Below are 115,343 nucleotides of genomic sequence, written 5' to 3'. Positions count from 1 at the left end.
TGACTGTTGTCGCGACCATCGAGCAACTCGAGGCGATCTACGGCTTTCCCAACGACGCCTCGACCGTCAAGGTCGCGGACGGGATCACGCCGGCCTACCGCGCCTTGATGGACAAGTCGCCGTTCGCGGCGCTGGCAACCTGCGGGCCGGAGGGGCTGGACTGCTCGCCCCGCGGCGACCTGCCGGGCTTCGTGCGCATCCACGATGAGAAGACGCTGATGATGCCGGATCGCCGCGGCAACAATCGCTGCGATTCACTGCGCAATATCGTGCGCGATCCGCGGGTGGCGCTGTTGTTTCTCATTCCGGGCTCCGGCAGCACGCTGCGTATCAACGGCCGCGCGCACGTCTCGGCCGATCCGGACCTGCTCGCGTCGTTCAAGATGGAGGGCAAGGCGCCGCGCACCGTTATCGTCATGACGGTCGAGGAGGTTTACTTCCAGTGCGCGCGCGCCATCGTGCGTTCCGATCTCTGGAATCCCGACAGGCGCGTCGATCCGAGGAACTTGCCCACGCCCGGCCAGATCCTTGCCGAAATGAGCGACAACACCGTCGGCGGCGAGAAATACGATCGGGAATGGCCGGAACGGGCGCGGCAGACCATGTGGTAGGGCGGTGGCGTCTGCGTTCAGTGGGGTGCGCTTGAGCGTTCATATGCACTGAGACGATGCTTCCAGTCGCCGCGAAAACCATCGTGGAAGAGGTGGCTCGCAAGCCGAATCTCTAGCATTTCGTCACTGGTGATCGCGTCATCCCGACGGAGAATACGGGCAGTCGCCTGGCCGTGCCCTGCTTCCGCGCTTGTCGATGGGCACGTTGCAATTGTCAATCCGTTGCTCGTCCATCCACTTTTTTCCGAGGCGCTCTTTTCCAGTCAACGACGGTCTGTCAGCGGGCAGGGCGGTCTCCGCATTCGGTGCGGTTTGGTCAGGCTGCCTGTCCTGCGCAAAGGCCGCCGATGCAAGGCAGAGCGCGAGAAGAAAACTGATCAACCCTTGGTGAATCGGTTCCATTGGATTGTCCTCACCAGAAATCGTGCCATCAGATTAAACCTGTCGATATTCAAGCCGCCACCCGGAACCTGCAGACAACGGTTCGGTTGCCTCTCATCGTGTTGTCGCGCTTCACGAGAAGAAGAGGAGAGGCAGATGAAAATGAAACAGCTCATTCTTGCCGGTTGCTCCATCCTGGTCTTGAGCACCGGCGCAGCACTGGCAGGTCCCTGCGATACGGGACGCGCCGCCAACCTGAAGGACGCAGGCTCCGGACCGGCCAAGATGGGCGAGAGCCAAACAACGGGTATGAGTAGCAGCAGCACCAGCGAACATCCGCCGACGGGCACCATGAACCGGACGACTGGAGATACTGCAGCATCGTCGCAGGATACGCAGCGCCAGATGCAGGGCGAACCGACGGCGGCACAGCAGGCCGAAGGGGCCAAGGCTGAGAGCAAGACCGCAGACAAGGACTGCTGAACACGCAGAGCCGAAGCGATGTCGGATTGCCATCGCTTCGGTCCGGCTCTTCGCTCGCCGGCCTGGGCATGCCAGCGGAGCGAGCAACTGTCACCGACGCGGTGCCGCGTCGATCCGCTGCTTGACCCGCCTTTGTCCAAGAGCGAAGTAGCCTTGTCCAAGAGAGAAGTGCGGTGCGTCGTGCGCGTGCGGATATCTGCAGCACTCGATCTTCCGCGCTTGCGCTCTGTTCGAGGTCAACCTACTTTTGATGCGGCACGAACGTCGTGCCAGCACTGCTTGGGAGGACCCTGATGAGTTGGAAAACTCCGAAGATCGTCGAAGTGCCGGTGGGCATGGAAATCAACATGTACGCCTGCGCGGCGCGTAAATAGACGCGTCGAAACGGTCTGCCCGGCTCCGGCAACGGCCTGTTGCCGCGGGCCGGGCAAACTGCTCAATTCCCACCATTGCTTGCACCAAGAGTGAGCTGCGGATCCTGCCAAAGCCAGCAGGATCCCTGTAGACGGCCGAAGTACCGATCCGGCCCAGTTTCTGCGCTGCCGCACCTGCATTCTCTGTCTTTCGATGGCTCGCGGACGGTCGCCGCGTCATGCTAGGGTATGCCTTCGGCCGACACCTCCGGGAATCACCCGTTCAACCCAATGACCCGCTGAATGCGAAAATTGACGCGTGCAAAGACCTTCCAAGCGGCGGTTGTGTCTTTTGCTGCGCTGCTGCCGGCTTGCGCCTGCGCCGAGGGCATCGATACCGAGCATCTGTTCGGCTTCATGATCGGGGCCGATGTCGGCACCGTCGGCGAACGGGAGTTTCAGAGCGAGACGACCGGGCGCTTCGGCAGAAACGGGGGTACTTACCGGGCGGTCGGCCAGGAGTTCGAACTGGAGCTTGTGCCGGTCCGGAATTTTCGAATCGAGGTGGGAAGCACGTTTGCATCGCACCTGATCAGCGGCGTGCCAGGCCTTGACGACCAGCGCAGGCTGTCATGGCAGGGTGGGTCGATCGATTTGCGCTACCGCTTTCTCGATCGGGAAACGGCGCCATTTGGGCTCACCTTTGCGACAGAAGCGCACGCGCATCGTATCGATGAGACCACGGCTGAGGCGGTCCGTAGTTTCGGGACCGAATTCAGGCTGGCATTCGATCGGGAGCTCGTGCCGAACCGCGTCGTCGCGGCGTTCAACCTGATCTACGAACCGGAATGGACGCGATTGATCGGCAGCGGCGTGATGGAGCGGGAATCCACCGCAGGCGCGGCGCTCGGGATCATGGCGCAGTTACGTCCCGGCTTCCTGTTCGGCGGCGAGGCGCGTTACCTGCGAAAATATGAGGGGATCGGTCTGGACGAACTTGCCGGGCAGGCGTTATTTGTCGGTCCTACCGCATATTTCCAGTTGTCGAAAAGCTCGCGGCTGACCGCGAGTTGGAGCTTGCAAGCCTGGGGGCGTTCGGCGGGGTCGACTTCCAGCCTTGATCTCGTCAATTTCGAACGCCACCAGGCGCGGCTGGTATTTGGCGTTAACTTTTAGAACTGGCGGCCGCGCGCGGCCCGGTTCCGGCTTTTCACGGTGTAGTGAAACGTCAGGCCGCCCATTGCCGTAGCTCTTGCGTTATCGGTTTGGGAACAATTCAAGGGATAGCAGATATGACTCCAATAGATTTGGTCGTGACCGTCTGTGCGGTGCTCTCGCCAGCCACTTGCGAGGAAACCCATTTGGTCTTTTCTTCAGATGTTTCGTTGCGGCAATGCGTCATGGCTGCGCAGCCCTACATCGCACAATGGGTGGGCGAACATCCGAAATGGACTGCGGTCAAGTGGCGCTGCGAATATCCGGGCGCCAATCGAAAGGCCTCCGGCGACGCCGTGTGGTCGGCCGGTTGAATATTCGTCCGGCAGTGGCGGCTACTTGTTGCAGTCTTTCAGATCCTTGTCCGCGATCGAAAACACGGCGTCGGCCTTGATTTCGATGTCGCGAACAAAGCAGTGCTTTGAGCCGCGGTAGCCGATCTTGGCGTCATAGCGCCCCGGCGCCACGCCCGTGATACGAAGGCGCTCGTCGTGGTCGACTTCCTTGTCCTTGTCGTTGAGGGTCTGGTTGGGACCCCAGTCGTTCTTGCCGGGCGGGGAAAGCTGAAACTCCGAAATGGTAGCCGTCGTAAGATTCCACAATCGGATGCCTTTTCCCTGCGCGGTCACCTCGTTGGCGCTTGTTGACAGCAGTGTCACCAAAGCCAGTATCCATCGCATCGGGTCATCCTTTCGTCGCGGGCGCCTTGAGCCGTCATTGCCTGATCAGACGGTCTCGATTCTTTACCTTATCGAAGTTTCTCGCCCGATCGAGGCCGATTGGGGCGATCAACCGGGCCGTATCGAGATCGGCACCCTCGAAATCGGTGTCGACGACCGTGATGCCGGTCAGGTCGGCCCCGCCGAGTTGGGCACCCTTGAGAGAAGCACCGGTGAGGTCGCCGCCCTTCAGCACCGCAAATTCGAGATCGACACGAGACAGGTCGGCGCCGCGCGCGTTCAGCCGTTCCAGGTTGGCCGATTTCAGCACCGCTCGCATCAACCCCATCGATTGATTACGCATGTCGGCGCCCAGATTTGCTTCCGTGATCGACGCTCCGACGAGGCTCGCGCCGGTTAGATCGGCCGCGACGCGTGCTCCCGAAAGATCGGCGCCGTCGAGGCGGGCGCGAGCCATTTGCGAAGCGAACAGTTTTGCGCCCTTCAGGCTTGCACCGGTCAGGTCCGCTTCCAGTAGCCATGCCTGGTCGAGGATGGCGCGGTCGAGTTTGGCGCCCGCAAACCTCGTCTTGTTGAGCTTGGCCGCGCGGAAAATTGCGCCGGACAGGTTGAGTCCCGACAGGTCGAGGCCGGATAATCTCTTTCCCGTGAAATCCGCGGGTGCGGCGGTGGTTGACGCAGCGAGCGCGGCCTCGACCTCTCCGCGGGTCAATTCGGCCGAGACCATATCGGGCGACGATAAGTCAACGTGACGCATCATGTCCTGGGCTGTTGCCGTCATAGCCACAAGAGCAAGACTGAGCGCTGCAGTTCCGATCGAGCGTTTCATCGTCCACCTAACCGATCACGCATCCTAGCACCGGCTTCCGGCACTGCCTATGACGCATCCCGCTTGGTGGGACAGCCATTGATCCGCCGCATGATGTCCGACTTGATTGCGGCGGTCTCAGCGTCTCCGCGTGCGCTTCGCGGCGTGCGGATGGGCAGGTCCGCGAGAATCCGGGCCGGGCGCGGCGACAGCAGGATCACGCGATCCCCAAGTCGAACCGCGTCGTCTACATCATGGGTGACCAGCAACGTTATCACGGAGCGACCGTTGACCAACATGGCGATCTCATCGCGCAGGCGGCTCGCAAGGGCGGCATCGAGCGAGGCGAGCGGTTCGTCGAGAATGAGCAACTCCGGTTCGACAGCGAACGCGCGGGCGAGCGCAACGCGCCGCGCGAGGCCGAGCGACAATTCACCGGGAAAATGGTTGCGATGTGCCTTCAACTCCAGAATTTCGAAGAGTGCTGAAAGCTTCGCTTCATCGGCCCCAGGCGCGGCAAGTCGCACATTTTCCTCGACCGACCTCCACGGCAACAGCCGCGGCTCCTGGAACACGAAGCCGATCCGCGCGCCGGCCGGACGCGAGATGCGCCCTTGAAAATCTTGGTCGAGGCCGGCAAGGATCCGAAGCATCGTACTCTTGCCGCAGCCGGATGGGCCGACCAATACACCAACCTCTCCCGCACCAAGTGCAAAGGCTACGCCCGCGATCACGTCGTGCTGTTCGCCCGCCGCGCTCTTGAATGTCTTGCTGGCGATTTCGACCTCAAGCCGCACGAGGACGCCACCGGTATGACCGGGCCTCAAACGGCTGCACAAACAAGGTTTCAATGAGGAGCACGACCGCGGCGAAGCTCAACGAGTAGGCAAGCAATAGCGGAATGTCGAATAGCTGGAACGCCACGCCGATCTCGAAACCGACACCGTTCGGGCGTCCGAGCAATTCCGCAACCAGTACGATCTTCCAGACCAGGGAAAGTCCTGACCGTGCGGCGGCAGCGATATAGGGCGACAGTTGCGGCAAAATGACGTGTCGAAATCTGCTCCAGCGGGGCAATGCGAACACCGTCGCCATTTCGTCAAGCGCGGCGTCGAGGGCACGTGCCCCCTCGCGCAGGGTAACGACGGCGGTCGGGAGCTTGTTGATGGCGATTGCCGCAATGGCGGCGACTTCAGTCAGTCCGGCCCAGATGTAGGCGAGCACGATGACCACGAGCGCCGGCAGATTGAGCAGCAGGATCAACCAGGGGTCGCCCAGCCGATCGGCAAGCCGTACCCGGCCCATCAGGTATCCGATCGCCGCGCCCAGCGCCATCGCTAGCGTGAAGGCGAGCGTAACCCGCGCCAAGGTCGCGCCGAGATGGAAAAACAGGTTACCCGACCTGGCTTCCGCAATCATGGCCGTGAGCACGGTGGGCGGAGGTGGCAGCTTTGCGTCACCGGCAAACAGGGAGGCGACCCACCAGGTTACAAGGAACACGGCGAATGACAGCAGGCGCGCCACCTCAATCTCCCGGGATCGCGTGATAGAATGTTCCGGCATCCAGTTCAGGCGCCGGCCCGACAAGTTCGTGGCCGCCGATTTCAGCCAGCACGCGGTAGAGAATGCGCGCGTCGGCTTCTTCGTCGGCGATCGGGCGACGCGGAATTCCCTCCCGATACCGATCACGATAGGCGCGCAACGTTGCGGCGTCGGGAGCGCCGGTCAGCGGCGCAATTTTCTGCCACTCCGCATCCGAGGTCGACAGGATCTCTTTCGCCGCGCGAGTCATTGCGATGAAGCGGGCAATTTTGTCCTGGTTTGTGTTCGCCCATTTTTCGTCGAAGACGTAGCCGAGCATCGCGGTGCGGCCTTTAGCGCCTAGTTTCGGCAGCAGATCCTCAATGCCGGCGATGCGGCGGAACCCCTTTGCTTCCAGTGCCGCGCTGAAATTCCAGTAGTTCAGTGTCGCATCCATTTCGCCGCTGAGCGTCTTCGCTGCCAGCAGCGGTGGCGCGCCGTAAGCGATTTTCGCGTCCGACTTCAGGTCGATGCCGCCCTGTTTCAACCATGCCAAAAGCAGCAGCCAGTTCTTGTCGATTGGCCCGCCCGCGATGGCGAGCTTGCGGCCCTTGAGATCGGCCAAGGTCTGGATCGGTGATGAGGCAGGGACCATCACAGCGCCGAGCGCGCTCGAATAAGGGTAGAAGGTCAGTTTGGCGCCAAGCCCGCGTTCGCGCGACACCCATAGCCAATCGGTGACCACAATGTCGGCATTCCCGGCGCGAAGCGCGATCTTGCCCGCCTCGGGGCTCGCCAGTTCGAGAACTTCGACCGAAAGGTTAGCCTGCTTATCGAGGCCATGGGCGCGGATCACCGCCAGTTCCCAGGCGAATGTTCCGGTCTTCTGCACCGCAATGCGCAACGCGTCGGCGCTGCAGCACGTGCCGAGCGAGATCAAGACAACCGTAACAAGAAGCGCGCGTACAAAATGCGTCATGGTGCCTCGAGCCATTTCCTCCGACGTCTGCTTTTCAGCGGACCAGTCATAGCATAGCTTTCACCATTAGCAGCGGGAGGAAGACGATGACGTTTGTCGGATCGGTACGACCTATTGTCGCCGCGTTGACGGCGCTAATGGCGATGACAGGGATCACGCGTGCCCAGGACCTTAACGACTATCCGACGGCGGCACGCGTCGAATACGCTTTTGGCTGTCTGAAAGCGAATGGCGAGACGCGGCAAGCGATCGAGCAATGCTCCTGTTCAATCGACGTTATCGCTTCGCTCGTGCCGTATGAGCGCTATGTCACGGCCGAAACCGTGCTCAGCATGTCGCAGGTCCGGGGAAATCTGGGCAGCCAGTTCCGCACCTCCGAGCAGGCGGCAGGCGCGCTCAACGAGCTCAGGCGGGCCCAGGCCGAAGCGGAGGTGCGCTGCTTCTGAGCGCTACGCGCGCGGTGTCAAGTCCCCGAATCATCCATCTTCCATTCGCGCTGGAAGACGTGCCCCTCTGTATCCTTCGCCTCGGCGCGGAAACGTTTAGCGCCATTCGAGACATAGGTGAATCTGATATTGGGATCTTCCGAAATTGAAATGCCGCCTTCCATCGTCAACACCAGGCTGTCGTCCTGCCAAAGCCGCAGTTCGTTGACGAAAAATGCCGGGACATAGAGGTGGGTGACCTGGTCCATCTGCAGGCCGGAATTGTTGGGATGGCCGATCATTATCTGCGCCTCGCGGATGCCGCTGGCGGGGCCTTCACCGGCTTTCGCGAACTGCCGATAGCGCATCTGGCCGAGCCTGCCCTTGGCCTCGTCGGCATTCTTGGCGGCGGGCGCCGAACAGCCGCCGGAGGCCTTCACATAAGTTTTGATCATGTAAAGTTTGCCGTCGCTGAGTTCGGTCACCGCATGGACATCGGTATAATTGTTGACGCGGACGCGGGTGGAGATTTCCGAGACCTTGGCGTCCGGCCCGAGCTGGAATTTTGCCGCCATCGGGGCGGGGTTCTGGTCGATCACAAGCGTAATGCTGAGTACCTGCCTGCCATCGCCGGGCGAAAGCTTCGTTCGCAAGGTCACCGGGACGATTGCGGCATCCTCGGCGCGCGCGGGCATTTCAATGCCGATCACCTCGCTGCCATCGTTCATCGGACGATTGTTGAAGATGTCCTGCACCAGGCCGGGCCAGGGGTCATTTGCCTCTGCCGCCGGCGCCAGCGGCGCGCCGAACAGCAGAAAGCAAGCGACGCTGAACAGGCGGAACAGATATCCGGACATGGTCACGACCTTCACGCGGATGGAAGCAACACGCGCAATATAGGGCAATGCGCGGGCTATTCCCATTCAATTTCCGAAAATGCCGCGGTTGCGTTGCGGGTGTTGTAGTCGTCGAACAATTCCCAACGGGATCGCTCGGCGCTCGCAGCCGTGCCTGCCGCCGCGATCGGCGCGCCGCGGGCGACGAGCCCACGCACATCTGTGGCCAGCGTTTCGAGATAACGACGTTCGTCCGCGAGGGCCGCCGGCCATTCGCTCACGGGACCGTGACCGGGAACCACGCGCTCCGCAGGCAAGGCGCCGAGTTCACCGATGACGGCCAGCCAGCCGCGGATGCTGCCGTCCAGCACGGGCGTGTGGGCGAGAAACACCAGATCGCCCGCGAACAGAGTTCCGGATTTTTCGTCAAACACCGTGAGATCGCAATCGCTATGCGCGGCAGGCCACGCCCGCAAGACGAGCATTCGCCCGCCGAGATCCAGATTGAGTGTGCCGCTGACGAGCAGCGTTGGCGGCACGATGCGTATCTCGTCGATCAATTGATCGCCCATCGTGCGGCGAAAGGCGTCGAGATAGAATTGTCCGCGCGCCGCCAGCGCGCGCGGCAGGTTCGCGTGGCCGACAAAAATCATTCCGTCCTGAACGAAAGCGCCGTTGCCGAAGACGTGATCGGGATGGCCGTGCGTATTGATGACGTACCGGATTGGCTTATTGGTCCGGGCGCGAATGGCTGCCAGCAATTGTCGTCCCACGCGGAGGCTGCCGCCCGTATCGATCACCGCGACGGCATCCCGGCCAACGATGAACCCGACATTGGCGATCGCGCCGTCATTCTCGCGCGTCATCTGCGCGGTTTGGCCGTTGTACACGAATACGCCGTCTGCAACGGAATTCACCGGCAACTCCTGTTGCTGTGCTTGCGAGGCTGTCGCCGCCGCGAGCATCGCTATCGCGGCAAGCGTCACTGCGGGATGAGCCATATTTCGGCCTCCGTCTCACCACGAAGCGCGATCGGCAATTCCGTTTATCGTTTGCATCGCAGCACAAACGGCCATTCACCTCGAGGATTATTCCTGTTGCAGCCTCCAATTGACAAGCATAGCATTTTGCGTGTCTGCGGCTTCTATAGAACTTCGGTTCGTCGAGGTTGCCGATACCAGTTGAAATGGCAACAAGGCGGGCCGGAAGTGCAGAAGCTTTCGATGACAAATGCCGGGCGAAAGTGCTGGCTGTCGATTTTCCTCGTGGCGATCATCGCCGCGTTTTTCGGTCATACCCCCGCCCGCGCGCAGATCAACGATACCGGCGATGTATCGATCGAACTCGTCGATCCCAAAGTGCTGCGCGTCTGCGCCGACCCGCACAATTTGCCGTTCTCCAACGAGAAGGGCGAGGGATTCGAGAACAAGCTTGCTGAACTATTCGCCGAGAAGCTGCACAAGAAGCTGGACTACACGTACTTCCCGCAGGCGACCGGCTTCGTCCGCATGACCTTGGGCGCCCATCGTTGCGACGTCATCATGGGCTTTCCGCAGGGCGACGACCTGGTCCAGGGCACCAATCCCTATTACCGCACTGCCTATGCGCTGGTTGCCAAGCAGGGTAGCGGCCTTGAAGACGTTGCAACGCTGGAAGACGAGCGCCTGAAGGGCAAGCATGTCGGCATCGTCGCCGGCACGCCGCCTGCCACCAACATGGCAGTCAACGGCCTGATGGCGAATGCCAAGCCCTATCAATTGATGGTCGATACCCGCCTGGATTCGTCGGCGGAGGCCATGATCGGCGACCTGGTGTCGGGGCAGATCGACGCCGGCATCCTGTGGGGACCGATGGCGGGATACTATGCGCGGAAAGCGAATCCGCCGCTCCACGTCACGCCTCTCGTGAAGGAAAAGACTGGCCCGCGACTGGCATATCGCATCGGCATGGGGGTCCGGGGGGCTGACCAGAACTGGAAGCGGCTGCTCAATCGCCTGATCCAGGAGAACCAGCCTGCCATCAACAAGATACTCTTGGACTTCGGCGTTCCCTTGCTCGACGAGAATGACCGGCCGATCGGTGCGGAGACGGCAACCAAAACGCCATGAGAGAAACGCTCGCAGGCCTGATCCTTGCGGCATTCCCATTTATCGTCTCGACTTTCGCGCAGGAAAGACCTCCCGAACCCGACGGCTACCGCATCGAGGATTATCGCGCGCCGGTTCCCGCGAGTCTTGCCGGCGCACGTGTTCTCACGACCGCGGAGGCCGAGGCGATCTGGCGAGCCAAGGCCGGCGTATTCATCGATGTACTGCCGCGGGCCCCGAAGCCGCCAAATCTTCCCGAAGGTACGATCTGGCGCGACAAGCCGCGGCTCAACATTCCCGGCAGCGTGTGGCTGCCGGACACCGGCTACGGAAAGCTCGCGGCCGTGACGGAAGACTATCTGCGGCGCGGGCTCGTCCGCGCGACGGCGGGCAACAATGCGACGGTGGTGGTGGTCTACTGTCTGGCCGATTGCTGGATGTCCTGGAATGCGGCGAAGCGCATTCTCGGCTACGGCTATTCCAATGTGGCGTGGTACCCCGACGGGACCGATGGATGGGAACGCGCCGGTCTGGCGCTGGCGGAATCGCAGCCGGAGCCGCGGACCGGTGAGAAGACCGCATCGCCGCGTTAGCGACTATTCGATCTCCTGCTGAATCGTTCGTCCGAGGGCGAACAGCCGCTGGTCGATCGCCGTCGGCACCTCGCAGACGAATTTGATGACGTTCCGCCGGTCTTCGAAGATGCGGGTCTCCCACACCAGTTGATTGCCGAGCTCGTCGATCTTCGCCTGGTCCCGCGGGGTTTCGCCCTGCAGAGCCTGCAAGGTAAGTGTGTCGGTGCGGATTTTATCCGCCGCTTCGCGCTGCTTGCGGGTGACGCGCTCCAAGCCGTTCAAAACCTGGGAGCGTTGGGCATTGAGGGATTCGAAAAGGCCGGCAAACAACAGTTTCCCGCTTGCGGTCTTGTCGGCTGCACTACTCAGATATTCTTCAATTGCCTTTTGCGCCTCCTCGAGCGGCGTCCGCCTTGCCGCGAGCTTCGCGACCAACGCGCTGACCTTGGCGTCGTCCTTCCATTTGCCCGAGATGTCGTCGAGTGGCGGGCCGGCCCATACCGCGGCAAGCGAAATTTCGGGCACCTTGGCCTGCGTGCACGGCCAGTCCGGATAGCGTGGATCGGCCGCATGGCCATATCGGCTGATGGCCGTAATGGCGAGAAATACGGCGATCGCAGTCTTGTACCTCATGTCTCGCCTCCGGCCGGCCCGCGGCGGATCAGACCGCGCGATGGATCGTAGGCGAAGATGGCGCCGATCATGAAGGCGACCGTGCAGCCTCCGACGACCGCGAGCGCGATCCAGTTCACTTGCCCATACAGCGCAAAACGTATCAGCTCCACCGCATGCGTGAACGGGTTGAAGAGGCAGACATAGTAGAGCATCGGGCTGCTCTCCAGGATGCGCCACAGCGGATAGAGCGCCGAGGAAGCAAAGAACATCGGAAAGATGACAAAGTTCATCACGCCCGCAAAGTTCTCGAGCTGCTTGATGCCGGAAGAGATCAGCATACCCAGCGCGCCGAGCATCAGGCCTGAGAGGACCAGCGCCGGCAGCACCGTGAGATAGCCGGCCAGGGGCGGTGCGATATCCCAGAACCAGGCGATCAGCAAGAATGCGTAGACCTGAAGCAGCGAGACCGCGGTTCCCGCCAGAAGCTTGCAGGAAAGGAGAAACCATCGCGGTAGCGGGCTCACCAGCAATGTCCGCATATTGCCCATTTCGCGGTCGTAGACCATGGAGAGCGAGGATTGCATACCGTTGAAGAGCTGAATCATCGCCATCAGCCCGGGCGCGATATAGACCTCGTACAGAATGTAGGTCTCGTATGGCGGGATGATTGAGAGACCGAGTACCTGACGAAAGCCGGCGGCGAAGATGAACAGCCACACCAAGGGCCGCACCAGCGCCGAGATGAAGCGTTCGCGCTGATGCAGGAAGCGAAGCGCCTCGCGCCACACGATGCCGTTCAGGCAGATGAGATATTCGGCGAGCGAGAGGCCGCGCTGGGTTGGCGTTATGGTAGCCGATGTCGTCACGTCGGGCTCCCGCTTTGTGCGCTGGAGCCGGTCAACCGCATGAACGCCGTGTTGATGTCGCTGGCGCCCGCATCGGCGATAACGCGCGCCACCTTGCCCTGGGCCAATATCCGGCCCTGATGCAGTACGACGAGATCGTCGTTTGAACCGATCTCGTCGAACAGATGGGTCGCCCACAGCACGCTTATTCCCTGTTCGGCAACGAGTTGACGGACGTGATTGAGGATATCGGCGCGCGCCTTGACGTCGAGGCCGACGGTTGCCTCATCGAGCAGGAGCAGGCGCGGGCGGTGCAGCAGCGCTCGCGCGATCTCCAATCGTCGCATCTGGCCGCCGGAAAGGTCGCGCACCTTGCTGCCGGCGCGGTCGGCAAGGCCGATGCGCACCAGCACTTCACCGCTGCGCGCGCGGGCATCGCGCCTGCCGATGCCATGCAGAGCGGCGTGATAAAGCAGATTCTGCGTCACGGAGAGATCGAGATCGAGGGTGCGCGGCTGAAACACCACGCCGAGCAGCCGCAATGCTTCGCCAGGCGCGCGCGCGACGTCATGGCCGAAAATACCGATACGTCCGCGCTGGATTCCGAACAGCCGCGTGATCAGCGAGAACAGGGTGCTCTTGCCGGCGCCGTTCAGGCCAAGTAACGCGGTGAAACTTGCCGGTGCGACGGAAAAGCCGATGTCGATCAGGGCGCGCCGGGTGCCATAGGCATGGCTGACGCGTTCGATCGACAGCGCAGACGTCTCCGCGGCATCGGGCCGAGGAGGGAAACCCTGCGTGTTCTGATCGGCGGAAAAAGCGTCAGTGGCTGTCATGGCTGTGCAATCGTGATACCCCAGGGCAGTTCGCCGACCTGAATCGTCTTGATGACCTTTTGCGCGGCCACGTCGATCACCGAGACGTCGTTCGACACGCCATTGGTAACCAGCAGATATTTCTCGTCCGGTGTGAACGCCATGTGCCAGACCCGCTGGCCCACCAGCAGATATTTCGTGACCTTGTGGCTGGTGGCATCGACGACCGCCACGCGATTGGCAGGGCCGAGCGCGACGAAAGCGGTCTTACCGTCTTTGGTCATGCCGATGCCGACCGGCTGGATGGCTTCGCTCCGCAAGCCCGGAATCTGGAACGAAATCTTGTCGGTCACCTCGCGCTTTTCCGGGTCAATCACCGATACGGTGCCACCGATCTCGGACGATACCCATACTTCGGATTTGTCACGCTTGAACTCGGCAAAGCGCGGGCGCGCATCGACCAGCACGTTGGCGACGATCTGGCGCGTCGCGGTGTCGATGAAATGCGCCATATTGGTCGTTTCGGAAGTGTTGATCAGAATTTTGCCGTCCGGGCTGATGGCCATGCCTTCCGGCTCGACGCCGACCTGGATTTCGCCGAGACGGGCGCGCTTCTCGACGTCGATGATGGTCACCGTGTTGTCGTTTTCGTTGGCGACGTAGAGGAGCTTGCCGTCAGGATCCAGTGCGAACAGTTCGGGGTCCGGGCCCGAGGGCAGGGTGTCGACGACTTCCTGTTTGGCTACGTCGATGACCTGAATACTGTCGTCGTCGCCGACCGCCACGAACACAAGCTTGCCGTCCCTGGTGAACTCGATTCCGCGCGGCCGCTGGCCGACCTTGATGGTCTTGGTGACCGCCCAACTGTTCGTATCGATCACCGATACCGTGTTGCCCTTCTCGTTGGATACATAGGCGATGAAGGCCGATGCGGGTGTCGCCGCCGCGAGCCAGGCAGCCATCCCAAAAAGCAGGCAATGAAGCCGCGTACGCAATCCATCCTCCTTCATTGCAGCCTGCATTTGGTCTCCGGCCGATCGACGCCAAGCGTATCGAGCTCCGACACCTGATGCAGGAATCCTTCCTGTGGCGAAACCGAGACCACCATGCGGCCATCGACCAGCAGGATCGGCTGACGAAGCTGCAAATTCCAGTCCCGCAGCGTCAGCCGTCGGCCCTTGAACGCTGCAATGGAAAAGTCGGGTCCCTTGAGGAAATCCGATACCGCCTTTGGACCGCCGGACTTGGTGCGCGACGCCGCTTCACCGATCATGCGCGCTGCCGTCCAGGCCTGCATGTCCAATGCGGTCATGTGCCGCGAGTTCAGTTTGGCAAACCGGTTCTGAATCTGGATTGCGCCCCACTGATCCTGCGCGGCGTGCCAGCTGGTCGGAACGAGGCCCGCCGAGCCCGCGACCGGGCGCGGATCCCAGGTGCGGTAGGGCAGATAGGACGCGAACACCTCGCTTTCGTCGGCTGCCACGAGGACGTCATAGGCCGGTGCTTGCTGGGTGAATACCGGCATTTGCCGCTGGATCAGGGTGACGCCGCTGTCGGTGCGTCGGGCGCCGCCGGTGTCTTCGAAGGTTCGCTCCTGAACGATCTTGGCGCCAAAGCGCGTGGCCGCGCGCCGCAGTGCGTCGGCGTAGAGCTTGTCCTGATCATGCGAGCCGACGACGAACAGCCAGCGCTTCCATTGCTTCCACACCAGATACTGGGCGAGCGCATCCGCGAGCATCGAGCGCGTCGGCGCGACATGGATCACGTTGGCGCGGCAATCCTGCTCGCGCAGGCGATCGTCGATCGCGCCGGCGTTCAATAGCAGCGTCCTGCGGTCGCGAAGCGCGTCGGCCGCCTTCAACAAATCGTCGGCCGGAAGATCGGCAATGATGAAGCCGGTGCGCTCGGAAAGCGCCGTGGCCGCCTTCGCGACGTCGTCGTTGTCATTGAGCCGAACCTCTTCCAGCGTGAAGCGCTGATTGAGGAACTTGCCTGTGGTGTTGTTGTCCTCGATTGCAAGGCGCGCGCCGGCAACGCCGTCGTTCTCTGCCGACAGTTCGACCAGCGACAATTTTGCCTTGACGCCGGCACGGCCGAGATAACCGATGCCGATCTCGACGGGGTCGGCCGCAAGCACGGGGCTAGCCGCGACGCTCAAGCCGATCGCAGCGACCAACCATCGGATCATGCCTTCTCCCTGACAGGTCTTTTCGACTTGGTGTGGAAGACCTTTGGCTTGAACCATGACCGAATTGTCTTGGCTTGCAACTCAATTCTGTTGCGCGGCTTCGGCTGGTTTCAGCCCTTCAGGCGTGCGGCGTGCCAACGCAGATGATCGCCCATGAAAGTGGAGATGAAGTAGTAGCTGTGGTCATAGCCAGGCTGCCGGCGCAAAGTGAGGGGGATTTTGGCCTTCTCGCATGCCCCTTGCAGTAGTTCCGGGCGAAGCTGTTCGGTCAGAAACTGATCGGCATCGCCATAATCGACCAACAGATCGGGTAATCTGGCGCCGTCCTCGATCAGCGCCACTGCATCGTGCTTGCGCCATGTTTGCCGGTCGCTGCCGAGATAACCGCCGAGCGCCTTGATGCCCCATGGCACCTGCGAAGGTGCGACGATCGGCGCAAAGGCACTGGCCGCGCGGTAGCGGCCGGGATGGCGCAGCGCGACCGTCAGTGCGCCGTGGCCGCCCATGGAATGGCCAAGAATGGATTGCCGGTTTGTATCGACAGGAAAGCTTTCGGCGACCAGTTTCGGCAGTTCCTCCGTGACATAGCTCCACATGCGGTAATTGCGGGCGAACGGCTCCTGCGTCGCATCGACATAGAAGCCGGCGCCAAGCCCGAAATCGTAGGCATTGGCAGGATCGCCCGGCACCCCTTCGCCGCGCGGGCTGGTGTCGGGCGCAACGAAGATCAGGCCGAGTTCGGCGCAGGCGCTGCGAAATTCACCCTTTTCCGTCACGTTGGCATGGGTGCAGGTCAGGCCGGAAAGATACCAGACCACCGGCAGCTTGGTGCCGGCGGTGTGCGGAGGCACATACACCGAGAACGTCATGTCGGTCCGCGTTTGGTGGCTGGCGTGTCGATAGACGCCTTGCGTTCCGCCATATGCCTTGTTGAGTGAAACCGTCTGCATGCTCATGGTCTTGCTACTCCGGCGCCGTGCGGCACGCTTACGCCAATGCCACTTTCGATTGCCAGCCGCACCAGTTCGGCGGAAGTTCGCACGCCGAGCTTTTGGCGCATGATCGACGATGTGTTGGCAACGGTTTTGTAGGAGGAGTGAACCAGCCACGCGATCTCGGAAAGACTCTTGCCGGCGCTGAGCAGGCGCAGGATCTCCATCTCCCGCGAGGTGAGTTTTGCAAGCGGGCTGCGGGCGAATGCGGGTCCGGCGAATGCGATGCTTCGCGCCATCGCAGAGGGCAGGTAGACCCCGCCTTTGCCGACTTCGCGGATGGCCTCGACCAGATCCTGCGGATCGCCCGTCTTCGCGACATAGCCCTTGGCGCCGATTTCAATGGCGCGCGCCGCGAACACCGGATCGTCGTTCATACTGAACATGATGATTCGTGCCGACGCAATGCGCGCAAGAATGCGCCGCGCCAGTTCGAACCCCGATACCGTCGGCAGGTTGATATCGATGACGCAGATGTCGGGGCGTTCGGCGACGAACACGCGTTCGCCGCTCTCCGCGTCGGCGGCCTCGAGCAGCACGATCTCCGGCTCATCGGCAAACACGGTGCGGCAGCCCGAAGCAACGATGGGATGATCGTCGACGATCAGAACACGCATTACATCGATCCCCGATACTGCTTCGGTCGCGTTGCTGCATCGCGTCAGGTTGCGCTGGCCTCGGCGCGAGGCCGATCATGCAACGCCGACGCGATTGCTGTACGCTTCAATCTGATCGTCGGTTTTTCGACTGTCAACGGTCCTCTCGACGGGGAACTGATTGCGACGCGATTGGGGCGAACGTGATGTGGCAGAAATTATCGTTGCGTGGGCGGATCAATTTGCTGGTGGCGCTGGGGCTCACGCTTGGCCTGTCCATCAACATCGCGCGGCTGGTGGTCGAAGCGGCGCCGCGCGTCCGGGCCGAAGATCAAAGCGTCATACGGCTGGCGCGCGAATTCGTGGAGACGATCGTTCCAAGCCTGAATGAAGCGCCAGATCCGGAGGCGCGGCTGAATCAGATCGTCCACGACCTCACTCGGCTCCGGCACGTCAGTATCACGCGTCAGGGCGATGCAACCATGGCCGAGCGCCCGGGCGCCGGCGGCGACGAACGATCGCCACCGGCATGGTTTATTGAGCTCGTGCATCCGGAAACGACCACCGTAAGCGTACCGATCACGATTCACGGAACGCCGCAATCGCTCTTGATCACCTCGCATCCGAACGACGAAATGGCCGAGATCTGGGACGGGATCGTCACCCAGCTAGCGGTTAGTTCTGCCCTCGCCATCGCGCTGTTTCTGATTACGATGGTCGTGGTTGGCCGCGCACTGGCGCCGCTGCAGGCGCTTTCGCAGACCATGGCAAACATCGAGGCCGGGCAATATGGGGCACGTGTCGAGCCCGGCGGCACGCCCGAACTGGCGGCGATCTGTGCCAAACTGAACCACCTTGCGGGCGCCCTCGGCGAAGCTGTCGAGGACAAGCGCCGGCTCGCCGAACGCACGGTCTCGCTGCAGGATATGGAGCGCAAGGAGATTGCGCGCGAGCTGCATGATGAGTTTGGGCCCTATCTCTTTACGCTGCGCGCCCACGCCGGCGCCCTGATGCGGCTGTCGGAAGACGAGCGCGCGCCCGCTGCGGACGCACTGCGCAAGCATAGCACCGCGATCATGGAGCAGATAAACGCGCTGCAGCAGTTCAACCGCAGGATTTTGGAAAAACTGCGGCCTGTCGCGCTCGCGGAGCTTGGACTGCGCGAGGCCCTCGGCGTGCTCTTGCGCTTGTGGCGTGAGTCGCGTCCCGACGTCACGATCGATGCGAACATTGCCTGCGCACCGGCCGAGACCGGAGAAGTCGCAGACCTGACGATCTATCGTACCGTCCAGGAAGCCCTGACGAACGCCTTCCGCCACGCAGACGCGACCGCCGTCAGGGTCACGGTGGAGCAGGCCGCAGGAATGCACGGAAGTCGCGGCTGCGCCCTGGTGCGCGTCAGCGACAACGGCCGCGGTTTGGCGCCGGATCACAAGTTCGGTTTCGGCTTGATCGGCATGCGCGAGAGAATACTGGCGCTCGGCGGTACGCTGAACGTCGTCTCCGGCAACGGGGGCGTCACGGTAGAGGCGGTCGTTCCCCACGGACCGCACGATTGACGGATTCATTGATGGAGTCGAAGTGCCGTTCGGGAACTTCTCCCGGTCTCTTCCGGGATGAATGCATTTCGGGAACCCGACTTTTTGCGGCTAGCCCGTTGTCGGCTCTCACCGGTATCGTCGGCACTAACCGGCAGGGGACAATGCAGCCGGTATGTAGTGGGGTGGGGCGTATGAGAGCACGCTTGTTGTCGATCGGGACAATCTCGATGTGCCTGGCTCCTGCGATCGACTGTGCTCAGGCCCAGACTGCGACCGGCGATAGCGAGGTCTTGCCGGCCATCGAGGTCGTCGCGCCGACTACCGCAGCCAAGCCAAGCCGCAGCAGAAGGGCGGCGCCTCAGCCCGCCAGGAACTTGCGCAGGGTCTTTGTCTATCCGACTGCGCCCACGCCGACGGCCGGTTCGGGAATGGATGTCGATAAGGTGCCGGCCAGCGTCAACGCGGTCGGGGCAGGGCAGATCGCGCGCACCGGCTCGTTGAACATTGCGGATGCGCTGCAGCAACAGGTCCCTGGCATCATCATCAGCGACACCACCGGCAATCCATTTCAACCCGACATACAATTTCGCGGCTTTGTCGCTTCTCCCGTCGCCGGTACGCCACAGGGGCTGGCGGTTTACCAGAACGGGGTGCGCATCAACGAAGCGTTCGGCGACACCGTCAATTGGGACTTGATCCCGACGGCGGCGATCAGGTCGGTCACCGTCGTGACCAATAATCCCGCGTTCGGCCTCAATGCGCTGGGTGGGGCGGTCAACGTGCTGATGAAGAACGGTTTCAATTATCAAGGCGCCGAAATCAACACAATGGGCGGTTCGTTTGGGCGCATCCAGAGTTCGGCCCAATGGGGCAAGCAGATCGACAACTTTGCCGTCTACGGCGCGCTGGAGGGAGTGCGCGATCAGGGCTTTCGCAATTTTTCCGAATCGAAGGTCCGCCGGTTCTACGGAGATGTCGGCTACAAGACCGACAGCAGCGAATTCCATCTCAACATGGGTGTGGCTAGCAACAATTTCGGCGCGACGGCGACGGCGCCGGTCGAATTGCTGCAGAACTATTGGGGCGCGACCTACACCACGCCGCAGACGACAGCCAACCGCGTCGGTTACCTCAATTTTACCGGGAAAGTCGAGGCCACACCCACCTGGACAATCGAAGGCTCTGCGCGCGTCCGCGCGTTCCAGCAGAAGACGGTGGACGGAAATCCGACCGAGACGAGGCCATGTGCCGCCGATTCGGGACTGCTCTGCTTCAACGAAGAAACCGCGCCGGGAGCGCCGGCAAACGGACTCAACGGAGTCCAGCTTGCAAATCCGTTCCCCGCCGACGCGGTGCTCGGGCAGATCGATCGGACAACAACCCGTTCGACCACGACAGGTGCGACCCTGCAGGCCACCAATACCGACCAGGTGTTCGGACACAATAACCAGTTCATGGTCGGCACCAGCTTCGATTCCAGCGTCACCCGCTTCGGGGCAACCGCGGAACTGGGCACGGTCGGTCCAAACTACGTCGTCACGGGCAGCGGCATATTTCTCGGGCCATCCGGCACTCCGATTTCGATCGGCCCGGTCTCGCTGCGGGCCACCAACCGGTACACCGGGCTCTATGCGCTCGACACCTTCGACGTGACCGACGCGTTTTCGATAACGGGCGGCGGCCGATTTAACTATGCAAGTGTCGTGCTTCAAGATCAGATCGGTACCGACCTCAACGGCAATCACGCGTTCAGCCGCTTTAACCCGACTATCGGCGGCACTTACAAGATCACACCGGAACTGACGGCCTATGCTGGGTATTCTGAGGCCAATCGTGCGCCGACCCCGCTCGAACTCGCATGCGCCGACCCCGCGCACCCCTGTATCATCGGGGCATTCCTGATCTCGGATCCGCCACTGAAGCAGGTTGTATCCCGCACCGTTGAAGCCGGCTTGCGCGGTACCAAAGAGCTGAACATCGGAACGCTCGGGTGGAAGGTCGGCGCGTTCCGCGCGACCAATGCCGATGACATCCTGGCGATTCCCAGCCCGGACTTGCAAGGCTTTGGTTACTTCCAGAACGTGGGCAGGACACGGCGCCAGGGCATCGAGGCCCAAGTGAATCTGACGTCGAAGACATTGCAGCTCTATGCCAGCTATGCGCTGGTGGATGCGCGCTTCCTCGATACCCTGCAGGTAGGCTCGAATAGTCCTTTCGCAGTTGACGACGTTGTCCAGATCCTGCCCGGCAACCGAATCCCTGCGATACCGCGCAATCGGGTCAAATTTGGCATCGATTATTCAGTCACCGACGCCTTTAAGGTCGGCGGCGACGCGTTGTTCGTCGGCAGCCAGTATTTTGTTGGCGACGAGTCCAATCAGGCACCAAGGCTGCCAGGTTATTCGGTTTTCAACCTGCACGCCTCGTACCAGATCAACAAGACGTTCCAGATCTACGGTCGCGTCGACAATATCTTCGACAATCGCTACGCGACCTACGGGACGTTCTTCGATACCGATAACGTGCCCAATTTCGCAAATGGCGGGGCGCAATTTACGGACGCCCGCTCGGTCAGTCCGGCTCGGCCGCGCGCCTTTTACGCAGGTCTGAAGGCAACTTTCTAGAGAACGGGAGGCGTAAAGGCGGCTCAGCGATGATGCGCGGCAGAGTGTTCAGCTTGCCGCGCCACCGGGATTTTTTCGTCAGGAAACATCCGGCGAAGGATCGACGTGATGCGCCTTGTGGATGGCGGACGGAACGAACCCAAAATGTTTCCGGAACACGCGGCTGAAGTGCGACGAACTCGAGAAGCCCCACGAAAATGCGACATCCGTGATCGTCTTTCCGTTCTGGGTCTCCAGCTCCTGCCGGCAGTGCAGCAGTCTCGCCCGCCAGATGTAATCGCTGACGGTCATGCCCTTGTCGCTGAACAGCATGTGCAGATAGCGCTTGGTGCAACCCAATGCCGCCGAGATCTGGTCGATGCAAAGATCCGGGTCGCGCAAATGTTCGCGGATGAAGGCTTGCGCGCGAATGTACATCGCTTCGGGACCGACGCGATCGAACATCGTGTCGGCTTCGCGCAGCGGTAACAGCAGGAGATCGATCAGCGAATCGGCGACGCCGATGGCGTTGTGAGGCGACAGTCTCTTTGCTTCATCAAACGCGGTGTGTACGAAGTCGTAGGCGATGCGGCCGGTGCCGTTCCGCGCGGAGAGCTTGCAAGGCAACATCTTCGCCGTACGGAAGCCGCGCTCGTGCAGCAGCTCCTTCGGGACGATGACGACCTCGTGCCGGGTCAATGAGGGGCTGACGATCGTGTGCGGACAGGAGACGTCATAGGCCAGGCAATCGCCAGGCATGATGTCAATGCGGCGGCCGCCCTGTTCGAAATGCGAGATGCCATAGGTCTGGAACAGTATCTTGACGTAGGGATGTTCGCTCAGTTTTGTGCCCGAGACCGTGTGTGCGATGCGATGCTGGCTCGCCTCGATCTGACATAGTTTCAGCTGCGAGACGGTGGTGTAATTTATCCGTCCCTCGAGCGAGGAACCTTCCAGGGGATCGATATCAAACTGGCCGCAGAGATCCGTCAGTGCATCTGACCAAGTTTGGATCTGCTTTTTTGGCGCTAACCCGGAAGTGCTGAGTGAACGAACTATGTCAGACATTGCCCAGCCACCGTTTTGAGAACAGCCTGCAACCTTCGCCGAGGCGTCGGTCAGATGGTTGCGACATTTGGACCCAATTTAGGCAGTCGTCAGGGAAGTCGCGCAGATTTTTCCCAATATCCCTTTGACAATCCTCTAACTTAGTTTCAGCGGCGTCAAGGGAAACCTAGACCGAGAATCGCTCGGGGACGGTCGTGGGAACACGCCGATGGCATGATGCTTCGCAGCATCTCGGCAGAACCGAAACAGCGCGCCGGCGCGAAATTTAAAAAATTCAATTGAGTTTCGCTATTGAGCAAACGCGCTTCGCTCTTGGGCAAGTTTCCCATTTCTGGACGGGATAGGAATAGGGACCAACAATGGAAGAATGGGCCGTTTCGGCGGAAACCCAGAACTCGTATCTTGGAGGAAACCACTATGCGCAAGGTGCTATCCGCAGCCTGTCTTGGCGCTATGGCGACATTCGTTGTCGGCGTCGCATACGCCAACGAAGAACTGATCAAGATGTCGCAGAACCCAAAGGACTGGGTGCAGCCGGCCGGCGACTACGCCAATACACGCTACTCGAAGCTTAACCAGATCAACGCATCCAATGTTGGCAAGCTCCAGGTCGCCTGGACCTTCTCGACCGGCGTGCTGCGTGGCCATGAAGGCGGCCCGCTCATCATCGGCAACATCATGTACGTCCATACGCCGTTCCCGAACAAGGTCTATGCTCTTGACCTTTCGCAGGAGAACAAGATCGTCTGGAAGTACGAGCCGAAACAGGATCCGAACGTCATCCCGGTGATGTGCTGCGACACCGTCAATCGCGGCTTGGCCTATGGCGACGGCAAGATCTTCCTGCATCAGGCTGACACCACCCTGGTCGCCCTCGATGCTAAGACCGGGCAGGTTGCGTGGAGCACCAAGAATGGTGATCCGGGCAAGGGTGCCACGGGCACCTCCGCGCCGCTGGTCGTCAAGGACAAGGTTCTGATCGGCATTTCCGGCGGCGAATTTGGCGTGCAATGTCACGTCACGGCCTATGACCTCAAGAGCGGCAAGCAGGTATGGCGCGCCTTCTCCGAAGGGCCGGACGATCAGATCATGGTCGATCCGGAAAAGACGACCGAACTCGGCAAGCCGGTTGGCAAGGATTCGAGCACCAAGACCTGGCAGGGCGACCAGTGGAAGATTGGTGGCGGCTGCACATGGGGCTGGATGTCCTATGACCCCAGTCTGAACCTCGTCTATTACGGCTCGGGCAACCCCTCGACCTGGAACCCGAAGCAGCGTCCGGGCGACAACAAGTGGTCAATGACCGTCTTCGCGCGCAATCCGGATACCGGCATGGCCCGCTGGGTCTATCAGATGACACCCCATGACGAGTGGGACTATGACGGCGTCAACGAAATGATCCTCAGCGACCAGCAGATCAACGGCCAGGAACGCAAGCTGCTGACGCATTTCGACCGCAACGGCTTGGCCTACACCATGGACCGTGCAACCGGCGAACTCCTGGTCGCCGAGAAGTATGATCCGAAGGTCAACTGGACCACTGGCGTCGACATGAACAAGAGCTCGCCGACCTATGGCCGTCCCAAGGTCGTGGATCAATATTCGACGGAAAAGGGTGGCGAAGACAAGAACACCAAGGGTATCTGCCCGGCCGCGCTCGGCACCAAGGACGAGCAGCCGGCAGCCTATTCGCCGGACACGCAACTGTTCTACGTGCCGACGAACCACGTCTGCATGGACTATGAGCCGTTCAAGGTGAGCTACACGGCGGGTCAGCCCTATGTCGGCGCGACGCTCTCGATGTATCCGCCTCAAGGCGAGAGTCACATGGGCAACTTCATTGCCTGGGACGGCAAGACCGGCAAGATCGTCTGGTCGAACAAGGAGCAGTTCTCGGTGTGGTCGGGAGCGCTCGCGACGGCCGGCGGCGTGGTGTTCTACGGCACGCTGGAAGGCTATCTGAAGGCAGTCGATGCCAAGACGGGCAAGGAACTTTACAAGTTCAAGACTCCGTCGGGCATCATCGGCAACGTCACGACCTATGAGCACGGCGGCAAGCAGTATGTGGCGGTGCTCTCCGGCGTTGGCGGCTGGGCGGGTATCGGCCTTGCCGCAGGTCTGACCGACCCGACTGCGGGCCTCGGCGCGGTCGGTGGCTATGCCGCGCTTAGCAACTACACGGCACTCGGCGGCACCCTCACGGTATTCGCGCTGCCGCAGTAAAGCAGGACCACCTCGCCGGCGCGTGGCTCACTCCACGCGCCGGTTGCTCTAGATCCAATATCGAGGATGTGCTCTTGCGTAGAATTTGTTTGATTGCAGCCACTCTCATGCTTGTGGCGGCGGGAACGGTTGCCCACGCTGCGGACGATCCGACCGCCGTCAAGTCCGAGGATGGCAAGTATCTCGACAAGGAAGGAAATCCGACCTTCAAGGTCGCGGCCGACGGGACGGTCGATTGGTACACCTACTCCGGATACCGTCGCTATCACTCCGAATGCCACGTCTGCCATGGCCCTGACGGAATGGGATCGACCTACGCGCCGTCGCTGCAGGAATCACTGAAGACGATGAGTTACGGCGATTTCCTCGCGGTGGTCGCCAGCGGTCGCAAGAACGTCAATACCGCACAAGAGAACGTCATGCCGGCGTTTGGCGATAATCCGAATGTCGCTTGCTACATGGACGACCTCTACGTCTATCTGCGCGCCCGCGCGCATGACGCGGTTGGCCGTGTGCGGCCCGCCAAGCGTGAAGACAAACCTGACGCCTACACTCAGGCGGAAAAAGCCTGCATGGGAGCCAAATGATCATACGAATATCCGAGGGGATCGTCTCGGTAACTCCGTGCAGCGACTTGAAAAGCAAATGTGGAGCTTAAGATGAAGACCCGCGCCGCTGTCGCGTTCGAAGCCAAAAAGCCTCTTGAAATCGTTGAGGTTGATCTTGAGGGTCCAAAAGCTGGCGAGGTTCTCGTCGAGATAAAGGCGACCGGAATCTGCCACACCGACGCCTACACGCTCGACGGTTTCGACAGTGAAGGAATCTTTCCTTCGATACTCGGTCATGAGGGCGCGGGCATCGTCCGCGAAGTCGGGCCGGGCGTAATGTCGGTCAAGGCCGGCGATCACGTGATTCCGCTCTACACGCCGGAATGCCGCCAGTGTAAAAGCTGCCTGAGCGGCAAGACCAATCTTTGCACGGCTATTCGCGCCACGCAGGGGAAGGGCGTGATGCCCGACGGCACCTCGCGATTCAGCTATCAGGGCAAGCCGATCTTCCACTACATGGGCTGCTCGACGTTTTCGAACTTTACCGTGCTGCCGGAAATCGCGGTGGCAAAGATCCGCGAGGACGCGCCCTTCGACAAGAGCTGCTACATCGGTTGCGGGGTGACGACGGGCGTTGGCGCCGTGGTCAATACCGCTAAGGTGACGCCGGGCGCCAACGTCGTCGTATTCGGTCTCGGCGGCATCGGGCTCAACGTCATCCAGGGCGCGAAGATGGTAGGTGCCGACAAGATCGTCGGCGTCGACGTCAACGATTCCAAGGAGGATTGGGGCCGCCGTTTCGGCATGACGCATTTCGTCAATCCGACCAAGGTCAGCGACATCGTCCAGCATCTGGTCGGGCTCACCGACGGCGGCGCCGACTACACCTTCGACTGCACCGGAAACACCGGCGTCATGCGGCAGGCCCTCGAAGCATGCCATCGCGGCTGGGGCGTCTCGGTCATCATCGGTGTCGCGGAGGCCGGCAAGGAGATCGCCACCCGGCCATTCCAGCTCGTGACCGGCCGCGTCTGGAAGGGCACGGCCTTTGGCGGCGCGCGCGGCCGCACGGACGTGCCGAAAATCGTCGACTGGTACATGAACGGGAAGATCGAGATCGATCCGATGATCACGCATGTCCTCAAGCTTGAGGAGATCAACAAGGGATTCGACCTCATGCACGAAGGCAAGTCGATTCGTTCGGTTGTCGTCTTCTGAATCGGGGAACTTCAAACACAAGGAGGATAGGCCCATGACTGTTCATATCCACCCATCGATTGACAGCGGCGTAAAGCAGGGGACAGGCAATTTCGCCGGCGGCACCCTGGTTTGCAAATGCACGGACAGGCCGGTCAAGGTCGCCATCAAGGGCGATGTGGCCCACAACCACGCCTGCGGCTGCACCAAATGCTGGAAGCCCGAGGGGGCGACCTTCTCCGTCGTCGCCGTGGTCCCGCGCGACAACGTGAACGTCATCGAGAACGGCGACAAGCTGCAGATCGTCGACTCGGCGGCGGCGATTCAGCGCTATGCCTGCAAGGCCTGCGGAACGCATATGTACGGGCGAATCGAGAACACGGGGCATCCGTTCTACGGTCTCGACTTCATCCATCCCGAACTGTTCCAGGAAGGCGGATGGGCAGCTCCGGGGTTTGCCGCGTTCGTGTCGTCCGTGCTGGAGTCCGGCGTCCAACCGGGCGAGATGGATGGAATCAGGGCCCGGCTGAGGGAACTCGGACTGGAGCCCTACGATTGCCTGTCGCCGCCGTTGATGGATGCAATCTCGAGCCATGTAGCAAAATCCAAGGCCAGAGCAGCTTGAGCAAGGCGGCTTGAAGCGGGCACCAGCCTGAGCTTGCGCGATACCCAACTTGCGCTGACGGTGGTCGCCGTCAGCGCAGCCGCTGAGAGCACGACGAGGCTGTGCCATGCCTTCGTCGAGAGACCGACAGGTGAGTAAGGCCGGCCGCTGGTCGTCCAGCTATCCCGGGCCGGCGGTATTCCTGCGCGATCCCGCCTAATTCTCAGACATCAGAACCCGTCGAAGTCTTCGCGCAATCGCCATGCCGGATGGTTGTTTGCAGGACGCGCAATCGGGGCTGCACTTGACCGATCGTCCGATTTTGTATGCTGCGGCGCAGTGGACCTCGTCATGGCGGCCGCGGTGCTGAGGGCGGACATTCCCGGGAGGTGTTGACCCATCGAGCAGTTCCCTTCTATGGACGGTGCTGACCTGACCGCACAGATGCCTCGCGAGGATTCCCACGATGCCGATCGTCACAGACGCCGCCTTCATTCTGCCTGATGATTTCGCCGGTGCCGCGCTGATGGGGCGCGCCTGGCGTCCCGATCTCGCCGGCCCGTCGGTGGTTGCGATCCGCCAGAATGGCGTGTTCGACATCACCGAGGACTTCCCCACCGCCAGCCAGCTTGCCGCCGCTGCCGATCCGGCCGGAGCGCTGCGTGCCGCGCGTGGCGAGCGGGTAGGCGCGCTGCAGGATCTGTTGAACAACACGCCGCCCGATACCCGTGATCCGACCAGGCCATGGCTGCTTGCCCCGATCGACCTACAGGTGATCAAGGCTGCCGGCGTCACGTTCGCCGTATCGATGCTGGAGCGGGTGATCGAGGAGCGGGCGCGCGGCAATCCGGATTCGGCCGAGGCGATCCGGGCCGAGGTGACGCGGATCGTCGGCACCGACCTGTCGCAATTGAAGCCAGGCTCGGCCGAAGCGCAGCATGTCAAGGACGTGCTGGTTTCCCAGAATGCCTGGAGCCAGTATCTCGAAGTCGGCATCGGGCCGGATGCCGAGGTGTTTACCAAAGCGCCCGTGCTGTCCGCGGTCGGCACATGTGTGGATGCGGGCCTGCATCCGAAATCGACTTGGAATAATCCCGAGCCGGAGGTGGTGCTGGTGGTGACGCGCGACGGGCGCATCGTCGGCGCCACGCTTGGCAATGATGTCAATCTGCGCGACTTCGAGGGGCGCTCGGCGCTGCTCCTGTCCAAGGCCAAGGACAACAATGCGTCCTGCGCGATCGGTCCGTTCGTGCGCTTCTTCGATGGAAGCTTCACGCTCGACGACATCAGGAGAATGGAGATCTCGCTGGAGGTGAAGGGGCCGGAAGGCTTCGTGCTGCACGGCGCATCCTCGCTGACCCAGATCAGCAGGGACCCGGCCGACATTGTCGGGCAGACCATCAATGAGAACCATCAGTATCCCGATGGCTTCGTGCTGTTCCTCGGCACGATGTTCGCTCCGATCCAGGATCGTGCCGCGAAGGGGCAGGGGTTCACCCATGTCCAAGGCGATCTGGTGACGGTCGCCACGCCGAAACTCGGCCGGCTGACCAACCGCATGCGTCACAGCGGCGATTGCGAGCCTTGGCAGTTCGGCTTGGGCGATCTCTTCGCCGCATTGATGCGCCGCAAGGGTCTTGACCGACGATAACCGGGAGATACTCCGCAATGGCGAAAATCAGGATCGGTCTGGCCGGCTGCGGCTTCGTATCCGAGCTGCACATGCATGCCTACCGGCGCGTTTATGGAGTGGACGTCGAGGTCAGGGCTGTTGCGGCGAGGGGTGATCACGTCCTCGAGTTTGCCAATCGCCATCAGATCCCGACGGTGTATCGCAGCTTCCGCGACCTGATCGCCGACGGCGAGCTCGATGTGATCGACATCTGCACGCCGCCCAATTTGCACACTTCAATGATTGTCGATGCGATGCAGGCCGGCAAACACGTCATCTGCGAAAAGCCGTTCGCCGGCTATTTCGGCCGGGATGGCGACAAGGCGCCGATCGGAAAGCATGTACCGAAGGCGTTGATGTATGAGCGCGTGCTGGACGAAATGGCGGTTACCCGCGCGGCGATCAACAGGACCGGCAAGCTCTTCATGTATGCGGAGGACTGGATTTACGCGCCGGCGGTGACCAAGACCGCCGAGATCCTCAAGGCGACCAAGGACAAGATCCTGTTCATGAAGGGGGAGGAGAGCCACTCGGGTTCGCACGCGGTCCACGCCGCGCAATGGGCGATGACCGGCGGCGGCTCGCTGATCCGGATGGGATGCCATCCGCTTTCGGCCGTGCTCTACCTCAAGCAGGTCGAGGCGAAGGCCCGCGGCGAGACGATCGCTGTTGCGAGCGTGACGTGTGACATCGGCAATGTCACGGCTATCCTCAAACCGGAGGAGCGCACCTACATCAAGGCCAATCCGGTCGACGTCGAGGATTGGGGCGTGCTCACGGTGACGTTCGCCGACGGCACCAAGGCAACGGTGTTCTCCGGCGACATGATCATGGGCGGCGTCCGCAATCTGATCGAGACCTACACCAGCGGCGGTTCGCTGTTCGCCAACATCACGCCGAACACGCACATGATGAGCTACCAGACCAGCGACGAGAAGCTCGCCGGTGTCTATATCACCGAGAAGGTCGACCGCAAGACCGGCTGGCAATATGTCTGCCTCGAGGAAGAATGGACGCGCGGCTATACGCAGGAAATCCAGGACTTCATGGAGTGCGTTGCAACCGGCCGGCAACCGCTCTCGGATCTGGCGCTGGCCTTTGAGACGATCAAGGTCAACTATGCCGGCTATTGGGCCGCCGAGGACGGACGGCGCGTTGCGCTGTAGGCATTGTCCTCGGCTCAGGAGCGCGCGGCGGCGTCCTTACCTCGCCCACTTGCGGGGAGAGGTCGGATTGCGTCGTCAGATGCAATCCGGGTGAGGGGGTACAGGTCTCACGACGATCTCGCTCGCGGAGAGAAGCCCCTCACCCCAGTCCTCTCCCCGCAAGAGTGGGGCGAGAGAGCACACTTGTCGATGCGGCCGCAAATTCAGCTCGCACAACGATGTCTTACGCAGCGTAGACCGATGACTTCGGTAGCGGGAACACCGGGTCCTGCGTCCTTATGGCGGTCGGCCAGACCACCGAGATATGCTCGCCGGCATTTTGCATGACGACCGGGGTTGAACGCTCGTTCTGGCCGGAAAGCGGCGTTCCGGGCCGATAGAATTTCACGCCGTAGCCTTGGATAGTGCCGCCCGGCGGGATATCCACGTCGAGCGCCGCCTTGCGAACCGCCTCGGGATCGAAGCCGCCGTATTTCTCCTTTGCCACGGGCAGCACATTATTGAGCAGGACCCAGGTCTGGTTGAAGCCCATCGAGCAGTGCGGCGGAACATCGGTCGCGTTGGTTTTCTCCTTGTAGCGCGCGACCATGGTCTTGGTGAGATCGCCGATCCCGGGCGCGAGTTTCGAGGGATCGAGCAATTGCGCCGGAACCGGATCGATATTGCAGAAATTGTCGATGTCCGCACCGAATGTCGCGCGCAACTTGTCGAGCTGGCTGTAACCCGCGCCGGCGCCGAACAGCATCTTGAACTTGAGGCCGTTCTCGCGCGCCTGGCGCAGGAACAGGGTGATGTCCGGATTGTATCCGGCATGGGAAATCACGTCGGCCCTCGCGCGCTTGATCTTGGTCACCAGCACCGAGAGGTCGGGAGCGGACGCGGAATAACCTTCCTTGAGCACGACCTGCAGGCCGGCCTCCTTCGCGTAGGCTTCGTCGGCCGCGGCAACGCCGACCCCATAAGGACCATCCTCGTGAATCAGCGCGACCTTGACGTCCTTGGGCTCTATGCCGAGCTTGGCCTTGGCGTGCTCGCTGATGAATCTCGCAAAGGCCTGGCCGTATTGGTCGGAATGAATCTGCGCGCGGAAGACGTATTGCAGGTTCTTGTCCTTGAACACGGCCGTCGAAACCGCGGTCGTGATCCAGAGGATCTTTTTCTGCTGCTCGACTTTGGCCGCGAGCGGGACTGCGTGCGAACTCGCATAGACGCCGTTGATGATGTCGATCTTCTCCTGGTCGATCAGGCGATTGGCCTCATTGATCGCTACATCCGGCTTGCTCTGAGAGTCGGCGGCGACAGGGGCCACCTTGTACTTGCCGCCGATGCCGCCTTTTTCGTTGACGAGGTCGATGGCAATCTGCGCGCCGATCGAGGAGGCGACCGACCCACCGGCGGCAAAGGGGCCGGTCAAGTCATAGATCAGGCCGATGCGCACCGTCTCGGCTTGTGCCTGCGCGCGGGTCCAATCGAAACTGAATGCAGCGGCGGCAGCCGCAGAAGTCTTCAGCAGCGTTCTGCGTGAAGTCGGCATCGTGTCCTCCCACTGAATTATTATTATCGCCGGACTGGTCCTTCCGGTTTTCAGTCAAGTATTTGGAGAATACGACGAGAAGTCAACCGGCGCCCCCGCTCCATGCGTCGCTCGTCGCTGCGAAACGTGGTCACGCAGGCGAGAGGCGGCAGGGCTCATCGACTAAAGTTTGATGGTAAAAGGTGTAGAGCCGCGACGCAGAGATTGAACTGCTCGGATCAGCGAAGGTCCTGCTGATCGCTATTACGATGCTGGTGCGAGCGTCCGGCCTCGCTTCCAGGCCGGTCCAACGGTCCTCAGACGTCGAATGTTATGCGGCCTCGCCCAACGGGTGACCGTGCCGCGCGCATTTTCGTGTGTCGGACGAATCCGATTCTGATCGTGACCAACACGGCGCGGCGACTACAGGAAGGAGGGCGACCGCATTGAATGCCGTCTCGAAGGCGATCACGATGGACTGACCAGTGACGGCCCCGGGCCGATAGACTCGTGGCAGCCCGGCTGGCGGCCAAAACGTCCATTCCTCTTCCGGCGAGCATGGCTGTTGTCGTCGTCAGCCGCTCACTGACGGCAGGAACGCCTGCGGTGGCGCTGGCACCGAGTCGAGCAACGTCTGGAGCCGGCCACTCCCATGACGGGGAACGCGGCTACTGCAATTTGCTGCGGTTGCGTCAGAACCGAGTGCTCTTGAAAAGATGGAGGCGCACGTAACAAAATTTGTACGCCGCCTCTTTTTGGCCGAGTTCAACCATTCAGTTTGTAAAATCATCGTGCATTCGCTATCACTCGATGGCATCAATGCAGAAAGCGAGACAAAAATGTCATCGCCTTCAGATCAGACTCGACGCACAATCATCCTGACCGCCCTCGCAACTGCGGTGCACGCATCGGCGCCTCGGTCGGCCGGTGCGGAGGAGGACGCCCCTGGCAGCGACGTGCGACCTCAAAAAGCCGACGTCCTGGTCTTCGCCGAGGGAGACCGGGCGGGTGAAGTGATCCAGCCGCAGGATCTAAAACCCGGCGGACCAGCCGTGCGCGCTTGGCCAAAGGATCCCAAAACCTCGGTGGTCCGCAAAGGCTCGCGGTTGAATGAGGTGGTGGTCGTAAAGCTTGATCCGGCCGAACTTGATGACGACACGCGCCCGCGATCGGCTGACGGCATCGTCGCCTATTCGGCGATTTGTTCCCACGCCGGGTGCCCTATCACGGCGTGGGTGAAAGCAGCGCAGGGCGAAAAAGACGTCCTTAAATGCGTTTGCCATAATTCCGAGTTCGACCCCCGGCAAAGCGCGCAAGTGGTGTTCGGTCCGGCGCCGCGGCGCCTCGCAGCGCTTCCCTTGGCGATGGCTGACGGTTCGCTCACGGTGGCTGGAACATTCATCGGAAAGGCAGGAGCTCAGCAAGGAGGGTGACGGCGGCCTGCAGCGGATGCGCACAACTGAAAAGAGATAAAGAAAACAAACAGGGAGGTAGCGTCTATGACCATAAAGCAGTGGCTGGTGCCGAGCTTGTTCGCGTCAACATGCCTTTTCTCAATCGCCGCCGGTGCAGGCCCGATCGAGAATTACAGTCCGGTGACCGCTGATCGCCTCAAGAACCCGGAACCGGGCAACTGGATGCTCTATCGCCGGACTTACGACGGGCAGGGATATAGCCCGCTCGACCAGATCAACACCTCGAATGTCAAAAACCTGGTACCGGTGTGGACCTTCTCGACCGGCGTGGTGGAAGGACACGAGTCGCCTCCGATCGTCAACAATGGCGTCATGTTCGTCACGACCCCGCAAGGTCAGGTAATCGCCCTTAACGCCAAGACGGGTGATGAGTACTGGAGATACAAACGGCAACTCCCCGAGGACCTCTTCCAACTGCATCCAACCAACCGCGGCGTGGGCCTGTGGCAGGACAAGCTGTATTTGGCCACGACAGACGATCACGTGGTGGCGCTCGACGCGAAGACCGGGAAAGTGCTCTGGGATACCAAGGTCCAGGACTACAAGAAGGGTCAGTACCTGACCCTGATGCCGCTGGTGGTCGACGGCAAGGTTATCGTCGGCGGCTCGGGGGGCGAGTTCGGCGTTCGTGGCTACGTCGTCGCGTTCGACGCCGACACGGGCAAGGAACTGTGGCGGACCTTCACCATCCCGGGGCCGGGCGAACCCGGTCACGAAACGTGGAGCGGTGACGACTGGAAATCAGGTGGCGGATCGGCGTGGATGACGGGCAACTATGATCCCGAGACCAGGACGGTCTATTGGGGCGTCGGCAATGCCGCGCCGTGGCCGGGAGACACTCACCCCGGCGACAATCTCTACACCACCTCGGTGCTCGGGCTCGACCCTGATACCGGCAAGATTAAACACCACTTCCAATACCATCAGAACGATGCCTGGGATTGGGACGAGGTGGATGCGCCAATGCTGGTCGACCTGCAAAGGGATGGCCGCACCTTCAAAAGCCTTATCCACCCCGGACGCAACGCGATCTTCTGGGTGCTCGAGCGTAAGCCGGACAAAATCAACTACGTCGCCGGCTGGCCTTTTGTTCATACCGACGTCTGGAAAGGCATTGAGCCGGAGACGGGCCGGCCGATCGTCGATCCGGCTCACAAACCGGTCATGGGCAAGCGGGTTGAATTCTGCCCCTCATTGTGGGGCGGCAAGGATTGGCCGTCCGCGGCCTACAGCCAAAAGACCCGCTACGTCTACGTTCCCGCCAACGAGAATTTCTGCGGCGGCTTCACCGGCGAAAAGGTGCCGCTGGTACCAGGTCAGCTCTGGCTCGGGACCAAGCCTGAAGATATCGGCCTGAAGGTTCGGCCGGACGCGACGCATTTTGGCGAGCTACAGGCGTGGGATCCGGCCACGGGAAAGAAGGTCTGGTCGCATACCTTCCCCAAATCGCATCTGTTCGGCTCAGTAACGGTGACCGCTGGCGATCTGGTGCTGGTCGGTGGCACCAACGACCGGATGTTCCGAGCCTTTCACGCAAAGACCGGCGAACTGCTCTGGGAGCAAAAGACCAACTCCGGCATCATGGGCATGCCGGTCGCGTACGAAGTGGACGGCACGCAATACATCGCGGTCCAGTCCGGGTGGGGCGTTGACGCGCAACGCATCCAGGATGCTTTGGCGACCCAGAATAATGTTGGCATCGAGAACAACGTGCCGCAGGGCGGCGTCGTCTGGGTGTTCGCTGTCAAGAAGTGATCGGCAAACCTCAGGTCTGCTTGGTGTGGACCAAGATGAGAAAAGGGCGGCGAACGAATGTTCGCCGCCCTTTTTTACTGCCGACTGTCGATGCTTCGGGCTACTTGCCTTTGGTCTCGACCTTCCGCTTCTCGTCTTCGTTCATCTGCTTGATGACGGGATCGCGACTGGCTTCGCCGGTGGTCTGGGTTGTCGTGGCCGGCGGGCTTTCGTTTGGCATGGAAGATTGTCCCGGAGGCGTGGTTGCCGGGCGCGTTGCGGTCGTGCTCGGCGGCGAGGTCGTTTGAGCGATCGCCGCCTGTGCAGTCAACAAGAGCGCGCTCGACAGCAGCGACACCGCGAGCGCTGTTGAGTTGGGTTTCATCGATCTGGCTCCTCTTAGATCAACGAAAACGGCCGGTGAGGCCTAGCGTTCCCCCTTATGCCTCCAATTGCTTGCCGATCGGCAGCGCGCGGATGCGTTTGCCGGTCGCGGCAAAGATCGCGTTGATCAGCGCCGGCGCAAAGGGCGGTACGCCCGGTTCACCGACGCCGCTCGGTGGCGTGTCGGGACCGGGCGGCACGATGTAGACATTGGTCACGGCAGGGGATTCGTCGATCCGAAGTAACGGGAAATCGTCGAAATTGCCCTGTTGCACCTTGCCGTCCTTGAAGGTAATCGCGCCATGTTTGGCGAGGCTCAGGCCCATGATCGCGGCGCCTTCGATCTGCGACTGGATCCGCTCCGGATTGACGTAGGTTCCGCAATCGATCGCGGTATCAACCCGGGGCACGGTGAGCTTGCCCTTGTCGTCAACGGCCACTTCGACGATCGTCGCAATATAGCTGACGAAGCTGCGATGCGCGGCAATACCGAGCCCGTGACCCTTGGCGACCGACCGCCCCCAGCCGCCCTTGTCTGCGACCAGTTCGACGACCTTGCGAAGACGCGCGGTATCGATCGGATAGCTGTCGTAGGGCTCGCCATAGTTCCAGAGGTCTTTCACGGAATCGAGCTTGACGATCCGCGGAGAGCCGATCAGCTCCAGCAGCATGTCCTTTGGATCGCGTTTGGTGGCGTGTGCCAGTTCGGCCACCATCGATTGCACCGCAAAGGCGCGCGGGATGTTGGACACCGAGCGGAACCAGCCGATGCGGGCATGCGCCGCCGCTTCTGGATTCTCGCACTGGACGTTAGCGATCTCGAACGGCATGTCGACCAGCCCCATGCCGAGTTCAAACGGCGCCTGATGCACCGTGTTGGCGGCAAATGTCGAGGCGATGCTGGGTGCGACACTGCGGTGCCGCCAGGCCGTGACCTTGCCGCTCTTGTCGAGACCGGCCTCGATGCGTTCCACCGAGACGGTGTGCAGGAAGCCGTTGCGAACGTCATCTTCACGGGTCCATTGCACCTTTACGGGGGCGCCGAGCTCCTTTGAAAGCAGGGCCGCTTCGATGGCGAAATCACACTTTGACTTGCGTCCGAAGCCGCCGCCGAGCAGGGTAACGTTGACGGTGACATTCTCCTGGGGAATGCCGAGCGTCTTGGCGACGTCCTCGCGGGTTCCGCCTGCGCTTTGCACCGGGGCCCAGATCTCTGCCTTGTCGCCCCTGACATCCGCGACCGCAACCGGCGGCTCCATGGCGACGTGGGCGAGATGCGGCAGATAGTACTCACCGACGATCACCTTGTCGGCGCCCTTCAAGGCGGCTTCTACGTCACCCTCCTTGCGTACCACCAGGCCGGGCTTCCGCGCGGCTTCCTCGAGTTCGGCCCGGTAGGCGACGGAGTCGTATTTGCCGTTGGCGCCGTCGTCCCAGACGATCTTCAGGGCGTCGCGCCCCTTGATCGCAGCCCCGGTGTTGCGCGCAATCACTGCGACGCCGCCGAGCGGCTGGAATTTAGAAGGCCACGGCCAGCCCTTGACTTCCATCACCTTCTCGACGCCGGAAACCTTCATGGCCTCCGCCCCGTCGAACGACACGACCTTGCCGCCGGTAACTGGCGGCCGGGCAATGACGGCGTATTTCAAGCCGGGCAGACGGACGTCGGCGCCGTAACGCGCGGTTCCCACCGTGATATCGCGGAGGTCGACCATGCTGATCTGACCCTTGCCGAGATAGCGGAAGTCCTTTGGATCCTTCAGCCTCAGGCCTTCGACACTCGGTACCGACTCCTTGGCGGCGTCGGCTGCCAAATCACCGAAGCCGATGCGGCGTCCGCTGGCACCGTGGACGACCTCGTGATTGACCGCCTTCACTTCGGTCGCAGGCACGCCCCAGCGCTTCGCCGCTGCGGCTTCGAGCATCGTGCGGGCCGAAGCGCCGATCTGACGCATCGGCATCAGGTAGTGACGCGTGCTGCGCGATCCGTCGGTGTCTTGGTTGCCGAATTTGACCTCGTCGCCATGCGCCTGCTGGACGCGAACGCGCGACCAGTCGGCCTCCATCTCTTCGGCAACGATCATCGGCAGGCTGGTGCGCACGCCGGTTCCCATCTCGGCACGGTGTGCAACGATCGTGACAATGCCATCAGGTGCGATGGCGACGAACACGCGTGGATCCACCACGGTACCGTGCGGCATCTTGTCTGCGCCGGTCTGGTACGCGGCAAGGGCAGGGCGCGACATCACGGGGGCGGCCAAAACGAAGCCGCCGGCCAGCCCGAGGCCCTTCAGGATGCTGCGACGTGAAACGTTGTCGACTTTGACGTACCGCTCAAAGCCACGAAGCTTTTTGGGATTTGTGTGAATGTTCATGGTCAGACCCCCGTCGAAGCGAGATGGACTGCATTTTCGATGCGCTGGTAACAGCCGCAGCGGCAGATGTTGCCGGCCATCGCTTCGCGTATTTGGTCGTGGTTGGGTTTTGGATTTTCAATCAAAAGGGCGGCGGCCTGCATGATCTGGCCTACTTGGCAAAAACCGCATTGCGGGACATTCAGTTGGCGCCAGGCCTTCTGGACCGGATGGTCTCCGGTGGGATGAAGGCCTTCAATTGTCGTGACCTCCCGGCCGACCACGTCGGAAACGGAGGTGATGCAGGCGCGGACGGCCTGTTTATCGACGATCACGGTGCATGCACCGCACAAAGCCTGACCGCAGCCGTATTTCGTGCCTGTCAAGCCGGCCTCATCGCGCAGAAACCAGAGTAATGGAAGATCCGGGTCGCCGTCCCAGCTATGCTCCTGGCTATTGATCTTCACCTTGATCATGATCGTTCCTCGCTTTTCATAAGCTGCTGATGTTTCTTCGACGTGAGCGAGAACATTTTTCTAACCGCTCAACGCCGTTGCTTTACGAGTTTGATCGCAATGCCGGTCCCAGCCGGCCTTGCTTGGAAACCGCAGGCTGAATCGTACGATTTGCTTTTGAATTTTCGTGTGCGGCCATCCTCCTGCCTAAACATTCATTGTACAGGACTGCGCGGCGAGACGGCGCTTAGAGGACGCTATCAGAATGCGCGCCGGATCGACTTCACAACGTGTTGTCTTTGCACTCTATTTTGGACGAAAGCTGGGCCGCCACTCGCAGAGCTGCCAATTTTTCCTGGCGGCCGTTATGCAGGACCCGTTTTGCAAGAATTTGCGAGAAGGCCGCTGTGATCAGCACCGTCGCCGGGTGACCTCTCCTGCTATCTTGCGAGCTGCGCCAGCTTTTCCCAGTCGAATGTGAGTCCGTGGCCGGGCCGCGTCGGCGCCAATGCCATGCCTTCACGGAGGACAAGTGGCTGCTCGATGTAGCTATCGAGCCCAAACCCGTGTGCTTCGAGATAGGAGCGGTTCGGACAGGCCGCGAGCAAATGCACGGTAACGTCATGTGCGCCGTGGCTGGTCACCGGGAGATTGAACGCTTCCGCCAGCCGCGCGATCTTCATGAAAGCCGTAACCCCGCCGCAATTGGTGACGTCGGGCTCGGGATAGGACACCGCGCCGGCCGCGATATAGTTCTTGAACTCCCAGAGCGAGCGCAGGTTTTCGCCGGCCGCGATCGGAACGCCGCCGGCAGCTAAGATGCGAACGTGGCCGGCAATATCGTCGGGAATGATGGGCTCTTCGAGCCAGGTGAGATCGTAGGGTTGCAGCGCGCCCGCCGCGCGGATGGCTTCCTCTACCGTCCATTTCATGTTGGCATCCGCCATCAGCGGGAAGCCGTCGCCAAGATGTTGGCGCATCGCGTGCACGCGCGCGACGTCGGATGCGAGATCGGGGCGGCCCACCTTCATCTTGATGGCGCGAAAGCCCTTGGCGAGATTGTCGTCGGTTTGCTTCAAAAGCCCGTCGATAGACAGATCGAGGTCGATGCCGCCGGCGTAGCAGGGCACGCGGGCGTCGAAGCCGCCTAACATACGAAACAGCGGCAGATTGGCGCGGCGCGACTTCAGGTCCCACAGGGCGATATCGAGGGCAGAGAGCGCCAGCACCGGCGGCCCGCCGCGCCCGCCGTAATGCAAGCCCCACCAGACGTGATGCCAGATGGCTTCGGTATCATCGGCTTCGCGGCCCTCGATCAGTTCGGGAATCTCTCGCCGGAGGATGTCGGCGATCGCGCCGCCGTTGCGGCCGACGGTATAACTATAGCCGACACCTTCGGCCCCGTCGGAATCGCGGACGCGGCATGTCAGCAGTTCGAAGGCTTTGAGTTCGCCATGCGTGCTGTCGGAGAGGGTGACGGGCAGGGGGATCCGGTAGAGTCCGGCCTCGGTTGACTTGATAAGCGCCATTGTGTTTCCACCCGGTCTTTTCATTGCACGTTAGGTCGATCTTGCCTGCTTAGCAATTGCTTGCAGCGCCCTCAGATGGGAACCGCCTCCCAGTCGGTTCGTCCCGTTGTCGTCGAGGCGTTGCGTGCGGCTATGCCGCGTTCAAGGCCTGCGCGATATCAGCGATCAGATCGGATGGGTGCTCGATGCCGATCGACAGCCGGATCGTGCAGTCGAGAACGCCTATTTTTTGCCGAATATCAGCCGGAACGCCGGAGTGAGTCATGCTTGCGGGCAGGCTGGCAAGCGACTCGGTGCCGCCCAGGCTCACCGCCAGCTTGAGGATCTGCAGCGCGTTCAGGAATTTGAATGCTGCGGCTTGGCCGCCGAGAATGTCGAACGAGAATGTCGAGCCCGCACCAGTGCATTGCCTGGCAAACAGGCGGCCGGCAGGGGATTGCTCATCGTGGTGACCAAGGTAATGGACCTTTGCCACTTTGGGGTGATCGCGCAGGTAATCCGCGACGAGCCGCGCGTTTGCGTCAGCCTTCTCCATGCGGATGCCCAGCGTTTCGAGCGACCGGCTGATCATCCAGCATGAATGCGGGTCCAGCTGGGTGCCAATCGCGCCTCGCAACGCTTTGATGTCTTTCATGAGTGCTTTTGAGCCGAGCGCAGCGCCTGCGATCAAATCGGAATGTCCGCCGATATATTTGGTCAGCGAGTACAGCGAAAGATCCGCGCCGTGTTCGATTGGTCGCTGAAACACCGGGCCGAGCAACGTATTGTCGCACGCAATGATCGGTGTATTTCCCTGGGCCGGCCCGATCATCTCGGCGACGCGACGGACCATCGCTATGTCGACCAGGCCGTTGGTGGGATTGGCCGGCGTCTCAATGAAAATCATCGCAACCCGGCCTTTGCGCATGGCGTCCTGCGCTGCCGCTCTGACCGCCGCTTCGTCAATGCCGTCGGAAAAGCCCACCGCGCCGATGGAGAGTTGCGCAAGCGTTTTTGCAAACAAAGTCTCCGTCCCGCCATAGAGTGGTTGCGAGTGCAGGATGACGTCGCCGGGACGGACGAAGGCCAGGATTGTGGTCGAAATCGCGGCCATGCCCGAAGAGAACAGCGCGCAATTCTCGGCGCGCTCGTAGACCGAGAGCCTGTCCTCGACGATCTCGCTATTGGGGTGATTGAAACGTGAGTAGACCAAACCCGCGCCCATTCCCTCGGGCGGCTCGCGCCGGCCCGCAACATAATCGAAGAAGTCCTGTCCGTCTTCGGCGGTCCTGAAGACGAAAGTCGAGGTCAGGAAGACCGGTGGTTTGACGGCTCCTTCCGACAATTGCGGATCGTAGCCGTAGTTCAGCATCAGCGTTTCCGGGTGCAGCATGTGGTTGCCGATGTGGGTCTTCGACGGAAACGGTTTCACCATGGGCTGTCTCCCTGTCGGGATGCGGAAGGTCGCATTGGGTTGGAGGTGCGCAATCACGAGGCGATCGGGAGTGATGGATGCTACGGCATCCAGCGGCTCCGGTTAGGCCGCCAGCGTAGCAACAATCGGGACCGATTTCACCGGAAGGGGAGTTCGGAACTCTTGTCCGGGGCTGCTCGTTGCCGTGTTGACAGGAACTGCAAACGAAGACCTCGTTTTGTCCTCTTCAGGCGCCGAGCGGACATCACGTCTAATTTAGGTGCTTAGGTTTTTTCTGTCCCGAGCAACGGCGACAGGCGAATGATCGTCAGGCATGGACCGCGACCTTCAATGCCTCAGCGCGGATCTCTTCGACGAGCCGTTCCTTCAGGCTGACGAATTCGGGCGTGGTCTTGATCTTGTAGGATCTCGGGTGGGGCAGATCGACCGCGATCTCGGCCTTGATGCGGCCCGGACGGGCGCTCATTACGATGACGCGGCTGCCCAGGAAGATCGCCTCTTCGATATCGTGGGTGACGAACAGCACGGTTTTCTGATCGCGCTCCCAGATGCCGAGCAGCATTTCCTGCATCAGCACGCGGGTTTGGTTGTCCAGCGCGCCGAAAGGTTCGTCGAGCAGCAGGATTTTTGGATCGTTGGCGAGGGCTCGCGCAATCGCCGTGCGTTGCTGCATGCCGCCGGAGAGTTGCTTCGGCCAATGATTCTCAAAGCCCGACAGACCGACCCGATCGATGAAGCCGTCGGCGATCTTGCCGCGATCCGCTTCGGAAACACCGCGCTCGCGCAGGCCGAACGCGATGTTTTCGCGCACGCTGAGCCATGGAAACAGCGTGTAGGACTGAAACACCATGCCGCGATCCGCCCCAGGTCCCGTGACCTCTTGCCCGTCGAGAATGACGCGGCCGCTGGTCGGCCGGTCAAGCCCGGCGACGATGCGCAGCAAGGTTGATTTCCCGCAGCCCGATGGGCCGAGGATGGTAACGAAGTCATTGTTGCGGACGTTGAGGTCGATCGGTTCAAGCGCGCGGGTCGGCGCATGGCCCTGGCGCGCGGGGAAGGTGCGGGCGACCTGATCGATCTTTAACTCGGTCATGCCAGTTTCCACGGAAACAGCCACGCGTTGAAGGCCTTGAACAGAAAGTCTGATATGAGCCCGATCAGTCCGATCACGATGATGCCGAAGATGATTTGGCCGGTGTTGAGCAGGGCCTGGCTGTCGGTGATCATATGGCCGATGCCTGACGATGAACCGATCAGCTCGGCGACGATGACGTAGGTCCACGCCCAGCCGAGAACGAGCCGAAGGATTTCAGCAACCTCGGGCGCGGAAGAGGGCAGCAGCACCCGGTTGATGATGCCGCGGTCGCCGGCGCCGAGCGTGTAGGCTGCTTCAACGAGGTCGCGCCTGGTGTTTCCGACCGTCACGGTGACCATCAGGATAATCTGGAACACCGAGCCGATGAAGATGACCAGCAGCTTCTGCAGTTCGCCAATACCCGCCCACAGGATCAGCAGGGGAATGAAGGCCGAGGCGGGCAAGTAGCGGGCGAACGAGACGAACGGCTCCATGAACGCTTCGATCGGCTTGTAGGCTCCCATCAAAACGCCGAGCGGCACCGCGATGATGGTCGCCAGCACAAAGCCGCCGACGACCCGCCAGATCGTCATGCCGATGTCGAACAGGAAGCCGTGAGTTGTCAGCAGCTCCCAACCCTCCTGCAGCATGGTCAGCGGGTTGGCGAGAAACGTCTTGGAGACGTAGCCGCCGAAAGTCGCCCAAGCCCACACGGCAACGAAGAGCACGAAAAAAGCCAGACCATAGGCCGCACGCTGCCTCGATGTCACGGGATCCAGGGGACGTATCACGGGGCATATCCTAAAAAGCGGTACGCTGATCGCCGTCGTCCCGCTCTCATGACCGAAAGCGAGACTGACGCGGCGCGCACCAAAACTACTTGATGAAGCTCGCGTCGAAGAGGTCGTCGATCTTCGGAACCGATTTGATGACGCCGATCTCGAGCAACAGGTCTGCAGCTTCCTTGTTGAAGGTCAGGAATTCGCCCGCGAAGAATGTCTGGTTCGCAGCCTTGTCCTGCCAGCGCAGAAATTTGGCCGAGTTGCCGAACTGCTCGCCGGACTGTTTTACGTCGGCGCCCATAATCTCATAGGACTTGGCCTGATCCTTTTCGATCAAGGCGACCGCCTCGAAGTAGCTGTCGGCCAGCGCCTTGGCGGCTTTCGGGTTCTCGGTGAGGAACTTCGGCGTGCAGCCGAACGTGTCCATCACCATCGGATAGTCGAGCGTGGTGGCGATGATCTTGCCTTTATCGGGTGCCGCACGCACCGTCGAGAGGTAGGGCTCATAGGTCATGGCGGCATCGTTCTGGCCGGAAACGAATGCCTGTGCCGCCGCCGCCGGCTCCAGGTTCACGATTGTGACATCCTTGACCGAGAGGCCGTTCTTCTTGAGCATCCAGGCTAGGGCAAAATAGGGCGAGGTGCCTGGTGCGGACGCGGCAACCGTCTTGCCCTTCAGGTCCTTGATCGAGGCGATGTCGTTTCGCGTCGCCATGCCATCGGCGCCGTAGCTCTTGTCGAGCTGGAAGATCTGCTTGGTCGCGACACCATTGGCATTCCAGGATATCCAGGTCTCGACGGTGGTCGCCGCGCACTGGATGTCGCCCGACGCGATAGCCAGATGGCGGTCTTTCTGCGGGATCTTCCTGATCGTCACATCGAGCCCGTTCTTCTTGAAGATGCCCGCCTGATTTGCGAGCGTGAGCGGCGCAAAACCGGTCCATCCGGAAATGCCGATGCCGACCCTCACGTCCTGGGCGGCGGCCGGGGCGGCCAACAGGAGAGCGGCGGTTGCCGCGAAAATTCCAAAACTACGCATGGCTGTATCCCTTTTGCTGGTTCATCGACTGGTCTTCATTGCTCGTTGCGGCGAAGCTGTTGCCAAAACTGCTGCATAGCTTGTGCCAGGTCTTGCATGCATTGTTATCCCTCTCAGCCGCCTCTGAAGCGAGCAACCAGTTTATGGGACTCGCCCGGATAGAGCAGGCGCACGGCCGTCAGCGGCCGGGCGCTGCGCCAGGTATGTCGGTCGATCACCAGGCAAGGGGCGCCGATCGCGATATCCAGCGCCGCCGCGGCCTGCTCGTCAGCCACGATGGCACTGATGGAATGCTCGGCTTCAGTCCATGGCACATGGTGAAGCAGCCATGAGCCGGGCGGCTCGGTCGCAAAATCCGCCGCAGCCGCTTCGGGCACGGCGTCGAGATCGATCAGCCTGTCCTCGATGGCGAACGGCACGTTGTCGGCGCTGTGACGGCAGGCAATCGCGATCACCTTTCCGGATTTACCTGCTCCAAGGCGGGTGCGGTCGGTGGCGTTTGCAGGCCGCCGCGAGCACTGGATCAACTCGTAGCCGTAACTGCGGCCGAGCGCGCTTATCTCTGCGCGGATGTCGGCGATCTTGAGCACCGCCGACAGAAATGTGGGCCGGCGGACAAAGCTGCCAGCCTTGCGCCGCCGCTCGATAAGATCGGCTTGCGCTAGTTCCGACAGCGCCTTGCTCACCGTCATGCGCGAGCAGCCATAGCGCGACATCAGCTCGTGCTCGAACGGAATGCGGTGACCGGGCGGCCATTCTCCGGTCAGGATGCGGCGCTCGATGTCGATCCGGATCTGCTTGTACAGCGTCGGCTTGTCGGCCGGTTGGAGTTTGCCGCGATCGGTGGCGAGGCTCATGCCATGAGCCTCCGCACCGTGTTATTGAACGTGTTACGCGCGCTCTCGCGGAGCCTGTGACGTCCACCCTCGACGATCTTGGTGCCGCCTGCCCAAACAGTGTCGATGGCACCTTTGCCCGCTGCAAAAATCCAGCCGTCGAGGATAGCGTCTCCGCGGCGTCCAGCGAGCGAGGGATGGGCGGCGTCGAGGGTCACGATGTCGGCACGTGCACCGGCTTGGATGCCGACAGTCGGCTGTGCGAGCGCTTGGGCGCCGCCGCTGAGTGCGGTATCGAATAGTGCGCGGCCAGTCGATAGACCGGGTCCGCCGGACAGCACGTTGCGCTCGCGGTGTTTCAAGCGCTGACCATATTCGAGCTGACGCAGTTCGTCGGTGACGCCGACCAGCACGTTGGAGTCCGTACCGATACCGAAGTGCCCACAGGCGTCGAGGAACTCGCGGGCCGGAAAAATGCCGTCGCCAAGACTGGCTTCGGTTACCGGGCAAAGTCCGGCGACCGCACCGCTTCTTGCAAGCGCGGTGGTTTCCGTATCGATCATGTGGGTCGCATGGATGAGGCACCAGCGCTGATCGACCGGTGCATGTTCAAGCAGCCACTCAACCGGCCGTCGGCCCGACCAGGCGATGCATTCCTCGACTTCCTTGATCTGTTCGGCGGCATGGATATGCACCGGTCCGGCTTCGGCCAGTGGCGCGATGGCTGCCAATTCGTCCGGCGTCACGGCGCGCAGGCTATGCGGCGCGATACCGACATTGGCTCCGGGCAACGCGTGGACGGCTCTCCGCGTGGCGTCGGTCAGCTTGGCGAATTGGTCGATCGAGCAGATGAACCGGCGCTGGCCGGCGTGTGGCGCGGCGCCGCCGAACGAGCTGTGCGCGTAGAAACTCGGCAGCAGCGTCAGTCCGATGCCCGTGATTTCGGCGGCCCGCACAATTCGCGTCGCCATTTCCGCAGGGTTGGCGTAGGGCGTGCCGTTGTGGTCGTGATGTAGATAGTGGAATTCGCCGACGCGCGTATAGCCTTGCTCGAGCATCTCGGCATAGAGCAGCGTGGCGACGGCTTCGATGTCTTCCGGCGTCATTTCGAGCGCGAAGCGATACATTGTCTCGCGCCAAGTCCAGAACGTATCGGCAGAATTGCCACGGGTTTCGGCGAGCCCCGCCATGCCACGCTGAAACGCATGACTATGCAGGCTCGCTATGCCGGGAATTGCCAGTCTGTGGCGTTCGTCGCGCGGTCCCGGCGCCAAGCCGGCTGTAACCTTCGCGATGGTCTGATCCGTCACCTCCACCTGCACGTCATCGGCCCACCCCGGGGGGAGCAGCGCTGATGCGAAATGCAGTGTTGGCATATTTCGAAACCGGCTGGACAGAACACCCATACGATTTTATGTATAGACATATCGATACGTCAAGCTCCTGCCTTTGAGGAGAGCTGCATGGCCGAGCGCTTCGATCGAATCTGGCTCAACGCCCGGCTCGCCACGGTTCGGGAGGATCTGCCCGGGCTCGGCGTGATCGAGGACGGCCTGATCGCGGCGCGCGATGGCCGCATCGCCTTCGCGGGCAGCCGTTCCGATTTTCCATCGGACGCTGATGCGGCCGAGCGGATCGATTGCGCCGGACGCTGGATCACGCCGGGGCTGGTGGATTGTCACACCCATCTGGTTTTTGGCGGTAACCGCGCGCATGAGTTCGAGTTGCGGCTGCAGGGTGCAAGCTACGAAGAGATCGCGCGCGCGGGCGGCGGCATTGTCTCCACCGTCGCGGCGACGCGGGCGTCCAGCGAGGCCGAGCTTATTGCCGACGCGCTGCTAAGGCTCGACGCCCTGATCGGCGAGGGCGTGACGACGCTGGAGATAAAGTCCGGCTACGGGCTCGATACGGAAACCGAGATGCGTCAGCTCTCGGCCGCGCGTGCTCTGGGTGACAAGCGGCCGATCGCCATCAAGGCGACGTTTCTTGGCGCGCATGCGACGCCTCCGGAAGCTGACGGCGACAAGGATCGATATATCGATCTTGTCTGCCGCGAGATGTTGCCGGCGATAGCGCAGGCCGGATTAGCCGACGCCGTCGATGCCTTCATGGAGGGCATTGCGTTCTCGGGAGAGCAAACGGCACGGGTTTTCCGCGCCGCGAAGGCGCTTGGATTGCCGGTCAAGCTGCATGCGGATCAATTGTCGAACCTCGGCGGCGCCGCGCTTGCTGCGGAATTCTCGGCGTTGTCGGCCGATCATCTGGAGCACACAGATGATGCCGGCGCCGCTGCGATGGGGCGGGCAGGAACGGTTGCCGTGCTGCTGCCGGGTGCGTTCTATTTTCTTCGCGAGACGACAAAGCCGCCGGTCGAACTGTTCCGCGCCCGCGGCGTGAACATGGCGCTAGCGACCGACTGCAATCCCGGAAGTTCGCCGCTCACATCGCTTCTGCTGGTCATGAATATGGCCGCGACCCTGTTCCGGCTGACCGTCGCCGAATGCCTCGCCGGTGTAACGCGGGAAGGTGCGCGCGCACTGGGTATTCTCGGCGAGACCGGTACGCTCCAGGCCGGGAAATGGTGCGATCTCGCCATCTGGGAGATCGATCGGCCGGCCGAGCTCGTTTACCGGATAGGCTTCAATCCTTTGCGCAGCCGGGTCTGGAGAGGACAGTGAGCCGCACCGACGCCTCCGTTGTGGTTTCGCCTGGCAGGGTCGGCCTCGACGATCTGGCGCAAGTCCTGGCCGGCGCGCCGGTTGTGCTCGATCCATCGTTCTGGCCGCGCGTTGAGGCTGCATCCGCGATTGTTGCGGCAGCCGCGCGCGCGGAAGCTCCCGTCTATGGCATCAATACCGGGTTCGGAAAACTGGCGTCGAAACGGATTGCTGCCGACCAGACGGCGCGGCTGCAGCATAATCTCATCGTGTCGCATTGCTGCGGGGTAGGGCTGCCGACGCCGGAGCCGATCGTTCGCCTGATGATGGCGCTGAAGATCGTCTCGCTCGGGCGGGGCGCATCGGGCGTGCGCCGCGAAATCATCGAGCAACTCCAGGCCATGCTGGCGAAGGGCATTTGTCCGCTGGTGCCGCAGCAGGGATCGGTCGGAGCGTCCGGCGATCTGGCGCCGCTTGCGCATATGACCGCCGTCATGATCGGCGAGGGGCAGGCGCTGGTCGGCGGAAGCATTGTGCCGGCCCGCGATGCGCTGGCTGCCGTCGGTGTTGCGCCGGTGGCGCTCGGTCCGAAGGAAGGTCTTGCGCTGATCAATGGCACGCAGTTTTCGACGGCCTATGCCATTTCCGGCTTGCTGCGCGCCCATAGCCTCGTCACCGCGGCTGTGGTGACCGGCGCCTTGTCGGTCGATGCGGCGATGGCGTCGACGGCGCCGTTTCGTCCGGAGATCCAGCAACTGCGCGGGCATTCCGGGCAAATCGCCGCCGGCTTGGCCCTGACGGCACTGCTTGAGGGTAGCGATATCCGCATGTCGCATCTCGAGGGCGACGAGCGCGTGCAAGATCCTTATTGCCTGCGTTGCCAGCCGCAGGTGGCCGGCGCGGCGATCGACCTTTTGACGGAAGCCGCACGCACGCTGACGATCGAAGCCAACGCCGTCACGGATAATCCGCTGGTGCTGGTCGAGACCGGTGAGATCGTCTCAGGTGGCAACTTTCACGCGGAGCCGGTCGCGTTTGCTGCCGACCAGATTGCGCTGGCGCTGTCCGAAATCGGCGCGATCAGCGAACGACGCATCGCGACCCTCGTCGATCCCGCGCTCAACTTCGGCCTGCCGCCGTTCCTGACTCCCGATCCCGGCCTCAACTCTGGCTTCATGATCGCCGAAGTGACGGCGGCCGCGCTATATGCCGAGAACAAGCAGCGCGCTGCGGCCTGCTCGATCGATTCGACGCCGACCAGCGCCAACCAGGAAGATCATGTGTCGATGGCCGCGCACGCGGCGCGCCGCTTGTCTGATATGGCGGACAACCTCGCCACCATCCTCGGTATCGAGCTACTGGTTGCGGCGCAGGGCATCGGGCTGCGCGCCCCGCATTCGACCAGTCCTGCACTTGCGGCAGTTATTGCAGCGTTGCGTGAGCAGGTCCCGGCGCTGGGTAGCGACCGCTACATGGCCGACGATCTCGCCAAGGCAGCGGCGATGGTTGAAGCCGGCGCATTGCCGGCCGCCGCGATGTCGGTGCTTGAGAGTAACCCGTTTCCAATCCTTGCCGAGAGAGGCCCTTTGTGATGAACCGCCGACTGGACAACGAACGCATCATCCGGGCACCCCGCGGGCCTGAGATCAGCGCCAAGAGTTGGTTGACGGAAGCGCCGCTGCGAATGCTGATGAACAATCTCGATCCTGATGTCGCCGAACGGCCGAGCGAGCTCGTCGTCTATGGCGGAATTGGCCGTGCCGCCCGCGACTGGGACAGCTTTGACCGGATCGTTGCCTCGCTGTGCAAGCTCGAAGGCGACCAGACACTGGTCGTTCAGTCGGGCAAGCCGGTCGGAATTTTCCGCACCCATGCCGATGCGCCGCGCGTACTGATCGCGAACTCGAATCTGGTGCCGCACTGGGCGACGCTCGATCACTTCAATGCCCTCGACAAGGCCGGGCTGATGATGTTCGGGCAGATGACGGCCGGATCGTGGATCTACATCGGTAGTCAGGGCATCGTGCAAGGGACGTACGAAACATTTGTCGAGGTCGGGCGGCGTCACTACGGCGGCAACCTCGCGGGTAAGTGGATCTTGACGGCGGGTCTCGGCGGGATGGGCGGCGCGCAGCCGCTTGCCGCCACCATGGCCGGGGCGTCAATGCTCGCGATCGAATGCCAGCCGAGCCGCATCGAAATGCGTTTGCGCACGGGTTATCTCGACCGGAAAGCAAGCTCGCTCGACGAGGCGCTCGCGATCATGGCGGAGGCGGCGCAGAACAAGGAGGCAATCTCGGTCGGCCTGCTCGGCAATGCCGCTGAAATTTTTCCCGAGCTGGTGCGCCGTGGCGTCAGGCCGGACATCGTTACCGATCAGACCAGCGCGCACGATCCCATCAACGGCTATTTGCCGAGGGGATGGACGCTCGCCGAGTGGGAGTCGAAACGCGAGGCCGATCCGAAGGCGGTTGAAGTCGCGGCGAAGACCTCGATGGTCGGCCACGTCCAGGCCATGCTGGATTTTCACGCGCAGGGCATTCCCACGCTCGACTACGGCAACAACATTCGCCAGATGGCGAAGGATATGGGCCTGAAGAACGCGTTCGATTTCCCCGGTTTCGTTCCGGCCTACATCCGTCCGCTGTTCTGCCGCGGCGTCGGCCCGTTCCGGTGGGCGGCGCTATCAGGAGACCCCGAAGACATTTTCCGCACCGACGCCAAGGTCAAGGAGTTGATGCCTGATGACAAGCATCTTCACAACTGGCTCGACATGGCGAAGGCACGGATCAAGTTCCAGGGACTCCCGGCACGAATCTGCTGGGTTGGCCTGGGCGACCGCCACCGGCTCGGCATGGCGTTCAATGAAATGGTGACGCGCGGCGAACTGAAAGCGCCGATCGTCATCGGGCGCGATCATCTCGACAGCGGCTCGGTGGCGAGCCCGAATCGCGAAACCGAAGCGATGCGCGACGGTTCGGATGCGGTGTCGGACTGGCCGCTCATCAATGCGCTGCTCAATTGTGCCAGCGGAGCCACCTGGGTCTCGCTCCATCATGGTGGCGGCGTCGGGATCGGCTATTCGCAGCACGCCGGCATGGTTATTGTCGCCGATGGTACGCCGGAGGCCGCGCGCCGCCTTGAGCGGGTGTTGTGGAACGATCCGGCATCAGGAGTCATGCGTCATGCCGACGCCGGCTATGAAAGTGCGATTGAATGTGCCCGCGCCAATGGGCTCGATCTGCCCGGTCTGACGTCGTAGCGCAAGATGTCTTAGGAAAGCTTTTCGGAGCTGGCAATAGTGAGCGCAGCACCTGAGGTTTTCTTTCAAGATCTCGAACGTGTATGACCGATGCCGATTATGGCATCGAGCGCAGCCGATGATCGGTGAGGTGAACTTGGTAATTGTTACGCGCGGAATGCGAGGCATCCAGGCGCAGATTCATTAGCGCGACTTATGCCGCGCATTGTTACTTCCAATTTTACAAGCTGAATTCTCTCCCGTTACCTGCACGCATCGACGCGGCTTGCGCAAGTGAAGCGGTCGGACGCAAACGCTGGTTCATCAACACGGGGCGAGATTGTTATGTCTGAAGCTGACAAGGCGGATTGCAAGCTATCTTCGGCGAAACGTTCGACTGTGAAGAGGAGCTTGTCCAGGCGCTCTCTTCTCAAGGCGAGCGCCGCTGCTGCGGGGGCTGCGATCGGCTCCGATGTCGTCCGTGGCTTTCCCACTATTTGGGCGCAGGAGATCAAGGACATCGAACTGCGCCATGTTGGCGTGTCCTATTCGGTGGTCAAGGCGATCGGCGACCAGGCCGCCAAGGACCTCGGCTTCAAGGTGACGATGCAGAACCTGGACACATCGGCCGCGATCAACCGCTTCATCAGCCAACCCGACTCTGTCGACATCGCTGACCTCGAGGGATGGCAAGCCAAGCTGGCGGCGAAGCGCTCGGTGATCCAGGGCATCGAGGTCAAGAAGATCAGGGAATTCGACAATATCCTGCCGATCTTCACCAAGGGAGAGATCGACGGTCACAGGATCCCGCGGCAAGGCATTTCACCGTATGAGGCCATGTATATCGCCAAGCCGAACGCGACCGAGCTGCATGACGGTGTCACCGAATGGGCGACCTTCCTGCCGCAGGTCTACAATGCCGACTCGATCGGTTATCGGCCCGATCTCGTCGGGCATGAGGTCACCGAGTGGAAGGATTTGATCGACCCGAAATTCAAGGGCAAAGCGGCCATCCTCGACGTCCCCGCGATCGGCATCATGGATGCCGCCCTGAGTTTCGAAAGCGCCGGTCTGATCAAATACGGCAACAAGGGTAATATGACCAAGCAGGAGATCGACTTCACCTGCGAAAAGCTGATCGAGTTGAAGAAGTCCGGGCAGTTCCGCGCGACGTGGACCACCTTCGATCAGTCTGTCCAGCTCATGGCAGCCGGCGAGGTGGTGATCCAGTCGATGTGGTCGCCAGCGGTCGCCGCGGTGCGGGTCAAGGAAATTCCATGCGTCTATGCGCCGGTCAATGTCAAGAACGGCAAGGAAGGCTATCGCGGCTGGTGCAACGGCATGGGTTTGATGAAGCATTTGTCGGGCAAGAAGCTCGACGCCGCTTACGAGTATCTAAACTGGTACCTTTCGGGCTGGCAAGGCGGCTTTGTCGGACGCCACGGCTATTACAGCCCGGTGCCGTCGACGGCGAAGAAGTTCCTGACCGCGGCCGAGTGGGACTTCTGGTACGACGGCAAGCCCGCGCCGTCCGTCATCAACGATCCCTACGGTGTGCCGATGGAAAAGGCCGGCACCAAGCGGGACGGTGGCTCGTTCCTGGATCGTGTCAAGAATATCTCCTGCTGGAATACCCTGATGGACGAAGCCGCTTACATGAACAAGCGGTGGAATGACTTCAAGGTCGCCTGATCCGAGATCGGGTGTGCCGATGCGGTAACCCGCGTTGGCACACTGAATGCATAACTCCGAAGCATCGGACAAGATCGGGGCAGGCTAGACGCGATGTCGCGGAAAAATTGGTTTGCATGGCTCTACGTGACGCCGCTGATGCTGGTGCTCGTGCCGTTCTTTCTGGTCCCCATTCTCGTGGTGCTCGTCGCGAGTGTCCTTGAGACCGACGGCTTCGGTGGCCTGATCCCGACCTTTACGCTGGCAAATTACGTCGATGTGCTGACTTCGGCGCAGACGTTTCATCTCTATTCGGCGACGCTGAAGTTCACCACATTAACGTGGCTCTTCACGCTCGTGATTGGCTTTCTCGTTGCCTATTTCCTGGTGTTTCACGTCAAGAACCAGTTGCTGGCGATCAGCCTGTTCCTGATCTGCACGGTGCCGTTCTGGACCTCCAACATTATTCGAATGATTTCCTGGATCCCGTTGCTCGGGAAGGAGGGATTGGTCAATTCGGCGTTGCTCGGAACGGGGCTTATCCGCGAGCCGATTGAAGTGCTGCTGTATTCCGGAATTGCGGTGGTCATCGCCTATGTCCACCAATTGACGATCTTCATGGTAGTTCCGATCTTCAATTCGATGGCCCGCATCGACAAGCGAGTGGTCGAGGCCGCGGTCGATTCCGGCGCAAGCCGCCTCGATGTCATGCGCCTGATCATCATCCCGATGTCGAAGAGCGGCATCGCGCTCGGATCGATCTTCGTCGTCTCGATTGTGATGGGAGACTTTTTCGTCGTCAAGGTGATGTCGGGCGGCGGCTCCGCCTCGGTCGTCAGCGCGTTCTATGAAAACGTCGGCGTGCTGCAATACCCGATCGCCGCTGCAAGCGCGGTGCTGCTGACGGTTGTCCTCATCGTCGCCATTTCCCTCATTCTTCGCACCGTCAATATCCGCCGGGAAATCACGCAATGACGGCTGTCCTCGAAAGGCTCGATGTCCCGATGGTGAAATCCCGCCGTCACGCCGCGGCGCCGCGAAGCGACCGCCGCCCCTGGACCTTCTATGCGCTGGCGGCCGTCTTCACGCTGTATGTGGCCGCGCTCTACGGGCCGATGATCTGCATCTACATTCTTTCGTTCCAGGATGTTCGTGGCGGCCTGGTGTTTCCAATGAAGGGCCGCTCGCTGCACTGGTTTGTCGATCTGTTCACCCAGGTCCGCACCGGGGACGTCAAGGGCTCGTTCGACCGGTCTATCAAGCTTGCTGTGCTCGTCACCGTTATCACGCTGGTGGTCTCGTTCCTGGCGGGGCTGGCCTTCCGCCGCCGGTTCATCGGAGACACTTTCGTATTCTACCTGATGATCGGCAGCCTGGTCGCGCCCGGCCTCGTGCTCGGCATCGGCATCGGGTTGCTGTTCCAATGGCTGGGAATCAACGCGAGCTGGTACACCTCGGCGCTAGGCGCGCAACTGTCCTGGACGCTTCCGTTCGGCGTGCTCGTGATGTTCGCGGTGATGTCCCGCTTCAACAGTGCCTGGGAGGAAGCCGCGCGCGACCTCGGCGCGAGCCGCTGGCAGACCATCGGGCTCGTCGTGATTCCGATCCTCGCGCCGGGTCTCGTCGCCGTCGCCCTGTTCGGTTTCACGCTCTCTTATGACGAGTTCGCCCGCTCGCTGCAGACGGCCGGATCGCTCAATACGCTGCCGCTCGAGATCTGGAGCATGACGCTCAACGTGACGTCGCCCTCGCTGTATGCGTTGGGCACGGTTACCACCATCGTCTCGTTCATCGCGATCGGCGTCAGTATCGGCGCGATCGTCCTGATCAACCGGCGCCGCGGCACCGGTCCAGCAAGCCGTTGAGGAGTTCACGCATGCGTCCCGGCCACGGCGATATCGAACTGGCAGGTCTCTGCAAGAGCTACGACGGCATCACGAACGTCGTGGATGGCGTCAATCTGAAGATACCGGATCGCGCCTATTGCTGCTTCCTTGGGCCGTCGGGCTGCGGCAAGACCACGATTTTGCGGATGATCGCGGGGCATGAAGACCCGACCGCCGGCGAAATCGTAATCGGCGGCGAGAACGTGCTCGGTCTTGCGCCGGTCGAGCGCCGTACGGCCATGATGTTTCAGTCCTACGCGCTGTTTCCGCATTTGACCGTCAGGGACAATATCGCGTTTGCGCTGCGGGTGCGGGGCCAATCCAGGTTGGAGCGCTACAAGGCCGTCGACCTGATGATGGAAAAGGTCCGGCTGACCGAACTGGCCGACCGCTTGCCAGCCAATTTGTCCGGTGGCCAGCAGCAGCGCGTGGCGCTTGCGCGCGCGGCAATCACGGAGCCGCGGGTACTGTTGCTGGATGAGCCGCTATCGGCGCTGGACGAGCAGCTACGCGTGCAGATGCGCCAGGAGCTGCGGCGGATGCAGCGCGAGCTCGGCATCACCTTCGTCCATGTCACGCACACCCAGCTCGAGGCCATCGCACTCGCGGATATCGTTGTCGTGATGGAGAAAGGCAAGATCAAGCAGTCCGGCCCGGCGCGCGATGTCTATGCCTATCCGCGCGACCGCTACGTGGCGGAATTTCTCGGCGGGCAGAACATCTTTTCGGGCAAGGTTGAGCAAGTCGGCTCGGATCACCTCGTGATATCGCAACCCCACCGCACCGGCATTCACGTCGGCGTGCAAGCGGATCGGCGGGTCGGCATCGGCGACCGGATCGATCTGGCGGTACGGCGCGACGACATCGAGCTGATGCGGGCGACCTCGGGTGAACCGGGCGGCGGCGCGACGGCGTTGCCCGGTCGCGTGTTGGCGATCGAGTACCAGGGATCCTTCGTCAAGGTGATGCTCGACACGATTCCCGACGAGGAATTCATCGCCTATGTCCCGGAACGAACGTTCTTCCAGGACCCGTTCAATGTCGGCGATGTCCTGCTGGCCACCTGGTCGGCGGGACGCGCCCGCATACTTGCCTGAAGTCCCATAGCCCTGGAGGTCACGATGATCATCAACTTCACGCTCAACGGCCGGCCCCGCAAGATGGATGTCGAGCCTGCGACTCTGGTCTCCGAGCTGCTTCGCGAGACGCTGAATCTGACCGGTACGCATGTCGGGTGCGACACCAGCCAGTGTGGCGCCTGCACGGTGCTGTTCAATGGCGATGCGGTGAAGAGCTGCACGTTGCTCGCGCCCAGTCTCGACGGCGCTGCATTGACGACGATCGAGGGATTGTCGGCTACCTCAGGTTCCAACCGTTTGCATCCGATGCAGGAGGCGTTTCACGAGAACCACGGCCTGCAATGCGGCTTCTGCACGCCCGGCATGGTGATGACAGCGGTTGCCTTGGCGACAAGGAATCCGGTGCCGACTGAAGCGGAAATACGTCACGGCCTGGAAGGAAACCTGTGCCGCTGCACTGGATATCAGAACATCGTCGCGTCGATCATGGCCGGTGCGGTAGCCATGAACGCGCCCGCCATCGGAGAATGACATGTCGAGCATTATTGGAATTGGCAAGGCGCCGCGCCGGAAGGAAGATTTCCGCTTTCTCACCGGGCGCGGCAGTTACGTCGCCGACATGAAGCGGCCAGACATGACTTTTGGCGTGTTCGTCAGGTCGCCCCATGCGCATGCGATTGTCAGAGGCATCGACAAGACCCACGCACTGGCATCGCCGGGCGTTCAGGCTATTTTGACCGGCAAGGATGTCGCGGCCGACGGCCTGGGATCGCTACCCTGCGGCTGGGGCATTCATGGCACTGACGGGCTTCCGATGAAGGAGCCGCCGTTCCCGATGTTGGCGCAGGGCAAAGTGCGTTTCGTTGGCGACATGGTGGCTTTTGTCGTCGCCGATACCCTGAAGGAGGCGCGGGCTGCGGCCGAACTGCTGGCCGTTGATTACGAGGTTCTGCCCGCCGTGGTCGGCGTACTCGAAGCCGTTCGCGCCGACGCGCCGCTCTTGTTCGACGACGTGCCGAACAACCTGTGCTGCGATTGGGAACTGGGCGACAAGGCGGCCGTCGCAGCCGGGTTTCGGAAAGCAGCACATGTCGCCCGTCTCAGCCTCGTCAACAATCGTCTGATCGGCAATCCCATGGAGCCGCGGGCGGCGATCGCCGAATATGACAGGGGCAGGGATCACTACACGCTTTGGACCACGAGCCAGTTTCCCCACGTGGTGCGCTTTCTGATGGCGGCGCTGGTGCTCAAGCTGCCGGAGCAAAAAGTGCGAGTCGTGGCGCCCGATGTCGGCGGCGGTTTTGGGGTCAAGCAGTTCCACTATGGCGAGGAAGCCGTCATCACCTGGGCGGCGAAGAAGGTGGAGCGGCCGATCAAATGGGTGGCCGACCGCTCGGAAGGCTTTGTCTCGGATCGCCATGGCCGCGATCATGTGACGGAAGCCGAACTGGCGCTCGACGAAAACGGAAAATTCCTGGCCTTCAAGGTGAAAACGCTGGCCAATATGGGCGGCTATCTATCGACCTTCGGACCAAACATTCCGACAAACCTGTACGGGCCGTTGCTCAGCGGCGTCTACACCACGCCGGCGATTTACTGCAACGTCAAGGTGGTCTTTACCAACACCGTCCCGGTTGATGCCTATCGCGGCGCGGGGAGGCCGGAAGCAACCTTTGTGCTTGAGCGCATCGTTGACGTCGCGGCAGCCGAGATGAAGATCGACCGCATCGAACTGCGCCGGCGCAACATGATCGCAAGGGATGCCTATCCCTACCAGACGCCGGTGCTGGTGGAATACGATTCGGGAGATCCGCTCGGGTGCCTCGAGGGCGCATTGACGGCCGCAGATGCCGCCGGGTTCGGCGCGCGCAAGATTGCCTCTGAACGGGCGGGAAGATTCCGAGGTCTCGGCTTTTCCACCTATGTCGAAGCCTGCGGCCTGGCGCCGTCGCGCTTTGCAGGACGCCTCGGCGCGCGTGGCGGACTTTACGAAAGCGCGACTGTCCGCGTCCACCCGACAGGGCAAGTCACTGTGCTGATTGGCACTCACAATCATGGCCAGGGCCACGAGACGACGTTCGCGCAGATCGTGTCGGACAAGCTCGGTGTGCCCTTCGACAGCGTCGATATCGTCTTTGGCGATACCGACCGGGTCCAGTTCGGCATGGGCACGTATGGCTCGCGCTCGCTCGTAGTCGGCGGTGCTGCGCTCTCGAAGGCCAGCGACAAAGTGATCGTGAAGGGTAAGAAGATCGCGGCACATCTGCTCGAGGCGGGTGAGCACGATATCCAGTTTGAGACTGGTGTGTTTTCCGTTGCCGGTACCGATCGCCGCAAGTCGTTCGCGGAAATCGCCGGCGCTGCCTACGTGCCGCATGATTATCCGCTCGAGATTCTGGAGCCGGGCCTGGAGGAGCAGGCCTATTACGATCCGGTCAACTTCACCTATCCCGGCGGCTGCCACATTGCCGAGGTCGAGATCGACCCGGAAACCGGCATCGTGACGCTGGAGAAGTACACCGCGGTCGACGACGTCGGCACCGTTATCAATCCGATGATTGTCGCGGGGCAGTTGCACGGCGGCATCGTTCAGGGCGTCGGGCAGGCGCTGTTCGAGAACGCAGTCTATGACGAGGTCTCGGGCCAGCTCCTGTCTGGCTCGTTCATGGACTACTGCATGCCGCGCGCCGATCATCTTCCCAACATGACGGTCGAGACCCATTCCACGTTCTGCACGCACACGCCCATGGGCGTGAAGGGGTGCGGAGAGGTTGGCACCATCGGGTCACCCGCTGCAGTCATCAACGCCGTCGTCGACGCGCTCTCGCATCTCGGCGTTCATCACGTCGACATGCCTGCGACCCCGAACCGGATCTGGCGCATCATTCAAAATGCCGCGATACCGCAGGCCGCAGAATAGGAGAATGAGATGAAGTCATTCGCATTTCACAGTCCCGAGACCGTGCCGGATGCGTTTGCATTACTGAACGACGTCTCCGAGAGCAAGTTACTCGCCGGCGGCATGACGCTGCTGCCGACCATTAAGCAAAGGCTCGCGGAACCCGCGGCGTTGATCGATCTGGCGAAAATTCCGCAACTATCCGAGATTGCCGTCGACGAAGACGCGCTGGTGATCGGCGCGATGGTCAGACATGTCGACGTCGTTACATCCGCGCTCGTCCGGAGCAAGGTCCCCATGCTGGTCCATCTTGCTTCCGGCATCGGCGACCCGGCTGTGCGCAATCGCGGGACGATCGGCGGTTCGGTCGCCAACAACGATCCGTCCGCGGATTATCCGGCGGCGGTGCTGGCGCTCGACGCGATCATTGTGACCGATCGGCGTGAAATACCGGCGAGTACGTTCTTCACGGGATTATTCGAAACCTCACTTGAGCCAAGCGAGATCATCACTTCCATACGCTTTCCGATTCCGTCCACGGCCGGGTACGCCAAATTCAAATCGCCGGCGTCGCGTTATGCCGTGGTGGGGGTCTGTGTTGCAAAAGCCGGCGGCAGTGTGCGCGTCGCCGTGACGGGTTCGGGTCCTTGCGTCTTTCGCGTGCCGGAAATGGAGACCGCGCTCGAAACGAGTTTCGAACCGGCCGCGATTGCCTCCATCAAGATCGGTGCCGCAGGGCTGAACTCCGACATCCACGCCGATGCCGAGTACCGCGCGCATCTGATTACCGTCATGGCGAAGAAGGCCGTCGCGGCCGCCATCCAGGGCTTGTGAGGACGCAGTGGAATCAAGCAGCGCTCGAACCGCGCCGACCGCGGGATTTCACGATCTGGCCAAGCTCTCCGCTACCGATTTGCTGGAGGGCTACAGGTCCGGGCGTTTTACGCCACGGGACGTTGTCGAAGACGTCATTGCCGCGCTGGAGATAACGGATGCGATGTGCAATGTCGTGGTTACGCCCACTTACGAACAGGCGCGCGCCGCCGCGGATCGGGCGACGGAAGCCTGGCGGGCAGGGCAACCTCAGGGGCGGCTTGCCGGCGTGCCGGTCACCATCAAGGATCTGGTATTCGTCGCAGGCGTGCCGGCGCTTGGCGGCGCTCCCTCCAACCGGGGATTCGTACCGGATGCCAATGCTGCGGTCGTCGCCGCGTTGGAGGCTGACGGGGCCATCGTCACCTGCAAGACCACGACATGTGAGTCCGGCTATAAGCTCACGGCCGATAGCCCGGTATCCGGCATCACCCGCAACCCCTGGAACAAGGCCCGGACAAGCGGAGGGTCGAGTGGCGGTGCCGCTGCTGCGGTTGCTGCCGGATGCGGCCCGCTTGCGATCGGCACTGACGGGGTGGGATCGATCCGCGTGCCATCTTCCTTCTGCGGCGTGGTCGGCTTGAAACCGACCTTCGGACTGGTCCCGCGGTCACCCGGATTTTCGCCTCCATCGTGGGCCTCGCTGGCCCATACCGGACCGATCGCGCGGACGGTTGCCGATGCTGCCCTGTTGCTGGAGGTGATTGCGTCCCATGATATTCGCGACGCGGCGAGCCTGCCGGTCGCCTCCCGCAGCTTCACGGTAACGCTTGATCGTCTCGACGGTCTGAGAATCGGAACCAGCGTTGATTTCGGTTATGCCGCCGTGGATCCGCAGGTACGTGACGCGTTTGAAGCGGCAAGCAAAATGCTGGCGACGCTCGGCGCCGAGATTGTTCCGGACTGCGCGAGACTTGCACCCGATATGCTGGAACGCATTCTGAAGCCGATCGCCTATACAGAACAGGCGGCGGCTGTCGCCAATCGCGATTCCATTGCCTTGTCGGCTTCCGACGAAGATTATCGCGATGTCATCGCGAAAGGCCGCAGTTACAGCGGCATTGATTACGTCGAGGCAAGTTACCGGCGGGCAGGCTTGCGGGCGTCGTTTCTGGAACTGTTTGGAAAGGTCGATGCTCTCGTCACGCCCACGGTAGCTGTCACGGCGTTTTGTGCGGGCGCACTAGGCGTCGATCAAATTGCGGACTGCACTGTCGACCGGCATTTAGGTTGGTCGCCGTTCTCGTGGCCGATAAACCTGACTGGACTGCCGGCTGTGACCATTCCGTGCGGATTTGACGACAGCGGATTGCCGATCGGACTTCAGATTGTTGCCCCCTGGCTGGATGAGGGTTTGATCTTGCGCATCGCAGCCGCGTTTGAGCGGGCGAGGCCCTGGGTTCAGTTTCGGCCCCCCTTGTCCTGAAACAGTGCGCGCTTCGACATCCGGCGTTAACGGCAACTCCGTTGCCAGCAGCAATTCGTCTTCGAGATTGAGATAATGCGCGAGGTATTCGTGCAAGGCGCCCGCGGCTTTGGACGTTGTGCCCGGCGATTTGTAGAGCAGTAGGTCGACTTTCGGAAGTGGAGGCAAGCCCTCTTTGACTCCAAGTTCACGCATGTTGCGGACCAGCGCGCTGCGGCCGAGCACCGTGACGGCGATGCCTGCGAAGGCTGCCGCCTGCAATCCGCCGACGCTGTCGCTGATGCACGCAATACGCCATCGCAAGCGCGCCGCTTCCAGCCGCTCGATGGCGTGATCGCGATAGATGTTGCCGGGGGGTAACAGCGCCAGCGGAATGGGAGATTCATTGTGGGCGGTAGATTGCTCGCCCGTCATCCAGATCAATTGTTCCTGCCTGACGACCTGGCCGCCGGTGAAATCGTTCATTCGGGTCACAAGGGCAATGTCCACTTCGCCGCGTTTGACGCACCCGACCAAGGGGGTCGAAAGCGAGCAGTTCAATTGGATTTGAACGCGCGGAAACGCCGTTCGAAAGATCTTCAGGATCGAAGGCAACATGAACGCCGCATATAAATCGGGCGTGCCGAGCACGACATTTCCCTCGATATCCGGAGATGCGAGTTGCGACAGCAATTCATCGTGGAGGCCCAGGATCGAGCGGGCAAATTTGAGGACCGTTTCACCTTCGGTAGTGAGAAAAAGACGCCGGCCCTCGTGGATGAAAATGGCTTTTCCGGTCAGCTCCTCAAGGCGTTGGAGTTGCAGTGTGATCGCCGGTTGCGTTCGGCCCAATCGCCTCGCGGTCTCGGTGATGCTGCCTGTCTCGACTACCGAAATCAGCGAGCGAAGCATCCGTATGTCCAAGCTGATCAGGTTCATTGAGCCCTCACCGCGATTCTGAAGCCGGAAGCTTACAAGCAAGTTTCATGCTTGGAGGCTGATCGCTGAAAAATAAGGCATTTCAGCAAGTCGGAGAGGTCGTAGGCATCATGAAGCGCTCGCAGAACAGGCGATGTTGATTGCTTCGCCGCCAGCGTCTCGACCGTCGGTAAGATCGAGTGGCGCTTTTGCATTGGTCGGCAGGTAGTCCTATCCATGCATCGCGATCGACCGGCCGTCCAGAGGTCGGATTTCCTTCCCTTGATTGTTGTAAGTACACACAATTTCCCTATATAGTGTTGGAGGGGTCGCTGACCCGCATAATTCATTTGTTCTCCGGTCAGGCCCGTCATTCAGGCGGGCCGTTGCCGTTTTGGGACTACCGAACGATGAACCATTCCAACCGTACCGACCATATTCGCCTGACGTCGCATCCGGTGCCCGGTGCGACGCATGAATTTCCGATCCTGTGGGGAGCGCCGACCGCGCGTGAACGCGGTCCGATCATCGGGACGGTATCGCGTCCGCAGGATCGTAACGTGATTGGCACCCACGGCGGCTCTTATGCGGTCTACCGCGCACTTGCCGTCTCTTCGGGCGCTTTGGACCCGATCCGCCGGCCCGATCTGACCAATACATACCCGGCGGCGACCGTCGGCCCATTTGAGCAATGGTTCGATCCGGAACGCATTGTTGCGCTTGATCCGTGGGGACATCTCGTTGCTGAAAACTTCCGCGCCGAAATCGCGGAAGGCATCGATATCAGGCCGAGCATCGCGATCACGCGCGCCCGTCTCGATCTGCCCGAAATTCAGGCGGCTCTGGCCGCCAAGCGGTTGGTCGCTGATGGCCAATTCGTTCACGCCAGCGGCTCCGTCTCTGTCGTCAAGATAGCGATTGACCCGGTATGGCATCTGCCCGGGATTGCGCAACGCTTCGGCACGAGCGTGACCAGCCTGCGACGTGCGCTGTTCGAGCAGACGGCCGGCATGTTTCCCGAGCTTGTCACGCGGCCGGATCTGAAAGTCTTTCTTCCGCCGATCGGCGGAACGACCGTCTATCTGTTCGGCGATGTCACGAAACTTCCGGACCATCGGACCAAAATCACCTGCCGCGTCCATGACGAGTGCAACGGCTCGGATGTGTTCGGCTCCGACATCTGCACCTGCCGTCCATATCTCATCCAGGGCATCGAGGAATGCGCGCGCGCCGGACAATCGGGTGGTCTGGGCGTCATCGTCTACAACCGCAAGGAAGGCCGAGCGCTCGGCGAAGTTACGAAGTTTCTGGTCTACAACGCACGCAAGCGTCAGGAAGACGGCGACGACGCATCCGCTTATTTCGAACGAACGGAATGCGTTGCCGGAGTGCAGGATGCGCGTTTCCAGCAACTGATGCCGGATGTCATTCACTGGTTGGGATTGAAACGCATCGACCGCTTCATCTCGATGAGCGACATGAAGTATGATGCACTGACGGGGCAGGGTATCGACATTGTCGAGCGCGTGGCCATTCCCGATTACATGATTCCAGCCGACGCCCATGTGGAAATCGCCGCCAAGAAAGCCGCGGGGTATTTTTCGCCCGAGACGAGGCCTGAGGACCTGATCGCCTCCGGTCGACCGCTCGAAAAATACTAGGGCGGGCCAGGGCCATTGATGTGACAGCTGACGCAACGGCAGACGGCTTATCTCTTTTAAATGCGGAAGCGGTACGCAGTCGCGCCCACCGAATGCTGGAAATCGGCTTGAACGACCGGCTTCAGCATTTCAAAGTCGATCTTGGGCGGCTCGACGAGGCGGTTGATCTCGTGCTTGCGACAACGCACAAGGCCTATCCGACGTTCGATGTTCCCTTTCATTCGCGCTGGCGCCATTTCGTCGTTGGCGGCGTCGATCGCTGGGCGGCACTTGCCGACTCCAAGAACTGGCGTGACGACAAAGAGCGCGCCCGCGCCGAATTTGATCTCGCCATGACCAGCGTGCTGCTCGACGCCGGAGCTGGTCCGTCGTGGCGCTATTGCGATCCCTTGACGGGCGCAAGTGTCGGCCGGTCGGAGGGGCTGGCGCTTGCCAGCCTGGACATGTTTGCGAGCGGCGTCTTCTCGGCGAAGGCTGACGAACCGCTGAGGGCCGATGCCACTGTGCTTCAGCAACTGACCGTTGCCGACCTGCAGGCCGGCTTTCAGGTTGCGGACGACAATCCGCTGGTTGGCCTCGAGGGCCGCATCAGCCTTCTTCGCCGGCTGGGCGAAGTAGCATCGGCCTCACCGCAGATTTTCGCCCGCGACGATACGGCTCGGCCCGGCGGATTGTTCGATCACCTCACAGGGATAGCCGGCCCGGGGTTGATCGAGGCCACGGCGATTTTGTCGGAACTTTTGCGCCAACTGGGGCCGATCTGGCCGTCGCGCATAACCCTCGGCAGAATTCCATTGGGAGACTGCTGGCATCATCCGGCGCTCAAGACCGAAGACACGACCAGCGAGCTGGTGCCGCTGCACAAGCTTTCGCAATGGCTGTCGTATTCGCTGATCGAGCCGATACAGCGGGCGGGGCTGCAGGTGAGGGATATCGACGGCCTGACGGGTCTCGCGGAATACCGCAACGGCGGATTGTTCGTCGACGCCGGGGTACTGGTGCTGCGCGACTCCATGGACGCCCAACGCGAACATGATGTCGCGTCTGCCCTCGTGGTCGAGTGGAGGGCGCTGACCGTTGCGCTGCTGGACCGGCTGGCGGATCTCGTGCGGCAACGCGTTCGCCTTGATGCCGTCTCTCTTCCGCTGGCAAAGATTCTGGAAGGCGGCACCTGGGCGGCGGGCAGGGCGCTGGCGTTCGCGCGCCGACCCGACGGTTCGCCGCCTGTCAAGGTCGTCAGCGACGGTACGGTTTTCTAGTGTTTGGTTGACGTGTTTTCTTCATGCGAACAGGGTACCCGGTTCGCTCGAAAAACCGCTATGGAACGCGATTCAATTAGTCGCAGGGAGCAAAAGCATGGAAAGCGTTACGATCGTGGATCACCCCTTGGTGCAGCACAAGCTTACGCTGATCCGTGACAAGACGATTTCGACCAAGTCTTTTCGCGAACTCCTCAAAGAAATCGGAATGCTGCTTTGTTACGAGGTGACGCGCGACCTGCCGCTGACCGACGTGGAGGTCGAGACTCCGCTGGCCCGAATGCACTCCGCCAAGATCGCGGGAAAGAAACTGGTTTTCGTGCCGGTGTTGCGGGCAGGGGTGACCTTTGTCGACGGAATGCTGGACCTCGTCCCCACCGCCCGCGTCGCGCATATCGGGCTCTACCGCGAGCCGCAGACATTCGTGGCGGTCGAATATTTTTTCAAATCGCCGTCCGATCTTCACGAACGGCTTGCTATCGTGGTGTCGCCGGTTCTTGCGACGGCGAACACGGCGGTGGCGGCGGTGGACCGGCTGAAGGAACGAGGCGCGAAGGATATTCGGCTGGTATGCCTGCTTGCCGCGCCGGAAGGTGTGGAGCGCTTCCGCGGCCTGCATCCCGACGTGCGGCTGTGGACGGCCGGTATCGACGAGGGGCTGGATGCGAACGCCTTTATCCTGCCTGGCCTGGGTGATGCCGGCGACCGCGCTTATGGCACCCGATAAGAACCAAACAGGTCTCGGCGCGCCCTACTGGAACGCCGTTTCCGAGAAGTTTCTGAGCTTCCGCGAATGCAGCCGCTCCAGCGGCATGTCCGCCAACTTCTCCATCGTCCGGATGCCGATGGTCAGATGCTGGGCCACCTGCCGCTTGTAGAACTCGGTGGCCATGCCGGGCAGCTTCAGTTCTCCGTGCAACGGCTTGTCGGACACGCACAGCAAGGTTCCGTAGGGTACGCGGAAGCGGAATCCGTTCGCGGCGATTGTCGCCGATTCCATATCGAGCGCAATGGCGCGCGATTGCGAGAGCCGCTGGATCGGACCACGGCGGTCGCGCAATTCCCAATTGCGATTGTCGATGGAGGCGACGGTGCCGGTGCGCATGACGCGCTTCAAGTCATACCCGGATAACCCGGTCACTTCCGCCACGGCCTCCTCGAGTGCGACCTGGATTTCGGCCAGCGCAGGAAGGGGCACCCATAGCGGGAGGTCGTCGTCGAGAACATGATCTTCCCGCATGTAAGCATGCGCCAGCACGTAGTCGCCCAGCGCCTGGGTGTCGCGCAATCCGGCACAATGCCCGAGCATGAGCCACGCATGCGGCCTGAGCACGGCGATATGGTCGGTGATCGTCTTGGCGTTCGCGGGCCCGACACCGATATTGACCATGGTGATGCCTGCGTAGTCCGGCTTCTTCAGATGATAGGCCGGCATCTGCGGCAGACGCGCCGTTATGACGCCGGCGGCCGGTCGCCGTTCGTCGCGCCTGATAATGACGTTGCCTGGCTCGACGAATTCGGTATAGCCGTTATCGCCGTTCGCGATCAGGTCCCTAGCGCGAGCACAGAATTCGTCGATGTAGAATTGGTAGTTGGTGAACAGCACGAAGTTCTGAAAGTGGTTTGGGCTGGTGGCCGTGTAGTGCTGCAGGCGATGAAGCGAATAGTCGACGCGCTGCGCGGTGAATTGCGCCAGCGGCCTCGGCCGGCCGACCGGTGCTTCGTATGTGCCATTGGCGATCTGATCGTCGGTTCCATCAAGATCTGGAACGTCGAATAAGTCTCGGATCGGTCGCTTGATGTTTTTGGCGGCGGCGCCGTCGACGTATGTGCCTTCGAGAAAAGCAAAATGCAGTGGGATGGGGGTTTCCGACTCGGATACGGCGACCGGAACGCCATGGTTGCGCATGATCAGATCGAGCTGCTCAATAAGATAGGTTTCAAACAGGTCGGGCTGCGTGATCGTGGTGGAGTAGTGCCCGGGCGTCGGCATGTGGCCATAGGACTGACGAGCATCGACCTGCGTGTATGAGCTCGTGGTGACGCTGATTTCCGGATAGAACGCCCGGTAGCGCCGGTTACTGTCACCGCCAGCCGCGAGCGAGGCGAAGGAATCGCGCAGGAACTGGGTATTTCGGGCATAAAGTGATCGCAAAACCGCGACCGCCTTGCGTGGGTCGTCGAAGCTTTGCCGCACGAAGGGCTCTGGTGTGGCTATTGGCCCGATGGCTCGGGGCTGACCGTGATTCTTCATGAGCCTAACCTAATATCTTGGACGACCAATGGGGAGGCTTGGCATGTGGGCCACGGCAGGGGTTTTGGGCGCAAAATTGGTTGTCCGGGAGGTTGGTGGGTGTCTTTCAGGGGTGACCGATCTCAATGGGATTGCTGCAGGGCCGCCGCGGCAACCGACCGGCAACCCGATGCGCACTACCAAGGTTGCGGCGGTCCGTTGACGTTGTCGAGCGGGAACACGACATATCCTGTACCGTCGATCCGGGTCACTACTCAGGAGCAAGATATGAACGCGCCGCCAAACATCGATGCCGTCACCGCGCAGGACGTCTTGCACTGGCTGACAAACGACACGCGCGATGAGCGCTTCATTGACAATATTTTCGCCGAGCTGTGTGTCCGGCTGCAGCGAACGGGCATCCCCGTCAAACGGGCATCGCTTCATATCTTGATCCACCATCCGCAATGGCTGGGTGCCCGGATCATGTGGTCCGACGGGATGCGTGAGGCAGAGATCGCGAGAGTCGACTACGATGTCAGGGAGCGATCCGAATACATCGGTAGTCCCGCCAATGAAATCCATGACGGTGCCATCGAGGTGCGCGAGAACCTCGAACGGGACCCGTCACTGGGACGCAAGCACGCCGTCTACGATGACATGCGGACAAAAGGTCTGACCGACTATGTGGCGTGGCCGTTGTACCATACGCTCGGCAAGCGACATATCGTGACTTTTGCAACCGATCGGCCCGGAGGTTTCGATGACGCGCATGTCGCCGGCCTGTTGAAACTGTTGCCGGTTCTGGCGCTGGTCAGCGAAATTCGTGTCAAGAACCGACTGGCGCGAACTTTGCTCGAAACCTATGTTGGGTCGCATGCCGGCGAGCTCATCCTGGCCGGCGCCACCAGGCGCGGAAGCGGGACGACGGTAAGCGCCGCGATCATGATCTGCGATCTGCGGGATTTCACCAGGATCTCCGATAACTGGCCGCGCGATGATGTCATTGATCTTCTAAACGGCTATTTCGATGCGATGTCGGAGCCGATTGCGCGGCATGGCGGGGAAATACTGAAATTCATCGGTGACGGTCTGCTTGCCATTTTTCCACTCAGTCAGCCCTCGGCCTGCGCAAATCTGCTGCATGCCGTGGCCGAAGCCCGTCAGGCCATGGCCGCCCTGAACGAAAAGAACGGCGACACCGGTCGAGCGCCGCTGAATTACGGTATCGGCGTTCACGTCGGAGACGTCATGTACGGCAATATCGGATCGCGCACCCGGCTCGACTTCACCGTCATCGGTCCTGCGGTCAACATGGCTTCGCGTCTCGAAAACCTCACCAAGCAGTTGGGAAGAACAGTGCTGCTCTCCCGCGCGTTCGCCGAGTTCGTCGAAAACGATTTCGATCTCGAACGCGTTGGCGAATATCCGGTACGTGGCTTCAGTGATCCGATCGAGCTGTTTGCGTATCACGGCTGAATGCCGTCCTATCGCCAGTCGATGAGAGCACGAAAATCTTCTCGTATTCATGTCGAAGCACAATGATGTGCGCCTTGATTCTGTCGGGATAGTGCCATGGACTTCGCTGAAGAAATGGGTGACGCCTGGCTGGCGAAGCCGCCCCGTAAGTCGTGTTCGGCAACCCGCGCCGCTGATCGCCCGATCGAATATCCGGAATTGCGGACGATGATTGGCAAGCCGTTGCGGCCCGAAAACGTCGAGGTCGGACCCGTTCTGGTGCCGTCCCAGTCGCAGGTAGGTCGGCGATGACTTGCCAATCCTGGGCAAGCCTGGTCATTGCCAACGTCGAAAGATGACGCTGGCGTTGACGCCCCCGAAACCGAATCCATTCGAAATCGCATGCTCCATCGTCATGCGCCTGGCCTCACGGGACACGAGGTCGACGCCTTCTGCGGCCGCGTCACCATTTTCGAGATTGAGGGTGGGCGGCGCGACCTGGTCGCGTAACGCGAGGATCGTGAAGATCGCTTCCGCTCCCCCGGCTGCGCCGAGCAGATGACCGGTCGCCGATTTGGTGGCGCTGACGGCAATTTTTCCGTCGCGGCCGAACACGGCTTTGATTGCTTCCAGTTCGGAAACGTCGCCAACCGGCGTCGACGTGGAATGGGCGTTGAGATGCTGGATATCACCGGGCTTGAGGCCGGCCGCCCGCAAGGCGCCTTCCATGGCGCGGCGCGCGCCGTTGCCGTCCTCGGGTCCTGACGTGATGTGGTAGGCATCGGCAGTCGTGCCATAACCGGCGATTTCGGCGATCGGTTGGGCGCCCCGGCGGAGCGCGTGTTCCAACTCTTCAATGACGAGGATGCCGGCACCTTCACCCATGACGAAGCCGTCGCGGTCGCGGTCGAAGGGCCGGGACGCACGCGCTGGCGTTTCGTTGAAGCCCGTCGAAAGAGCCCGGGCGGCGGCGAAGCCGCCGAGGCTCACGAGATCGATGCAGGCTTCCGAGCCACCGCAAATCGCAACGTCTGCTTCTTCGGTTCGGATGAGGCGTGCAGCATCGCCGATTGCCTGCACGCTCGCGGCGCAAGCGGTAACCGGGGTGCCGATGGGACCCTTGAAGCCGTAGCGGATGGAGATATGACCAGCCGCAAGATTTGCGAGAAAGGACGGCACGGTGAACGGCGAGAGGCGCTTGACGCCGCGCTGATCGGTGGTGCGAACCGCCTCGACGATTGCCGGAAAGCCTCCGATGCCCGATGCGATCACGCTCGCCGTGCGCTCCAGCGAATGCGCGTCCGAAGGAGTCCATGCCGCTTGTGCGAGGGCCTCGGCCGTGGCGACCAGTGCGAACAGGATGAAGCGATCCATCCTCCGCTGATCCTTGGGAGGAACAACCAGATCCGGATCGAAGCCTCCATCCGGATGGTCGGCCTTTGTCGGCACGATTCCAGCGACCCGCGCGGGAAGGGCAGCCGCCCATTCGGGAAGGGCAGCCAGCCCCGAACGGCCCGCGAGCAGCCGGGACCATGCCAACTCACTGCCGCAACCCAGCGGTGATACCAATCCCAACCCTGTAACGACGACACGACGCATGATGAGATTACCTTGTTGAATTGCCCATGAGCACCCCACGGGCGTGAGGTTAGCTCCGAACAGCAATGGAGCCCTTAGCCGTCGGCACGAAGTCGCAAGCGGCCCGACCGGACCACTGCGCTCAAACGCCCCAAGGCAAAGGCGAGCGTTCGGTCGAGATCCGCTTAGCCACGGTTACGCCGGCAAATCCCATCTGCTTGCGAAGGCTCTTGTCGAACATCCGTTCGGGTACGAAGCGACGCAGGATGCTCACTTGCTGCGCCGTCCTACCGCAGGTGTATCGCCGACGGGGCGACGTGATAATTGCGGCTTCCACAACCCTCTCAGCAACAAACTCGGGACTATCGGCTGTCTTCATGACCTCGTGCATAAGTGCGCTGGAGCGCATTCGCGCCGAGACGTAGGCGTTCAGGCTTCGATCCGGAAGCACCCCGTTCTGTTCGAACGAAGTGCGGGTATACGCCGGCCCAAGCAAGCAAATTCGAATGCCGAAGGTCCGCACCTCATGATCGAGGGACTCCGAATAGCCTTCGAAAGCATGCTTCGTGGAGAGGACCGAAAATGGGGCCGGTATCAAGCCAAGGACCGAACTTATATCGACGATCCGTCCTGCCTTTTGTTGTCGCATGATCGGCAGGACCGCGTTGGTCGTGCGGATCACTCCGAAAAGGTTTACATCGAATAATGCTTGGGCTTGATCGGCCGAAGATTCTTCAGCGCCGGCAAGCAGGCCCAGCCCCGCGTTGTTCACGAGAACGTCGATCCTGCCTGTCGCATCGTGCACCTTGCAGACGGCTGCGTTCACCGATGCATCGTCCGGCACGTCGCAGGTGACCATCGTAATCCCCTCGACGGTACTCGCGACAGCGCGCCGGCTGGTGCCGAACACGCGGAATCCAGCTTGGTGCAGCGCCTTTGCGGAGGCCTGCCCGATTCCTGTCGAAGCCCGGTCACAATCGCCACTTTACCGTCTCGTCGCATAAAAGCCTCCATGCGATTGATCAGCTATGAATTAAACTATAAATATCACATGACGGAAATCATACAACAGCTTATCAGAACTCCGTATGCGGTGTGCCAAAGGGCACAAAGATTACTTGCATGAGCGCCATTCTGAGGGCCGCAGGCAAGAAGTTCCGAGCAAAATTGCATGTGGCTCGCGAGGTGGCGTTAGGCGGTCTTCGATCGAATCCGATTTACTAGGGGTTGGCGAGCCTTGGGCATCGCACGTCTGGTCTGGGCCGCCGCCACATTCTTCTTTGAAGTATCCTTGATCGCATTGACCTACAGCATCCCCAACCTCCTACTTACGGCCATTGCTACCGACGCATCGTAGGGGTTTGTTTTTGGCGTCGCCAAAACCGAGGGGATGAAAACCTATCGGACCTTACTTGGAGCCTCGAACAGCGCGAGACGTGCGATTTCCGCTGGGCTGCCTCTGCTGCCACCCAACCATGGATTCGAACTTCGATCCGATCAGATGACCGCACCTATCGCTGGCTTTCGGCCGATGTTTTCCATCCGAACTCTGGCCCAAACCGGCCATTAGGAAATTTTGCGTTCGGAATCCGGCGATGGGAGTTCCAACTAAAAGAATATTGACTATATATTGGCAAGGCAGATTTTAGGCCGTGGTACTTGCTACAAGCTGGTGGTTGAGCCCCCGAATGGCAAAGAACAGCCTTGATGCGTCTTGTCCTGTGGCGCGGACGCTCGATATTGTGGGCGCGCGCTGGACGTTGCTGATCGTCCGTGACCTTCTCCCCGGCACCATGCGTTTTCAGGACCTTCAGGAGCGCCTGCCCGGCATGGCGCCCAACGTCCTCTCTGACCGTCTGAAAACACTTGAGGCACATGGCCTCGTACGTCGCGAGTTCTACTCCAACCATCCCCCGCGAGCCGCCTATGCCCTTACCGATCGTGGCCGTGAACTCGGTGTGATCGTTCTGGCTCTTGGCCGATGGGGCATCCGGCACCTCGGTGGTAGGTTGAAGCGCGGTCTCCAGCATGACGAGTGTTTCCGGCACCTGCAACAGGCTGCCGACGCCCTGGTCCGCCGGCCGGTCAAGCGGGTAAAATCCGGTGCCAAAGCCATCTCCTAAAGATCTGAGGATATCGAGCCAACCCACGGCGGCTTGACACGGCCACCCCGCCGCAGCGAGCCGGTTTGGCGATACACTCGGCCGTTCGATCTAGCGTCACGATTGTTGCCTTTAGCGATGCGCTATCTCTGCCGCGATCTCGTTCCCGCATGTAAAAAGCAAGTAAGTATCGTATCAATACTAGATCAGGAGCAGGTTCGAGGCGCGTGCGGACAGCTACGGGTGGGCATCAATCCTTCAGCGAGGCCAGTATGAAGCATGAGGGCCCCATTTTGGTTACAGGTGCAGCGGGCCAAGTGGGAGCCGTTGGACGTTCCTTGACGGAGACTCATTCGCATCGCTCCATCGCGATCTCTCGCTTCGCGTCGGCGATACATCATTTGTGATCAAGCTTTCGGCGTATTTGCCTCCGAATCCTTTCTCGCCGACCATCCGGCGCCGCGGACAATACCGGAACTACGAGATCATCGGCAGTTCGGTCGATTTCGCGGGACTTCACAGCGAACGCGCGGGCCAAATGGAGCTGCTCACCCGCTTCAGGGCGGCGGGTGACGCCAAAGGCAGCTTGCGAGTCATGCCAATAGTTAATCATTTTGCGGCCGTCGAGAACCCCACTCAGGACGGATGCTATTAAGCTCTGACGCTCGGCGCGACGGCTGTCGGTATCAGCCGGCCGTATGCTTATGGACTCGCACTCGGCGGCGTCGAGGCTATCCTTCATGTTCTGCGGCTATGCCCGTGCTGCCGATCTTCATCCATCCTCGCGGATGGCGGTGGCCTGATGGCACCGGCTACGAACAGCAGAAGTGGCGGCCTGTTGACCGCCAACCTCCGCAAAGATCCGCCCTGATTTTGTTTCGAGGAACGTCGACGCACATCCGGGAAAACTGTTTCAGTTAAGCGGCCATTCGCAGCAGGTTGACGATCTCGGCTTCGCTTTTGAAAGGCCGCGGATTGGCCTGTACGAAGCGATGATTGATTGCAATCTTGCTGATCCGATCGAACTTGTCTTCACCAATGCCGACATCAGCGAGGCGGCCGGGTAGCCCAAGCCTCTTGGTGAACTTTGCAAAGGCGTCTGCGGCTTCGATACCAGGGGTGCCTAGGGCCGTCGCCAAACGCTTCTGCGCATCCTCGGTGAATGGCTTGTTGTAGCGAAGAAGGCTCGGCATCATGACAGGTGTGCAATAGTAATGGGGAACGTCGAAAGTGCCCCCCAGCACATGGCCGATGCCGTGGCTTGCTCCCATCGGGATGCGCGCCTGTAGACCAAAGGACGCAAGCCACGAACCGTATTGAGAAAGCCGGCGTGCCTCAAGATCGTCAGGATGATCTAAAGTCCGGAGCATTGCTTCATGCAGAATGCGGATGCCTGCCAACACGACTTCGTCACCAAGTGGAGTACCGGCGGGCGAGCACAATGCTTCAATACCATGATCCATCGAACGTGTTCCCGATCCCATCCAAAGCTTTGAAGGCGTATGAAGGGTCAGGGCAGGGTCGAGAACGATCGCGACGGGCATCATCAGCGGATGAAAGAAAATCTGCTTCATCTTACTGCGCTCATCTGTGACGAGCGCTGCGGCATTGTATTCGCCACCATTCAGGGTGGATGGGACCGCGATCTGTCGGACAGTCGGCGAGCGGAAGGGAGAATAGCTCACACCCGGACCCATGGGAAAGGGATCGAAGCCCGCTTCATCGCGGATATCGTGTTCCATCGCCATGATGACTATCTTGGCGAGGTCGACGGCAGAACCTCCACCAACAGCCACGACTAGATCAGCTCGCGCGTCAGTTGCGTGGCGGGCAACCTCGGCGGCCTGCTTGCGCGTCGTATGCTGAGCAATTCCTTCGAAAGTCGCTACATGCTTGTTGCCGAGCGTTCGGCGAATCTTCTCGATCTCATCGGTCTTGGTGTTCAAGGTTCGACTGACGATGAGGAAGACGCGCCTTGCGTTCAGTCGCTCCGCCTCTTCGTTCAGAGCTTCAGACGCAGCTTTGCCATAGATGACACGATCGATTGCTGGAAAGTTGTGTACACCGGACTTGCGCATTTTTTTCCTCCCTGACCTCAAAAGAAAGTGACTATATTATTAATAGTGACTGGGCGCAAGAATGACTTGGATCGAAGTGATCTCTCGCCCATTCTGTCGGAACGTAGAAGGCATCACTCGCGGTCAAAGCGGTGGCCGAGAAATCGCCCGATCTCAAATTGGGGCGGTCAGTTGTTCGACATAAGTGACCGGCACTACAGCGACATCTCAAGCGCCGACGCTTTCGCGAACCTGTTTGACCGCTGCATCCAGAAAGGCCTGAGCCAAATCGGGGTCATTGACGACGCGCGATAACGTCACCGCACCGACCATCGTCGAGAGAATGGCCATGGACTTGCCACTGGGCTGCTCGTCGTCAGTCTCCGCAATCATCCGGCTCAGGACTTCGAGATGCGCCTTGATCCCGGTTTCGAATGACGCTTTCACGTCGGGGCCCTGTCTGGCGGCATCTGAGCCGAGCGCCACGATCGGGCAGCCGTCCATCTTTTCTTCGCGATGGTCGCCACTGAGGTAAAACGCGATCACCGCTCCGAGCGGATCATCAGGATCTTTCACGGCCGCATCCGACCATCGGCGGGAAGCGCCCTCCAATGCACGCTTGGACGCCTCTACCGCCAAATCCTCTTTTGACGCGAACTGCTTGTAGAAGGCGCCCTGGGTTAGCCCGGCCGCCTTCATCAGATCCTTGAGCCCGATGCCATCAAAGCCGCGCTCCCTGAAGAGGCGACTTGCCACATCGATAACGGTTTGCCGGTTCTCCGCGGCTTGAATGCGACTCACGCGCATCGTGGACCTCCTTTTGGATTTCGTTCGCAATCTATATTCTAGATAGAGGTCGAATGCAATCTATCAAGTGCTCGGGGGTTGGATCTGGCGTCATTGGGACCGAATAGGCCGGTTTTCGGTGGATCACATTCCCGTCAACGCCTCAATTTAGATTGCGAACGACTTCTAAGTCAATTATAGAGTTTGAACGAAATCTAAATTGGCATGGAGATGGCGATGAGAAAGAGCAGACTTTTGGTCTTGGCGGGTGTCCTGGTCGCGGCGTCGGGAGCGGCCGTATTCGCTACTTTCGCCATCTCCGCCCATGAAGCCTCCGCGGCGCGTGACCCGAGGCAGGAACCGCCCATCGTCAGCCTGGTGACGGCCGCGCGGGTGACCGGATCCGAACGCGGCTTCACAGGCATCATCGGGGCGAGGGTGCAGAGCAACCTCGGCTTTCGCGTCGCGGGCAAGATCGTGGAACGGCTTGTGAATACGGGTCAGCAAGTCAAGGCAGGCGAGCCGCTGATGCGGATCGACGAAACCGACCTTCGCCTTGCGGTCACGGCAAAGCGTAACGCCGTAGCCGCAGCGCGTGCATCGGTCGTTCAGACCGACGCGGATGAACAGCGATACGCCAAGTTGGTGAGCAACGGATGGGCTTCGCAACAGCGCTACGAGCAAGCAAAGGCTGCGTCGGATACCGCCAAGGCGCAACTTGCCACCGCAGAAGCTGATGCGGGGGTTGCCGAGAATGAGGCAACCTACTCGGTCCTGGTAGCGGATGCAGATGGCACGGTGGTCGAAACGCTTGGCGAGCCCGGGCAGGTCGTCTCTGCCGGCCAGACAGTCGTTCGGATCGCAAAGGCTGGCCCCCGCGAAGCTGTAGTCGCGCTTCCCGAAACGATCCGGCCAGCGATCGGCTCCGTGGCCGAGGCCAGCGTGTATGGGGCTGCCGATGGGCGGCGCTATACGGCGCATCTGCGGCAGTTGTCGGATTCCGCCGATGCTCAGACTCGTACGTATGAGGCCCGTTATGTGCTAGACGGTGAGGCCGCGGCAGCACCGCTTGGCGCGACGGTGACCATTCGGCTGGCAAGCCAGGCGAGTCAGCCGGAAATCCAGGTGCCACTGGGAGCCGTGCTCGATGACGGCAGAAAAACCGGCGTTTGGGTCTTCGACAGCAGTACCTCGACCGTACACTTTCGGCCCGTCAAGCTTGCACGTCTGACCAGCGAAACCGCCGTGCTCTCCGGACTGAGCTCTGATGATCGGGTTGTTTCCCTCGGCGCTCACCTCCTCCAGGAGGGCGCTCGCGTCAGGACTGCGTCTGAAAACAAAGGAAACTAACGAGCTTCAATCTTTCCGCGATCACCGTCGGAGGACGGCAAATGCTATATAGCTACATTGTCAAGAAAGAAATCCGAAAGACCTTCGACCACGTCAACAATCATCGCTGGGATGACGCGGTGAAAGCGGTCGCGCCGGACGTCCATCACCGCGTTTCCGGCGCCCACGCGCTTGCTGGTGAGCGTCATGACAAAGAAGCCCTGCGCCGCTGGTTTGAGCGCCTCGGCCGCGTCCAGCCCACTCTCCATATCACTATCAACAACATCTGGGTGAAAGGCTGGCCGTGGCACACCACTGTGTTTGCCCAGTGGGAGGCCACCGCAACGCTGCTCAACGGCGACGCGTCGTACGTCAACCGTGGTCTCCACGTGTTCACCCTGCGGTGGGGTAGAGTCTATGCACTCGAGGAATTTCAAGACTCGCAGGAAGCGGCCCGTGGGCTTGCCGTCCAATCGGCGGCTGGCCTCAAAGAAGCCGTCGCCGAACCAATTGTAAGCTCGCAGAAGCCCAGTCAGAGGGCCCGCGCTTTTTAGGTAAGCGCGGTTCACTCGGCGCCCACCTGCCGCAGGACGGCGCGAGCGTCAGTCCGAACGTCGTAGAAATTAGGAGTGGCCAAATGTCGAATTTCAATCTTTCTGCGATCGCCGTTCGCGAACGGGCCGTCACGCTATTCTTCATCCTCTTGATGGCCGCCGCAGGCGCCTACGCGTTCATCATGCTCGGGCGGGCCGAGGATCCATCCTTCACGATCAAGACCCTGACGGTCACGACGGTATGGCCTGGCGCGACGGCGCGCGAGATGCAGGACCAGGTCGCCGAACCGCTGGAGAAGCGGCTTCAGGAACTGACCTGGTACGACCGGGTGGAGACGACCACACGGCCAGGTTATGCGTATATGATGGTTACGCTGAAGGACAGCACACCACCATCCAGCGTACAGGAGGAGTTCTATCAGGCCCGCAAGAAGCTTGGGGACGAAGCGCGCAAGCTGCCGTCCGGCGTGCTCGGCCCCTTCGTCAACGACGAATATTCGGACGTGAGCTTCGCCCTTTATGCCCTCAAGGCGAAGGGCATGCCAATGCGGGAACTCGCCAGGCAAGCCGAGACCATTCGCCAGGACCTGCTGCACGTGCCCGGCGTCAAGAAGATCAACATCCTCGGCGAACGTCCCGAACAGATATTCGTCGAGTTTTCCTATGCCAAGCTGGCAACCCTCGGCGTGTCGGCCCAGGATATTGTTGCCGCCTTGCAGCGGCAGAACACCGTCACACCGGCAGGCTCGATCGACACCAAGGGGCCGCAGGTCTTCATCCGGGTCGACGGCGCCTATGACAGCGTTCAGGCGATTGCCGACACGCCGATCGTCGCTGCGGGGCGGACGCTGAAGCTTGCCGACATCGCCAATGTCCGCCGCGGCTACGAGGATCCCCCCACCTATCTTATCCGACACCAGGGTGAGCCCTCCGTCATGCTCGCGGCGGTTATGCAGGAGGGCTGGGATGGCCTCGCGCTCGGCAAGGCCTTGGAGGAGAGGTCCGCAGCCATCGCTCGGACGCTGCCACTCGGGATGACTCTGGCCAAGGTCAGCGACCAGGCCGTCAACATCACCTCGGCGGTTGACGAATTCATGATGAAGTTCGCGATGGCGCTCGGCGTGGTGCTGCTGGTGAGCCTGCTCAGCCTCGGCTGGCGCGTCGGCATCGTCGTCGCAGCTGCCGTCCCTTTGACGCTCGCCGTAGTGTTCCTCATCATGCTGGAGACCGGCCGGTTCTTCGACCGCATCACGCTCGGCGCCCTCATCCTGGCGCTTGGCCTTCTCGTCGACGACGCCATCATCGCCATCGAGGTGATGGTGGTGAAAATGGAAGAGGGCATGGACCGCATCAAGGCGGCGGCCTATGCATGGAGCCACACGGCGGCGCCGATGCTGTCCGGGACGCTCGTGACGGTTGCCGGCTTCCTGCCGGTGGGCTTCGCGCGCTCGACCGCCGGCGAATACGCCGGCAACATCTTCTGGGTCGTAGGGTTCGCCCTCATCGTCTCCTGGATCGTCGCGGTGATCTTCACGCCCTATCTTGGCGTCAAGATGCTGCCTGCGATCAAGCCGATCGAAGGCGGTCACCACGCGATCTACGGCACACCGAACTATCGGCGCCTGCGAGCGCTCATCACCTTCGCGGTGCGCCACAAGTTCGTAACCAGCGGCATCGTCGCCATCGCTTTCGCGCTTTCCGTCGTGGGGATGGGCGCCGTCAAGCAGCAGTTCTTCCCGACATCCGACCGCCCCGAGGTGCTGGTGGAGGTTCGCCTGCCGGAAGGCACCAGCATTGAGACGACGACCGCCACCGTCGAGAAGCTCGAACACTGGCTGGACCAGCAGTCGGAGGCCAAGATCGTCACGAGCTATGTCGGTCAGGGCGCTCCCCGCTTCTTTTTCGCGATGGCGCCGGAGCTGCCTGATCCTGCCTTCGCCAAAATCGTCGTGCTTACGCCGGATGCGGAGGCGCGCGAGGCTTTGAAGCATCGGCTCCGAGAGGCGGTGTCACAGGGGCTTGCACCTGAAGCCAATGTGCGCGCCACTCAGCTTGTGTTCGGACCCTACACGCCGTTCCCGGTCGAGTTTCGGGTCATGGGGCCTGATCCCGCGCAATTATACGCTCTCTCCGAAAAAGCCCTCGGCATCATGCGTGGCGTTCCCGACGTGCGGCAAGCGAACCGCGATTGGGGCAATCGCACACCCGTACTCCGCTTCATCCCGGATCAGGATCGACTGAACCTCATCGGCCTTTCGCCAGCGGAGGTGGGCCGGCAGCTCCAGTTCCTCCTCACCGGCATCGCCGTTACGCAGGTCCGCGAGGACATCCGCAATGTCCCCATCGTGGCACGCAGCGCAGGCGGCGAGCGGCTGGATCCGACGCGTCTGGCGGATTTCTCGCTGATGAGCCGGGACGGCCGCCCGATTCCGCTCGACCAGATCGGCCATTCGGAAATCCGTCTGGAAGAGCCGATCCTGAAGCGCCGCGATCGCACGCCTGTCGTCACCATTCGCTCGGATATCAATGAGGCCACCCAGCCTCCAGAGGTTTCCAAGGAGGTGATGACGGCCCTTCAGCCGCTGATCGCATCCCTTCCGGCCGGCTATCGCATCGAGTTGGGCGGATCGATCGAGGAGGCAACCAAGGCCAACGACGCATTGGCGACGGTCTTTCCCGCCATGATCGCCGCCATGCTGATTGTCATCATGCTGCAGGTGCGATCCTTCTCGACGATGGCCATGGTCATGCTGACGGCACCCCTTGGCCTCGTCGGTGTCGTGCCGATGTTGCTCGCCTTTAACCAGCCCTTCGGATTCAACGCCATTCTGGGCCTGATAGGGCTGGCCGGCATCCTGATGCGCAACACTCTGATCCTGACCGAACAAATCAAGGAGAACCGTGCTGCCGGCCTTGACGACTATCACGCCGTCATCGAGGCCACGGTGCAACGCACGAGGCCAGTGATCCTGACTGCACTTGCCGCCGTGCTGGCCTTCATCCCTCTCACACACTCCGTCTTCTGGGGATCGATGGCCTATACGCTGATCGGCGGCACGGCGGTCGGCACGGTGCTGATCCTGCTGTTCCTCCCTGCGCTTTATGCCGCGTGGTTTCGGATCAAGCCGACTGCAGATGAGATTCATGAGGATTCCACGGAGGAAGCGGAATTGCCAACAGCAATGGCTGCCGAGTAGGGCTCTGTTGTATCCATGAATCGTTCGGTCCGAACGGGAGCTGATCCCGACGAGGCGCGCGCGCGCATCCTCGAGGTGGCGGAGGAGCACTTTCGCCGCATCGGTTACCACAAGACGTCGGTGGCCGACATCGCCTCCGAACTCGGCATGAGCCCGGCGAATGTCTACCGATTCTTTCCCTCCAGGGATGCGATCGACGAGTCCATCTGCGGTCGGGTTGTGAACGAGGTTGCTGACATCGCCTTTGCGATCGCACGCACGAACGCGCCGGCCAGAGAGAAACTCGACCAGCTCCTGACCGCCGTTCACCGTCACAACAAGATGACGCTGGTCAAGGAAAAGCACATGCACGACCTGATTGTCGCCGCCATGCAGGAGAACTGGGCGATCATCAAGGCGCACATCGAGCGGATGGTGACGATCTTCGAGGCGATCATACGCGAGGGCGTCGAAGCCGGAGAGTTCGAGGTCGAAGATGCCGCGGAAGCCGCGCGGGCGGTCAAGTCCGCGTTCATGCCGTTCTTCCATCCGATTCTGATCGAGCATTGCGTTCAATACGGCGAAGATACCGAAGCAGGCCTGCGCGACCAGATTCGCTTTATCCTGAAAGCTCTCGGCAAGTCTGGCTAAACAGTCTGCCGCATTAGGTCTGTGGTTCCGGGCCCCCCTTGGCGGCAATTTGTCCCCGATACCAGCGGAGTAGTTCTATAATAGAATTTGTAACATACTCGCTCCAAAAATATTCCCAACCCATTTTGGCGAGCCATTCAAGCCGCGATTGCTTCACCTAAGCCGGCAGTTGCGCACGCTCTACTTGCGCAGAAATCGCTCCAATTGCCGACGGGATCCTATTAGCTCCAACGGAGACGCCACGTCCAAAGTGGATTGAAGTCTCATTCCGGCAAGCGGAGAACCTGGGTTCGAGGGACTTGACTAGTTCTAAAAAAGAACTGTAAGTTGCAGGACAAGACAGTCGGACAACGGCTGCGACTTGCAGGATCGCGGTCCCGCTTGGGACGCGCACTCCGCTGTTCAGAAGGGGAGGACGCTATGCTCAAATGTCTCCAACCTGCTTTCGCGCTGATGCTGTTGGCACTGCCATCATCCGCATTTGCCGCTGATGCGCCGGGGGTAACGCAATCTGAGATCAAGATCGGGGGAGTTTTTCCCTTCAGCGGACCTGCTTCGTCGATCGGGCTCGTCGGCCGAGGGATTCTCGCTTACGTCCAGTCGATCAACGATCGTGGCGGCATCAACGGCCGCAAGATAAACTATATCGCTTACGATGATGCCTACAGCCCTCCAAAGGCGGTAGAGCATGCCCGCAAACTCGTCGAAAGCGACGAGGTTGCCTTCATGTTCAGCCAGCTTGGCACGCCCGGTAATACGGCCGTGGCAAAGTATCTGTTATCGAAACGCGTGCCGGCGATCGGCATCGTCTCGGGGTCGAACAAGTTCACGAACGTAACGGATTTTCCACTGACGACGACCAGCCTGGTCAGTTTCGACACTGAGGGAAAGATCTACGCCAAATTCCTGACCAAGACGCTGCCGAATGCGAAATATGCCATCCTCTATCAGAACGATGACCTCGGCAAAGATTACGTCAACGCGTTCAAGGCGGTCCTTAAAGGTGATTTCGACAAGAAGGTCATTGCCATGGCCTATGAAATCAACGATCCGACCGTCGACTCGCAGGTCGTAAATCTGAAGAGCTCCGGCGCCGAGGCGTTATTAGTGGCCGGGACGCCCAAATTCGCTGCGCAAGCTATCCGCAAAGCTTCTGAGAGCGGCTGGACGCCAACCATCCTCTTGAATTATCCGTCAAGCTCGGTTGGCGCGACGCTGAAGCCGGCCGGCCTTGATAGGTCGACGGGGGTTATTGTCGGCACCATTACGATGGATCCGACCGACTCACAGTGGGACAATAACGAGGGGATGAAGAGCTTCCGGGCCTTCATCGACAAGTACATGCCCGGCGCTGACGTCGCTGATACGAATTACCTGTTCGGTTACACGCAGGGCATGCTGCTTGAACACCTGATCAAGCAATGCGGCAACGATCTATCGCGCGAAAACATCATCAAGCAGGCAAAGAGCCTGAAGGATGTGGTGCTGCCGACGGTACTGCCCGGAATCGCGATCAACACGAGCGACAAGATCAACATGAACTATACGCAGATGAGGCTGCAGCGCTGGACCGGCACGCGCTGGGACCAGTTCAGCGAAGTTCTCGATGCCTCTTCGGAGTGACAAGGGACGAGCAGCCAGCGGCGTAACAATAACAGAATCACGTGCCCGCAAGGGGTATCGCGTTTGGGAGGACGAGCAATGTCGATGAAATGGAAGACCGTGGCGGCTCTGGCTTTGCTTTTGAGCGGCCCGGCATTCGCGGCTGAAGAGCCGGGGATTTCAGCGACCGAAATCAAGATCGGCGGCGTTTTTCCTTTCAGCGGACCGGCCTCATCGATCGGTCTCGTGGGCAAGGGAGTTATGGCCTATATTCAGTCGATCAACGATCGCGGCGGCATCAACGGTCGTAAGATCAACTACATCGCATATGACGACGCATACAGCCCTCCGAAGGCGGTGGAGCACGTCCGCAAACTCGTTGAGAGCGACGAAGTGTCGTTCATGTTCGGCCAGCTTGGCACTCCCGGCATCTCGGCTACGGCAAAATACCTGCGGTCGAAAGGGGTGCCCAGCATCGCTATTATCAGCGGGTCATCCAAGTTCACGGACGTCGCCAATTACCCGCTGACCACGACAGGTCTTGTCAGCTACGACACCGAAGGAAAAATTTACGCCAAATATCTGACGAGGGCACTGCCAAACGCCAAGTATGCCATCCTCTATCAGAACGACGACCTCGGCAAAGACTATGTCAACGCCTTCAAGGCGTTTCTCGGCAAGGATTTCGACCGAAAGGTCGTAAGCGCTTCCTATGAGGTCACCGAACCGACGGTTGATTCGCAGGTCGTCAACCTGAAGAGCTCCGGTGCGGACGCTCTTGTGATCGCTGGCACACCTAAGTTCGCGGCGCAGGCCATCCGGCAAGCCTCCGTGATCGGCTGGAAGGCGACCGTGATCATTAATTTTCCTTCCGGCTCGGTCGGAGGCACGCTCGCGCCCGCCGGTCTCGACAAATCAGTCGGCGTGATCGTCGGCACGACCAACAAGGATGTTCTGGATTCGGCATGGAAAAACGACCCGGGCATGCAGGCCTTCAGGGTCTTTTTTGACAAGTATTTGCCGGGCGCCGATATCACCAACGGCAGCTATCTCACCGGCTATCAGCAAGGCATCCTGCTCGAGCAGATTCTAAAGCAATGCGGCAGTGATCTTTCCCGCAAGAATATTCTTGCGCAGGCCAAGAACCTGAAGGACTTCGTCGTCCCAACTGCGCTACTTGGCATCAAGGTCAACACCAGCGACACCGAGAACATGATCTGGACGCAGATGCGGTTGCAGCGATGGACCGGCACGGGCTGGCAGGCCTTCGGGGAAGTGCTGGACGCCAGGTCCGAGTGACCTCGCATCGGCGAAGCGACGGGCGCGGCAATTGACAGATCAGGTGCGAACTGCCGACCGATCGGCCCGAAGACCAATTGACAGCTCGCGCTATCCAGAGGGGCGGGCCCGGCAGCAATGGCATCAGGAGTGGCGAAGCGCGTGTAGCGCGCTCGATCGGCCGACCCGCTAATTCAGGAGATCATTTTCGATGTCGACGAAGGCACTGACCTTTGCGCCAAGGGAGCTTTCCATAAAGCGTCGAACCGACGGCACGCTCATATTGAGCTCGCCCCTTGAGTTGGGGAAATGTGACTGGCGCATCACGGATTTCCTTCCGAGCTGGGCAAATTCCGCTTCGGACAGAATTTTTCTTGCACAACGAAATGCGAAAGGAGGGTGGGACGAGATCACCTATGGCGAAGCATGGTTGCAGGTTCAGGCGGTCGGCCAAAGCCTGATCGATATGGGCGCAAAACCGGCTGACAAGCTGGCGGTACTGTCAGGAAACTCCATCGAGAACGCGGTGATCTCGTTTGCCGCGATGTCAATAGGAGTAATCCTGGCGCCAATATCGCCAAACTACACGCTGATGCCCGGCGGCCTGGCTCGCCTGAAGGATATCGCGGAAACGTTGCGCCCGAATTTCGTTTTCGTTCAGAGCGGACGCGAATTTTCCGCGGGCCGCTCCATTCCCGAACTGACAGCAGCGACTTGGATCAGCGTCGATGGCGCGCCGGACACGGTGCCTTTCCGCGCTCTGACCGCCCGAAGCGGGACCGAAGGATTCGAGCGTGCGTCACGTGCGGTGTCTTGCGATGCTGTCGCAAAGATACTCTTTACGTCCGGCTCGACCGGTTTCCCCAAAGGCGTGCTCAACACCCACCGCATGATGGCGAGCTCCCTGCAAATGGGGAGTCTGCTTGTGTCGTCTCCGGACGCGCCGGTGCAGGTTGAGTGGCTGCCCTGGCACCATACGATGGGCAGCAACGTCATTCTTCACGGCATTCTCAGGAATGGGGGGACGCTCTACATCGACGATGGCCGACCGCTGCCTCAGCTCTTCCACAAGACGATCGCGAATCTCAAGGAGATTTCGCCGACCGCCATGTTCAACGTGCCTGCCGGCTACAATCTCTTATGTGACGCCATCGAGAAAGACCTTGATCTTGGCGCCAGCGTGTTCAAGCGGATAGATAGATTGAGCTATGCCGGGGCTGCAATTTCGCAAGCCACGCTTGAAAAACTCTATCGGTTGACAAGGTCGATCAGCGGCCGGCGAATCCCGGTCATGTCGGGCTATGGCACCACCGAAACGGCCCCGACAATCAGTACGACCCATTGGGCAACGGACCAGCCGGGAGAGATCGGTCTTCCCGCGCCGGGTCTTCAACTGAAACTCATCCCTGTTTCCGATACTTACGAGGCAAGGGTCAAGGGACCCAACGTCACGCCAGGTTATCTCGGAAGGCCGGATTTGACGGAAAAGGCCTTCGATGAAGAAGGGTTCTATCGCATCGGCGATACCGTCTCGTTTCTGGATCCTCAGAAGCCGGAGCTTGGGCTGCGTTTTACAGGCAGAATTTCCGAGAACTTCAAACTCGCGAACGGCACGTGGGTCTCGATCGGGAATATGCGCGCGGCAATCCTGGCTGCAACGCGGGGCGTATTGCTGGACATTGTCGTTGCGGGAGAAAATCGTGAATCGTGCGCGCTGCTCTGCTGGTTGAATCCGACCGAGGCAGAGCGGATTTCCAAGACCCCAGCCGCGGATCTAACCTGCGACCCTCTCGTGGTTCAATTCCTGAAAGATCGTTTTCAGGAATACAACGAAACCGTTGGAAGCAGCGAACGAATCTGTTCGTTCTCCCTGCTGAGGGATCCGCCGTCAATGGCGGCAGGGGAAATCACCGATAAGGCATACGTTAATCAACGAGCTGTGCTGAAACATCGCTCTGAACAGGTCGAACGCCTCTACTGCAACGAAGCAAGTCGAGATGTGGTCCGGGTCCAAAGCTAGTTCAGCCGTTCGCGACCGTTGCCTGACATCTCGTGTCCACCAGATGGCGCCTGCGAATATTGCCTTCAGCTGCGATTTGCTGGAGCGAGGCCTGTGATGCCGTATCCCAGGTGAGCGCTATCTCAAGCGGCTTTGCGGCGCGGCTTTGCCTTTTCTGGCGCCTTTGCTGCCGGGGTGCTTCGGGCACCGGGGCCGGGGTGGGTATGAACCTCCTTGGCTGAAAGCGGCTCGCCGCATTCGGAGCACACCATGACCGGATCGAAGTTCTTGCCGCATTTGCGGTGCTGATGCAGCAGCGGCCGCCCGCGTTCGTCGACCATATGCGTGTCGCCCCAATGCACAATCGCCATCATGATCGGATAGAGATCAAGTCCCTTCTGGGTGAGGATATATTCATGCCGTTTGGGGGCCTCCTGATAGGGGACGCGGCGCAGCACGCCTTGGCGGACCAGTTTCTTCAGCCGCTCGGCGAGCAAATGGCGCGTGATCCCGAGCGCGGACTGAAATCCCTCGAAACGGCGCGTGCGCAGGAAGCATTCGCGCAAGATCAGAAGGGTCCAACGGTCGCCGATCACACCGATGGTTCGGGCCATCGAGCATGGCTCTTCCTCGAGCTCATCCCATCTCATTCCAGGTCTCCAGTCATCCTCATGCCGCACCCTGCTCGAATCTCTTCAGGGAACTCAGTAGGTTAGCATTCTAGATAGGTACTGAATTTCAAACAATACCCCGCCGACCAGCCAAACCAGAGGAAAGTTCGATATATTTTGACAGTTCGATTTTAGAACTGTATAGGAATGGTAGCCGATGTTCGGCGAGATGACCCCCCAATTCTGCCTTTTGATTGCGTACTCGGGAGAAGCCGACATGACCCCTCTGAAGTGTGAATTTCTGTTCGATTTCGGGAGCCCGAACGCTTATCTGGCGGAAGTTGCCATTCCGGGGATCGAGCGGCGTACCGGCGTGAAATTCGAGTATGTTCCGGTTTTGCTCGGCGGCATCTACAAGGCGACCGGCAACATGTCGCCGTTCGACTCGCTTCGTGGAATCAAGAACAAACCGGAATACCAGGCGCTCGAGACCCAGCGGTTTATCCGGCGCCACAACATCACGAAATTTCGCCAGAATCCCTTCTTTCCGGTCAACACGCTGATGCTGATGCGCGGCGCCGTCGCGGCCCAATTCGAGGGCGTGTTCGAACCCTACTTTCGCGCCGCCTATCATCACATGTGGGAAGAGCCGAAGAAAATGGACGATCCTGAAATCTTCCGGAGCGCATTTGTCTCGTCGGGGATCGATATCGACAGGCTGATTGCGCGCGCGCAGCAGGATGACGTCAAGAAGAAGCTGATCGATCTGACCAACGACGCGGTCAGCCGCGGCGCATTCGGTTCACCGACGTTCTTCGTTGGCAAGGAGATGTTTTTCGGCAAGGACCAGCTACGTGACGTCGAGGAGTCGATCGTCGAACAAACCAGCCGATCCGTTCCGAAAATGGCGTAAGATTGAGAATTGAGGCCTGGCAAGACAGGCCGATCCAGCGCTGCACGACGACAGCGTCGGTTTTCAACGGAAGAAAATTCAGGGAGAACTCCATGCCTGGCCCGCTTAGCGGTGTTCGTGTCCTCGATCTGACCGGCGTTGTGTCGGGCCCGTTCGCGACCATGTTTCTGGCGGACCAGGGCGCCGACGTCCTGAAAATCGAGCCGATCGGCGGTGATATTACCCGCCGCAGCCGCGCCACCATCGACAAGGACGGCGAATTCTCGGCACTGTTCATCTCCTCCAATCGCGGCAAGCGTTCGCTGTCGATCGACGTCAAGAGCACGGCCGGCCGTGAGGTGCTCGCGAAGCTGGTCGCGCAGGCTGATGTGCTGGTGCAGAACTTCCGGCCCGGCACCATGGAGCGCCTCGGACTCGGCGTGGAAGAATTGCGTCAGCGCCATCCGCGCCTGATCTATGTCTCGATCAGCGGCGTCGGCGATACCGGCCCGTATGTAAAAAAGCGCGTCTATGATCCGATCATTCAGGGCCTGTCGGGTTTTGCCGATATCCAGTCGCAGCCGGTCACCAACCGTCCGCAAATGATCCGCACCATAGTATGCGACAAGACCACCGCAGTGTTCACCGCACAGGCGGTGGCGGCGGCACTCTATGCCCGCGAGAAAACCGGGCAGGGCGATCATATCCAGGTCGCGATGCTGGATGCGATGATATCCTACCTGTGGCCGGAAGGCATGATGCAGTACACGGTGGTAGGAGCCGAGGCCACCGCCGCAGATCCCAACGATCGGCCGGATCTCGTGTTCAAGACCAGCGACGGCTACCTCACGGCCGGTACCATCTCGGATTCCGAATGGCAGGGGTTTTGCCGAGCCACTGGCGATCCCGAGCTTGCCAAGGATGCGCGCTTTGCAACGCCGGCAGCGCGCTCGGTCAACGCCACGGCCCGCATCAACAAGATGGCTGAATACATCGGCCTGCACACGACAGCCGAATGGCTGGAGCGCCTCGACGCCGCCGACGTGCCGTGCGCGCCGATTCTGCGACGGGGCGAAATCATTCACAACGAACAGGTGGTCGCGCGCGACATCATCGCGGAATTCGATCAGCCGATGGTCGGGCGGGTGCGGCAGCCAAAACCGGCGGCTCGTTTCGAAACCAATGAGGCTGCAATCGGTGGACCGGCTCCCCGGGTCGGTGAGCACTCGCGTGACGTATTACGCGAACTTGGGTACGACGACAGCGCCATCGACAGGATGGTTGCCGAGCGTAGCGTGCGCGTGGCCGTGTGAGCCGAGGCCCTATCGCGATCGGCGAACGGTTCTCAGACCTTCGCCGCCGCCGGCGTGATCGGTGCCGCCGGAACATTCGCCGCGACGGCTCGCTGATAGGCCTCTCGGCTTTGGATGCGTTCAAGATAGGGTTGTGCGTTGTCGCAAATACCGACGCCGTAAGCGATGGCCCAATCCAGGCACGTCGTAAGCAGGATGTCAGCGCTGGTAAATTGGTCACCCATCAAGAACGTCCGGCCGTCTGTCAGCGCGACCTCCACATGACGCAACTGTTGCCGAAAATATTCGCCGGCTTGTGCGACGACTTCGGGCGCAACTCCATAGATATGTCCCAGTGCATCCGCGCGATGTCGGCGCATGACGTAAAGGCTCGTTGAATCGAGTTCGGCCACGATAAAGAAGCACCATTCGAGCCATGCAGCGTAGTCGCGGGTGGTTTCCGGAATTAATGAGCGTTCCGGCGTGGAATACATGCGCGACAAATACGCAACGATCGCGGCGCTTTCGCCGATGCAGAAATCGCGGTCCTGCAAAAGAGGGATCTTCTGGCGGGGATTCAGCCTGGTATATTCAGCGGTCTTGGTCTCACCTGTTCTCGGCCCGATCGGCTTGATCTTGTAGGACAAGCCAAGCTCGTGCATCGCCCAGTGCGGACGAATGGTGCGGCTTGTCCCAACACCCCATAGGGTGAGATCGGGTGTTACGCTCATCACCATTTCTCCACAGACGGACGAAGATCGAGTTCATGGGTCCAGCCGTCTCGGCTCTGCTGATGCGCGAACCAATACGCCTCGGCGATGGAAGAGGTCTTCGTCAGGCTGTCCGGAGGAATCTCGGTTGCCTCGATTCCCTTTGCCGCTTTCATGCGCTGGTGAATAGCTTCGCTGTCTACGCCGGCGTCGATGATGAGATGGAGGACGTGGATATTCTTCGGCCCCAGCTCGCGCGCCATAGCCTGGGCTACCGCGCGAAGGCCGAACTTCGCCGATGAGAACGCCGCAAACCCCTGGCCGCCACGCACGCTGGCGGTCGCACCGGTAAAGAAGATACTACCGCCTCCGCGCGGAAGCATGACGCGCGCAGCCTCGCGTCCGACCAGGAATCCGGCGTAGCAGGCCAGTTCCCAGGCCTTGAAGAATAGCTTCTCCGTGGTGTCCACTAAAGGCTTGTTGACATTCGATCCGGCATTGAAAAGGCAGACCTCGATCGGCCCGATATTGCTTTCGACGTCGGAGAAAAGTTTTTGAACTTCGGCTACTTGACGCGCGTCGACGCTGAAAGCGTGGATAGGATGACCCGCAGCAGTGAGTTCATCCACCAGTCCCTGGGATTTGGCCGCGTCACGCCGGCAGATACAAACCGTATAGCCGCCTTTGGCAAAACGCCGCGCGACGGCCGCACCGATCGCGTCGCCCGCGCCCACCAGTATTGCTACGCCGCGAATTTCCGCCATTGTCGCTTCCCCATTGAGTTCTTATTTGGCACTTATCGGTAATGCCAATCGACGGCATTGTAAACGAACTTTTGCAGGATCATCCAGAAAATGGCAGCCTTACTGCCTCTTCCGAGCAATTCACGCGGTTCGGTGAATTAGCAATTGACGAGTTCTAAAAAAGAACGTTAACTCCAGATCGAATTTACGCGGCAAAAAGGCGGCGTTCGCTATTCGGGAGGTTGATGGTGGCGGGTCCTTCAGGGGCGATCGACTTCGATGAGATTGCTGCAGGGCTGCCTCGCCGCATCCATGAAGTAACGGCTGACCATGTCGCCGGTGCTCCAGGTCAGATCGCTTTGGTCGAGGACGGTGCCGCCTGGAGCTATCGTGACCTTGATAGGCGAGTCACCGAGATTGCCGCCGTTCTCTCCTCGCTCGGGGTGCGAGCGGGCGATCGTATGATCATTGTCAGCGAAAACTGCATTTCGCTGGCGGCATTGCTGCTGGCGGCGAGCCGGCTCGACGCCTGGGCGATCGTCGCCAACCCGCGATTGTCGGCGCGCGAGCTGGATCAGATTCGCGATCACAGCGGAGCCCGCCGGATGTTCTTCGCTTCAAAAGTCTCGAAAGAAGCAGCGGCCCACGCCGCGCGTCTTGGGGCTGAGAACCGACACTTAGGCGCGCTGCAGGACATCGGTGTCGGGCCACTCAACGAAAGCGCAACCGCCGAACCGGTAGAGGCCGACCCCGCTAGGCAAGTCGCGGTGCTGATCTACACCTCGGGAACGACCGGCACGCCGAAGGGAGTGATGCTCTCCCACGACAACCTGCTGATCAGCGCAAAGACCACTGCGTACTTCCGCAAGATGGACCGAAGCGACAAGATCTATCTGGTGTTGCCGATCTCGCATATCGTCGGCATCTCGCTCCTGATAATGACGTTGATGGTTGGCGGTACGGTGCGGATGGTCAGCAAGTACGATCCCGCCGAGACGGCCAAGGCGATTGCCGAGGAAGGCGTTACCATCCTCAACGGCGTGCCCGCGACCTACCAGCGCCTGCTGGAATACAAGAGCGTATCGGGTTTGCGGCAGCTCTCCCCGGGCTCGTTGCGTCTGATCGCGGTGGCCGGCGCCCCGCTCGATCTCGATCTGAAATCGCGCGTTGAGAAGGAGTTCGGTTTGCCGCTTCTCAACGGCTACGGGATCACCGAATGTTCGCCGGGGATATCGGGCGTACGCTTCGATGCACCCTGTGCCGATCAGGCGGTCGGCACGCTGCTGCCGGGCGTCGAAGGACGGATCCGGACCATCGACGGCATCCCAATATCGCAGGGCGAAATCGGAGAACTCCACGTCCGCGGGCGCAACGTGATGTGCGGCTATCACCGCGCGCCCGAACTGACAGCCAAAGTGATCGATAGCGAAGGCTGGTTCAACACCGGCGATCTTGCCCGCTTCGACGGTGATTGCCTGTACATTGTCGGCCGCACCAAGGAAATGATCATTCGCTCCGGCTTCAACGTCTATCCCGCCGAGGTCGAAGCGGTCCTCAGCTCGCACAAGGACGTGGTGCAATGCGCGGTGGTTGGCCGTCCGGCCGATGGTAATGAGGAGATTGTCGCCTTCGTGCAGCTGCTGCAGGGCTCGCGCGTGACATCGGCCGATCTGATGGGTTTCATCAGATTTCAGCTAACCTCCTACAAGCGGCCGTCCGAAATCATCGTCCTCGATGCCTTGCCGGCTACTTCCACCGGCAAGATACTCAAGCACAAACTGGCGGGGTCCTTGCGCGGCGAAGCGCCCCTGGCGCAGATCGCGCCGCTTCGCAGACAACAAATTTAACCTGACGGGAGAACACCCTTGCAAAAGAGAAACGCAACCGTGGCCGTGATCGGCGCCGGCGACTATATCGGCGGCGAGATCGCGAAGAAATTCGCCTCAGAGGGCTTCACGGTGTTTGCCGGGCGCCGCAACGGCGCCAAGCTCGAACCGCTCGTCAAGGAGATCGAGAAAGCTGGCGGCGAAATTCACGCACGCTCGCTCGATGCGCGCAAGGAGGAGGAGATCATCTCCTTCCTCGGAGACGCCGACAAGCACGCGCCGCTCGAGGTCTGCATCTTCAACATCGGCGCCAACGTCAACTTTCCGATCCTGGAAACCACCGAGCGCGTGTTCCGCAAGGTATGGGAAATGGCCTGCTATTCCGGCTTCCTCGCCGGGCGCGAAGCGGCGCGGCTGATGCTGCCCCGCGGCAAAGGCAATATCTTCTTCACCGGGGCGACGGCGAGTCTCCGCGGTGGAACGGGTTATGCCGCCTTCGCCAGCGCCAAGTTCGGCTTACGGGCCGTTGCACAGGCGGCCGCACGCGAGTTGGGTCCCAAGAATATCCACGTGGCGCATCTCATCATCGATTCCGGCGTCGACACCGAATGGGTGCGCCAGCGGCGGATCGAGGCGCTTGGTCCGACCGCGCTGGACAACCCCGATGCATTGATGCCGCCGTCGTCGGTCGCGGAAAGCTATTGGCTGCTCTATCAGCAGCCGCGCAGCGCCTGGACTTTTGAGCTGGAGATCCGTCCGTTCGGCGAGAAGTGGTAACGGGAGCCTCGCACGATGGAGCTCAACCTTTCCAGCGAGGACGCTGCGTTCCGTGACGAGGTGCGCGCCTTTATTGCGGCGAACTATCCGCAGGAAATGCGCGTTCCAAACCCCGAGACCGATTTGACGAAGGAGCAGTCGCTGCTCTGGCACCGGATCCTCTACAGGAAGGGTTGGATTGCTCCGCTCTGGCCCAAGGAGTATGGCGGCCCAGGCTGGTCGGTCACACAGCGCTTCATTTTTGAACAGGAGACGTCGCGCGCCGGAACGCTGCCACCGCTGGCGTTCAGCGTCACCATGGTCGGCCCGGTCATCTACACATTCGGCAACGATACGCAGAAGAAGAAGTTTCTGCCGCGGATTCTCTCCGGGGAGGATTGGTGGTGCCAAGGTTATTCGGAGCCCGGCTCCGGCTCCGACCTCGCCTCGGTCCGCACCAAGGCGGTGCGCGACGGCGACCACTACATCGTCAACGGCCACAAGACCTGGACAACGCTTGCCCAGCATGCCGACTGGATCTTCTGCCTGGTGCGGACGGACCCTACAGCAAAACCCCAGGCCGGCATCTCCTTCCTGTTGATCGACATGAAATCGCCCGGCGTCACCGTGCGGCCGATCATTACCATCGACGGATCGCATGAAGTCAATGATGTGTTCCTGGAGGACGTGCGCGTCCCCGCCGAGAATTTGATCGGCGAGGAAAACAAGGGATGGACCTACGCGAAATTCCTGCTCGGCAACGAGCGCACCAGCATGGCCGGGATCGGCCGGTCGACACGGTATCTGGAGCGACTCAAGCACATTGTGAGGACCGAGGTCGACCAGGACGATCCGGCGTTCGGCGAGTTCATCAGGGAGATCGCGCGCGTCGAGCTCGATGTGCTCGCGCTGGAGGCAACTGAGCTGCGCATCGTTGCGCAGATGTCGCGCGGCATCGACCCGGGACCGGCCGCGTCGTTGTTCAAGATCAGGGGCACCGAGATTTTCCAGCGCATCACCGATCTGACGCACCAGGTGATCGGCAATTACGGTTTGGCCATCCGTGAGCACCCGGTAAGCGCCAACCGCTTCATGCCGGGGCCGGACCACGGACACACCGCGACCGAGAAGTACCTGAACTCCCGAAAGCTCAGCATTTACGGGGGATCAAATGAAATTCAGCGCAACATCATCGCGAAAGCGGTCTTGGGTCTCTGACCACATCGCACGAGGCATCGATGGATATTCAGTTGACGGAAGAACAGGAATTGCTCCGTTCCAGCATTCAACGCTTCCTGCGCGAGCAGTACGATTTCGACGAGCGCCGCAAGATCGTTGCGACGGATGAAGGCTGGAGCCGCAGGCACTGGAAATCGTTCGCCGAACTTGGGCTCTGCGCCGCGCCCTTCCAGGAAAGCTCCGGCGGCCTTGGTGGAGGCTCGCTTGCGACGATGATCGTGATGCAGGAGTTCGGCCGCAAGCTTGTCGTCGAGCCTTATTTTGAGACGGTTGTCCTTGCCGGTGGCCTGATCGAGGACATCGGCTCGCCCGAGCAGCGCGAACTCTTCCTGCCGAAGATCATGGAGGGCGATGCGATATGGGCGCTGGCTTGGGCGGAGGGACGATCACGCTACGATTTCAACAACGTCACCACCACTGCGCACCGCCAAGGGGACAAATTTGTTCTGAGCGGAACCAAAGCTGCGGTGGTCGGTGCGCCATGGGCCGACAAGCTCATCGTTTCAGCCCGCACGTCGGGCGGTCCCCGCGATCGCGACGGCGTGAGTCTGTTTGTCGTAGATCGCCATGCAGCCAATCTTCACCTGCAGAGCTTCAAGACCATCGACGGCCGGCGCGCCGCTGAACTCACGCTGATGAACGTCGAGGTGCCAGCCAGCCAGATGCTGGGCAGCGAAGGCGAGGGCGTGGCTGCCTTGGAAGCGGCCCGCGATCGTGCCATCGCGGCCCTTTGCGCGGAAGCCGTCGGTGCCATGGCGGAGCTGAACTCGGCGACGCTTGAATACAGCAAGGCGCGCAAGCAGTTTGGGGTTGCGCTGGGAACGTTTCAGGTGCTGCAGCACCGGATGGTTGACATGTTCATCGCGCTTGAGGAGTCCATTTCGCTCACTCAGCATTTGAACCTAAGCCTTGCGTCGAAGGAACCGAACGGATCGAAACTGGCGTCCGGCGCCAAGACGAAGGTGGGCTATGCCGCGCGGTTCGTGGCGGAGCAGGCCGTGCAACTGCACGGTGGCATGGGTATGAGCGACGAGTTGAACGTCGGCCACTACTTCAAGCGAATAAGCTCCATCAACGTCCAGTTCGGTGATCCCGCCTATCATCTGATGCGGTACGCGCAGCAGAGCTGAATCTTCATCCAAGAAAATCGACTTCCGCACCCCGACTGAGGTAAACAATGACTGAAGCCGTAATCGTCTCGACCGCTCGCACCCCGATTGGCAAGGCTTACAAGGGCGCCCTCAATAATACCGAAGGCGCGACGTTGCTGGGTCATGCTATCTCTTCGGCGCTGTCGCGTGCGAGGATCGAGGGTGGCGAGGTCGAGGACGTCGTGATGGGCTGCGCCATGCAGCAGGGCACTACCGGCACGAACATTGCGCGCAAGGCGCTGCTGCGCGCCGGGCTTCCGGTGAGCGTGGCCGGAACGACCATCGACCGCCAGTGCGCGTCCGGCCTTCAAGCCATTGCGCTGGCTGCGCGCTCGGTCATCTTCGATGGCGTGGAGGTTGCCATCGGCGGCGGCGGCGAATCCATCAGCCTGGTCCAGAACAATCAGTTCAACAGCTTTCATGCCATCGATCCCGAACTGCTCGCGATGAAAGGGGACGCCTACATCGCGATGCTGGATACTGCCGAGATCGTTGCGAAGCGCTACGACATCTCGCGCGAACGTCAGGACGAATACAGCCTCGAGAGTCAGCGGCGGACGGCGGCCGCGCGGCAGGGAGGCCGCTTTAACGACGAAATCGCGCCGATCAAAACGACCATGGCGGTCACGGACAAGGCGAGCGGCGCCGTATCCTATCAGCAGGTGACTCTATCAGCGGACGAGGGGCCGCGTCCCGATACCACGGCCGAAGGTCTCGCAGGTGTCAAGCCGGCCAAGGGGCCGGGTTTCACTGTTACCGGCGGCAATGCCAGTCAGCTTTCGGATGGTGCCAGTGCAGCCGTCATCATGAGCGACAAGCTCGCGGCGCAAAAGGGTCTGAAGCCGCTGGGCATCTTCCGTGGCTTTGTCAGCGCAGGTTGTGAACCGGACGAGATGGGTGTCGGCCCGGTCTACGCTGTGCCCCGGCTGCTCAAGCGACACGGACTTAAGGTCGATGATATCGATCTCTGGGAATTGAACGAGGCATTCGCGGTGCAAGTGATCTATTGTCGCGAGAAGCTCGGGATCGACCCCGAAAAGCTCAACGTCAACGGGGGCTCGATTGCGGTTGGCCATCCCTACGGCATGACCGGCGCGCGGCTGACCGGCCACGCCTTGATCGAGGGCCGCCGGCGCAAGGCGAAATACGCCGTTGTTACTATGTGCATCGGCGGCGGCATGGGCGCCGCGGGCCTCCTCGAAATCGTCCACTGACGAGTGACAAACCGGCTAGACTAGAGATCCTGTGAAAACATATCGGAGGCACGCGTGAAGACTGCAATTACCGAGATGTTCGGCATCGAACATCCGATCATCCAAGGCGGAATGCATTATGTCGGGTTTGCCGAGCTGGCGGCCGCGGTGTCGAACGCCGGGGGACTAGGGATCATCACCGGTCTGACGCAAAGGACGCCGGAGCTGTTGGCCAAGGAGATCGCACGTTGCAGCGATATGACCGACAAGCCGTTCGGTGTGAACCTGACCTTTTTGCCGACCTTTACTGCGCCGCCCTATCCGGAATACATCGCCGCCATCAGGGAGGGCGGCGTCAAGATCGTCGAAACCGCCGGGCGCAGCCCCGAACAATATATGCCGGCCCTGAAGGCGGCAGGCATCAAGGTTATTCACAAATGCACGTCCGTCCGGCATTCGCTGAAGGCCGAGCAGATCGGCTGCGATGCCGTCAGCGTCGACGGTTTTGAGTGCGGCGGCCATCCCGGCGAAGACGATATGCCCAACATGATCTTGTTGCCTCGTGCCGCCGAGGAACTGAAGATTCCGTTCGTCGCTTCCGGCGGCATGGCGGATGCGCGCAGCCTGGTGGCGGCGCTGGCGATGGGCGCCGCCGGCATGAACATGGGTACGCGCTTCATCGCCACCAAGGAAGCGCCCGTGCACGAGAATGTCAAGAATGCGCTGGTCAAGGCGTCGGAGCTCGACACGCGCCTGGTCATGCGTGCGTTACGAAACACCGAACGGGTATTGAACAACAAGGGCGTCGAGAACCTGCTCGAGATTGAACGGGTGAAAGGCAAGAGCCTCAAGATCGATGATATCCACGAGCAGGTGGCGGGCGTCTATCCGAAGGTGATGATCGACGGTGATATGGACGCGGGCGCGTGGAGTTGCGGGATGGTCGCTGGACTCATTCGCGACATCCCAACGGTCAAGGAATTGATCGACCGCATCATGGCGGATGCCGAGCGGCTGATCAGGGGTCGGCTTACAGGATTCCTGGACGCCGACAGCAAGGCAGCCCTGAAGGTCGCCTGAAGGCACGACGGAGCAGCGCGAATGACGGAAGATCGGATCGAGGTCGATACCGGCACCGGTGAGTTGCTGTGTGAAATCCGGAACCGGGTCGCGCTGATCACGCTGAACCGGCCTGAGGCGCGCAACGCCTTGTCCGATCAATTGACCCCAGCGCTGCGGTGCATGATCAGGCAGTGCGGCGATGATTCCAGCGTCGGCGCACTGCTCATCACGGGCGCCGGCAACGCCTTTTGCGCCGGCGGCGACGTCAAGGGCATGGGAAGCAATGCCGCCAAGACCGAAATGCCGGTCGAAGAGCGGATTACCGACTTGCGCCTCAAGCAGCGCACCCTCACGGGTGCGTTGGCGGGATTGCGAAAGCCGACGCTCGCAGCGCTTCCCGGGCCTGCGGCGGGCGCAGGGCTTGCGCTCGCGCTCGCCTGCGACATTCGAATCGCCGCCGAATCGGCTGTGATGACCACGGGGTATGCCCGCATCGGGCTGACGGGAGACTACGGTATCGCCTGGCTGCTGACGCGGCTGGTGGGAACATCCCGGGCGCGCGAGTTGATGTTTCTCTCGGAGCGGATCGACGCCCGCCGCTGCGAGACCCTGGGGCTCGTCAATCGGGTGGTACCCGATGCCGAGCTTCGCGTTGTTGCATTTGCGCTTGCAAGGTCCTTGGCCGAGGGCCCCTTGCAAGCTTTCGCCGGCATGAAGGACAACCTTGACCACGCCTTGGCAACGGACCTTCTGGATTCAATGGACCAGGAAGCGGCATACATGGTCCGCTCCGCGCGAACGACGGATCACAAAGAGGCGGTGCGCGCCTTTGTCGACAAGCGAAAGCCCGTATTCGTCGGGCACTAGCGTGCGTTCAATCTGTACTCGCTGACTGGCCTTTCCTGATCGAGGCGCACACCGAGGAGCCCTTCTGCGGAATTCGGTCGTTATATGTGATGATAATCATCTAATATGGCTCTGCTTGTTAGGCTATCCCGGAGCAGGTGATGCGTTACCAAAAGGCCATGGGCAGCAGACCCGCAGGCGGATCGTCGAAAATGCTTCCTATGGCCTGCATCAAAACGATGCCGGCGGCTTGAGTGTGGTCGACCTGATGAAACTCGCTGATCTGGCGCATGGTAGCTTCTACGCCCACTTCAAGTCACGTGACGCTTTGGTCGTTGAAGCACTCGCTTTGGCCATGGATCGAACCGTCGCCCGTTGGCTGGATCTCACGCAGGGGTTGCCTGTCGAGAAAGGATTCAACGCAGTCGTCGAGTCCTATCTGAGCTCCCGCCATCGCAATAATCTGGTGCGCGGTTGTGCGCTTCCGGCTTTAGCCGCGGATATCGCACGTTCAGGCCCGAAGCGCAGCGTACCCTTGCAGGCGGACTCGAGAAAATCATCGATATCATCGCCGGCTTGATCCCGAAGAGATCGCCAACAGATGCGCGGCAGGCCGCTGCCGGGGCAATTGCAACCGTGGTCGGCTCGATCGTGCTTGCGCGTGCGGCCGGCGACAAGCGGTTGTCTGACATCCTCCTGGATGCCGGTCGGCAGGCCTTGCGCAATCAAGCCGCGAGCACCAGCGCGGAGCGTCTCTAGTCGAGAAGAGCGCCTTGAAAAAATCGGGTCCAGCGCCAAGACGATTATAGCTTGCAAAATGCAAGTCATGATGTAGCTTGCGTTTTGCAACTAGAATGATGCGGTCGCGAGAGCCGCCGGGAAACAGGAGGCAGCTTTGTCCGAGGATGCATTGGTGACGCGCGAGGAGCGCGGCAATATCTCTGTTCTTACGATGGTCTACCGGCCGTACAACCTGCTCGGCCCCAAACTCCTCAATGCGATCGTGGAGCAGGTGGAGGCAGCCCAAAAGGCAGGCAGCCGCGCCATCGTCATCCGTAGCGGACTGCGGCATTTCTCCGCCGGCGCAGATCTGGATATCTTCGAAAAACGTGTAGAGGCAGGCAGCGCGGATCAGGGCGGTGAAAATCGACGGCTGAACGGTGTCGAATTCTTGCGCTTCATGGAGCTATTGCCGGTTCCTTTGATCGCGAGCGTTCACGGCGTTTGCCTGGGTGGCGGCCTCGAGCTTGCGCTATCGTGCGATTACATCATCGCGGCTTCTTCGGCGAAGATCGGCTCGGTCGAGGCGACGCTTGGGCTGCATCCGCTGCTGGGCGGAATCCAGCGGCAGGTGCAGCGGATCGGCGCACAGCGCGCCAAGGAAATGTCGATGCTGGCGCGGCGCTACGATGCGCCGACCCTGGAGAAGTGGGGATTGATCAATCTCACAGTTCCGGAAGAATCGCTGGAGACGGCCACGATGGCCATAGCGGAGGAGTTAGCGCAGGGGCCGACGGTGGCGCATGCCGCGACCAAGGAGCTCGTGCATATCGCCGCCAACCAGGGCGTGGCGGCCGCGGACGAGGCGATGGCAAGAGTACAGGCGCCGATTTGGGCGTCGGAGGACCTCAAGACCGGTCTTGCGTCATTCCGCAAGAACGGGCCCGGTCTCGCCAAATTCGCGGGGCGCTGACATGAGTGGCCCCTTGAGTGGAATCCGCGTCGTCGATTTCTCCCGCGTGCTGGCTGGTCCGCTGTGCGCGCGCACCTTGCAGGACCTCGGAGCCGAGGTCATCAAAATCGAACCGCCAAGTCCCGACGTCTCGCGCTTCGCGTTTCCATCGACCGACGGGATGTCAGGCTATTACGCCCAGCAAAATGCCGGCAAGCGCAATGTCAGCGTCAATCTCAACATTCCGGGCGCTTATGAACTGGCACTGAAACTCTGCGATACCGCAGACATCGTGGTCGAAAACTTCCGCGCTGGTACCCTGGGGTTCTTCGGCCTCGATTACGAGACGCTGTCCAAACGCAACCCCCGACTGATCTACGCGTCGATCACGGGCTACGGCCAGGGCGGGCCGTGGCGCAGCCGGATGGCCTATGCACCAACCGTGCAGGCCGAGGCTGGCTTTACTGAAAACAGCGTTCGTCACTATGGCAGCGCGCTGACGGAGCCGCGTACCGACAGTCTGTCGCACGCCGACGTCTACACTGGGTTGCAGGCGGTGATCGCGATCCTCGCGGCTCTCAATAGCCGCCAGAAGACCGGGCAGGGCCAGTATATCGATGTCGCGATGGCGGCGACGCTGCTCGCGGTCAACGAACGCGCGCATGTCGATCTGTCCGACGATGACATTGGGGCGGAGCCTGCGATCCTCGGGGCCACCGATTGCTCGTTCTTTACAGGGCCGCAGGGCGAGCACTTCACCGTCGCGACCAGCATTATCGGCAGCCGGACCTTTCCGTCGTGGCTGCGCGCCATGCGCCGCGTCGATCTGATGGATGATCCACGGTTCTCCACTGCGGCCGCGCGCCGCTTGAATTTCGGCGTGCTGCACCAGATCATCCAGTCCTGGATTCTGACCTTTCCGGACATGGCGACCCTCGACGCCCAGTTCGACGAGGCCAAGATCGCCATGGGCGAGATCCGTTCGATCAAGGAGCTCACAGCCTCTGAATGGAGCGATTACTGGGGCGCCGTTCAGCGCGTCCCTGACCGCAGCGGCGGCGAGTATCGCCTGCCGGGCCGGCCGTGGCGCTTTTCGGCGGAAGAGTTGACGCCAATTGGCACGCCTGCCTTTCAGGGCGAGCATAATTTTGCGGTCTTCGGCGAGCTCGGCGTCAGCGAGGCGGAACTGAAGCGCTTGAGCGAAGCCGGCGTGCTCGTCTCGCATCGCCGCGTGCTGGAGCCCGAGATCGTCGCCAAGACGCAAGCCGAGCCGGGGCAAGCTGCCTGATCAGCCAAACGCCGAAGGGCGCGCTGGACATACGCGAATCCCGCTCAATATGGTATGGGCTGAGTTCGGGGTTGAAAGAACTATGTCCAGTGTCAAGCAAAGCCGTCTTGCCAACAAGGAATGCTCCATGGCGCGAGCCATGGAAATTGTCGGTGATCGCTGGTCCATTCTGATTCTTCGCGAGGCCTATTACGGCGTTAAGCGCTTCGACCAGTTCGAATACTATGTCGGGATCGCTCCCAATATCTTGAGCACCCGGCTGAAGAAGTTCGTGGAGGCCGGTGTCATGACGAGGGTGCCGCTGCCCGAACACAACGGACGATATGAGTACGTTCTGACCGAGAAAGGACGCGATTTCTTTCCGGCCTATCTCGCGCTGAAGAAGTGGGGCGACGACTGGCTGGCGGAGCCGGCCGGGCCGCAAGTCGTGTTCCGCGACCGCACTGCCGGGCGCCCGATCGAATATCCGGAGTTGCGGACGAGCAGCGGCAAGCCGCTGCGGCTCGAGGATGTCGAGATCGTTGCCGGCGCAGGTGCTGTTCCGTTCAATCGCAAGCGATTTGGCGGCGATGCCGCCGATTGTGCGGCGGCCGGTGCGAAGGCTCCTGCCTCACGACGAAAGCGCAAGTAGCGCTCGCCTGATCTCGACCCGGATCAGATTAGCGCGGTATTCCGCCGAAGCGTACCGGTCCGAGAGGCACTCGGTGGTCTCGCCCAGCAATTTTGCCGCTTGGTCGATATTGTCCCGCGAAAGCATCTTGCCGGTTAGGAAATCAGCCGCGTGCTGGTCGGCGAACGCATGGTTCGCTGCACCAGTGACGCCGATGCAAATCTCGGCAACCACGCCGCCGTGCAGCCGCACGCCGACCGCGATTCCAACGACGGCAAAACCGCTCGCGGGATGTCTGATCTTTCGGTAGATGAAGCGCATGCCTGGCTTCGGCCGCGGAATACGGATGCTGGCGAGAATTTCGTCCGGTGCCAGCGCGGTCGAAAAGATATCGACGAAAAAGTCCCGTGCCGCCACCCTGCGGAAGCCATGGGCGCCTGCGATCTCGATCTCTGCCTTCAGCGCCACCACAACCGCCGGCCAGTCAGCCGCGGGATCGGCGTTCGCGAGCGAGCCGCCGATCGTGCCGCGGTTACGCACCTGGGGATCGGCAATGAGGCTGGCCGCCTGACGAAAGACCGGCAACTCCTTGTTCAGCGGCTCGGAAGCAAAGAGTTCGGCATGCGTCGTCAGTGCGCCGATCCTGATGCCGGCCTCGCTGATTTCGATTCCCTTGAGCTCGGCGATGCCTCCGATATCGATCAGGAGTGCGGGCGATGCCAGCCGCAGCTTCAATGCCGGCAGCAGGGTATGGCCGCCGGCCAGGAGCTTTGTTCCGTCGGGATCGTCGCGCAGCAGATCGATCGCCTGGGCGAGCGAAGATGCGCGGACATAATCGAAGGCTGCCGGGATCATTGGGAGGCTCCCGTGCGGGCTTCTTGCACCGCCGCCCAGACGCGCGGCGGCGTCAGCGGCATGTCCAGATGCGCGATACCGAACGGTGACAAGGCATCGAGCACGGCGTGGACCATGCAGGGTGGGGCGGCGATCGAGCCGCTCTCGCCGATACCCTTGACGCCGATCGGGTTGGTCGGCGACGGCGTTTCCTGGAACAGCGATCGGATGTTCGGCACATGCTCGGCGCGCGGAACGGCATAATCGAGCAGCGAGCCGGTCAGGAGCTGTCCATCGTCCGGATCGTAGCTGACCTCCTCATAGAGCGCCTGCGCGATGCCCTGCACGACACCACCATGGATCTGGCCGGCGGCGAGGAGGGGATTGATCAGCGTGCCGACGTCGTCCACGGCGACATAATCGAGAATGTCGACGATCCCGGTCGCCGGATCGACCTCGACATAGGCAAGATGGACGCCTGATGGCGACCCCATGCCGGTCGGGTCGTAAAACACCGTCTCATCAAGCCCCGGCCCGACGCCGTCAGGCAGTTTGTGCCCAACATAGGCCATGCGGGCCACCTTCGAAAATGTTACCGGCGCAATATCCGTCCCAGGCACGCTGAACGCGCCCGCCGAATAGGAAACATCCTTCTCGTCCACTTCGAGCATGCCCGCCGCGATCTTCTTAGCCTTGGCGACGATGCGCTGCGAGGACACGTGCACGCTGGATCCGCCGACCGCCATCGAGCGTGAATTGAAGGTGCCGTGGCCGGCCTGTACTTGGCGGGTATCACCTTGTACGATGTCGATGTTGTCCATTGGAATCTGCAGAACGTCTGCAGCGATCTGCGATAGCGACGTGATGTGGCCCTGACCCTGGCTCATCGAGCCCGAATAAATCGTGGCCCGTCCACTGGAGTCGATGCTGACCCGCGCGCTTTCCCAGCCGCCACGGTCAAATCCGCTCATGGCCAACCGGCGTGATGGGGCCATCCCGCACATATGTGTATAGGCGGCGACGCCAATGCCGCGATAGATGCCATCGCGGCGCAAGGCATCGCATTCCCTGCGACGTCCGTCATAGTCGAAAGCCGCGAGCGCCTTGTCGAGCAGTCCCTGATAGTTGCCGCTGTCGTACATCACGCCCATGCTGCCGTACGGTCGATACGGGAACTCTGTCGGCTGAACAAAATTCTTCCGCCGTACCTCGACCTGGTCGAGCTTGAGGTGGCGCGCAACCGCATCGATCGCGCGCTCGGCGATGTAAGCGCCTTCAGGCCGGCCGTAACCGCGATAGGCATCAACCGGCACAGTATTGGTGACGACGACGCGGGAAATCGCTTCATAGTTGTCGATCTTGTAAGTGCCGGTGCCGAAGTTGACCGTGTTCACGGTCGGACCGCCGCTTGCCATGTTGGAGAGATAGGCGCCCACGTTGCCAAGCGTGTCGACCTTCAGGCCGAGGATCTTGCCGTCGCTGCTGAACGCCACCTCGATGTTTTCGGTATGGGCGCGACCGTGGCTGGTTGATTGATGGCTCTCGGAGCGGCTCTCCCACCACTTGACTGGAGCGCCGAGTTCGCGCGCGAGATAGGGGCAGAGCAGGTCCTCCGGATACAGATGCATCTTGGCGCCAAAGCCGCCCCCGATGTCAGGTGCGATCACCCGCAATTGATGCTCGGGAATGCCGACCGTCTCCGCGATCCAGCGCCGATGCATGTGTGGAACCTGGCTGCCGATATAGACCGTCAGCGTGCCGTCCGGCTCCGGCGAGGCAACGATCGCACGCGTTTCCATGCAGGTCGGGATCAGGCGGTTGTTGATCACGCGCAGTCCGATGACATGGTCGGCCTCGCGGGCCGCTTTCTGGTAATCGCCGCCACGCACCTTGTAGATCGTGGTAATGTTGCCGGGAACGTTGTCATGGAGTTGCGGAGCGCCATCGCGGATCGCGATGTCTTCGTCGGTCATTGCCGGTAGCACCTCGTATTCGACGTCGATCAGGCCGATTGCGTCATAGGCCTGCGCCAGCGTTTCCGCCACCACCAGCGCCACGCACTCGCCGACAAAGCGAACGCGATCGGTTGCGACCACGGGACGGAACGGCACCTTGCTGCCGGGAATGATCCAGTTCGGTACGATCGGTCCCATTTTGCCTTCGAGCGCCTTGCCGGATAGAACGAGGCGAACACCCGGCGCTACCTTGGCGGCGGACAGATCGACGCTTCTGATGTTGGCGTGCGCGTGCGGCGACCGCAGTACCGCCATATGCAGCATGTCCGGCAGCCTGACGTCATCGACGTATCGGCCCTTGCCGGCGAGAAGCTTGAGATCTTCGCGCCGTCGGAGCGGCTGGCCGATATGGCGGATAGCAGTCGTATCGTTCATGGCTGATCGCCTTTCGATGCCAGGCTTTCGACGGCGCGGACGATGTTGTGATAGCCGGTGCAGCGGCAGATGTTGCCGGCGAGTCCGTGGCGGATGTCGTGCTCGCTCGGATGCGGCTGATCCTTCAATAGCTGGCGCACGCTCATCACCATGCCCGGCGTGCAGAAGCCGCATTGCAGCGCGTGATGCTCATGGAATGCCGCCTGAACGGGGCTGAGTTCGGCGCCTGGGTCGGTCAGGCCCTCGATCGTCGTGATCGACGCGCCGTCTGCCATCACGGCCAGCACGGTACAGGACTTGATCGCCTGTCCGTCGATCTCCACGGTGCAGGCGCCGCACTGCGAAGTATCGCAGCCGACATGCGTGCCGGTGAGGCCAAGGTCCTCCCTGATCAGGTGGACCAGCAATTTTCGCGCTTCCACGGCGACGGTCTTGCGCGTGCCGTTGATCTCCAGCGTCACGATGTGACGATTGTCGGGCTCGGGCATGCATCCTCCTGATAGCGGCAGGTTCGGCCGTGCTTTTGCTTTACTTGTAGTAACTCTAATAATAAGAGTGACGAGCGGCAAGCGATTTTTTGGAGCCCCGGGGCAGGTACTTGGATCCCACGGCCGCTCCCATTACTCTGGTAATAAGAGTTGTTCGGAGGTCGATGTGAATGCGCTCGAAGAGCTTTGAGGGAATGGCGTGCTCGATCGCCGGCGTGCTCGACGCCGTCGGCGACCGCTGGGCCATTCTGATCCTGCGCGATTTGTCGCTCGGGTTGAGCAAATACGAGGATCTGAGGAAATCGACTGGCATTACCCACGCCACGCTGTCCGACCGGCTCAAGCATTTGGAGGAAAACGAACTCATCGAGCGGCGGCAGTATCAGACCGGGCCCGATCGTTACGAGTACCTCCTGACCCGCAAGGGCAGGGACGTCATCCTGGTGATTCAGGCGCTTGCCCAGGTAGGGGACAAGTGGGCGATTACAGGTAATGCCGGGCCGCCGCTCAAATTCATCAACAAGAATACTGGCCGTCCGGTGAAGCTCGCGCTCGTCGATGACAAATCGGACGAAGTGGTCCGCTTAAGGGACGTCCAGCCGCAGGCCGGCCCAGGCGCCGACGATCTCGTGCGGTGGCGGCTGACCAAGTTCGACCAACGATGATTTCGGTTTGTTGCTGCATGGGGGAGGCGCGACGGGGTGCGAGCCTGTGCCCATGAAACTGGACGTTATCGACTGCCGTATCCTGCTTGCCCTGCAGCGGGATGGGCGCCTGCAGAACGTGGAGCTCGCCAAGAAAGTCGGGTTGTCACCTCGCCGTGCCTGCGGAGCGTGCGGGCGGCTGGAGGAGGCTGGGGCCAACAAGATGGGATTGGTAAAGAGGATACAGCACGGTACCGCACGAGCTCATCCAGTACTGCAACGCCGTACCGGGCAAGGCTCGAGCGCAATTATCGGTCGGTTACTCGTGCTCTTGGCTTCAGCGCTTCGTTTGCGCAAGCTCCGAAATGACCCAATCGGCGAACGCCCGCACGGCGCGGCGCTGCCGGTTGGCGCGTGGGAACACGAGATGGTGGCCGACATAGCGGACGTCGACGGCGCGCCCGGCGAGCGGTGCGACCAATTTGCCTGTCTCGATCTCGCGTTCGGCAAGGCGTGTTGACTCCAGCGTGACGCCGAGGCCGCTTGAGGCCATGGCAATCGCGAGGAAGCTGCGGTCGAAGCGCATGCCATGAATGGCAGGTGCCTCAAGCCCGTTCGCGGCGAACCATTGATGCCATTGGACCTGCTTGACCTCTGAACGAATGAGCACCTGGTCGAACAAGTCCTTCGGCTTGCGGACTTTCTTTGCAAGCGCTGGCGTGCAAAGCGGCGTAACGGTTTCCTCGCCAAGCGGGATTATTTCCAGAGCCTCGCGCCTGGGCTGCCCATAGACGATATCGAGATCGAAATCGTCATTGCCAAAGCGGGCATATTCGGTGCTGGCGGCGAGCCGCACTTCCAGTCTCGGTTCGGCCGCGATGAATTGGGCGAGACGCGGCGCCAGCCACTGCGCCGCGAAGCTCGGCGCGCAATGCACGCGGAGCAGTTGCGGCCCGCGGCCAGCCACCTCTTCGATTCCGCGCCGCAGATTGTCGAACGCGGCGCCGGCATGACGCATCAAGTTGTGTCCAGCCGGCGTCAGCTGGATCGATCGGGCGCTGCGCTCAAACAGCGTGGTGCTCATCGCGCTTTCCAGCTTGCGGATCGCGTGACTGACGGCGCTCGGCGTCAAATGGAGTTCGCTCGCAGCATCGCGGAAAGAGCCGGTGCGCGCGGCCGCCTCGAAGGCGCGGATCGCCGAAATCGGGATACTGGAAAGCAACATGCCATAAGTGAACCAGATTCATCTATCGGCGACAACTGCGCGTTTGTCGCCATCACGGTCCAGGCGTAGTCGATATCGTCAAGAAAACAGGCGCCGATCGACGGTGCCTTGCGGGGTAGAATATCAGGGAGGAAGGCATGCTACTACGCGGCAAGACAGCGGTCATTTCGGGCGCGGCCTCGCCGCGCGGAATAGGCCTGGCAACTGCCCGGCGGTTTGCGGCGGAAGGTGCCCGGGTCGCGATCCTCGACATCGACGGCGCCGCAGCGGAAGCTGCATCGAAGAGCCTGGATTCCTTTTCCGGCGGACCTCACCTCGGCCTCGCATGCGATGTCGTCGATCGGGAGTCCTGCATGAAGGCCATCGACGCCGTCGTCGTCGCCTTCGGCCAGATCGACATCCTGATCAACAATGCCGGCATCACCCAGCCGGTGAAGCTGCTCGACATCACCCCGGTCGACTGGGACCGCATCCAGGACGTCAATCTCAAGGGCGTTCTGTTTCTCTCCCAGGCGGTGATCCCGCACATGCGTCAGCGCAAGTCCGGCTCGATCGCCTGCATGTCATCGGTCTCGGCGCAGCGTGGTGGCGGCATCTTCGGCGGCCCGCATTATTCCGCGGCCAAGGCCGGCGTGCTGGGCCTCGCCAAGGCGATGGCCCGCGAGTTCGGATCTGATGGCATCCGTGTCAATTGCGTCACGCCCGGCCTGATCGGAACCGACATCACCGCCGGCAAGCTCACCGACGAGATGAGGGTGAAGATACTGGAGGGCATTCCGCTCGGCCGCCTCGGCGAAACCGACGACGTGGCGGGAATCTACACCTTCCTTGCTTCCGACCTGTCCGCCTACGTCACGGGAGCGGTGATCGACGTCAACGGCGGCATGCTCATTCACTGAGCGCGAGAGGAGCGAGATCGCCATGGAAACGGTTGGGACCATTGCCAACGCGCCGACGCTGGCGCAGCGTGCTTACAACATTCGCCGCAATGCGCTGCGGATGGGCGAAGTCCAGGGGCAAGGCTACATCGCGCAGGCGCTTGACATCGCCGACGTGCTTGCCGTCGCCTACTTCCACGCCATGCACTACCGGCCGGAGGACCCGTCCTGGGAAGGAAGGGACCGTTTCCTGCTCTCGAACGGCCACTACGCGATCGCGCTGTATGCGGCCTTGATCGAGGCCGGGATCATTCCCGAAGCGGAGCTTGAGACCTACGGCAGCGACGAAAGCCGCCTGCCGATGTCCGGCATGGCCTCCTACACACCGGGCATGGAGATGTCGGGCGGATCGCTCGGGCTGGGTCTGAGCATCGCCGCCGGAATGGCGCTCGGGCTGAAGCGCAAGAGTTCTAGGGCGCGGGTCTACACGCTGTTCTCCGACGGCGAGCTCGATGAGGGCTCGGTCTGGGAAGCGATCATGTCGGCCGCGCACCACAGGCTCGACAATCTGATCGCCATTGTCGATGTCAATAACCAGCAGGCCGACGGCCCGTCGACCGAAATGATGGCGTTCGAGCCGCTGGTGGACAAGCTCACGGCGTTCGGCTGGTTCGTGCAGCGCGTCGACGGGAATGACCTCAATGCCGTGATAGCGGCATTCGACGCCGCCAAATCCAACGCCGAGCCCCGGCCTCGTATCATCGTCGCCGACACCCTTATGGGCAAAGGCGTTCCATTCCTGGAGCAGCGCGAGAAGAACCACTTCATCCGTGTCGAACCGCACGAATGGCAGCTCGCACTCGGTGCGCTCGAAGCAGGGAAGAAGTCATGAAGCCCACCGTGTCAGCAACGCCGTCGGGCAAGCCGCGCCTGACCACGTCGGCCATGATCGCCTCGATCGCGGCCGACGGGCAAAGGACCAAGCCCGCGCCCTTCGGGCATGCGCTGGTCGAACTTGCCCGCAACCGCGCCGACGTGGTTGGCATGACGGCCGATCTCGGCAAGTACACCGACCTGCATATCTTCGCCAAGGCGTTCCCTGACAGGTACTACCAAATGGGAATGGCCGAGCAGCTTCTGTTCGGCGCCGCCTCGGGACTGGCCGCCGAGGGCTTCACGCCCTTCGCGACCACCTATGCCGTGTTTGCATCCCGCCGCGCATACGATTTCATTCATCAAACGATCGCGGAGGAAGACCGCAATGTGAAGATCGTTTGCGCCTTGCCGGGCCTTACCTCCGGTTACGGCCCGAGCCACCAGGCGGCCGAGGATCTCGCGCTGTTCCGCGCCATGCCGAACATGACGGTGATCGATCCCTGCGATGCCCACGAGATCGAGCAGCTCGTGCCCGCCATCGCTGCCCATCAGGGCCCGATCTATGTCCGGTTGCTGCGCGGCCAGGTGCCGTTGGTGCTCGACGAGTACGGCTACCATTTCGAGCTCGGAAAGGCGGCCCTGATCCGGGAGGGCAGGGATGTCCTTATCATTTCGACCGGCATCATGACCATGCGGGCGCTTGAGGCGGCGAAGGAGCTGGCCGGCGACCGCGTGGATGCAGCGGTGCTGCACGTTCCCACCATCAAGCCGCTCGATGCCGAGACCATCCTCCGCGAAGCCCGCAAGCCGGGCCGCCTGGTCGTCGTTGCCGAAAACCACACCGTGATCGGCGGCCTCGGCGAAGCAGTCGCCGCCTTGCTGATGCGTTCTGGCGTTCATCCGGTCTTTCGCCAGATTGGGCTGCCTGACGAGTTTCTCGCCGCCGGCGCTCTGCCAACCCTGCACGACCGCTACGGAATTTCGACCGCGGAAGTGTCAAGGCAGATGAAGCAGTGGTTAGGGCGTTGAGGCTCTAGCCGCCGCTCCATAACAGGATTTCGGCAGCATCGCCCTTCGCAGCCCCGCTGCGAGGAACGACGGCTGCCGCCCATCGCCGGCCTTCAAGTATCGGCCAAGAAAAAGATCAGCGGGCACAACCGTTGCCGCGAACCGGCCCGCCGGGCCCGAACGTCAAGGAGCAAACCGATGACCACGCGCACGCCGATGACTATAAGCCGCCGGACCCTAATCATGGGCGCGGCCGCTGTTCCGCTCTGCGGCATCCTCACCCGCCGCGCCTCAGCCACGGAGTTCACCTATAAGCTCGCGACCGGGCAGGACCCGACCCATCCCGTCAACATCCGCGCCAAGGAGGCGACGGATCGTATCCGTGAGGCGAGCGGCGGGCGGCTCGCGATCAACCTCTTCCCGGCCAACCAGCTCGGCTCGGACACCGACCTGCTGACGCAGGTGAGAAACGGCGGGGTCGAGTTCTTCAACCTGTCTTCGCTGATCCTCGCAACGCTGGTTCCGGCCGCGGGAATCGTGAACCTGGGTTTCCTGTTCGCCAGCTATGAGGCGGTTTGGAAGGCGATGGATGGCGATCTCGGCGCCTACATCCGGGCGCAAATCGCGAAAACGCCGATCATGGCAGTGTCGAAAGCCTGGGATAACGGCTTCCGTCACGTCACCTCATCGGGCCGCGAGATCAAAGCGCCAGATGACCTGAAGGGCTTCAAGCTTCGGGTGCCGGCAGCGCCGAATCTTACCTCGCTCTTCCAGGCGCTTGGCGCAGGTCCCGCCCCGATCAATTTCAACGAAGTCTATTCCGCACTGCAGACCAAGGTGGTCGATGGGCAGGAGAACCCGCTGCCGATCATTGCAACGGCGCGTCTCTATGAGGTGCAGAAGACGTGCAGTCTTACCGGTCACGTCTGGGACAACTACTGGATCCTCGGCAACAAGCGCGCATTCGAGAAGCTGCCGAAGGATCTACAGGAGATCGTCACGCGGGAATTCGATCGCTCCGCGAATGACGAGCGGGCCGACATTGCCAGACTGAGCGATTCCCTCCGCTCCGACCTGACTGCCAAGGGCATGCAGTTCCTGGAGGTCGACCGCGCCGCGTTCCGACAGGCGCTGGCCAAGACCAGCTTCTATGCCGACTGGAAAGCCAGGTTCGGCAATGAGGCTTGGGCGCAGCTCGAGCAAACCGCAGGAAAGCTGGGGTGAGCGCCATGGCACATGCATCTGCTACGGAGTTGGAGGTTGCGAACACGCAACCCCTGCCAGGATGGCGCGGTGGCATTGCGCGCTTGATCCGTGTGCTCGAACCGGCGATCGCCGTTCCTGCCGCGCTGTTGGTCGTCGCGGAGATCGTCGTCCTCCTGCTCGGCATCGTTGCCCGTTACGTCTTTCATGCACCGATCGTGTGGACGGACGAACTAGCCGGCATCCTGTTCCTCTGGCTTGCGATGCTTGGCTCGGTCATCGCATTCCAGCGCGGCGAGCACATGAGGATGACGGCGATCGTCGGCATGCTCGCTCCGGGTACACGGGCGTTTTTCGATGTCTTTGCGATCGCCGCCTCGCTGGCATTCCTCCTTCTCGTCATTCATCCCGCCTATGACTTCGCCGTGGACGAGGTTTATGTCAGGACGCCGGCGCTCGATATCGTAAATTCCTGGCGCGCAGCGGCGCTGCCGGTGGGAATTGGACTGATGCTGATCGTGGCGGCACTGCGTCTGGCTATCATCGCGGATATACGCAGGGTGTTGACGGCTGTCGCGCTGGTCAGCGCTCTCGTTATCATGCTTGCGTTTCTGGCGCCCGTGCTGAAGCCCTTGGGCAATTTGAACCTGCTCATATTCTTTGTGTTCCTGGGCGGCGCCATGGTGTTTGCGGCGGTGCCGATTGCCTTCGCGTTCGGCCTCGCCACCGTAGCTTATCTCACACTGACCACGAGCACGCCGAGCGTCGTCGTGATTGGCCGGATGGACGAAGGCATGAGCCATCTGATCCTGCTGGCGGTGCCGCTGTTCGTTTTCCTCGGGTTGCTCATCGAGATGACCGGCATGGCCCGGGCGATGGTGAGCTTCCTTGCAAGCCTGCTCGGGCACGTCCGCGGCGGCCTGCATTATGTGCTGGTGGGAGCCATGTATCTGGTCTCCGGCATCTCCGGCTCCAAGGCTGCCGATATGGCCGCGGTGGCTCCGGTGCTGTTTCCCGAAATGAAAGCGCGGGGCGCGAAGCCTGGTGACCTTGTGGCGCTGCTTTCCGCGACCGGCGCGCAGACCGAAACGATCCCGCCGTCCCTGGTGCTGATCACGATCGGCTCGGTCACGGGTGTGTCGATCGCCGCGCTGTTTACGGGTGGCCTGCTGCCGGGCATCGTGCTCGCGGTCATGCTTTGCGCCGTCGTCTGGTGGCATTACCGGCGCGAGGACCTGTCGCACGTCAAGCGGGCGACTGGGCGCGAGATAGGCCGCGCCTTCGTCGTCGCGATACCCGCCATTGCCTTGCCCTTTGTGATCCGAGCGGCGGTGGTCGAGGGCGTTGCGACCGCAACCGAAGTGTCCACCATCGGTATCGTCTATTCGATGTTGGCGGGACTTTTGATCTACCGGCAGTTTTCCTGGCGGCGCATCTATCCGATGCTGGTTGAAACCGCGTCGCTTTCAGGCGCCATCCTGCTCATCATTGGCGCGGCTACCGGCATGGCCTGGGCCTTGACGCAGTCAGGTTTCTCGGCGTCGCTGGCCAAGGTCATGACGGCGCTTCCGGGCGGCGTGCCGATGTTTCTTGCGGTTACCATCGTTGCCTTCGTCATCCTCGGCAGCGTGCTCGAGGGTATTCCGGCCATCGTACTGTTCGGCCCCCTTCTGTTTCCGATCGCCCGGCAGGTCGGCGTGCATGAGGTGCACTATGCAATGGTTGTCGTTCTCGCGATGGGTATCGGGCTGTTCGCGCCGCCCTTCGGGGTGGGCTATTACGCGGCGTGCGCGATCAGCCGTATCAATCCGGACGAAGGCATGAAGCCGATCGCCGCCTATATGATCGCGCTGCTGATCGGCACGATCATCGTCGCCGCCGTGCCGTGGATTTCGATCGGCTTTCTCTAGCCTGATTGTTGTTACCATCTGGTACTGCAATATCGTACCGGGCAAGGAGCGACCCGTTGTGAACAAACGAGCGATCCGTTTAAGTACTTGAAACAAAAGAAAAATCCATTTAGGTATCAGGCTCGTGTCGGCCCAGAATGCGTTGCTCGGGATAAGGCAAGAAAGCAAAATAACATCAACATGTTAGCGCATCTGTTTAGCGTCGCGCCCATGATGGATTGGAACGAGAGATCAGGTTTTTCAAGTAGTGGTAGGCAGCATGTACACGACTTGTACACCGGGACATCCAAAAAAAATCCATCGAGGGCAAGTTGGGCATTGTTGGAGTGGTGCGACGTCCGTGGAAGCCTGGGCGGCCTAAGGTGCTCGGTATCGCGGAATTGCGCGTAACAGGTTTGCGCCGCGGTGAACGATCTCGGACCTCGCATCTTATCTAAGCGGAGGCCCGTTATGTTGCCAAAGAAGCCGCGTGAACTCCCAGAGTCACAACATCAGGATCGGAAAGGCGAACCGAATCGTACTGATGCTGAGGACCGCGATCTGTCGAGCGGAGAAGGGGGGACGATCGAGACGCCTCCGCTCCCAAGCGATGTCTCTCTGGACGATTAGACGGGAAAGGTGCGTCTGCGACCAAATTCGGATATGTACGCATCCTTGGGCGTAGCTCCCACATCAGAGCGGGTCTGCTCGAAGCAACTCTCGCCATCAGCCTCAGCTGGTCGCGAATCACGACGGGTTCAACGTGGACCGTTCTAACAAAGCGCGCGTTGCCAGCAAGGCAACGAAGCGAAAGAATTCTTCATCGCGGACTGCGATCTCTTCTTCAGCGCCCCTGGGCATGGTGGCCCTCCATCTGCTCGCGCAGTGGAGGAAGTCGGGCCGCAAAGGCGTCGTCTTTCTTGCTGAAAACGGGAATAGGGCCGAACGGCTGGGTGCCGTCATTCATGCCCTCGATCCTTCCTGCGACGTGCTCGTTTTTCCAAGACTGAATACGCTGCCGTTCGATCAGCTGGAGCCGTCGCACGAAATCGCGGGGAGACGAAGCTCGGTCTTGAGGCGCCTTGCCAAGCCTGAGAAGTCGATCCTGCTTGTCTCCACGGCAGAGGCCGTGATGGAGCGCTTGCCCATGCCGGCGAGCTGGTCCCGCGTAATCCTCCGTCTGAAAGTGGGCACCGCGTTTTCTGAACAAGATCTCCGGGCGCGGCTTGAGGCTCTCGGCTACGATCTCGAGGACGAGGCAGATTATCCCGGCGGTGCGCTATTTCACGGGAAAACATTCGAGATCTTTCCCGCCGGCGCACTTGGTCCGTTCAGAGTAGAGCATTCCGGCGGGGTGATACGTCGGATCGTGGCGTTCGACCCGATAGAACATCACATCGTTTTTGAAACGAAAGAGCTTCTCATCGACCCGATGTCGGAGCGGCTGGCGTTCGGGAATAAACGCGGAAAGCGCTCGACCCTATTCGACTATTATGGTCGAGCCAAGTGGATCGCGGACGCCGGGGTTTCATCGCACGCTGATAGCTGGCTTAGCACGATCGAGGAGGCGGCCGGTCGCACGGAAGCGGAGCGCGAATACCTTGGGAGGCGCGAATGGAAGCAGGCGACCAGGCGGATGAAGGTGTTGTCGCAAAAGGCATCTTTCGCTCCCACACCGGACTTTTCGCAGATCGCAACACCGAGAAAGGCGCTCCGTGCATTCGTCGATGAGATACGACGCCTCGGTTCGCGACTGGTTTTCGTTGCAGCGCAGGAGGACGACCTGCGCGTGATGGAGCGGATGAGCGGGGTCAAGGCGGATCGCTTTGCGGATTGGAACGAGGCGATGGCCGGACGCCATCGTGAAGCGGCGCTTCTGGCCGACTTCGACACGGGTTTTGTCGTGCCTGGCCGGAAACCGCTTGTCGTCATAACAGCTTCCGATGTGCTCGGCAGCAGGGCTCATCATCCGCAGCCCATGGCTCGAAGCTGGAGTGCGGCTTTCGACCACGCAGATGTGCCGGAGCAGGGTACAGTGGTCGTTCATCTGCAGCGAGGCCTGGCCTTGCTCGATGGTTTACAGACTGTGGCAATGGAGGGCGGATCGTCGCGCGAAATGATCAGGCTCGTATTTACGGGAGACGACGCCGTTCTCGTGCCGCCCGCCGACCTCGCCCTGATCTGGCCATACGCGTCGGAGCCCGGCGAGCTGAGGCTGGACAAAGCGGATGGAAGTACGTGGTGGACCCGGCGTACCGAGGCGGAGCGCGAAATCCAAATCGCCGGCAGGCAGCTCGCCAAACACATCAGCCAGCGACGCCGCCGGCGAGCTCCGAAACTTGTACCTCCAGGCCCCATCTATGAGAGGTTCGTCGCGCGTTTTCCGTATTTCACGACTGTCGATCAAGCGAAAGCCATTCGGGACGTTTTGGATGATCTTGCGTCGGGCCACCCCATGGACAGGGTCATTTGCGGCGACGTCGGGTTCGGCAAGACCGAGGTGGCGTTGCGAGCCACGGCCGCCGTCGTATTGTCAGGGAAGCAGGTGGCGATCGCGGTACCGACGACGGTCCTAGCAAGACAGCATGTCGCGACTTTCCGCAAACGCTTCGCTCCGTTTGGCATCGAAGTGGGAAGTTTGTCGCGGACCGATTCGGGCGCGGAGACAAGAGAGGTGAAGGAGGGGCTGAAGAGGGGAAAATTGAAGGTTGTAGTCGGAACGCAGGCTCTCGCCTCAAAGGACGTGAAGTTCGCTGGCCTTGGCCTCGTCGTCATCGACGAGGAACAGCATTTTGGGGCGGCGGAGAAGGCGAGACTTTCCGGGCTGGCCAAGAGTATCCATGCCCTTTGGATGAGCGCAACACCGATTCCGCGGACTCTCGCGGGCGGTCTTGCTGGCTTCAGGGATCTCAGCGTCATTGCCTCTCCGCCCATTCATCGACTCCCGGTCGTCACCAGGATCGCTCCGCTTTCGGATGCTGCTATTGCGGCGGCATTGCTGCGCGAGCAAAGGCGCCACGGGCAAAGCTTTTTGATCTGTCCGCGAATTCAGGATCTAGATCCGATGCTGGCGCGCGTTCAATCGGTGGCCCCGGATCTCCGCATCGTTTGTCTGCATGGCAAGTTGCCCGCCGACGACATAGACGACCGAATGATGAGCTTCGTCGAAGGCGCAGCGGACGTGCTGCTGGCGACCAACATCGTGGAGAGCGGTCTCGACATCCCACGTGCAAACACGATCGTGGTCTGTTGGCCCGAAAAGTTCGGTCTTGCGCAACTTCATCAGCTCAGAGGAAGGGTGGGCCGCAGCGGGATACGCGCGTTTGCGCATTTGCTGACCGATTCGGATTCGGAGCGATCTGAGAAGCGATTAGCCGTTCTGGAGGAGTTCAACAGACCGGGCGCGGGTTTCGCGATCAGTTCGCGGGATCTGGACCTCAGAGGAGCG

101 protein-coding genes and 2 pseudogenes (2 of these 103 cut by a window edge) are annotated in these 115,343 nt (G+C 61.1%); 64 read left to right on the top strand and 39 right to left on the bottom strand.

Annotation, left to right across the window (positions count from 1 at the left end):
* The 5 genes from HCN58_RS06495 to HCN58_RS06475 all read left to right on the top strand — a co-directional run.
* On the top strand, positions 1 to 611 hold the 3' portion of the coding sequence (locus tag HCN58_RS06495) for a pyridoxamine 5'-phosphate oxidase family protein (protein WP_171578501.1). The gene continues 1 nt to the left of window position 1, outside the view; 611 of the gene's 612 nt are visible here — the last part of the coding sequence; only part of the start codon is in view: it crosses the left edge, with 2 bases visible at positions 1 to 2; its stop codon occupies positions 609 to 611.
* Positions 612 to 1,148: 537 nt separating this feature from the next.
* The gene (locus tag HCN58_RS06490; protein WP_171578500.1) at positions 1,149 to 1,475 is read left to right on the top strand and encodes a hypothetical protein; all 327 of its coding nucleotides are present in this window, start codon (positions 1,149 to 1,151) and stop codon (positions 1,473 to 1,475) included.
* A gap of 293 nt (positions 1,476 to 1,768) precedes the next feature.
* Positions 1,769 to 1,849: a pyrroloquinoline quinone precursor peptide PqqA gene (pqqA, locus tag HCN58_RS06485; protein WP_072824652.1), complete on the top strand. Its 81-nt coding sequence runs from the start codon at positions 1,769 to 1,771 to the stop codon at positions 1,847 to 1,849.
* Positions 1,850 to 2,131: 282 nt separating this feature from the next.
* Positions 2,132 to 3,004 carry a DUF6662 family protein gene (locus HCN58_RS06480; protein WP_171578499.1) on the top strand — a complete coding sequence of 291 codons (873 nt, stop codon included), beginning with the start codon at positions 2,132 to 2,134 and terminating at the stop codon, positions 3,002 to 3,004.
* Between the two features lie 116 nt (positions 3,005 to 3,120).
* Positions 3,121 to 3,357: a hypothetical protein gene (locus HCN58_RS06475; RefSeq protein ID WP_171578498.1), complete on the top strand. Its 237-nt coding sequence runs from the start codon at positions 3,121 to 3,123 to the stop codon at positions 3,355 to 3,357.
* Between the two features lie 21 nt (positions 3,358 to 3,378).
* Here the strand turns inward: HCN58_RS06475 and HCN58_RS06470 are convergent, their stop codons facing one another.
* Genes HCN58_RS06470 through HCN58_RS06450 form a run of 5 tightly spaced genes read right to left on the bottom strand, consistent with a single transcriptional unit; the run spans position 3,379 to position 7,031 of the window.
* The gene (locus HCN58_RS06470) at positions 3,379 to 3,723 is read right to left on the bottom strand and encodes a hypothetical protein (protein ID WP_171578497.1); all 345 of its coding nucleotides are present in this window, start codon (positions 3,721 to 3,723) and stop codon (positions 3,379 to 3,381) included.
* Positions 3,724 to 3,757: 34 nt separating this feature from the next.
* A complete protein-coding gene (locus HCN58_RS06465; protein ID WP_171578496.1) occupies positions 3,758 to 4,552 on the bottom strand; it encodes a pentapeptide repeat-containing protein in 795 nt (264 codons plus the stop codon).
* Between the two features lie 47 nt (positions 4,553 to 4,599).
* On the bottom strand, positions 4,600 to 5,328 hold the full coding sequence (locus HCN58_RS06460) for an ABC transporter ATP-binding protein (RefSeq protein WP_171578495.1): 729 nt from the start codon (positions 5,326 to 5,328) through the stop codon (positions 4,600 to 4,602).
* Positions 5,318 to 6,055 (bottom strand): ABC transporter permease, encoded by a 738-nt coding sequence (locus HCN58_RS06455; protein ID WP_171578494.1) that lies wholly within the window; start codon positions 6,053 to 6,055, stop codon positions 5,318 to 5,320. Before HCN58_RS06455 ends, HCN58_RS06460 begins: the two co-directional genes overlap by 11 nt.
* A gap of 1 nt (position 6,056) precedes the next feature.
* The gene (locus tag HCN58_RS06450) at positions 6,057 to 7,031 is read right to left on the bottom strand and encodes an ABC transporter substrate-binding protein (RefSeq protein WP_171578493.1); all 975 of its coding nucleotides are present in this window, start codon (positions 7,029 to 7,031) and stop codon (positions 6,057 to 6,059) included.
* Between the two features lie 86 nt (positions 7,032 to 7,117).
* Here HCN58_RS06450 and HCN58_RS06445 point away from each other — a divergent pair, with 86 nt between their 5' ends.
* Positions 7,118 to 7,477 carry a hypothetical protein gene (locus tag HCN58_RS06445; protein ID WP_171578492.1) on the top strand — a complete coding sequence of 120 codons (360 nt, stop codon included), beginning with the start codon at positions 7,118 to 7,120 and terminating at the stop codon, positions 7,475 to 7,477.
* A gap of 17 nt (positions 7,478 to 7,494) precedes the next feature.
* Here HCN58_RS06445 and HCN58_RS06440 read toward each other — a convergent pair whose 3' ends face one another.
* Complete coding sequence (locus HCN58_RS06440) at positions 7,495 to 8,313, bottom strand: quinoprotein dehydrogenase-associated SoxYZ-like carrier (RefSeq protein ID WP_171578661.1); 819 nt, start codon at positions 8,311 to 8,313, stop codon at positions 7,495 to 7,497.
* 56 nt (positions 8,314 to 8,369) lie between these two features.
* The gene (locus HCN58_RS06435; RefSeq protein ID WP_171578491.1) at positions 8,370 to 9,293 is read right to left on the bottom strand and encodes a quinoprotein relay system zinc metallohydrolase 2; all 924 of its coding nucleotides are present in this window, start codon (positions 9,291 to 9,293) and stop codon (positions 8,370 to 8,372) included.
* A gap of 222 nt (positions 9,294 to 9,515) precedes the next feature.
* On the opposite strand from HCN58_RS06435, the gene HCN58_RS06430 reads away from it, so the two are divergent.
* Positions 9,516 to 10,400, top strand: coding sequence for a substrate-binding domain-containing protein (locus HCN58_RS06430; RefSeq protein ID WP_171578490.1), 885 nt, complete (start codon positions 9,516 to 9,518; stop codon positions 10,398 to 10,400).
* A complete protein-coding gene (locus tag HCN58_RS06425; protein WP_171578489.1) occupies positions 10,397 to 10,972 on the top strand; it encodes a PQQ-dependent catabolism-associated CXXCW motif protein in 576 nt (191 codons plus the stop codon). Before HCN58_RS06430 ends, HCN58_RS06425 begins: the two co-directional genes overlap by 4 nt.
* 3 nt (positions 10,973 to 10,975) lie before the next feature.
* Here HCN58_RS06425 and HCN58_RS06420 read toward each other — a convergent pair whose 3' ends face one another.
* From HCN58_RS06420 to HCN58_RS06390, 7 genes are all read right to left on the bottom strand, one after another.
* Positions 10,976 to 11,587: a hypothetical protein gene (locus HCN58_RS06420; RefSeq protein WP_210265877.1), complete on the bottom strand. Its 612-nt coding sequence runs from the start codon at positions 11,585 to 11,587 to the stop codon at positions 10,976 to 10,978.
* Positions 11,584 to 12,435 carry a lanthanide ABC transporter permease protein PedC gene (gene pedC / locus HCN58_RS06415; protein ID WP_171578488.1) on the bottom strand — a complete coding sequence of 284 codons (852 nt, stop codon included), beginning with the start codon at positions 12,433 to 12,435 and terminating at the stop codon, positions 11,584 to 11,586. Before pedC ends, HCN58_RS06420 begins: the two co-directional genes overlap by 4 nt.
* Positions 12,432 to 13,250, bottom strand: a complete 819-nt coding sequence (gene pedB / locus HCN58_RS06410) for a lanthanide ABC transporter ATP-binding protein PedB/LutE (protein ID WP_171578487.1) — start codon at positions 13,248 to 13,250, stop codon at positions 12,432 to 12,434. The genes pedC and pedB overlap by 4 nt, the downstream gene beginning before the upstream one ends.
* Complete coding sequence (locus HCN58_RS06405; protein WP_235983476.1) at positions 13,247 to 14,191, bottom strand: YVTN family beta-propeller repeat protein; 945 nt, start codon at positions 14,189 to 14,191, stop codon at positions 13,247 to 13,249. The genes pedB and HCN58_RS06405 overlap by 4 nt, the downstream gene beginning before the upstream one ends.
* Positions 14,192 to 14,235: 44 nt before the next feature.
* Complete coding sequence (gene pedA1, locus HCN58_RS06400) at positions 14,236 to 15,417, bottom strand: lanthanide ABC transporter ABC transporter substrate-binding protein PedA1 (protein ID WP_171578485.1); 1,182 nt, start codon at positions 15,415 to 15,417, stop codon at positions 14,236 to 14,238.
* 110 nt (positions 15,418 to 15,527) lie between these two features.
* Entirely contained in the window at positions 15,528 to 16,373 is an 846-nt protein-coding gene (fghA, locus tag HCN58_RS06395; RefSeq protein ID WP_171578484.1) for an S-formylglutathione hydrolase, read from the bottom strand.
* On the bottom strand, positions 16,370 to 17,026 hold the full coding sequence (locus tag HCN58_RS06390; RefSeq protein ID WP_171578483.1) for a response regulator transcription factor: 657 nt from the start codon (positions 17,024 to 17,026) through the stop codon (positions 16,370 to 16,372). Before HCN58_RS06390 ends, fghA begins: the two co-directional genes overlap by 4 nt.
* Positions 17,027 to 17,211: 185 nt before the next feature.
* Here HCN58_RS06390 and HCN58_RS06385 point away from each other — a divergent pair, with 185 nt between their 5' ends.
* On the top strand, positions 17,212 to 18,564 hold the full coding sequence (locus HCN58_RS06385; RefSeq protein ID WP_171578482.1) for a histidine kinase: 1,353 nt from the start codon (positions 17,212 to 17,214) through the stop codon (positions 18,562 to 18,564).
* A 143-nt stretch (positions 18,565 to 18,707) separates the two neighbouring features.
* The gene (locus tag HCN58_RS06380; RefSeq protein WP_171578659.1) at positions 18,708 to 21,170 is read left to right on the top strand and encodes a TonB-dependent receptor; all 2,463 of its coding nucleotides are present in this window, start codon (positions 18,708 to 18,710) and stop codon (positions 21,168 to 21,170) included.
* 78 nt (positions 21,171 to 21,248) lie between these two features.
* On the opposite strand, the gene HCN58_RS06375 is transcribed toward HCN58_RS06380, so the two are convergent.
* Positions 21,249 to 22,217 (bottom strand): helix-turn-helix domain-containing protein, encoded by a 969-nt coding sequence (locus tag HCN58_RS06375; RefSeq protein WP_171578481.1) that lies wholly within the window; start codon positions 22,215 to 22,217, stop codon positions 21,249 to 21,251.
* 417 nt (positions 22,218 to 22,634) lie between these two features.
* On the opposite strand from HCN58_RS06375, the gene xoxF5 reads away from it, so the two are divergent.
* From xoxF5 to HCN58_RS06345, 6 genes are all read left to right on the top strand, one after another.
* Positions 22,635 to 24,440, top strand: a complete 1,806-nt coding sequence (xoxF5, locus tag HCN58_RS06370) for a lanthanide-dependent methanol dehydrogenase XoxF5 (protein ID WP_171578480.1) — start codon at positions 22,635 to 22,637, stop codon at positions 24,438 to 24,440.
* Between the two features lie 107 nt (positions 24,441 to 24,547).
* Positions 24,548 to 25,027: a c-type cytochrome, methanol metabolism-related gene (locus HCN58_RS06365; protein WP_171578479.1), complete on the top strand. Its 480-nt coding sequence runs from the start codon at positions 24,548 to 24,550 to the stop codon at positions 25,025 to 25,027.
* 72 nt (positions 25,028 to 25,099) lie between these two features.
* The gene (locus HCN58_RS06360; protein WP_171578478.1) at positions 25,100 to 26,206 is read left to right on the top strand and encodes an S-(hydroxymethyl)glutathione dehydrogenase/class III alcohol dehydrogenase; all 1,107 of its coding nucleotides are present in this window, start codon (positions 25,100 to 25,102) and stop codon (positions 26,204 to 26,206) included.
* Between the two features lie 34 nt (positions 26,207 to 26,240).
* On the top strand, positions 26,241 to 26,810 hold the full coding sequence (gene gfa / locus HCN58_RS06355; RefSeq protein WP_171578477.1) for an S-(hydroxymethyl)glutathione synthase: 570 nt from the start codon (positions 26,241 to 26,243) through the stop codon (positions 26,808 to 26,810).
* Between the two features lie 445 nt (positions 26,811 to 27,255).
* The gene (locus HCN58_RS06350; protein WP_171578476.1) at positions 27,256 to 28,440 is read left to right on the top strand and encodes a fumarylacetoacetate hydrolase family protein; all 1,185 of its coding nucleotides are present in this window, start codon (positions 27,256 to 27,258) and stop codon (positions 28,438 to 28,440) included.
* Positions 28,441 to 28,457: 17 nt separating this feature from the next.
* Entirely contained in the window at positions 28,458 to 29,627 is a 1,170-nt protein-coding gene (locus HCN58_RS06345) for a Gfo/Idh/MocA family protein (RefSeq protein ID WP_171578475.1), read from the top strand.
* A gap of 223 nt (positions 29,628 to 29,850) precedes the next feature.
* On the opposite strand, the gene HCN58_RS06340 is transcribed toward HCN58_RS06345, so the two are convergent.
* Positions 29,851 to 31,161, bottom strand: a complete 1,311-nt coding sequence (locus HCN58_RS06340; RefSeq protein WP_171578474.1) for an ABC transporter substrate-binding protein — start codon at positions 31,159 to 31,161, stop codon at positions 29,851 to 29,853.
* Between the two features lie 818 nt (positions 31,162 to 31,979).
* On the opposite strand from HCN58_RS06340, the gene HCN58_RS06335 reads away from it, so the two are divergent.
* Both HCN58_RS06335 and HCN58_RS06330 read left to right on the top strand, forming a co-directional pair.
* Positions 31,980 to 32,573, top strand: coding sequence for a QcrA and Rieske domain-containing protein (locus HCN58_RS06335; RefSeq protein WP_235983475.1), 594 nt, complete (start codon positions 31,980 to 31,982; stop codon positions 32,571 to 32,573).
* Between the two features lie 66 nt (positions 32,574 to 32,639).
* A complete protein-coding gene (locus tag HCN58_RS06330) occupies positions 32,640 to 34,370 on the top strand; it encodes a methanol/ethanol family PQQ-dependent dehydrogenase (protein ID WP_171578472.1) in 1,731 nt (576 codons plus the stop codon).
* 100 nt (positions 34,371 to 34,470) lie between these two features.
* Here the strand turns inward: HCN58_RS06330 and HCN58_RS06325 are convergent, their stop codons facing one another.
* The 10 genes from HCN58_RS06325 to HCN58_RS06280 form a co-directional block, all read right to left on the bottom strand.
* The gene (locus HCN58_RS06325; protein ID WP_171578471.1) at positions 34,471 to 34,734 is read right to left on the bottom strand and encodes a hypothetical protein; all 264 of its coding nucleotides are present in this window, start codon (positions 34,732 to 34,734) and stop codon (positions 34,471 to 34,473) included.
* A 55-nt stretch (positions 34,735 to 34,789) separates the two neighbouring features.
* Entirely contained in the window at positions 34,790 to 37,108 is a 2,319-nt protein-coding gene (locus HCN58_RS06320) for a xanthine dehydrogenase family protein molybdopterin-binding subunit (RefSeq protein WP_171578470.1), read from the bottom strand.
* Positions 37,109 to 37,110: 2 nt separating this feature from the next.
* A complete protein-coding gene (locus tag HCN58_RS06315; protein ID WP_171578469.1) occupies positions 37,111 to 37,563 on the bottom strand; it encodes a (2Fe-2S)-binding protein in 453 nt (150 codons plus the stop codon).
* Between the two features lie 419 nt (positions 37,564 to 37,982).
* Positions 37,983 to 39,071 (bottom strand): mandelate racemase/muconate lactonizing enzyme family protein, encoded by a 1,089-nt coding sequence (locus HCN58_RS06310; RefSeq protein ID WP_171578468.1) that lies wholly within the window; start codon positions 39,069 to 39,071, stop codon positions 37,983 to 37,985.
* 130 nt (positions 39,072 to 39,201) lie between these two features.
* Positions 39,202 to 40,485 carry a cystathionine gamma-synthase family protein gene (locus HCN58_RS06305; protein WP_171578467.1) on the bottom strand — a complete coding sequence of 428 codons (1,284 nt, stop codon included), beginning with the start codon at positions 40,483 to 40,485 and terminating at the stop codon, positions 39,202 to 39,204.
* 307 nt (positions 40,486 to 40,792) lie between these two features.
* Positions 40,793 to 41,578, bottom strand: a complete 786-nt coding sequence (locus tag HCN58_RS06300; protein ID WP_171578466.1) for an ABC transporter ATP-binding protein — start codon at positions 41,576 to 41,578, stop codon at positions 40,793 to 40,795.
* On the bottom strand, positions 41,575 to 42,348 hold the full coding sequence (locus HCN58_RS06295) for an ABC transporter permease (protein ID WP_171578658.1): 774 nt from the start codon (positions 42,346 to 42,348) through the stop codon (positions 41,575 to 41,577). Before HCN58_RS06295 ends, HCN58_RS06300 begins: the two co-directional genes overlap by 4 nt.
* Before the next feature lie 88 nt (positions 42,349 to 42,436).
* Entirely contained in the window at positions 42,437 to 43,381 is a 945-nt protein-coding gene (locus HCN58_RS06290) for an ABC transporter substrate-binding protein (protein WP_171578465.1), read from the bottom strand.
* A 113-nt stretch (positions 43,382 to 43,494) separates the two neighbouring features.
* Entirely contained in the window at positions 43,495 to 44,238 is a 744-nt protein-coding gene (gene hutC / locus HCN58_RS06285) for a histidine utilization transcriptional repressor HutC (protein WP_171578464.1), read from the bottom strand.
* Positions 44,235 to 45,593, bottom strand: a complete 1,359-nt coding sequence (locus tag HCN58_RS06280; protein ID WP_171578463.1) for a formimidoylglutamate deiminase — start codon at positions 45,591 to 45,593, stop codon at positions 44,235 to 44,237. Before HCN58_RS06280 ends, hutC begins: the two co-directional genes overlap by 4 nt.
* A gap of 87 nt (positions 45,594 to 45,680) precedes the next feature.
* On the opposite strand from HCN58_RS06280, the gene hutI reads away from it, so the two are divergent.
* From hutI to HCN58_RS06225, 11 genes are all read left to right on the top strand, one after another.
* Positions 45,681 to 46,895 carry an imidazolonepropionase gene (hutI, locus tag HCN58_RS06275; protein ID WP_171578462.1) on the top strand — a complete coding sequence of 405 codons (1,215 nt, stop codon included), beginning with the start codon at positions 45,681 to 45,683 and terminating at the stop codon, positions 46,893 to 46,895.
* On the top strand, positions 46,892 to 48,466 hold the full coding sequence (gene hutH / locus HCN58_RS06270) for a histidine ammonia-lyase (RefSeq protein ID WP_311966781.1): 1,575 nt from the start codon (positions 46,892 to 46,894) through the stop codon (positions 48,464 to 48,466). Before hutI ends, hutH begins: the two co-directional genes overlap by 4 nt.
* Positions 48,466 to 50,136, top strand: coding sequence for a urocanate hydratase (hutU, locus tag HCN58_RS06265; protein WP_171578460.1), 1,671 nt, complete (start codon positions 48,466 to 48,468; stop codon positions 50,134 to 50,136). The genes hutH and hutU overlap by 1 nt, the downstream gene beginning before the upstream one ends.
* Before the next feature lie 324 nt (positions 50,137 to 50,460).
* Positions 50,461 to 51,807, top strand: coding sequence for an ABC transporter substrate-binding protein (locus tag HCN58_RS06260; protein WP_171578459.1), 1,347 nt, complete (start codon positions 50,461 to 50,463; stop codon positions 51,805 to 51,807).
* A 93-nt stretch (positions 51,808 to 51,900) separates the two neighbouring features.
* The gene (locus tag HCN58_RS06255) at positions 51,901 to 52,761 is read left to right on the top strand and encodes an ABC transporter permease (RefSeq protein ID WP_171578458.1); all 861 of its coding nucleotides are present in this window, start codon (positions 51,901 to 51,903) and stop codon (positions 52,759 to 52,761) included.
* Positions 52,758 to 53,651 carry an ABC transporter permease gene (locus tag HCN58_RS06250; RefSeq protein ID WP_171578457.1) on the top strand — a complete coding sequence of 298 codons (894 nt, stop codon included), beginning with the start codon at positions 52,758 to 52,760 and terminating at the stop codon, positions 53,649 to 53,651. Before HCN58_RS06255 ends, HCN58_RS06250 begins: the two co-directional genes overlap by 4 nt.
* An 11-nt stretch (positions 53,652 to 53,662) precedes the next feature.
* The gene (locus HCN58_RS06245; RefSeq protein WP_171578456.1) at positions 53,663 to 54,769 is read left to right on the top strand and encodes an ABC transporter ATP-binding protein; all 1,107 of its coding nucleotides are present in this window, start codon (positions 53,663 to 53,665) and stop codon (positions 54,767 to 54,769) included.
* 24 nt (positions 54,770 to 54,793) lie between these two features.
* Entirely contained in the window at positions 54,794 to 55,282 is a 489-nt protein-coding gene (locus tag HCN58_RS06240) for a (2Fe-2S)-binding protein (RefSeq protein WP_171578455.1), read from the top strand.
* Position 55,283: 1 nt separating this feature from the next.
* Positions 55,284 to 57,671, top strand: coding sequence for a xanthine dehydrogenase family protein molybdopterin-binding subunit (locus HCN58_RS06235; RefSeq protein WP_171578454.1), 2,388 nt, complete (start codon positions 55,284 to 55,286; stop codon positions 57,669 to 57,671).
* 9 nt (positions 57,672 to 57,680) lie between these two features.
* Complete coding sequence (locus HCN58_RS06230) at positions 57,681 to 58,484, top strand: FAD binding domain-containing protein (protein ID WP_171578453.1); 804 nt, start codon at positions 57,681 to 57,683, stop codon at positions 58,482 to 58,484.
* Between the two features lie 7 nt (positions 58,485 to 58,491).
* A complete protein-coding gene (locus HCN58_RS06225) occupies positions 58,492 to 59,949 on the top strand; it encodes an amidase (protein ID WP_311966780.1) in 1,458 nt (485 codons plus the stop codon).
* A 135-nt stretch (positions 59,950 to 60,084) separates the two neighbouring features.
* On the opposite strand, the pseudogene HCN58_RS06220 reads toward HCN58_RS06225, so the two are convergent.
* Positions 60,085 to 60,840 (bottom strand): annotated as a pseudogene (locus HCN58_RS06220) (LysR substrate-binding domain-containing protein); the annotation flags it as partial.
* A gap of 416 nt (positions 60,841 to 61,256) precedes the next feature.
* Between HCN58_RS06220 and HCN58_RS06215 the strand changes: the two are divergent.
* From HCN58_RS06215 to upp, 3 genes are all read left to right on the top strand, one after another.
* Positions 61,257 to 62,507, top strand: coding sequence for a GTP cyclohydrolase II (locus tag HCN58_RS06215; protein ID WP_171578452.1), 1,251 nt, complete (start codon positions 61,257 to 61,259; stop codon positions 62,505 to 62,507).
* Between the two features lie 20 nt (positions 62,508 to 62,527).
* Positions 62,528 to 63,766, top strand: a complete 1,239-nt coding sequence (locus HCN58_RS06210; protein ID WP_311966779.1) for a URC4/urg3 family protein — start codon at positions 62,528 to 62,530, stop codon at positions 63,764 to 63,766.
* Between the two features lie 97 nt (positions 63,767 to 63,863).
* Positions 63,864 to 64,493, top strand: a complete 630-nt coding sequence (gene upp, locus HCN58_RS06205; RefSeq protein ID WP_171578450.1) for a uracil phosphoribosyltransferase — start codon at positions 63,864 to 63,866, stop codon at positions 64,491 to 64,493.
* Positions 64,494 to 64,517: 24 nt separating this feature from the next.
* Here the strand turns inward: upp and HCN58_RS06200 are convergent, their stop codons facing one another.
* Positions 64,518 to 66,020, bottom strand: coding sequence for an AMP nucleosidase (locus tag HCN58_RS06200; protein ID WP_171578449.1), 1,503 nt, complete (start codon positions 66,018 to 66,020; stop codon positions 64,518 to 64,520).
* Between the two features lie 267 nt (positions 66,021 to 66,287).
* Here HCN58_RS06200 and HCN58_RS06195 point away from each other — a divergent pair, with 267 nt between their 5' ends.
* Both HCN58_RS06195 and HCN58_RS06190 read left to right on the top strand, forming a co-directional pair.
* Positions 66,288 to 67,478, top strand: a complete 1,191-nt coding sequence (locus tag HCN58_RS06195) for an adenylate/guanylate cyclase domain-containing protein (protein ID WP_171578656.1) — start codon at positions 66,288 to 66,290, stop codon at positions 67,476 to 67,478.
* Positions 67,479 to 67,574: 96 nt separating this feature from the next.
* Complete coding sequence (locus HCN58_RS06190; RefSeq protein ID WP_171578448.1) at positions 67,575 to 67,769, top strand: hypothetical protein; 195 nt, start codon at positions 67,575 to 67,577, stop codon at positions 67,767 to 67,769.
* Positions 67,770 to 67,793: 24 nt separating this feature from the next.
* Here HCN58_RS06190 and fabF read toward each other — a convergent pair whose 3' ends face one another.
* Positions 67,794 to 69,056 carry a beta-ketoacyl-ACP synthase II gene (gene fabF / locus HCN58_RS06185; RefSeq protein WP_171578447.1) on the bottom strand — a complete coding sequence of 421 codons (1,263 nt, stop codon included), beginning with the start codon at positions 69,054 to 69,056 and terminating at the stop codon, positions 67,794 to 67,796.
* A gap of 121 nt (positions 69,057 to 69,177) precedes the next feature.
* Positions 69,178 to 69,990, bottom strand: a complete 813-nt coding sequence (locus tag HCN58_RS06180; RefSeq protein ID WP_171578655.1) for an oxidoreductase — start codon at positions 69,988 to 69,990, stop codon at positions 69,178 to 69,180.
* Between the two features lie 733 nt (positions 69,991 to 70,723).
* Between HCN58_RS06180 and HCN58_RS06175 the strand changes: the two genes are divergently transcribed.
* Both HCN58_RS06175 and HCN58_RS06170 read left to right on the top strand, forming a co-directional pair.
* On the top strand, positions 70,724 to 71,158 hold the full coding sequence (locus tag HCN58_RS06175) for a winged helix-turn-helix transcriptional regulator (RefSeq protein ID WP_171578446.1): 435 nt from the start codon (positions 70,724 to 70,726) through the stop codon (positions 71,156 to 71,158).
* Positions 71,159 to 71,540: 382 nt separating this feature from the next.
* Complete coding sequence (locus HCN58_RS06170) at positions 71,541 to 71,792, top strand: hypothetical protein (protein ID WP_171578445.1); 252 nt, start codon at positions 71,541 to 71,543, stop codon at positions 71,790 to 71,792.
* Between the two features lie 262 nt (positions 71,793 to 72,054).
* Here HCN58_RS06170 and HCN58_RS06160 read toward each other — a convergent pair whose 3' ends face one another.
* Positions 72,055 to 73,215, bottom strand: coding sequence for an iron-containing alcohol dehydrogenase (locus HCN58_RS06160; protein WP_171578444.1), 1,161 nt, complete (start codon positions 73,213 to 73,215; stop codon positions 72,055 to 72,057).
* A gap of 207 nt (positions 73,216 to 73,422) precedes the next feature.
* On the bottom strand, positions 73,423 to 74,001 hold the full coding sequence (locus tag HCN58_RS06155; protein WP_171578443.1) for a TetR/AcrR family transcriptional regulator: 579 nt from the start codon (positions 73,999 to 74,001) through the stop codon (positions 73,423 to 73,425).
* A gap of 216 nt (positions 74,002 to 74,217) precedes the next feature.
* Between HCN58_RS06155 and HCN58_RS06150 the strand changes: the two genes are divergently transcribed.
* The 7 genes from HCN58_RS06150 to HCN58_RS06120 all read left to right on the top strand — a co-directional run bounded on the left by HCN58_RS06150 (position 74,218) and on the right by HCN58_RS06120 (position 84,590).
* Positions 74,218 to 75,330, top strand: a complete 1,113-nt coding sequence (locus HCN58_RS06150; RefSeq protein ID WP_171578654.1) for an efflux RND transporter periplasmic adaptor subunit — start codon at positions 74,218 to 74,220, stop codon at positions 75,328 to 75,330.
* 41 nt (positions 75,331 to 75,371) lie between these two features.
* Entirely contained in the window at positions 75,372 to 75,863 is a 492-nt protein-coding gene (locus HCN58_RS06145; RefSeq protein ID WP_171578442.1) for a nuclear transport factor 2 family protein, read from the top strand.
* 83 nt (positions 75,864 to 75,946) lie between these two features.
* A complete protein-coding gene (locus HCN58_RS06140; RefSeq protein ID WP_171578441.1) occupies positions 75,947 to 79,060 on the top strand; it encodes an efflux RND transporter permease subunit in 3,114 nt (1,037 codons plus the stop codon).
* A gap of 15 nt (positions 79,061 to 79,075) precedes the next feature.
* Positions 79,076 to 79,690 carry a TetR/AcrR family transcriptional regulator gene (locus HCN58_RS06135; RefSeq protein ID WP_171578440.1) on the top strand — a complete coding sequence of 205 codons (615 nt, stop codon included), beginning with the start codon at positions 79,076 to 79,078 and terminating at the stop codon, positions 79,688 to 79,690.
* 420 nt (positions 79,691 to 80,110) lie between these two features.
* Entirely contained in the window at positions 80,111 to 81,313 is a 1,203-nt protein-coding gene (locus tag HCN58_RS06130; RefSeq protein ID WP_171578439.1) for an ABC transporter substrate-binding protein, read from the top strand.
* 78 nt (positions 81,314 to 81,391) lie between these two features.
* The gene (locus HCN58_RS06125; protein WP_171578438.1) at positions 81,392 to 82,591 is read left to right on the top strand and encodes an ABC transporter substrate-binding protein; all 1,200 of its coding nucleotides are present in this window, start codon (positions 81,392 to 81,394) and stop codon (positions 82,589 to 82,591) included.
* A 190-nt stretch (positions 82,592 to 82,781) separates the two neighbouring features.
* Positions 82,782 to 84,590, top strand: coding sequence for an AMP-binding protein (locus tag HCN58_RS06120; RefSeq protein WP_171578437.1), 1,809 nt, complete (start codon positions 82,782 to 82,784; stop codon positions 84,588 to 84,590).
* A gap of 122 nt (positions 84,591 to 84,712) precedes the next feature.
* Here the strand turns inward: HCN58_RS06120 and HCN58_RS06115 are convergent, their stop codons facing one another.
* Entirely contained in the window at positions 84,713 to 85,219 is a 507-nt protein-coding gene (locus HCN58_RS06115; protein WP_171578436.1) for a winged helix-turn-helix transcriptional regulator, read from the bottom strand.
* A gap of 238 nt (positions 85,220 to 85,457) precedes the next feature.
* Here HCN58_RS06115 and HCN58_RS06110 point away from each other — a divergent pair, with 238 nt between their 5' ends.
* Both HCN58_RS06110 and HCN58_RS06105 read left to right on the top strand, forming a co-directional pair.
* Positions 85,458 to 86,093 (top strand): 2-hydroxychromene-2-carboxylate isomerase, encoded by a 636-nt coding sequence (locus HCN58_RS06110; RefSeq protein WP_171578435.1) that lies wholly within the window; start codon positions 85,458 to 85,460, stop codon positions 86,091 to 86,093.
* Positions 86,094 to 86,185: 92 nt separating this feature from the next.
* Positions 86,186 to 87,385, top strand: a complete 1,200-nt coding sequence (locus HCN58_RS06105) for a CaiB/BaiF CoA transferase family protein (RefSeq protein ID WP_171578434.1) — start codon at positions 86,186 to 86,188, stop codon at positions 87,383 to 87,385.
* Positions 87,386 to 87,417: 32 nt separating this feature from the next.
* Here the strand turns inward: HCN58_RS06105 and HCN58_RS06100 are convergent, their stop codons facing one another.
* On the bottom strand, positions 87,418 to 88,095 hold the full coding sequence (locus tag HCN58_RS06100) for a glutathione S-transferase family protein (RefSeq protein ID WP_171578433.1): 678 nt from the start codon (positions 88,093 to 88,095) through the stop codon (positions 87,418 to 87,420).
* The gene (locus tag HCN58_RS06095; RefSeq protein WP_171578432.1) at positions 88,095 to 88,838 is read right to left on the bottom strand and encodes an SDR family NAD(P)-dependent oxidoreductase; all 744 of its coding nucleotides are present in this window, start codon (positions 88,836 to 88,838) and stop codon (positions 88,095 to 88,097) included. The genes HCN58_RS06100 and HCN58_RS06095 overlap by 1 nt, the downstream gene beginning before the upstream one ends.
* Before the next feature lie 227 nt (positions 88,839 to 89,065).
* On the opposite strand from HCN58_RS06095, the gene HCN58_RS06090 reads away from it, so the two are divergent.
* From HCN58_RS06090 to HCN58_RS06040, 11 genes are all read left to right on the top strand, one after another.
* Entirely contained in the window at positions 89,066 to 90,664 is a 1,599-nt protein-coding gene (locus HCN58_RS06090) for a class I adenylate-forming enzyme family protein (RefSeq protein ID WP_311966778.1), read from the top strand.
* Between the two features lie 18 nt (positions 90,665 to 90,682).
* Positions 90,683 to 91,420 (top strand): SDR family oxidoreductase, encoded by a 738-nt coding sequence (locus HCN58_RS06085; RefSeq protein WP_171578430.1) that lies wholly within the window; start codon positions 90,683 to 90,685, stop codon positions 91,418 to 91,420.
* 15 nt (positions 91,421 to 91,435) lie between these two features.
* Complete coding sequence (locus tag HCN58_RS06080; RefSeq protein ID WP_171578429.1) at positions 91,436 to 92,617, top strand: acyl-CoA dehydrogenase family protein; 1,182 nt, start codon at positions 91,436 to 91,438, stop codon at positions 92,615 to 92,617.
* A 20-nt stretch (positions 92,618 to 92,637) separates the two neighbouring features.
* Positions 92,638 to 93,768, top strand: a complete 1,131-nt coding sequence (locus HCN58_RS06075) for an acyl-CoA dehydrogenase family protein (protein ID WP_171578428.1) — start codon at positions 92,638 to 92,640, stop codon at positions 93,766 to 93,768.
* A 47-nt stretch (positions 93,769 to 93,815) separates the two neighbouring features.
* Positions 93,816 to 95,003: an acetyl-CoA C-acyltransferase gene (locus HCN58_RS06070; RefSeq protein ID WP_171578427.1), complete on the top strand. Its 1,188-nt coding sequence runs from the start codon at positions 93,816 to 93,818 to the stop codon at positions 95,001 to 95,003.
* A 54-nt stretch (positions 95,004 to 95,057) separates the two neighbouring features.
* Positions 95,058 to 96,062 carry an NAD(P)H-dependent flavin oxidoreductase gene (locus HCN58_RS06065; RefSeq protein WP_171578426.1) on the top strand — a complete coding sequence of 335 codons (1,005 nt, stop codon included), beginning with the start codon at positions 95,058 to 95,060 and terminating at the stop codon, positions 96,060 to 96,062.
* A gap of 21 nt (positions 96,063 to 96,083) precedes the next feature.
* Positions 96,084 to 96,911 (top strand): enoyl-CoA hydratase-related protein, encoded by an 828-nt coding sequence (locus tag HCN58_RS06060; RefSeq protein WP_171578425.1) that lies wholly within the window; start codon positions 96,084 to 96,086, stop codon positions 96,909 to 96,911.
* A 115-nt stretch (positions 96,912 to 97,026) separates the two neighbouring features.
* Positions 97,027 to 97,470 carry a TetR/AcrR family transcriptional regulator gene (locus tag HCN58_RS06055; protein WP_171578424.1) on the top strand — a complete coding sequence of 148 codons (444 nt, stop codon included), beginning with the start codon at positions 97,027 to 97,029 and terminating at the stop codon, positions 97,468 to 97,470.
* Positions 97,471 to 97,785: 315 nt separating this feature from the next.
* Positions 97,786 to 98,583, top strand: a complete 798-nt coding sequence (locus tag HCN58_RS06050; RefSeq protein WP_171578423.1) for an enoyl-CoA hydratase/isomerase family protein — start codon at positions 97,786 to 97,788, stop codon at positions 98,581 to 98,583.
* A 1-nt stretch (position 98,584) separates the two neighbouring features.
* Complete coding sequence (locus HCN58_RS06045) at positions 98,585 to 99,850, top strand: CaiB/BaiF CoA transferase family protein (RefSeq protein WP_171578422.1); 1,266 nt, start codon at positions 98,585 to 98,587, stop codon at positions 99,848 to 99,850.
* A 127-nt stretch (positions 99,851 to 99,977) separates the two neighbouring features.
* On the top strand, positions 99,978 to 100,481 hold the full coding sequence (locus HCN58_RS06040) for a winged helix-turn-helix transcriptional regulator (RefSeq protein ID WP_171578421.1): 504 nt from the start codon (positions 99,978 to 99,980) through the stop codon (positions 100,479 to 100,481).
* Here the strand turns inward: HCN58_RS06040 and HCN58_RS06035 are convergent.
* The 3 genes from HCN58_RS06035 to HCN58_RS06025 are packed head-to-tail and all read right to left on the bottom strand — an operon-like array spanning position 100,461 to position 104,172.
* The gene (locus tag HCN58_RS06035) at positions 100,461 to 101,315 is read right to left on the bottom strand and encodes an FAD binding domain-containing protein (protein WP_171578420.1); all 855 of its coding nucleotides are present in this window, start codon (positions 101,313 to 101,315) and stop codon (positions 100,461 to 100,463) included. The genes HCN58_RS06040 and HCN58_RS06035 overlap by 21 nt on opposite strands.
* Positions 101,312 to 103,684 (bottom strand): xanthine dehydrogenase family protein molybdopterin-binding subunit, encoded by a 2,373-nt coding sequence (locus tag HCN58_RS06030; protein WP_171578419.1) that lies wholly within the window; start codon positions 103,682 to 103,684, stop codon positions 101,312 to 101,314. Before HCN58_RS06030 ends, HCN58_RS06035 begins: the two co-directional genes overlap by 4 nt.
* The gene (locus HCN58_RS06025; RefSeq protein WP_171578418.1) at positions 103,681 to 104,172 is read right to left on the bottom strand and encodes a (2Fe-2S)-binding protein; all 492 of its coding nucleotides are present in this window, start codon (positions 104,170 to 104,172) and stop codon (positions 103,681 to 103,683) included. The genes HCN58_RS06030 and HCN58_RS06025 overlap by 4 nt, the downstream gene beginning before the upstream one ends.
* A gap of 170 nt (positions 104,173 to 104,342) precedes the next feature.
* On the opposite strand from HCN58_RS06025, the gene HCN58_RS06020 reads away from it, so the two are divergent.
* Entirely contained in the window at positions 104,343 to 104,837 is a 495-nt protein-coding gene (locus tag HCN58_RS06020) for a winged helix-turn-helix transcriptional regulator (RefSeq protein WP_171578417.1), read from the top strand.
* 52 nt (positions 104,838 to 104,889) lie between these two features.
* A pseudogene (locus tag HCN58_RS37775) lies at positions 104,890 to 104,970 on the top strand (AsnC family transcriptional regulator); the annotation flags it as partial.
* A gap of 183 nt (positions 104,971 to 105,153) precedes the next feature.
* Here HCN58_RS37775 and HCN58_RS06010 read toward each other — a convergent pair.
* A complete protein-coding gene (locus tag HCN58_RS06010) occupies positions 105,154 to 106,038 on the bottom strand; it encodes a LysR substrate-binding domain-containing protein (RefSeq protein ID WP_171578653.1) in 885 nt (294 codons plus the stop codon).
* 140 nt (positions 106,039 to 106,178) lie between these two features.
* Here HCN58_RS06010 and HCN58_RS06005 point away from each other — a divergent pair, with 140 nt between their 5' ends.
* The 6 genes from HCN58_RS06005 to HCN58_RS05980 form a co-directional block, all read left to right on the top strand.
* On the top strand, positions 106,179 to 106,940 hold the full coding sequence (locus HCN58_RS06005) for an SDR family NAD(P)-dependent oxidoreductase (protein WP_171578416.1): 762 nt from the start codon (positions 106,179 to 106,181) through the stop codon (positions 106,938 to 106,940).
* 22 nt (positions 106,941 to 106,962) lie between these two features.
* Complete coding sequence (locus HCN58_RS06000; protein ID WP_171578415.1) at positions 106,963 to 107,811, top strand: transketolase; 849 nt, start codon at positions 106,963 to 106,965, stop codon at positions 107,809 to 107,811.
* Complete coding sequence (locus HCN58_RS05995; RefSeq protein ID WP_171578414.1) at positions 107,808 to 108,824, top strand: transketolase family protein; 1,017 nt, start codon at positions 107,808 to 107,810, stop codon at positions 108,822 to 108,824. Before HCN58_RS06000 ends, HCN58_RS05995 begins: the two co-directional genes overlap by 4 nt.
* 177 nt (positions 108,825 to 109,001) lie before the next feature.
* Positions 109,002 to 110,027 (top strand): TRAP transporter substrate-binding protein, encoded by a 1,026-nt coding sequence (locus tag HCN58_RS05990; RefSeq protein WP_171578413.1) that lies wholly within the window; start codon positions 109,002 to 109,004, stop codon positions 110,025 to 110,027.
* A 5-nt stretch (positions 110,028 to 110,032) separates the two neighbouring features.
* Positions 110,033 to 111,916 (top strand): TRAP transporter large permease, encoded by a 1,884-nt coding sequence (locus HCN58_RS05985; RefSeq protein ID WP_171578412.1) that lies wholly within the window; start codon positions 110,033 to 110,035, stop codon positions 111,914 to 111,916.
* An 838-nt stretch (positions 111,917 to 112,754) separates the two neighbouring features.
* Positions 112,755 to 115,343: the 5' portion of a DEAD/DEAH box helicase gene (locus HCN58_RS05980; RefSeq protein WP_171578652.1), read on the top strand. The gene runs 516 nt beyond the window's last position; the window shows 2,589 of its 3,105 coding nt (coding positions 1-2,589); it begins with the start codon at positions 112,755 to 112,757; its stop codon lies off the right edge, out of view.

The sequence above is a fragment of the Bradyrhizobium australiense genome (assembly GCF_013114825.1).
Taxonomy (GTDB): Bacteria; Pseudomonadota; Alphaproteobacteria; order Rhizobiales; family Xanthobacteraceae; genus Bradyrhizobium; species Bradyrhizobium australiense.
The sequence above is the reverse complement of the archived record's forward strand: the minus strand, read 5'-3'. Positions and strand labels throughout refer to the sequence as shown.

Excerpts from the sequence above, each read along its gene's own strand:
- HCN58_RS06490 (WP_171578500.1), top strand. The coding sequence starts at position 1,149 with ATGAAAATGAAACAGCTCATTCTTGCCGGTTGCTCCATCCTGGTCTTG.
- pqqA (WP_072824652.1), top strand. The coding sequence starts at position 1,769 with ATGAGTTGGAAAACTCCGAAGATCGTCGAAGTGCCGGTGGGCATGGAA.
- HCN58_RS06480 (WP_171578499.1), top strand. The coding sequence starts at position 2,132 with ATGCGAAAATTGACGCGTGCAAAGACCTTCCAAGCGGCGGTTGTGTCT.
- HCN58_RS06475 (WP_171578498.1), top strand. The coding sequence starts at position 3,121 with ATGACTCCAATAGATTTGGTCGTGACCGTCTGTGCGGTGCTCTCGCCA.
- HCN58_RS06470 (WP_171578497.1), bottom strand. The coding sequence starts at position 3,723 with ATGCGATGGATACTGGCTTTGGTGACACTGCTGTCAACAAGCGCCAAC.
- HCN58_RS06465 (WP_171578496.1), bottom strand. The coding sequence starts at position 4,552 with ATGAAACGCTCGATCGGAACTGCAGCGCTCAGTCTTGCTCTTGTGGCT.
- HCN58_RS06450 (WP_171578493.1), bottom strand. The coding sequence starts at position 7,031 with ATGACGCATTTTGTACGCGCGCTTCTTGTTACGGTTGTCTTGATCTCG.
- HCN58_RS06445 (WP_171578492.1), top strand. The coding sequence starts at position 7,118 with ATGACGTTTGTCGGATCGGTACGACCTATTGTCGCCGCGTTGACGGCG.
- HCN58_RS06440 (WP_171578661.1), bottom strand. The coding sequence starts at position 8,313 with ATGTCCGGATATCTGTTCCGCCTGTTCAGCGTCGCTTGCTTTCTGCTG.
- HCN58_RS06435 (WP_171578491.1), bottom strand. The coding sequence starts at position 9,293 with ATGGCTCATCCCGCAGTGACGCTTGCCGCGATAGCGATGCTCGCGGCG.
- HCN58_RS06430 (WP_171578490.1), top strand. The coding sequence starts at position 9,516 with ATGACAAATGCCGGGCGAAAGTGCTGGCTGTCGATTTTCCTCGTGGCG.
- HCN58_RS06425 (WP_171578489.1), top strand. The coding sequence starts at position 10,397 with ATGAGAGAAACGCTCGCAGGCCTGATCCTTGCGGCATTCCCATTTATC.
- HCN58_RS06420 (WP_210265877.1), bottom strand. The coding sequence starts at position 11,587 with ATGAGGTACAAGACTGCGATCGCCGTATTTCTCGCCATTACGGCCATC.
- pedB (WP_171578487.1), bottom strand. The coding sequence starts at position 13,250 with ATGACAGCCACTGACGCTTTTTCCGCCGATCAGAACACGCAGGGTTTC.
- HCN58_RS06405 (WP_235983476.1), bottom strand. The coding sequence starts at position 14,191 with ATGGCTGCCTGGCTCGCGGCGGCGACACCCGCATCGGCCTTCATCGCC.
- pedA1 (WP_171578485.1), bottom strand. The coding sequence starts at position 15,417 with ATGATCCGATGGTTGGTCGCTGCGATCGGCTTGAGCGTCGCGGCTAGC.
- fghA (WP_171578484.1), bottom strand. The coding sequence starts at position 16,373 with ATGAGCATGCAGACGGTTTCACTCAACAAGGCATATGGCGGAACGCAA.
- HCN58_RS06390 (WP_171578483.1), bottom strand. The coding sequence starts at position 17,026 with ATGCGTGTTCTGATCGTCGACGATCATCCCATCGTTGCTTCGGGCTGC.
- HCN58_RS06385 (WP_171578482.1), top strand. The coding sequence starts at position 17,212 with ATGTGGCAGAAATTATCGTTGCGTGGGCGGATCAATTTGCTGGTGGCG.
- HCN58_RS06380 (WP_171578659.1), top strand. The coding sequence starts at position 18,708 with ATGCAGCCGGTATGTAGTGGGGTGGGGCGTATGAGAGCACGCTTGTTG.
- HCN58_RS06375 (WP_171578481.1), bottom strand. The coding sequence starts at position 22,217 with ATGTCTGACATAGTTCGTTCACTCAGCACTTCCGGGTTAGCGCCAAAA.
- xoxF5 (WP_171578480.1), top strand. The coding sequence starts at position 22,635 with ATGCGCAAGGTGCTATCCGCAGCCTGTCTTGGCGCTATGGCGACATTC.
- HCN58_RS06365 (WP_171578479.1), top strand. The coding sequence starts at position 24,548 with ATGCTTGTGGCGGCGGGAACGGTTGCCCACGCTGCGGACGATCCGACC.
- HCN58_RS06360 (WP_171578478.1), top strand. The coding sequence starts at position 25,100 with ATGAAGACCCGCGCCGCTGTCGCGTTCGAAGCCAAAAAGCCTCTTGAA.
- gfa (WP_171578477.1), top strand. The coding sequence starts at position 26,241 with ATGACTGTTCATATCCACCCATCGATTGACAGCGGCGTAAAGCAGGGG.
- HCN58_RS06350 (WP_171578476.1), top strand. The coding sequence starts at position 27,256 with ATGCCGATCGTCACAGACGCCGCCTTCATTCTGCCTGATGATTTCGCC.
- HCN58_RS06345 (WP_171578475.1), top strand. The coding sequence starts at position 28,458 with ATGGCGAAAATCAGGATCGGTCTGGCCGGCTGCGGCTTCGTATCCGAG.
- HCN58_RS06340 (WP_171578474.1), bottom strand. The coding sequence starts at position 31,161 with ATGCCGACTTCACGCAGAACGCTGCTGAAGACTTCTGCGGCTGCCGCC.
- HCN58_RS06335 (WP_235983475.1), top strand. The coding sequence starts at position 31,980 with ATGTCATCGCCTTCAGATCAGACTCGACGCACAATCATCCTGACCGCC.
- HCN58_RS06330 (WP_171578472.1), top strand. The coding sequence starts at position 32,640 with ATGACCATAAAGCAGTGGCTGGTGCCGAGCTTGTTCGCGTCAACATGC.
- HCN58_RS06325 (WP_171578471.1), bottom strand. The coding sequence starts at position 34,734 with ATGAAACCCAACTCAACAGCGCTCGCGGTGTCGCTGCTGTCGAGCGCG.
- HCN58_RS06320 (WP_171578470.1), bottom strand. The coding sequence starts at position 37,108 with ATGAACATTCACACAAATCCCAAAAAGCTTCGTGGCTTTGAGCGGTAC.
- HCN58_RS06315 (WP_171578469.1), bottom strand. The coding sequence starts at position 37,563 with ATGATCAAGGTGAAGATCAATAGCCAGGAGCATAGCTGGGACGGCGAC.
- HCN58_RS06310 (WP_171578468.1), bottom strand. The coding sequence starts at position 39,071 with ATGGCGCTTATCAAGTCAACCGAGGCCGGACTCTACCGGATCCCCCTG.
- HCN58_RS06305 (WP_171578467.1), bottom strand. The coding sequence starts at position 40,485 with ATGGTGAAACCGTTTCCGTCGAAGACCCACATCGGCAACCACATGCTG.
- HCN58_RS06300 (WP_171578466.1), bottom strand. The coding sequence starts at position 41,578 with ATGACCGAGTTAAAGATCGATCAGGTCGCCCGCACCTTCCCCGCGCGC.
- HCN58_RS06290 (WP_171578465.1), bottom strand. The coding sequence starts at position 43,381 with ATGCGTAGTTTTGGAATTTTCGCGGCAACCGCCGCTCTCCTGTTGGCC.
- hutC (WP_171578464.1), bottom strand. The coding sequence starts at position 44,238 with ATGAGCCTCGCCACCGATCGCGGCAAACTCCAACCGGCCGACAAGCCG.
- HCN58_RS06280 (WP_171578463.1), bottom strand. The coding sequence starts at position 45,593 with ATGCCAACACTGCATTTCGCATCAGCGCTGCTCCCCCCGGGGTGGGCC.
- hutI (WP_171578462.1), top strand. The coding sequence starts at position 45,681 with ATGGCCGAGCGCTTCGATCGAATCTGGCTCAACGCCCGGCTCGCCACG.
- hutU (WP_171578460.1), top strand. The coding sequence starts at position 48,466 with ATGAACCGCCGACTGGACAACGAACGCATCATCCGGGCACCCCGCGGG.
- HCN58_RS06260 (WP_171578459.1), top strand. The coding sequence starts at position 50,461 with ATGTCTGAAGCTGACAAGGCGGATTGCAAGCTATCTTCGGCGAAACGT.
- HCN58_RS06255 (WP_171578458.1), top strand. The coding sequence starts at position 51,901 with ATGTCGCGGAAAAATTGGTTTGCATGGCTCTACGTGACGCCGCTGATG.
- HCN58_RS06250 (WP_171578457.1), top strand. The coding sequence starts at position 52,758 with ATGACGGCTGTCCTCGAAAGGCTCGATGTCCCGATGGTGAAATCCCGC.
- HCN58_RS06245 (WP_171578456.1), top strand. The coding sequence starts at position 53,663 with ATGCGTCCCGGCCACGGCGATATCGAACTGGCAGGTCTCTGCAAGAGC.
- HCN58_RS06240 (WP_171578455.1), top strand. The coding sequence starts at position 54,794 with ATGATCATCAACTTCACGCTCAACGGCCGGCCCCGCAAGATGGATGTC.
- HCN58_RS06235 (WP_171578454.1), top strand. The coding sequence starts at position 55,284 with ATGTCGAGCATTATTGGAATTGGCAAGGCGCCGCGCCGGAAGGAAGAT.
- HCN58_RS06230 (WP_171578453.1), top strand. The coding sequence starts at position 57,681 with ATGAAGTCATTCGCATTTCACAGTCCCGAGACCGTGCCGGATGCGTTT.
- HCN58_RS06215 (WP_171578452.1), top strand. The coding sequence starts at position 61,257 with ATGAACCATTCCAACCGTACCGACCATATTCGCCTGACGTCGCATCCG.
- upp (WP_171578450.1), top strand. The coding sequence starts at position 63,864 with ATGGAAAGCGTTACGATCGTGGATCACCCCTTGGTGCAGCACAAGCTT.
- HCN58_RS06200 (WP_171578449.1), bottom strand. The coding sequence starts at position 66,020 with ATGAAGAATCACGGTCAGCCCCGAGCCATCGGGCCAATAGCCACACCA.
- HCN58_RS06195 (WP_171578656.1), top strand. The coding sequence starts at position 66,288 with ATGAACGCGCCGCCAAACATCGATGCCGTCACCGCGCAGGACGTCTTG.
- HCN58_RS06190 (WP_171578448.1), top strand. The coding sequence starts at position 67,575 with ATGGACTTCGCTGAAGAAATGGGTGACGCCTGGCTGGCGAAGCCGCCC.
- fabF (WP_171578447.1), bottom strand. The coding sequence starts at position 69,056 with ATGCGTCGTGTCGTCGTTACAGGGTTGGGATTGGTATCACCGCTGGGT.
- HCN58_RS06175 (WP_171578446.1), top strand. The coding sequence starts at position 70,724 with ATGGCAAAGAACAGCCTTGATGCGTCTTGTCCTGTGGCGCGGACGCTC.
- HCN58_RS06160 (WP_171578444.1), bottom strand. The coding sequence starts at position 73,215 with ATGCGCAAGTCCGGTGTACACAACTTTCCAGCAATCGATCGTGTCATC.
- HCN58_RS06155 (WP_171578443.1), bottom strand. The coding sequence starts at position 74,001 with ATGCGCGTGAGTCGCATTCAAGCCGCGGAGAACCGGCAAACCGTTATC.
- HCN58_RS06150 (WP_171578654.1), top strand. The coding sequence starts at position 74,218 with ATGAGAAAGAGCAGACTTTTGGTCTTGGCGGGTGTCCTGGTCGCGGCG.
- HCN58_RS06145 (WP_171578442.1), top strand. The coding sequence starts at position 75,372 with ATGCTATATAGCTACATTGTCAAGAAAGAAATCCGAAAGACCTTCGAC.
- HCN58_RS06140 (WP_171578441.1), top strand. The coding sequence starts at position 75,947 with ATGTCGAATTTCAATCTTTCTGCGATCGCCGTTCGCGAACGGGCCGTC.
- HCN58_RS06135 (WP_171578440.1), top strand. The coding sequence starts at position 79,076 with ATGAATCGTTCGGTCCGAACGGGAGCTGATCCCGACGAGGCGCGCGCG.
- HCN58_RS06130 (WP_171578439.1), top strand. The coding sequence starts at position 80,111 with ATGCTCAAATGTCTCCAACCTGCTTTCGCGCTGATGCTGTTGGCACTG.
- HCN58_RS06125 (WP_171578438.1), top strand. The coding sequence starts at position 81,392 with ATGTCGATGAAATGGAAGACCGTGGCGGCTCTGGCTTTGCTTTTGAGC.
- HCN58_RS06120 (WP_171578437.1), top strand. The coding sequence starts at position 82,782 with ATGTCGACGAAGGCACTGACCTTTGCGCCAAGGGAGCTTTCCATAAAG.
- HCN58_RS06115 (WP_171578436.1), bottom strand. The coding sequence starts at position 85,219 with ATGAGATGGGATGAGCTCGAGGAAGAGCCATGCTCGATGGCCCGAACC.
- HCN58_RS06110 (WP_171578435.1), top strand. The coding sequence starts at position 85,458 with ATGACCCCTCTGAAGTGTGAATTTCTGTTCGATTTCGGGAGCCCGAAC.
- HCN58_RS06105 (WP_171578434.1), top strand. The coding sequence starts at position 86,186 with ATGCCTGGCCCGCTTAGCGGTGTTCGTGTCCTCGATCTGACCGGCGTT.
- HCN58_RS06100 (WP_171578433.1), bottom strand. The coding sequence starts at position 88,095 with ATGAGCGTAACACCCGATCTCACCCTATGGGGTGTTGGGACAAGCCGC.
- HCN58_RS06095 (WP_171578432.1), bottom strand. The coding sequence starts at position 88,838 with ATGGCGGAAATTCGCGGCGTAGCAATACTGGTGGGCGCGGGCGACGCG.
- HCN58_RS06080 (WP_171578429.1), top strand. The coding sequence starts at position 91,436 with ATGGAGCTCAACCTTTCCAGCGAGGACGCTGCGTTCCGTGACGAGGTG.
- HCN58_RS06075 (WP_171578428.1), top strand. The coding sequence starts at position 92,638 with ATGGATATTCAGTTGACGGAAGAACAGGAATTGCTCCGTTCCAGCATT.
- HCN58_RS06070 (WP_171578427.1), top strand. The coding sequence starts at position 93,816 with ATGACTGAAGCCGTAATCGTCTCGACCGCTCGCACCCCGATTGGCAAG.
- HCN58_RS06060 (WP_171578425.1), top strand. The coding sequence starts at position 96,084 with ATGACGGAAGATCGGATCGAGGTCGATACCGGCACCGGTGAGTTGCTG.
- HCN58_RS06045 (WP_171578422.1), top strand. The coding sequence starts at position 98,585 with ATGAGTGGCCCCTTGAGTGGAATCCGCGTCGTCGATTTCTCCCGCGTG.
- HCN58_RS06040 (WP_171578421.1), top strand. The coding sequence starts at position 99,978 with ATGGCGCGAGCCATGGAAATTGTCGGTGATCGCTGGTCCATTCTGATT.
- HCN58_RS06035 (WP_171578420.1), bottom strand. The coding sequence starts at position 101,315 with ATGATCCCGGCAGCCTTCGATTATGTCCGCGCATCTTCGCTCGCCCAG.
- HCN58_RS06030 (WP_171578419.1), bottom strand. The coding sequence starts at position 103,684 with ATGAACGATACGACTGCTATCCGCCATATCGGCCAGCCGCTCCGACGG.
- HCN58_RS06025 (WP_171578418.1), bottom strand. The coding sequence starts at position 104,172 with ATGCCCGAGCCCGACAATCGTCACATCGTGACGCTGGAGATCAACGGC.
- HCN58_RS06020 (WP_171578417.1), top strand. The coding sequence starts at position 104,343 with ATGCGCTCGAAGAGCTTTGAGGGAATGGCGTGCTCGATCGCCGGCGTG.
- HCN58_RS06005 (WP_171578416.1), top strand. The coding sequence starts at position 106,179 with ATGCTACTACGCGGCAAGACAGCGGTCATTTCGGGCGCGGCCTCGCCG.
- HCN58_RS06000 (WP_171578415.1), top strand. The coding sequence starts at position 106,963 with ATGGAAACGGTTGGGACCATTGCCAACGCGCCGACGCTGGCGCAGCGT.
- HCN58_RS05995 (WP_171578414.1), top strand. The coding sequence starts at position 107,808 with ATGAAGCCCACCGTGTCAGCAACGCCGTCGGGCAAGCCGCGCCTGACC.
- HCN58_RS05990 (WP_171578413.1), top strand. The coding sequence starts at position 109,002 with ATGACCACGCGCACGCCGATGACTATAAGCCGCCGGACCCTAATCATG.
- HCN58_RS05985 (WP_171578412.1), top strand. The coding sequence starts at position 110,033 with ATGGCACATGCATCTGCTACGGAGTTGGAGGTTGCGAACACGCAACCC.